Origin of the sequence: Stenotrophomonas sp. ATCM1_4, assembly GCF_004348115.1 — a bacterium.
GTDB classification, from domain to species: domain Bacteria; phylum Pseudomonadota; class Gammaproteobacteria; order Xanthomonadales; family Xanthomonadaceae; genus Stenotrophomonas; species Stenotrophomonas capsici.
In genome coordinates, this window is sequence record NZ_QPFB01000001.1 from 2593225 (window position 1) to 2704048 (window position 110824).

The following is a 110824-nucleotide window of genomic DNA, read 5'->3' on the forward strand; positions in this document are numbered from 1 at the left end:
GAGTTCGTTGCTGAACATGGAAGGCTCCACGGACTGGGAGGCGGGGCCGCTGGCGCAGGAGGCCAGGCTCAGTCCGACGAATAGGCCGCAGGCGGCGCGCAGTAGGGATTGGCTCATGGGGGCACACTAGCAGAGGCCCACGGGCCGGCTCATCGTACTTTCGTACCACACGCTTTTAGCACCCCAGCTGCTACGTTTTCCGTACTTTCCCCACTGTTCTACGGAGTCCCCCATGGACCGCTTCCTGCAAGGCCGCACCGCACTGGTGACCGGCAGTACCTCCGGCATCGGCCTGGCCATCGCACAGGCGCTTTCGGCGGCCGGCGCGCGCGTGGCCATCAACGGCCTGGGTACGCCCGAGCAGATCGACGCCGCGCTCAAGAGCGTGGCCGATGCCGGTAGCGAGGCCCGTCACTTCGGCGCGGACCTGCGCAAACCCGACGAAATCACCACCCTGCTTGAAGCCGTGCAGGCCTGGGGCCAGGTCGACGTGCTGGTCAACTGCGCCGGCATCCAGCATGCCGCGCCGCTGGCCGAGCAGCCGTCGCAGAAATGGGACGACATCATCGCCATCAACCTCAGCGCCGCCTTCCACACCATGCAGCACACCCTGCCGGGCATGGCCGAGCGTGGCTTCGGCCGGGTGATCAACATCGCCTCGGTGCACGGGCTGGTGGCCTCGAAGAACAAGGCACCCTACGTGGCCAGCAAGTTCGGCATCGTTGGCCTGAGCAAGGTGGCCGGGCTGGAATACGCCGCCGCCGGCAGTCGCGACAGCGGCGGCGTCACCGTCAACTGCATCTGCCCGGGCTGGGTCGAAACCCCGCTGATCGAGCCGCAGATCCAGGCCCACCGCAACGGCGGCAGCCGCGACGACGGCGTGCGTGCCCTGCTTGAGGAGAAGCAGCCCAGCCTGCGCATGTCGCTGCCGGAGGACATCGGCGCGATGGTGGTGTGGCTGTGCCGTCGCGAGGCACACAACGTCACCGGCGCGGCGATGCCGATGGATGGCGGCTGGACGTCGCAGTAAGTGCATGCACGCCGACGACAACGGCCAACCGCATCCGCGCATGCTGCGCGTTGATGCGGTTGCGTTTGTCGCTGCTTCGGCCTTTACTCACCGCTTCCGTCGTCCACACGCCCCCGCCCAAGAATGCCCAGCCTGCTGATCGCCGACGACCACCCCCTGTTCCGCGCTGCGCTGCGTCAGGCTGCCAGCGACGCGGTCAGCGGCATGCAGGTGCGCGAGGCCGAGTCACTGGAAGGCGTGCTGGCCGCATTGGATGACGCCCCGGAAACCGACCTGATCCTGCTCGACCTGCACATGCCGGGCAACCACGGCCTGGCCGGTCTGGCGGCGATCCGCGCGCAGCACCCGGGCGTGGCGGTGATCGTGGTTTCGGCCAACGACGACCCGCGCGTGGTCCGGCGCGCCCTTGACCACGGTGCCGCCGGCTACCTGCCCAAGAGTTCGGGCCTGAACGAACTGCACGACGCCATCCGCAGCGTGATGGCCTGCGAGCAATGGTTGCCGGCCTCGTTGCGCGCCTCGGTGGCACGCGCGCAGTCCTCCAGCCACGACAGCGAACTGGCCGCACGCCTGGCCAGCCTGTCGCCACAGCAGTTCCGGGTGCTGGTGCTGGTCGCCGAAGGGCTGCTCAACAAGCAGATCGCCGACCGCCTGGACGTGCAGGAACGCACGGTCAAGGCGCATCTGTCCGCCATCTTCGAACGGCTGGGCGTGCGCAACCGCACCCAGGCCAGTGTCGTGCTGCGCGAGCTTGAACTCAGCGATCCCGCCCGCCAGGTGCTCTGACCCACGCGTGCAGGAGCGGCCTCGGCCGCGAAGCCACACCCATTCCAGCGCCCAGCCACATCGTGCAATTGCAGGCATGCCGACTCCGCATGTGATTCCTGCTTCGCGGCCGAGGCCGCTTGTGTCTAAGGACCGACTAGATTGCAGGTGAGAGCGGAGTGCGGCAGCCCGTCAGGTCGCAGTGCCTACCAGCACGAGTAGGAGTCAGGGCGCCGCACTCCAAACTCCCTCATCAGCCCGAACAGTTGATCGGATTGCACTCCGGACCGTACAAGCAGGGGATTGAGGGAGCCGCTCTCACCGTCAGCCTATAACGGGAGCGCGTCATGAGCATCCATGTCGGTATCGATGTGGCCAAGAATGAATTGGTCGTCCACGCCTTGCCACAGGAGCAGCGTCGCTGCTTTGCCAATTCGGCCCAGGGACGGGCGGAGCTGGTGGCCTGGCTCAGTGCATTGGGTGCTGACCGGGTGCTGTTTGAAGCCAGTGGCGGTTATGAGGCCTCGCTGCTACTTGTCCTGCATGAGGCCGCACTCCCCGCCGTGCGGATTTCGGCAGATCGCCCGCGTCAACTGGCTCAGGCGCTGGGCCTGAAGGCCAAAACCGACGCCTTGGATGCCCGGATGCTGGCGGTGGCCGCCCAGTTGCTGCCGGCCCCAGTTAGCAAGCCCCTGCCCGAAGCCACCGAGCGTTTACGCCAATGCGTGCACTTGCGAACCGCCCTGGTGGGCGAGCGCGATTCACATCGTCGTCGACTCCAGCAGATATCCGATCCCACCGCCCATGCCATCCAGCACGCATGCATGCATCAACGACCTGCAGCAACGGATCAAGCAACTGGACACGCTCATTGCCGAGCTGCTGCCGGCCACCTTGCCCTTGCAGGGCAAGGCGCCGGGGCTGGGTCCGGTCCTGCGTGCGACCTTGGCTGCGCGCCTGCCTGAACTGGGAACGCTGGACCGTCGCCAGATCGCCGCCCTGGTCGGATTGGCGCCCTACAACCGGGACAGCGGCCGCTGGCGTGGACAACGGCGCATCTCCGGTGGCCGGGCCGATGTCCGGCGCGTGCTGTACATGGCCACCTGGTCGGCTATCCGCAAGGATCCGGCCCTTGGCCAGAGCTATCGCGCCATGGTTGCCGCAGGCAAACCCAAAAAGCTCGCAGTAACAGCATGCATGCGCAAATACCTCACCCGTCTCAATGCCATGCGCCGCGACGATGCCCCTTGGAAAGCCGGGGCAGAGCAGCATGGCAAAGACAGTTGACTCCTACCGCCCACCCAGCCAACGATGCAGGTACATGCCCAGCAGCATCGCCGGCACGAACCACAACGCTTCCGGCGACAGCACGCCCAGCCCCACCAGTGCAGGCCCCGGGCAGTAGCCGGCCAAGCCCCAGCCGATACCGAACAACGCTGCGCCGAGCAGCAACGGCCGGTCGATCTGCTTGAGCGCCGGGATCTGGAACCGCGCCGCCAACACCGGTGCCGGCCGGCGCAGCACGAAGCGGAACAACACCAGCGTGGTGAGCACCGCACCGCCGAGCACGAACAACAGGGCCGGGTCGAAGTCACCGGACACGTCCAGGAAACCGAGGATGCGCTGTGGATCGGTCATGCCCGACACCGCCAAGCCCAACCCGAACAGCGCGCCGGAAAGCAGCGCCGCCAGGGTGATGCGTGCATGCGTACTCATGCCACGTGCCTCACGATGAAGGTGGTGATCACCGCGGTCAGCATGAAGGTCAGCACCGCTGCCAGCGACCGCAACGACAGGCGCCCCAAGCCGCACACGCCGTGCCCGCTGGTACAGCCATTGCCCATCCGCGTGCCGATGCCCACCAGCACGCCGGCCACCACCAGCAACAGCGGCGGAAACCCCTGCCGCGGCACATACGCACCGGGCACCGACCACAACCAGGCCGCACCCGCGCCGACCAGTCCGATCAGGAAGGCCAGCCGCCACGCGAGTTCACCCTGCTTCGGCAGCAGCACACCGCCGAGCATGCCGCTGATGCCGGCGATGCGGCCGGTCAACCACAGCAGCAGGGTCGCCGCCATGCCGATCAGCACGCCGCCCAGCAGCGCGCTCATCCACGTGTTCATCGCGCATCACCCATCTGGTCCAGCGGCAGGCGGAAGTAGCGCACGCCGTTGGCATCGGGTTCGGGCAGGCGGCCACCGCGGATGTTGACCTGCAACGCGGGCAGGATGAGTCGCGGCACCGGCAAGGTCGCATCACGCTGTTGGCGCAGTTGCACGAAGGCCGATTCGTCGACACCGTCCTTCAAGTGCGCATTGCCGGCACGCTGCGCGGCGATGCTGGTCAGCGGTTCGGCCTCACGGCGCGTGCCGGGGTAGTCATGGCACAGGAACATCCGCGTATCCGCCGGCAACGCCAGGATCTTCTGGATCGAAGCGAACAGGCGATGCGCGTCGCCGCCCGGGAAGTCGGTGCGCGCCGTGCCGGTGTCGGCCGCAAACAGGGTGTCACCAATGAAGGCCGCATCGCCGATCACGTACGTCAGCCCGTCATCGGTATGCCCGGGCGTGGCGATCACACGCACCGGCAGGGCGCCGATCGCGAACTGGTCCCCATCGACGAGCAGCCTGTCGAACTGGCGCCCATCGGCGATGAATTCCTCGCCCAGCCCGAACAGCGCCTTGAACCGCTCCTGCACCTGCACGATGCCGCGCCCGATCGCCACCTGCGCCTGCAGGATGTCGGCCAGGTATCCGGCCGCGCTGAGGTGATCGGCATGCGCGTGCGTCTCCAGGATCCACGTCACCTGCAGCGCCTTGCCGCGCACGAACGCCAACAGTGCATCGGCCGATGCCGTGCTGATCCGTGCGCCGGCCGGCTCGTAGTCCAGTACCGGGTCGATGATCGCCGCGGCGCCGCCCTCGCCTTCGTACACCACGTACGTGAACGTGCCGGTGTCCTTGTCGAAGAACGGTTCCACCTGCGGATGAAGCTGGATTGCATCGCTCATGGCCTGCACCTTTGTAATTTAGATTTTTCTAAATTAAACTCCTCTCACCTGAAGCGCAACCCCCCGAAAGCTGGCCCGATGAACACGTCCGACATCGATGCTGCGGACATGCAGTCCCACGCCGAGCAAGCCGCCGCCCTGCTCAAGTCACTCGCCCACCCGGCACGCCTGCGCGTGCTGTGCCACCTGGTGGACGGCGAGGCGTCGGTGAGCGAACTGCAGGCGCAGGTGGCGTTGTCGATGTCGGCGCTGTCCCAGCACCTGGCACTGATGCGCGACGCAGGCCTGGTCAGCACCCGCCGCGAGGCGCAGACCATCTACTACGCGCTGGCCGACAGCCCCGCACTGGGCGTGATGCATGCGCTGTATGACGCGTATTGCGGCAAGGGAAAGCGCCGGTAGTCCGCGGGACGGACTCCCGGCGCATTCCCGATCGCGTTGGGCCGGGGTTGCATCCCGGCCTGCGCCGCATCGCTATCGCTGCGTCACCGTCCGCGCCGCCAGCAGGCGGTCCAGGATCGACTTCAACGCCAACGGCCGCGCTGGCTTCTGCAGCAGGGTCAGCCCCTGCTCCAGCACGTCACGCCGCGTGGCCAGGCTGTCATCCGCGCTGAGGATCAACGTCGGCCGGGCGCCGTAGCGCTCGGCCAGGCGCGCCTGCAGCGCCGTGCCGGTATCGCCGTCGTCCAGGTTGTAATCGAACAACCACAGCGCCACGGCCTGCCGTTCCATCGCCGCGACCGCATCGGCTTCACCGGATCCCTCGGCCACCGCGTAGCCCCAACCGCGCAGCAGTCCCGCCAACGCCGCCAATGCCGCCGGATCGTTGTCCACCACCAGCACCGGCGTGGCCTCCCCTGCGGGCGCGGCACGCTCGTGGAGTGCAACCGGCGGCGCCGATGCCGCCAGGACCGACACCGAGAAAACCGTGCCGCGCCCCCTGTCACTGCGCAGCCCCAGTGGTGCATGCAGCAGGCCGGCGATGCGGTCGGCGATCGCCAGCCCCAACCCCAGCCCCTGGCCGCTGGTTTCCTCACCACGCCGGAACTCCTCGAAGATCCGCCGCTGCTCGCTGCGGGCGATGCCGGGCCCGGTGTCATGCACCTCGATGCGGATCCTGTCCGCTTCCCGCCGTACGCCCAGCAGCACGCCGCCGCGCGCGGTGTAGCGCACCGCATTGGCCAGGAAGTTCTGCAGTACCCGCCGCAACAGCTGCGGGTCGCTGTTCACCCACGTGCGGGTGGGCAGGTAATGGAAGGCCAGGCCGCGTGCCGTGGCCAGCGCGCGGAACTCCGAGGCCAGCGGGTCGAGCACCTCGGCCAGCGGCATGTCGCGCGGCTGCGGCACCAGTCCGCCGGCCTCCAGCCGTGACATGTCGAACAAGCCGGTCAGCAGGTCCGTGGTCGAATCCAGCGCCCCCTGGATCTGCACCACGGCCTGCTGCTGCTCCCCGTCGTCCACCTGCTGTGCCAGGCGGTCGGTGAACAGATGCGCCGCGTGCAACGGTTGCAGCAGGTCATGGCCCACCGCGGCGAGGAAGCGGCTCTTGGCATCGTTGGCACGCTCGGCCTCGCGCTTGGCCGATTCCAGCAGCGCGGTACGCTCGCCGACGCGCTGCTCCAGCGTTTCGTTGCTGCGCTTGAGCTCGCGCTCGCTGCGCCGGAAGGCGGTGACATCGGTGAACGTGGCCACGAAGCCCCCCCCCGGCATCGGGTTGCCGCGGATCTCGACGATGCTGCCATCGGGAAACACGCGCTCGGTCAGGTGCGGCGTGCCGGCACGCATGAAGGCCAGGCGGCGGTCCACCGCGCGCTCGTCGCGCCCGCGCTGCGGCATGGCCTGCAATGCCCAGCGGGTCAGGTCCATGATCGGACGCCCCACCTGCAGCAGTTCCTCCGGGAAGCCGAACATCCGCGCATAGGGCCGGTTCCATGCCACCAGGCGCTGGTCGCGATCGATCACGCTGATGCCCTGGCTCATGTTCTGCAATGCCGCCTGCAGCACCTGCTGGCTGAAGCGCAGGTCCTGCGAGGCCTCGCTGACGATGGCGGCCACCGCCGCCAGCTCGCTGCTCTCCCGGCGCGCGGCATCCAGCAGCAGGCGCGCCGATGCCGCGCCGAGCACGGCGGACAATTCCCGTTCGACCCGTGCTTCGACCAGGGTCGGCACCGGGCCGCTGCGCGGCGCATCGGCAAGCAGTCGCTGGACCTGTTCCAGCGGCAGGAAGCGGCGCCCCGCATCGCGCAGTGCGTCGGCATCCAGGCTGCGGCTGGCGCGATCGGGCGTATCACGCCGCCATACCATCGCCAGCAACGTGACCGCGGTGCCCACGAACAGGCTGGCCCCCACTGCCCGCCCCAGCGGTGTCCATCCGGTCAGGCCGAACAGGCCCTGCGGCGCCAGCCACTGCCAGCCGAACGGGCCGTCCACCAGCCAGCCCGGTGCATGGCCGCTGCTTTCCAGCAGGGACGGCAACAGCAGCACCCACGCCCAGGTGAGGAAGCCGGCCAGCACGCCGGCGATGGCCGCACGCGGGGGCGTCTGCGGTCGCCAGATCGCAAAGCCCAGCACCGGCACCAAGGTGGCCAGCGCCGAGAACGAGATCCCGCCGATGTCGGCCAGCACGTTGCCGCCGCCGATCAGACGGCTGTACGCCCACGCCAGCAGCATGATCAGGCAGATGCCGGCGCGGCGCAGCCAGACCAGTTCGCGGCGATGGTCGCGTCCACCGGCACGCCGCCACGCACCGCGCAGCAGGCCCGGCGCGAACCAGTGGTTGCCGATCATCAGGCTCAGTGTCAGCGTGCTCACCACCACCATGCCGGTGGCCGCGCTCAGGCCGCCGAGGAAGGCAAACAGCGCAATCCCTTCGTGCCCGGCCGAGAACGGCAGCGCCAGCGTGTACATGTCCGACGGCACGCTGTTGCCCAGCAGCGCGGTGCCCGCGCGTGCCAATGGCAGGATCGGCAGCGCGATCAACAGTAGGTAGAGCGGGAACAGCCAGCGCGCGGTGCGTACATCGGCCGGGTCGCGGCACTCAACCACGCTGACATGGAACTGGTGCGGCAACAGGAACATCGCCAGCCCGCCCAGCAACATCAGCGGCACGAACCCGCCCCCGGGGGCATCGGCGGCCGGGGCTGGCATCGACGGCAGGCCCTTCAGCCCGAACCACACGAACAGGCCCAGTACCAGCATCGCGCACAGCTTGAACACCGACTCCACCGCCATCGCCAGCACCAGCCCGCGGTTGTGTTCGGACACATCCGCGCGCCGCGCACCAAACAGCATCGCGAACAGGGCCATCGCCAGCGCCACGTACAGGGCGCTGTCCTGCCAGGGCGAACCGCCCTGCCCGGCATCGACCGCACGCGAGGTGATCATGCCGAAGCTCATCGCCACCGCCTTCAACTGCAGCGCGATGTAGGGAATCAGGCCCAGCGCCGCGACCAACGTCACCGTCGCCGCCAGCCAGGCATCGCGCCCGAGCCGCGCGGCGATCAGGTCGGCCAGCGAGGTGGCATTGGTCTCGCGCGCAAGCCGCACCAGGCGCACCATCACGCCCATCGCCAGGGCGTAGAACAGGATGGCCCCGACGAAGGTCGGCGGCAGCGGCCAGCCATAGCGCGCGGCCTGCGTCACCGTGCCGTAGAAGGTCCACGAAGTGCAATGCACGGCCAACGACAACGCGTAGACATGCCGCCAATGCCGCGCGAATGCGGTCGGTCGGCGCTCGCCATACAACGCCGCGCCGAACATCAGCGCCAACCAAGCCAGGCCCGCCAGCGCCACCGTCACCAGACTCAACATGTACGCCGCTTCCCCGAATGCATCGGCGCAGGATACGGAGTAAGCCCGCACCGCAGAAGGGCCATCCCTCACCCCAACCCCTCTCCCGCACGCGGGAGAGGGGCTCAGGTTTGCTTCGGCTGTGGCTTTGAAGCCCCTCTCCCGCAGGCGGGAGAGGGGTTGGGGTGAGGGCCGCTCTGGCACACGTACCCAAGAACGAACAAGGCCCTTCCCGCTACTGCGGGAAGGGCCGTCGCTTCTGCTTCGATTCGCGTCCCGGTGCCGTCACCGGCCCTGGCGCTGCATCAGAAGTTGTAACGCACCGACACATACCAGTTGCGCGGCAGACCGTAGTACGCGGTCTGGATGTTGCCCACGCTGGCAAACTCCTGGCCTTCGGTCATGTACTGCTTGTCGGTCAGGTTGCGCACGCCCGCACGCACCTGCCAGCTCATCTGCGGCGAATCCCACACGCCGTAGGCGCCGAGCAGCGTGTACGCGTCCTGGCTCAACACGGCACGGTTGTCCACCGACAGCCAGGTCTCGCTGCGGTAGGACACGTCACCGCCCAGCGTCAGGCTGCCGCTGTCACCCAGCGGGAACACGTGCTGCAGTGCCACGCGCGCGGTCCAGTCCGGCGAGAACGGCACGTGTGCGTGGCTGACGTTCGGGTCGAAGCCCGGGTAGGACGGATCCAAGCGGAAGTCCTCGAACTTGTCGTACTTGGCGTCCATCCAGCCCACCTGCGCGCTCAGCGTGGTGGACTCACCCAGCAGCGCACTGCCTTCCAGCTCGATGCCCTTGATGTTCAGCTTGGCGGCGTTCAACACCGGGAAGGTGCCCACGTCCTGCGACACACGGGCCTGGAAGTCGCTGTAGTTGCTGTAGAACGCCGCCGCGCTGCCGCGGAAGCGGTGGTCGGCCGAGCTGCCCTTCAGGCCCAGCTCGTAGGTCCACACGTATTCCGGATCGAACTTGGCATGCTCGGTGTCATACACGGTGTTGGCGCGACCATTGAAGCCGCCCGACTTGAAGCCGCGGTTGGCCGACACATAGCCCATCAGGTTGTCGCTGAAGGCCTTCTGCAGGCTGATCGACGGGGTCACGGCGGTCCACGATGCCTTTGCATCGAAGGCCACGGTTCCATTCAGGCCGGCGAACGGCGCGCCCCAGAACGTGCTGGTGGAACGCTCGTAGTCCTTCTTGTCCTTGGTCCAGCGCACGCCGGCGGCCACGGTCCAGCTCGGCACGAACTCCCAGTTCACGTGGGCGAAGGCGGCGGTCGAGGTAGTGGTCAGGTCGTCGTCGATCGTGCGCAGGAACGGCACCTTGGCGCCCAGGAACGAGAACAGGTCATCGGCATACGCCTCCTGGTACGACGGCACGTTCTCCTTCATGTAGTACGCGCCGAAGGTGGCATGCAGGTTGGAACCATTGTCGTAATGGAGCTGGAATTCCTGGCTCTTCTGGTTCTGGTCCAGCGCCACCAGCACGTCGCCCAGCTCATACTCGGATGCATCGATGTCGATGTACGACTCGGTCTTGAGCTTGCGGTAGGAGCTGATGCTCTTCAGCGTCCATTGCTCGTTGATGTCCCAATCCATCGCCAGCGACGCACCGGAGTGCTTCAGGTACTGGCCCTGGCCATCGTCGAACGAGGTCCGCGCGCGACGGTTCCATTCGCCGGTTTCACCCGGCTTGAGCACGATCGCGCCGCCCGGCGCCAGGCTGGTCTGAACCAGGTTGGCCATCGGCCGGCCCAGGGTCAGCGCCGCATCCTGCTTGGTGGTATCCAGCGACAGCACCGCGCTGAAGTTGTCGGTCGGCTTGAAGGCCAGCTTCAGGCGCAGCGCTTCGGTGTCGTCGTCGTTGTAGCGCTTGCCGGTGTCGGCGTCCTTCACGTAGCCGTCGTTGGTGATCTTGGCACCGGCGATGCTGCCGGCCACCGTATCGCTCAGCTGGCCGGACACGTAGAAGCGGCCTTCCAGGCGACCGTAGTCACCGGCGGTCACTTCCACCGCGCCGCCCTCGTTGTCGAACGGGTTCTTGGTGGTCAGCTTGATCGCGCCGCCGGTGGAGTTCTTGCCGTACAGCGTACCCTGCGGGCCACGCAGCACTTCCAGCTGCTGGATGTCGAACAGCGAGAACAGCGCGCCGTTGATGCGCGAGTAGTACACGTCATCGACGTACATGCCCACGCCCGGGTCGAAGGTCTGCAGTGCATCCGGCTGGCCGATGCCACGGATGAACACGTTGACGCTGTTGGCCGAACCACGGCCCTGGGCGATGTTCATGTTCGGCACCGCGCCCTGCAGGCCCTCCACGGTCGAGGCCTGCAGGTCCTTGATCTGCTCCTCGCCGAAGGCGCTCACCGCCACCGGTACGTCCTGGATGGACTCGCTGCGACGGCGTGCCGTCACGGTCACTTCGTCCAGCTGCGTGGCCTGGGTGCCCGCCGCCGTGGCCTGCTGCTCCTGGGCCTGCACGAATGCGGCCGGCGCCAGCAGAATGCCGCCGATGGCCATGCTCAGATACTTGCGCTTCATTGGTCTCCCTCCTCCCGGGTATGACGCAGCGGCAATGGGATGCCGCCATGCTGCGCACGTTAACGACGCGTTAGCCGGCCGCGTATCGTCCCTTCGTACAGTGGGCCGGCCGCCCGCGCGTCCCGATACTCGCCGGCAACGTATTGGCCGGGGAGCCGTGGATGTCGTTTCTGATCGTATTGGCGGCCCTGTGCTTCCTGATGTTCGTGGCCTACCGCGGCTACAGCGTCATCCTGTTCGCCCCGGTGGCCGCGCTGGGCGCGGTGCTGCTGACCGACCCGACCCTGGTCCAGCCGATGTTCACCGGCCTGTTCATGGACAAGATGGTCGGCTTCCTCAAGCTGTACTTCCCGGTGTTCGTGCTCGGCGCGGTGTTCGGCAAGCTGATCGAGATCTCCGGCTTCTCCAAGTCCATCGTCAGCGCCACCATCAAGCTGGTCGGTGCCCAACGCGCGATGCTGTCGATCGTGCTGGTCTGCGCCGTGCTGACCTACGGCGGCGTGTCGCTGTTCGTGGTGGTGTTCGCGGTCTACCCGTTCGCGGCCGAGCTGTTCCGCCAGAGCAACATCCCCAAGCGGCTGATCCCCGGCACCATCGCGCTGGGGGCCTTCAGCTTCACCATGGATGCCCTGCCGGGCACGCCGCAGATCCAGAACATCATCCCGTCGGCCTTCTTCGGCACCAACAGCTGGGCCGCCCCATGGCTGGGCGTGATCGGCACCGTGGTGATCATGCTGCTGGGCATGAGCTACCTGGAATGGCGCCGCCGTACCGCCATCGCCAAAGGCGAAGGCTATGCCGGCACCGGCGAGGAGCTGCGCAACGAGCCGGAGGCCTTCCGTGGCGACAAGCTGGCCCACCCGCTGCTGGCGATCCTGCCGCTGATCCTGGTCGGCGTCTCCAACTTCCTGTTCACCCGCTGGATCCCCGGCTTCTATGGTGAAACCCAGTCCTTCATTCCCGCAGTCATCGGCAATCCGGCCCCGGTGGTGCAGGAGGTCTCCAAGATGGCCGCCATCTGGGCGGTACAGGGGGCGCTGCTGCTCGGCATCCTCAGCGTCATCGCCTTCGCCTGGAAACCCGTGGTCACGGCCTTCGCCGAAGGCACCAAGTCGGCCATCGGCGGCGCCATGCTGGCCTCGATGAACACCGCATCGGAGTATGGCTTCGGCGCGGTCATCGCCGCCCTGCCCGGCTTCCTGGTGGTCTCCAACGCCCTTGGCGCAATCCCCAACCCGCTGGTCAACGAAGCGGTGTCGGTCACCGCCATGGCCGGCATCACCGGCTCGGCCTCGGGCGGCATGAGCATCGCGCTGGCCGCGATGGCCGATAGCTTCATCGCCAATGCGCACGCCGCGGGCATCCCGATGGAAGTCCTGCACCGGGTGGCGGCCATGGCCTCCGGCGGCATGGACACGCTGCCGCACAACGGCGCGGTGATCACCGTGCTGGCCGTCACCGGCCTGACCCACCGCCAGTCCTACAAGGACATCTTCGCCATCACCCTGATCAAGACCCTGGCGGTATTCGCGATCATCGCGGTGTATTACATGACCGGGCTGGTTTGATACCGGAACAGGGAACTCCGAGCTCGGAATTCGGAATTCGGAATTCGGAAACGCTGCCATGTGATCGCAGGGCCGTGTCATTGCCCGCTCTGGCCCTGTACCTCTTGCGGCTAGCGGCGTCAGCCATCACCGCCAGCGCTCAACAAGCGCCCCCTCTACACCTCCCCTTCGCTGCACGCAGGAAAGGAGCAGAACAGCAAAGGCAATGGCGGAAGCCAATTGCTCGCCACTGTTCGCGCCGCAGAAGGCAGGGAGAGGACCGTTTGCACGCCTTTGGCATGCGGCCGGATGAACGCCGATGGCCATGTCGCAGGGCCGGAGGTTTGCTCCGGAGGATCGCGAAGGGATGCCCGGATTGGCGACAAGCCACGCCTTTCCTGCGGCATTCCAGCATTCAATATTCCAGACACGAGAAAGGCGCCCCACGAGGCGCCTTCTGCTCTAACCAAGCCCAAAAAGAACGCCCGGCTGCACGTCACTGTGCAACACCGGGCGATCTCACTTCCCTGTTGGCGTCCTGCCTATCCCCAGCGTCCTGGCCCTTTTGGGTTCCTGGTGGTCCGCCCTCCTGGCGGAACACGAATAAGTCACGTCCTTGTCAGCGCCTTTCGATCGGTTTGACTGCCGGTGTTCCTGCCGGCCTCCTGCTGTCGGCGGGGGCAGCTCCAGCCCTCGCCTCGATCAGGTCTCGATTCCGTTCGACCGTCTTCAGCCCGATTCCCTTCACCAGCGCCAGTTCCTCGACACTCTTGAAGGGGCCGTTTGCCTGTCGATGATCGATGATTGCCTGCGCCTTTGAGGGGCCGACATTCACCATCACCTGATCCAGCTCCGCCGCGGAGGCGGTATTGATATCGACCTTGTCCGTGGCTTTCGCCGATAGGGTCAACACCAACGCCAGAACCAGTGACTTCAGCATCACGGTGAAAAGCTTCATCACTACTCCTTGTGGTTTGGGACCGCTCCCCGGCATTCCCGCCGGTGGAACAAGTGTTCCGCACCACATGAACATAGGCTATCCGTCATGCCTCGTTTACACAGCCGGCGAACATCCCGACGTCTTGTAGGAAAATCCCTACAAAGCCCATTCAAGGGCAGCGGGCGTAGAATAGTTGCACCTGACATTGCTACCGGAGATCCAGATGGACAGCGCCAAGATCGGCCAATTTCTCAGCGACAAGTGGGACAACGACATCGTCCCGCAATTGGTCGATTACATCCGTATCCCCAACAAGTCGCCGATGTTCGACGCCAACTGGGTCGCCAACGGCTACATGGACCAGGCCGTGGGCCTGATGGAGACCTGGGCCAAGGCGCAGAAGATCCCCGGCCTGCAGGTTGAAGTGGTGCGTCTGGAAGGCCGTACCCCGCTGATTTTCCTGGAAATCCCGGCCACCGGCCCGGAGACGGGCGACGACACCGTGCTGCTCTACGGCCATCTGGACAAGCAGCCGGAAATGACCGGTTGGGACGACGACCTCGGCCCGTGGAAGCCGGTGCTGCGCGGCGACAAGCTGTACGGCCGCGGTGGCGCCGATGACGGCTACGCCATCTTCGGCTCGCTGGCGGCCGTGCTCGCCCTGCAGGAGCAGGGCCTGCCCCACGCCCGCTGCGTGATCCTGATCGAAGCCTGCGAAGAATCCGGCTCCTACGACCTGCCGGCCTACGTCGACCACCTGGCCGACCGCATCGGCCAGCCGTCGCTGGTGGTCTGCCTGGATTCGGGCTGCGCCAACTACGACCAGCTGTGGTGCACCACCTCGCTGCGCGGCCTGACCGGCGGCAACTTCACCGTGAAGGTGCTCAACGAGGGCGTGCACTCCGGCGATGCCTCCGGCGTGGTGCCGTCCAGCTTCCGCCTGCTGCGCCAGCTGCTGTCGCGCATCGAGGACGAAAAGACCGGCCGCATCCTGCTCGACGGCCTGCACACCGAGATCCCGGCCGAACGCCTGGAGCAGGCCAAGCGCGCCGCCGAGGTGGTCGATACCGCCATCTTCGACAAGTTCCCGCTGGTCAATGGCCTCAAGCCGATGAACGACGACCTGACCGAGCTGGTGCTCAACCGCACCTGGCGCCCAGCACTGTCGGTAACCGGCATTGGTGGCATGCCGCCGCTGGAATCGGCCGGCAACGTGCTGCGCCCTGAAACGGCGGTGAAGCTGTCGCTGCGCCTGCCGCCGACCGCCAACGGCAAGGCCTGCGGCGAGCTGCTCAAGGAAGCGCTGCTGCGTGACCCGCCGAACGGCGCGGACGTCAGCCTGGACCTGGAAAAGGCCTCCACCGGCTGGAATGCGCCAGCGATGGCGCCGTGGCTGGAGAAGTCCATCGACGACGCCAGCCAGGCCTTCTTCGGCAAGCCGGCCATGTACATGGGCGAAGGCGGCTCGATCCCGTTCATGGGCATGCTGGGCGAGAAGTTCCCGGGCGCGCAGTTCATGATCACCGGCGTGCTCGGCCCGCACTCCAACGCGCACGGCCCGAATGAGTTCCTGCACATCCCGATGGGCAAGCGCGTGACCTCGTGCGTGTCCAAGGTGCTGTTCGACCACCACGCGGCCAGCCTGCGCGGCGAGACCAGCGGCTCCAAGGTGCATGCCGACAGCGGCACCCGCCACGGCGGCCACGGCTGCTGCTGAGCCCGGCCGGCTTGATGACGGACGCAGCCCGGCCTTGCTAGGCTGCGTCTTTCCTTCTGGCAGGCACGCACATGAGCGGACTGTTTGGCAGTGACAGCTGGCTGTACATCATCCTGATCGGCTTCTTCGTCGGCCTGCTGGGGCGGTTCTTCATGCCCGGCAACAACCGCATGGGTTGCCTGTTGACCATCGTGCTCGGCATTGCTGGTGCCGTGTTCGCCGGCTGGTTCGGCCGCGAGATGGGCTGGTACTCGGCGGGACAGCCGGCCGGCTTCCTCGGCGCCATCATCGGTGCAATCGCCATCCTCGCCCTGCTGCGGCTGATCAGCGGCAACAAGCGCTGAGCCTTCCCGCCACATTCCCTGATTCCCGGCGTCGCACGGCGCCGTTTTGACGTACCCGTCCATGACCGATCCCGCTACCGACCCGCTGCGCGCGCAGCAGCGCCTGCACTGGGCACGTACCGCCCTGGGCGATGCCGATGCCGCGCTGGAGCGCGCCTCGGTCGACGCCGGCTTCCGCAGCTACTGGCGTGCCACCGGCGCACGCGGCAGCCACATCGTGATGGATTCGCCGCCTGGGCTGGAAGACGTCACGCCCTGGCTGCGCATGCATGACCTGCTCGCCCCGCATGGCGTGCGGGTGCCGCAGGTGCTTGCCCGCGACGTCGACAACGGCTTCCTGCTGCTGGAAGACCTCGGCGTGCCCACCCTCGCCCGCCACATCAACGAAGACAACGCCGATGCCTGGTTCGAGGCGGCCTTCGACCAGTTGATCCGGCTGCAGTCGATCCCGGTCCCGGAGGGGCTCGGCGTGTTCGGCGAAGCGCTGTTGCAACGCGATGCCGGCCTGTTCGACGAATGGTTCCTGCGCAAGCACCTTGGCCTGCAACTGGACTGTGCTGAGGTCGACCAGCTTCAGCAGGTCCAACGCCGCCTGATGGACAACGCGCTCAACCAGCCGCAGGTGCTCACCCACCGTGACTTCATGCCGCGCAACCTGATGCCGGTCGGCGACACGCTGGCAGTGCTGGATTTCCAGGACCTGGTGCGCGGGCCGATCGCCTACGACCCGGCCAGCCTGTTCAAGGACGCGTTCCTGAGCTGGCCGCTGGCACGCGTGGATGGCTGGCTGGCGCGCTACCACGCCCGCGCGCAGGAAGCCGGCCTGCCGGTGCGGCCGTGGCCGTTGTTCCTGCGCGATGCCGACTGGATGGGCGTGCAGCGCCACCTCAAGATACTGGGCCTGTTCGTGCGCCTGCGCGACCGCGACCACAAGCCGCATTACTACGCCGACGCACCGCGCTTCCTCCGCTACCTGGACGAAGTGCTGCCGCGCCATCCGGAGCTGGCGCCGCTGCACGACCTGTTCGAACGCCGCATCAAGCCTGCCCTGGCTGCCAAGGGCGAGGCATGAAGGCGCTGATCTTTGCCGCCGGCCTGGGCGAACGCATGCGCCCGCTGACCGACCACACGCCCAAGCCGCTGCTGCCGGTCGGCGGCACACCATTGATCGAATGGCACCTGCAGCGCCTGGCCGCATTGGGGATCGACGAGGTGGTGATCAACACCAGTTGGCTCGCCGAGCAGTTTCCCCGGCAGCTGGGCGATGGCAGCCGCTGGGGTCTGCGCCTGCATTTCAGTTACGAAGGCCCGACGCCACTGGAGACCGGCGGCGGCATGTGCAACGCACTGCCCCTGCTCGGCGATACGCCGTTCATCGCGGTCAATGGCGATATCTGGAGCGATTTCGATTTCGCGCGCCTGCCGTCCACGCTGGACGGCCTGGCGCACCTGGTGATGGTCGACAACCCGGCGCATCACCCACGCGGGGACTTCATCCTTGGCCCGGATGGCCAACTGCGCGATGACGGTGATGCCGTGCGGCTGACGTTCTCCGGCATCGGCCTTTACCGGCCAGCGCTGCTGCAGGATTGGCGGGCCGTGATCGGTGATGGCGAGCGCAACGCGGAAACGCCTCCCCGTTTCAAGCTCGCCCCCTTGTTGCGTGCGGCAATGGCAAAGGGAGCAATCAGCGGCCAGCGCCACGCCGGCGCCTGGACCGACGTCGGCACGCCGCAGCGCTTGCGGCAACTGGATGCGGAACTCCGCGGTACTGCCGGCTGAGTTCAGCGCTGCGGAAGTTGCCTGGCAGGCTTTTCGGGTCAAACGCGAAGCGCTTACCCCTCCCCAGCCCTCCCCAGCCCTCCCCTTCGCTGCGCGAAAGGGAGGGGGCAAGAGCGGGTTTCGCTGCCATCTGTTCGACCGCGCGAAATCACCCCTCCCTTTTCGCGCAGCGAAGGGGAGGGCTGCGCTCTCCAACGGCCAATAGAACAACAACACGGGAATTCCATCCCAGCCCAGGCGGTCGGGCTTACCCGCCGCTACCCGCTTCCAGCACGCGCTTGAGGAACGGCACGGTGATGCGCCGCTTGGCCGCCAGCGATTCGCGGTCCAGTTTCTCCAACAGCGTCACCAGCCCGCTCAGGTCGCGGCCGGTGCGGTTCAGCAGCCAGTCCAGCGTGGCCTCGTCCATCACCAGCCCACGCCGCACCGAACGCTCGCGCAGCACCGCCGCGCGGCCTTCGTCGTCCAGCGGGTCGAGCATGATGCGCCCGCATTGCGACAGCCGCGAGCGCAGGTCCGGCAGCACCAGCCCCAGCGCGTCGGGCGTGCAGCGCGCGGTGTACAGCAGGGTCACATCGGCCGCGCGCGCGCGGTTGTGGAACTCGAACAGGGTGACTTCCTGCTCGCGGCGGCCGGCGATGTACTCCAGCCCGTCCAGCGCCACCACGTCATGGCCTTCCAGGGCTTCCAGCGCCTCGTCCAGGCGCTTGCCGGCCGCCTGCAGCGGCAGGTAGGCCGGGCGACGCCCGGCTTCCAGCGCGGCGGCACAGGTGGCCAGCGACAAATGCGTCTTGCCGGTGCCACCGGCACCGGCAAGGAAGATCCAGTCGTGGCTGCTGCCGACGGCAAGCGCGCGCAACTGGGCCAGCGCGCCATCCGGCGCGCCGATGAACGTCTCGAATCGCTGGTCAGGCGGATAGCGCAAGGCCAGCGGCAACTGCGGCACACTCACTTCGGTTCTACATCCTTCGACACGATGGCCAGTTCCGTCGGGGCATCACTGCTCCGCGGGTCCAGCACGATCGTCGGCCCGTGGCCTGCGTACAACTCACTCTGGCGATAACGTTCGTGCGCGTAGCGCAGCAGCACGTTGATCACGGCTGCCGCCGGCAGGGCCAGCAGCATCCCCAGGAAACCAAACAACTGGCCACCGGCCATCACCGCGAAGATCACCGCCACCGGGTGCAGGCCGATCTTGTCGCCGACGATACGTGGGGTCAGCACGTAGCTTTCCAAGAGCTGGCCGACGGTGAACACCACGCCCACCAGCACCAGCAGCTTCAGGTCGAACCCCTGCGCCTGCACCAGCGCGGCCAGCACCGCCATGACCACGCCGGTGGTCGCGCCCAGGTACGGGATGAAGCTGATCAGGCCAGCCACGATGCCGATCAGCAGGCCCAGCTTGAGCCCCACCACCGACAGGCCCACCGCATACACCACGCCCAGCGCGATCATCACCGCGATCTGCCCGCGGATGAACGCCCCGAGCACCTCGTCCGATTCCTTGGCCAACCGCGAGACGGTTTCGATGTGGTTGCGCGGGATCACCGACGCCACCCGCTCCACCAGCTTGTCCCAGTCACGCAGGAAGTAGTACGCCAGGATCGGCAGCAGCGCCAGGTTGACCACCCAGGCCACCATCGCGAAACCCGAGCGCGACAGGTAGCCGAAGAAGGTGCTGGCCACGCCGCCGGCCTGCTGCCAGTGGCTGCGGATCCAATCGATCAGGCGGTCCGGGTCCAGCCAGCCCATCAGCTCAAGGCCGGTCTTGGCCTCGATCCACGGGATCGCCGTGCCCATCAACCAGGCCTGGCCCTGCGGCAACGCGGCCACCAGGGTGGTGATCTGGCGCTCGATCATCGGCACCAGGATCAGCAGCGCCAACACCAGCAACAGCACCATCAGCGCGAACACCATGACCACCGCGGTATTGCGCGAGCGGCCACGCGCCTCCAGCCGGTCCACCAGCGGGTCGCCCAGCCAGCCCAGCATTAGCGCGACCACGAACGGGGTCAGGATCGGCGCCAGCAGCCACATCACCCACAAGCCGAACGCGGAGAGCACCATCCATTTTAGGCGGCGCAGGAACAGTGCGATTTCTGCTTCCGGGGTTTCGGTGCTCATCGAATGCGGTACTCGCCCTGCTTGCTGCCGGTGTCGGTGACTTCGGTCGCATCGCCGTCCTGGACCGCCTGGCCAACTGGCTGCAGCGGCGAATTCTGGCCCAGCATGCGGTTCAGGCCCGGCAGGCCGGTCATCAGCTCCACGTCCAGCTCCAGCCGGTCACCGTTGGCCTGGACCGGGATGATCGACTTGACCACGGCCGCGCCCTGCAGCGCGGAAGCCGCCCGCAGGTAGTCGTCGGCACCGCGGATGCCGTTGATCGCGATGCGGTACGTGCCCGCAGCGCCGGCCACCGGGGCCTTGGCGTAGCGACGCACCAGCGCATCGGCGGCACCGTCGGCGCCGCCGGCCATCGCGCGGCGGGCATCGCCATCACGGGTGGTCCACTTGGACAGTTCGCGGCCGTTGTCGACGAACACCCAATCGGCCTGCCAACCGCCACCGCCGGCGCGGTAGAGCTTGCCCACCAGCTGCATTGGCGGCGCATAGCGCGCCGAGGCGCGTGCGACCGCGGTGGTGTCCTGGCGCCAGATCGCGCCGACCAGCGCCTGTTCGGCGGCGCCGCCGGCCGGCAGTCCCAGCCGGTAGCCGCGCTCGATCGCGCGGTCCAGCAACGGGCGGGCCGCATTGGCCTGCTGGGTGCCGACCAGGCGCGGGCCGCTGCCATCGTCGATGGCCAGCCAGATCACCGGCTTGGGCCGTGGCTGCGGCCAGACCGGCAGGCCCAGCGCGGCGACCAGCCCGTCCACGTCGTCCTGGCGGAAGCGCGCGACCAGCATGGTCCGGTAGCTCGGCGCACCGCTGGTGCCGATGCTCTGGTCCTGGCGGTAGTCGTAGCTCTCGACCATGTCCTTGGCGCTGCGCAGCGCCTGCGCCACGCCCGGGCGGGTCATCGCGGCGCGGTCACCGGACAACTTGCCCAGCACCGCGCCCAGCGCGCGCGCCAGCGCACCGCCGCGATCGGCATCGCTCTGGCTGTTGACCGGCACTTCGGCCTCGTAGGTGCCGCTGGCATTGGCGACGTCCCCTTCGGTACGCATGCCCGACTGGGCCAGCGCACCGCCGCCCAAGGGCAGGCAGAGCGCCAGAAACAGGATTGTGACCAGGCTGCGACGCATTGAATATTCCATTGCTCGACGGTTCCGGGGGGAATTGTTGCCCGAATGGGGCCTTCGCGCCAACGTGGCCTGTTAAAATCGACCGTTCACCCCGCCAGCGCAGCCGACCGTGACCAGCACCCCGACTTCCGCCAACTCTCCCCTCACCTACCGTGACGCCGGTGTCGACATCGACGCGGGCAATGAATTGGTGGAGCGCATCAAGCCCTTGGTCAAGCGCAGTTTCCGCCCGGAGGTGATGGGCGGGCTGGGCGGCTTCGGCGCCCTGTTCGACCTGTCCAACAAGTACCGCGAGCCAGTGCTGGTGTCCGGTACCGACGGCGTCGGCACCAAGCTGAAGCTGGCCCAGCAGCTGGGCCGCCATGACACGATCGGCATCGACCTGGTCGCCATGTGCGTCAACGACGTGCTGGTGCAGGGCGCCGAGCCTCTGTTCTTCCTGGATTACTTCGCCACCGGCAAGCTGGACATCGACACCGCCGCCGCGGTGGTGGGCGGCATCGCCAATGGCTGCACCGAAGCCGGTTGCGCCCTGATCGGCGGCGAAACCGCCGAAATGCCGGACATGTATGCCCCGGGCGAATACGACCTGGCCGGTTTCACCGTCGCGGCCGTGGAAAAGAGCGAGCTGAAGGACGGCTCGGCCGTGCAGCAGGGCGACGTGCTGATCGGCATCGCCTCCTCCGGCCCGCACTCCAACGGCTACTCGCTGGTCCGCCGCATCTACGAGCGTGCCGGCAGCCCGGCCGAGCTGGTGCTGGAGAACGGCGTGAAGCTGGTCGATGCGCTGATGGCGCCGACCCGCCTGTACGTCAAGCCGCTGCTGTCCCTGCTCAAGGAACACGGCACCGCCATCCACGGCATGGCCCACATCACCGGTGGCGGCCTGACCGAGAACATCATCCGCGTGGTACCCGAAGGCCTGGGCCTGGACATCGACGCGCGCAGCTGGACGCTGCCGCCGGTGTTCCAGTGGCTGCAGCGCGAAGGCAACGTCGCCGACAGCGAGATGTGGCGCACCTTCAACTGTGGCATCGGTTTCGTGCTGCTGGTGCCGGCCGACCAGGTCGCCGCCATCAACGCCTCGCTCGACGCCCTGGAACTGGCGCACTGGCAGATCGGCGAGGTGGTCGCGGCCACCGGCACCGAACGCGTGCGCATCGGCTGAAGCCCCTCCCGACCCTCAAGGTGCCACTCATGGACGCAGTGAACGCCCCCGTTCCGCCGCCACACGACCTGCCCGCAGAGGACGCCAACCATCTGCGCCTGCTGTCGATCTTCCACTACGTGCTGGCGGGCTTCACCGGCTTGTTCTCGCTGTTCCCCGTCCTGCACCTGGTGCTGGGGCTGGCCATGGTGTCGGGCAAGTTGCCGGTGGACGCGAGCAACCCCAACGCGGAGCTCGAGCCGCAGCTGGTTGGCTGGTTCTTCGTCGCCTTCGCCGGCATCTTCATCACCTGCGGGCTGACCCTGGCCGGCTTCATGGTCTACGCCGGGCGCTGCCTGGCGCAGCGCCGGCGCCATACCCTGTGCCTGGTGGTGGCCGGCATCTCCTGCATGATGATGCCGTTCGGCACGGTCCTGGGTGTATTCACCCTGATCGTGCTGTTGCGCCCCCAGGTCAAGGCGGCCTTTGCTTGAACCCTGTCCTGTCGCTGCCTTCCCCGCTGCGGGGCCGCCTCGCATGAACACCGCCAAGAAACTCGCCTTCGGCGCCGTGCTGGCGGTGTTCGTTGCCACCTGGATAAAGCCGTTGTGGCCGCTGGAGCAGTCACTGCACAGTTCGCTGACCGTCCTTGGCCTGGCCGGCCTGTGGTGGGTGGACCGGCGCTGGCGCCTGGGCAATGGCGCCTTCGCGGCGATCTGCGGCTTCATCGCCATCCACTGCATTGCCGCCCGCTGGCTGTACTCCAACATTCCCTATGACCAGTGGCTGCAGTCGCTGGTGGGCTGGTCGCCGGACGCCGCCTTCGGCTGGAAGCGCAACCATTTCGACCGGTTGATCCATTTCCTGTACGGGGTGTGCTTCACCCCGGCGCTGGTCCAGCTGGTCCGCCATGCCTGGCCGCGGGTCCGTTTCGGGCACGCCTTCACCCTCGCGGTGATGACGATCATGTGCTCGAGCCTGGTCTACGAGTGGTTCGAATGGGGCATCGCGCTGGCGCTGTCCCCCGACGCGGCCGAGGCCTACAACGGCCAGCAGGGCGATCCCTGGGATGCCCATGCCGACATGCTGCTGGCCACGCTGGGCAGCCTGCTGGTCTGGCCATTGGCCCGCAAGGCGCTTGCATGAACACCCGTTCACGCATCGCCGTGCTGGCGTCCGGTCGCGGCAGCAACCTGCAATGCCTGCTGGACGCCATTGCCGGCGGCCAGCTGGATGCCGAGATCGTCGGCGTGCTGTCCGACAAACCGGCCGCGGCCGCCCTGGGAAAGGTACCGCCAGCCCTGCGCTGGGCACGCTCGCCGCGCGAATTCGACAACCGCGAGGCCTTCGACGCCGCGCTGGGGGATGCCCTAGCCGCCTGCCGGCCCGACTGGGTCATCTGCGCCGGCTACATGCGCATCCTCGGCGCCGCGTTCGTGCAACGCTTCCAGGGCCGCCTGGTCAACATCCACCCGTCGCTGCTGCCATTGCACAAGGGCCTGGATACCCACGCCCGGGCAATCGAGGCCGGGGATGCCGAGCACGGCGCCAGTGTCCACTTCGTGGTTCCTGAACTGGATGCCGGCAACGTCATCGCCCAGGCACGGGTACCGGTGCTGGCCGGCGACAGCGCCGAGCAGCTGGCCCGGCGCGTGCTGGCGGTCGAACACCCACTGCTGCTGGCAACCGCCCGGCTGCTGGTCGCCGGACGCGTAGCTGAACAGGGAGGCATCATCCAGTTGGATGGTCAGTCCCTGCTCAGCCCGCTGCGCCTAGATTCCGACGGCACGCTGGCTGGCTGATCCCGACATGGCGCTGACCCGCGTGCTGGCATGATCCCTCCCTTCCCTTTCGCCTGACGGCTGCGCATGACCCTCAAACCCTTCAAATGGCTGGTGTTGGGCTCGTTGCTGGCGACCGCCGGAGGCCAGGCGCAGGAACAGGCGCCGGCCCCGCCGACGGTCGTCGCGCTGCCGGCGATGGAATGGACCCCGCCGCCGCTGGAGCCCTTCGTGGCCACCTACCAGGCCTTCTACAAGGGCAAGGAAGCCGGCGATGCCACCATGCGGGTGGTGCGCGGCGAAGGCACGCAGTGGCGCGTGGACATGGGCGTGCATGGCAAGCGCGGCTTCGCCAGCGTGCTCGGCCTGAACCTGGAGCAGAGCACCGTCTTCAACAACGAAGGCAACGTGTACACGCCGCTGAGCCAGAGCACGGTCAAGAAGGCGTTGTTCCTGGGCAAGAAGGTCACCGGCACCTACAACTGGCAGACCGGCACCGCGCAGTGGCAGGGCGACCTGAAGAAGGAACGGCAGCAGCCGATCCCGCTGCAGCGGGGTGACCAGAGTGCGCTGCTGCTCAACCTGTCACTGATGCGCGATGCCATGCCCGGCAAGACGCTGCAGTACCGTTTCGTCGACGTTGGCCGGGTACGCCAGCACGAGTACCGCGCCGCCGACGCCACCGAGAACGTGCAGGTCGGCGAGCTGAGCTACGACGCGCTGCGCGTGTACCGCACCAACGGCGGCAACGACGAGATGATCATGTGGATCGCGAACGGCGTGCCGACGCCGGTGCGTATCCTGCAACGCAAGGATGGGCAGGATGAGATCGACCTGCGCCTGATCGAATACACAGGAGCCTGAGCATGAAGACCTTCTTCCGTATCGCCGCCGCCTCGGTGCTGGCCATCGCTAGCCTCCCCGCCCTGGCGCTGGAGCCGTTCACCGCCAACTACCAGGCCAGCTACATGGGCATGCAGGCCAATGGCGTGATGACGCTGGCCAGCGAAGCGAACAACCGCTGGCGCTACAGCCTGCAGATCAAGAACCCGATGGCCGACCTGAGCCAGAGCACCGTGTTCGAGGAACAGGGCGGCACGCTGCGCCCGCTCTCCAGCCATGACCGCTCGGTGCTGCTGATCAAGCGCAAGCAGGTGGACGCGCGCTATGACTGGAACACCCACCAGGCCACCTGGACCGGTGACGTGAAGGCCGACCGCAGTGGCCCGATCAGCCTGCGCGCCGGTGACATGGACGCCCTGCTGATCAACCTGGCGATCGCCCGCGACCTGGCCGCCGGCAAGCCGCTGACCTACCGCATGGTCGACGACGGCCGCATCAAGCCGATGACCTACCGCGTCATTGGCAAGGAAAACGTCACCGTCGACGGCCGCTCGCAGGAAGCGACCAAGGTGTCGCGCGTGGACGGCAACAAGGAACAGATCGCCTGGATCGTCCCCGGCATGCCGGTGCCGGCGCGCCTGCTGCAGCGTGAGAACGGCAAGGACGCGCTGGACCTGACCATCCGCTCGATCCACTGAGTCTCGCCCGCGGCTGGCCCCTCCCGGGCCGGCCGAAGGTCGCACCGCACGGTGACGACCGCCGCCCGGTCACCGCGACATGCAGAAATGCAAAAAAGAAGCCTCCTGTCCGGAGGCTTCTTTCATTCGGCGGCGTCCTTCTTGAACACCGTGCGGCAGTCGCGGCGGAATTCCTCACCGCTGCTGCGCCACACGAAGCTGCGGCATTGCCGGTTGCCTTCCTCGGTGTCCTTCACCTGCACGGCGTAGAAGGCCTGGAAGAACTCCTCGCCACTGACCTGGCCATCGCCATTCCAGTCCATCTGCTCCTTTTCCACGCCGCGGGTGATCGCCACGCCGCTGTACCAGCCCCAGCCCAGCCAAGCCAGGGCCATCAGCACCAGGACCAGCAATGCCTTGCGACGCGGGGTGAAACGGCCCTTGAGGATCATGACACGCGCCGGATGCTGGCACCGAGGGCACCGAGTTTTTCCTCGATGTTCTCGTAGCCACGGTCAAGGTGGTAGATACGGTCGATGGTGGTGTCGCCCTCGGCCAGCAGGCCGGCCAGGATCAGCGAGGCCGAGGCGCGCAGGTCGGTGGCCATCACCGGCGCACCGCTCAGCCGCTCGGCGCCGCGGACGATGGCGGTATGCCCTTCCACCTGGATGTCCGCGCCCAGGCGCAGCAGCTCGTTGACGTGCATGAAGCGGTTTTCGAAGATCGTTTCCTTGATCACGCCCACGCCGTCGGCCACGCAGTTCATGGCCATGAACTGGGCCTGCATGTCGGTCGGGAAGGCCGGGTGCGGCGCGGTGGTGATGTTCACCGCCTTGGGCCGCTTGCCGTGCATGTCCAGGGTGATGGTGTCCTCGGTGGTGCTGATCTCGGCACCGGCCTCGACCAGCTTCTGCAGCACCGCGTCCATCGTGTCCGGGCGCGCGTTGCGCACGACGATGCGGCCGCCGGTCATCGCCGCGGCGACCAGGAAGGTGCCGGTCTCGATGCGGTCCGGCAGCACCGCGTGGCGGCCGCCGTGCAGGCGCTCCACGCCCTCGATCACCAGCCGCGCGGTGCCGATGCCCTCGATCTTCGCGCCCAGCGCGATCAGGCAGTGCGCCAGGTCGGACACCTCCGGCTCCATCGCCGCGTTTTCCAGGACGGTGGTGCCTTCGGCCAGCACCGCGGCCATCAGCACGTTCTCGGTGCCGGTGACGCTGACCATGTCGAACGTATAGCGACCGCCCTTCAGGCGACCGTCGACATGCGCCTTGATGAAACCGTTCTCGACGTTGATGTGCGCACCCAGCGCCTGCAGGCCCTTGATGTGCTGGTCGACCGGGCGCGAGCCAATGGCGCAGCCACCCGGCAGCGACACTTCGGCCTGCCCGAACTTGGCCAGCAGCGGCCCCAGTACCAGGATCGAGGCACGCATGGTCTTGACCAGCTCATACGGCGCGACGTGCTGGTCCACGCTGCGCGGGTCCACCACCACCGCGCTGCCGCGCGACAGCGTGCCCTGGTCGATGGTGACCTTGGCGCCCAGCTCGCCGAGCAGCTTCACGGTGGTGATCACGTCGTGCAGGTGCGGCACGTTGGTGATTTCCACCGGCGCATCGGCCAGCAGGGTGGCGCACAGGATCGGCAGGACGGCGTTCTTGGCGCCGGAGATATGAACCTCACCGTTCAGCGCCTTGCCGCCGGTGACTACGATTTTTGCCATGGATGTGGAAGCCGGAATAGGGGAAATGGAGGTGCGCCGGCTCAGCCGGCTTCACCCGGGGTAACGGTCTTGAGCGCCAGCGCGTGGATCGCGCCGCCCATCAGGTCGCCCAGCGTCGCATAGACCATGCGGTGGCGGGCCAGCGGCAGCCTGCCGGCAAAGGCCTCGCAGACCACCGTCGCTTCGAAGTGAACGCCGTCTTCACCCTGCACGTCGGCACGGGCGCCGGGCAGCCCGGCTTCGATAAGGTTTCGGATGGTCTCGGCGTCCAAAGCGCTTTCCTAATAAAATGAACGTCCATTCTACTATTCCGAGTGGCGCCCGCATGGCTGCTTCCCCGCTTTCTCTCGATACCCTGCGTGATACCGACCTGGTCGCCAGTGGCCGGCGCGTGTTCGAGATCGAACGTACCGAGCTGGACCGCGTGGGGGGCCGCATCGGCGCCGAATTCGCCGCCGCCTGCCGGCTGGTGCTGGCCTCCCCGGGACGGGTGGTGACCACCGGCATGGGCAAGTCCGGGCATATCGCGCGCAAGATCGCCGCCACCCTGGCCTCCACCGGCACCCCCTCCTTTTACGTGCACCCCGGTGAAGCCGGGCATGGCGACCTGGGCATGATCACCGAGGACGACGTGGTACTGGCGCTGTCCTACTCCGGTGAGTCGGACGAAGTGCTGATGCTGCTGCCGGTGCTCAAGCGCCAGGGCAACCCCCTGATCTCGATGACCGGCCGGCCCCAGTCCAGCCTGGCCAAGGCCGCCGACGTGCACCTGGACGTGAATGTGGACCACGAGGCCTGCCCGCTGGCCCTGGCCCCGACCTCCAGCACCACCGCCTCGCTGGCGATGGGTGACGCGCTGGCCGTGGCCCTGCTCGACGCGCGCGGCTTCACCGCCGACGATTTCGCCCGCTCGCACCCGGCCGGCAGCCTGGGCCGGCGCCTGCTGCTGCACATCACCGACGTGATGCACAGCGGCGCTGACCTGCCCAGCGTGCCCGAGGACGCCAGCCTGAGCCAGGCGCTGATGGAAATGAGCCGCAAGCGCCTGGGCATGACCTCGGTGGTCGATGCCGACGGCCGCCTGGTCGGCCTGTTCACCGACGGTGACCTGCGCCGTGCCCTGGACACCGACGTGGACGTGCGCACCGCCGGCATCGCCCAGGTGATGACCCGCGGCCCGCGCACCATCGGCGCCGACCAGTTGGCCGTGGAAGCGGCACGTTTGCTGGAGAAGCACAAGATCAACGGCCTGATCGTGGTCGATGGCGACAATCGCCCGGTCGGCGCCCTGAACATTCATGACCTGTTGCGGGCAAAAGTGGTTTAAACCCCGCACAATCCCCCATCTACCCCGAAATGCCCGCCGCAACGGACCTTGCCCGCTGATGCCCTATTCCCCGCTCGACCACTTCCCTGCCCCGCTGCACGCCGTGGCCGCACGCATCCGGCTGGCCTGCTTCGACGTGGATGGCACGCTGACCGACGGCCGCCTGTACTACGACCATGCCGGCAACGAGAGCAAGGCGTATTACGTGCAGGACGGGCTGGGGCTGAAACTGCTGCAGCAGCACGGCATCCATCCGGTGCTGATCACCGCCCGCAACAGCCTGTCGGCCCAGAAGCGGGGTGCTGACCTGGGCATCGACACCCAGATCGCCGTCGGCGACAAGCTGGCCAGCGTGCGGGCGTTGTGCGAGCAGCACGGTATCGGCCTGGACCAGGTGGCCTTCCTCGGCGACGACCTGCCGGACCTGGCCCCGCTGGGCGCGGTCGGGCTGGCCGTTGCCCCGGCCGACGCCCACCCGTGGATCGCCGAACGCGTGCACTGGCAGACCCGTGCCGCCGGCGGCCGGGGCGCGGCGCGCGAGCTGTGCGACGCCCTGCTGGCGGCGCAGGGCAAGGTGGAAGCCGTGCTGGCGAGGTACGCCTGATGAACTGGCGCACCGTCCTGGGCGTCGGCCTGTTCATCGCCGCGCTGGTCACCGGCATTTCGGCCTGGCGCCATCGAACCGTGGCCGGCCCGGAACAGATCAGCGAGAACGTCAACGACTTCGTGCTCTCCAACTTCGAGATCATCAGCCTGGACGAGGAAGGCAAGGAGTCGGCCACGCTGCGGGCACCGGCGATGCAGCGCAAGCGCGCCGACCAGACCTCGACCATCACCCAGCCGTTGTTCCTGCTGCCCGATGATGCGGGCAACCACTGGGAGTTGCGCGCCGACACCGGCTGGGTCAGCCCCAAGGGCGAGGAGCTGCGCCTGCGCGGCAACGTGGCCGGTGACAGCCCCAAGGACGGCAAGACCCCGCCCACCACCTTCCGCACGACCTCGCTGGATATCTTCCCGAAGCAGAACCTGGCCCGCACCGAGGCCCAGGTCACCCTGACCCGGCCGGGCCTGAGCCAGACCGGCGTCGGCTTCCAGTCCAACCTGAAAACCCAGCAGTACTCCCTCCAATCCCGAGTCAAGACCCGCTATGAACCCAATGCTGCCCGCTAAGCTCGCGTCGATCACCCTGCTCGCCGCCCTGCTCGCACCTGGCCTGGCGTGGGCCAAGAGCTCGGACCGCAACCAGCCGATGACGATCGACTCCAACAACAACGACTGCAACTTCAGCGACAACGGCAAATGCCAGTTCCGCGGTGACGTGGTGATCGTCCAGGGCACGCTGGAGATCCACGCCGACAGCGCCGACGTGATCCAGCGCAACGGCGAGACCGAGCGGGTGATCCTCACCGGCAAGCAGGCCACCCTGAAGCAGCAGATGGATGACAACACCTGGATGAACGCCCGTGCCGACAACATGGACTACAACATCAGCAGCGAAGTGATCATCCTCACCGGCAACTACAACGTCGAGTCCGAGCGCGGCACCAATGCCGGCCAGCGCATGGTCTACAACACCCGCACCGGCGCGATGCAGAGCGGCGGCGACGGCACCCGCGTGCGTACCGTCATCCAGCCCAAGGCCAAGGCACCGGCCGCGCAGGGAGACAAGAAGTAATGCTCGTCGCCCAAGGCCTGCGCAAGCGCTACAAGAACCGCGAAGTCGTCAAGGACTTCGGGCTCACCCTGGAAGCCGGCGAAGTGGTCGGCCTGCTCGGCCCCAACGGCGCCGGCAAGACCACCTGCTTCTACATGATCGTCGGTCTGGTCGCCGCCGATGCCGGCAGCATCGTGCTCGATGGCCAGGACATCACCGCCGACCCGATGTACTCGCGCGCCAAGCTGGGCGTAGGCTACCTGCCGCAGGAGCCGTCGGTGTTCCGCAAGCTAAGCGTGGCCGACAACATCCGGCTGGTGCTGGAGCTGCGCGACGACCTCAACGCCGAGGGCCGCGAGCGCGAACTGTCAGCGCTGCTGGAAGAACTGCAGATCAGCCACGTCGCCAGCCAGGCCGGCGCCAGCCTGTCCGGTGGTGAGCGTCGCCGCTGCGAGATCGCCCGCGCGCTGGCGGCCAAGCCGCGCATGATCCTGCTCGATGAACCCTTCGCCGGCGTCGACCCGATCTCGGTCGGCGAAATCCAGCGCATCGTCACCCACCTCAAGCAGCGTGGCATCGGCGTATTGATCACCGACCACAACGTGCGCGAGACCTTGGGAATCTGCGACCGGGCGTATATCCTCGCTGAAGGCAGCGTTCTCGCGCAGGGGGCACCGGAACAGCTGCTGGCCAACACCGACGTTCGCCGCGTCTACCTGGGAGACGCGTTCACCCTCTGAGCCTGCGGCCAACGTCACGCCCTTCCCCGGACGGAACCCGGCATGAAAGCTCGGCTGCAGACATCGATGGGACAGAGCCTGGTCATGACGCCCCAGTTGCGTCAGGCCATCCGGCTGCTGCAGATGTCCAGCACCGAGCTCGAACTGGAACTGGTCGAGGCGGTGGAAACCAATCCCCTGCTGGAATGGGCCGAGAACGGCGACAACGCCGGTGACGACGAAGCCGCGCCGGGCGCGTCCAGCGACGAAGCCCCGGCCGACCTCGGCCAGGGCGACATCAGCGACGATGGCGACAGCTGGGAAGGCCGGGACGAGGACTGGAGCAGCGGCCACGGCGGTTCCTTCGACGAGGACGGCGACGGCGACAGCCGCGAACAGGCCGCCGAAGCCGACACGCTGGCCGACCACCTGCTCTGGCAGTTGCACCTGTCCCACCTCAGTGCCCGCGACCGCGCCATCGGCGTGGCCCTGATCGATGCACTGGATGAGGACGGCTACCTGCGCGAGCCGCTGCCGGGCATCGCCGAAACCCTGCTTCCCGATATCCATGCCGACGAGGACGAAATCCTCGCGGTGCTGAGCCAGATCCAGCGCTTCGACCCGGCCGGCGTGGGCGCGCGCTCGCTGGGGGAATGCCTGTCCCTGCAACTGGATGCCCTGCCCGCCGACACCCCGGGCCTGGTGCTGGCCCGCGGCATCGCCGCCGGCCCGCTGGAGCGCCTGCCGCGCGCCGGCATCCCCGGCATCGCCCAGGAACTCAAGCAGCCCCTGGACGCGGTCGAGCAGGCCGTGCAGCTGCTGCGCTCGCTGGACCCGCGCCCGGGCAAGCAACTCGGCGAACTGACCTCGGACACCTACGTGGTGCCGGACTGCGTGATCTGGCGCCAGCGCGGCATCTGGCGTTGCGCGCTGGCCGGCCACGCCGGCCCCCGGGTGGTCATCCACCGCGGCTACGAACAGTTGATCCGCCGCTGCGGCGATGCCGACGCCAGCTACCTGCGCGCGCAGCTGCAGGAGGCCCGCTGGCTGCTCAAGAGCCTGGAGGCGCGCGGCGAAACCCTGCTGCGCGTGGTCGGCAGCCTGCTGCACCACCAGGCCGGCTTCCTGGAGTTCGGCGAACAGGCCCTGCGCCCGTTGACGTTGCGTGAAATCGCAAGCGAGCTGGACCTGCACGAATCCACCATTTCCCGCGCCATCGCCCGCAAGTACGTGCGCACCCCGCGCGGCACCCTGCCGCTGCGCGCGTTCTTCGCCTCCGGCATCGATACCGAGGGCGGCGGCGAGGCGTCCAGCACCGCCATCCAGTCGATGATCCGCAACCTGATCGATGGCGAAAACCCGCGCAAACCGCTTTCTGACGCGAAGCTGGCTGAGTTGCTCAAGACCAGTGGAATACCGGTGGCGCGGCGCACCGTGGCGAAGTATCGTGAAGCCATGAACATTTCTGCCTCCCACGAACGAGTCCGCATCGTCTGAAGCTTTCGCTGGCTGGGCAGAGGGTTCATGAGGCAACCCCGAACCACAGGAGGAATCCGATGCGTATCGAGACGTATGGCCAGCAGATCGAAGTCACTCCCGCCCTGAAGGAGTACGTGGAAACGAAACTGGAGCGGGTGGGACGACACGTCGACCAGCACTGCGAGATACGGGTGCAGCTGTCCACTCGCAAGCCTGACTTCCTCGTCGTCGCCACGGTGAATCTGCCCGGGCGCACCCTGCATGCCGACGCCGCCGGCTCGACCATGTACGCGGCCATCGACGTCCTTGCCGACAAGCTGGACCGGTTGGTCATCAAGCACAAGGAAAAACATCTTCCCCACGCATCGCATGCACTGCGCGACAATGGCTGACAGCAGCCACTCTCCGCACCAGACATGCCGTTGACCGACCTGATGGCGGCCGTGAGTACCCAGGTACTCGCGGCCGCTGATCGAGACAGCACCCTTCTTGCCGCCTCGCGCCTGCTGGCCTGTCGCGAAGCCGGCGCAGACAGCCTTTTTGACAGCCTGCGCGAGCGTGAACGCGTCGGCAGCACCGCCATCGGCCATGGCATCGCCGTCCCGCATGGCCGCTCCCCTACCCTGCAACGGCCCCGTGGCGCCTTGCTGCGCCTGCGGCAGCCGGTGGATTTCGGCGCTGACGAGGGCGTGGACCTGGTCTTCGCCATGGCCGTACCCGAGCATTACACCCACCAGCACCTGATGCTGCTGTCCGAGCTGGCCGAGCTGTTCTCCGATGCCGGCGTCCGCCAGGCCCTGCGCGATGCGCCCGATGCCGAGGCACTGCAGCAGATCATCACCCAACCGCCACAGGCGCCCCGCGGATGAATACCAGCATCACTGCCCAGGAACTGTTCGACCAGCAGCGCGAGAAGCTCGACCTGCGCTGGGTGGCCGGACGCGAAGGCGCACGCCGCGAACTGGAGGCGGGCAACACCGTGTCACGGCGGCCGTCACTGGCCGGCTACCTGAATACGATCTACCCCAACAAGGTCCAGATCCTCGGCACCGAGGAACTGACCTGGCTGGATTCGCTGGACGCGCGCCAGCGCTGGGAGGTGATCGAACGGATCATCCAGGCCCACCCGATGGCGCTGGTCATCACCAAGAGCCATGGCTGCCCGGAAGACCTGCGTGCGGCCGCGGACGAATCCCAGACCCCCCTGTGGGTCTCGCCCAAGCGCGGCCACGAGCTGCTCAACCACCTCAGCTACCACCTGGCCCGGACCCTGGCGCCCCGCATCACCCTGCACGGGGTGTTCATGGAGATCTACTCCATCGGCGTGCTGATCACCGGCGAGGCGGGCTCGGGCAAGAGCGAGCTGGCGCTGGAACTGCTCTCGCGCGGGCACCGGCTGGTCGCCGACGATGCCCCGGAGTTCACCCAGATCGCCCCGGACGTGCTCGACGGCACCTGCCCGGAACTGCTGCAGGACCTGCTCGAGGTCCGTGGCCTGGGCGTGCTCAACGTGCGCCAGATGTTCGGTGACACGTCTGTAAAGAAGAACAAGTACCTTCGCCTCATCGTCCACCTGACCAAGCCGATGACCGAACCCAGCGCCTACGGCTACGAGCGCCTGACCGGCGATTCCGGCAAGCGCCACGTGCTCGACCTGGACGTGCCGCTGATCACCCTGCCGGTGATGCCCGGCCGCAACCTGGCGGTGCTGACCGAGGCCGCCACGCGCCTGCACATCCTGCGCACCAAGGGCATCGACCCGGCCGCCATGTTCATCGCCCGCCACAGCAACCTGTTGGAGCAACGCAGTCCATGAGCGCCTTACCGTCCCCGGTGCTGGTCATCGTCAGCGGCCTGTCCGGCTCGGGCAAATCGGTCGCCCTGAAGACCTTCGAGGACCTGGATTACTACTGCTCGGACAACATCCCGGTGAACCTGCTGCCGGAATTCGTGCGCGGGGTGCTCGGCCAGCGCAATGACAGCAGCCCACAACGACTGGCCATCGGTATCGACGTTCGTGGGCGCAGCGACCTGAGCCAGCTGGCGAAGTGGCGCAAGACCGCCAACGAGCATGGCATCGATGCCCGCCTGCTGTTCTTCGAGGCCGACGACGATACCCTGCTGGCGCGCTACGCCGATACCCGCCGTCGCCACCCGCTCAGCCACCTCGGGCTGTCGCTGCCCGAGGCGATCACCCGCGAGCGCGAGCTGACCGCCCCCCTGCGCCGCGAAGCCGATGCGGTGATCGATACCACCCGGCTCAACGTGCACCAGCTGCGGCGCCGGGTCATCACCGAATTCGCGCTGAGCCAGCAGAGCAAGCTCTCGCTGCTGTTCGAGTCCTTCGCCTACAAGCGCGGCGTGCCGGCCGAGGCCGACTTCGTGTTCGATGCGCGCGTGCTGCCCAACCCGCACTGGGACCCGGAACTGCGCTCGCTGACCGGCCGTGACCGCGAGGTGCGCGAATACCTGGATGCCCAGCCGGAGGTGGTGCGCTATGTCGCCCAGCTGCAGGACCTGCTGGACACCTGGCTGCCCAAGCTGGGCAACGAGACCCGCGCCTACGTGACCGTCGCCTTCGGCTGCACCGGTGGCAAGCACCGTTCGGTGTACCTGGCCGAGCGCCTGGCCCGGCATGCCCGCGAACAGGGCTGGCCGGACGTGGCCACCTTCCACCGCGAGCAGGATTGAGCCCCGTACTGAACGGCACACAGAAGACAGGTTCCGACGCTATCGCGGACTCATGGTGACCTGTTAACGTTCAGGGATGACCTGCGGCATTCTCCTCGTGACCCATCCCGGCGTCGGCACTTCCCTGCTGGAAGTGGCGACCACCCTGTTGCGGCAGTTGCCGCTGAAGACCGAAGCCTTCGAAGTACCCTTCGATGCCGACCTCGACGCACTGCTGCCCGCGGCCTCGGCCGCGATGCGGCGGGTCGAGGGTGACGAAGGCGTGCTGGTGCTGACCGACCTGTACGGCGCCAGCCCCAGCAACCTGGCCAACCAGCTGGTCCGGCTGGGCACCCCGGCCAGGCGCGTCTCCGGGTTGAGCCTGTCGATGCTGCTGCGGGTGATGAACTATCCGGAACAGGGATTGGACCAACTGCCCGCCACTGCGGCGGCGGGCGCTCGCAATGGAGTCATCGTCGACGATGCTTGAGAAAGAACTCACCGTATCCAACCGCCTGGGCCTGCATGCCCGCGCGACCGCCAAGCTGGTGCAGGTGGTATCGGCCTTCCGCGCCAATGCCACGCTGGTGGCCAAGGGCCGCGAGGTCAATGCCAAGAGCATCATGGGCGTGATGCTGCTGGCCGCCGGCCAGGGCACCCCGGTCACCGTCCGCGTCGATGGCGAGGACGAAGGTGCCGCGCTGGAAGCCATCACCGCCCTGTTCGAACGCCGTTTCGACGAAGACAACTGATGCGCGCGCTGCCGCCTCCCGCCCACACGCCAAGGGGCCTGCTGCCATGACCCGGCTGCACGGGCTGGCGGCGTCGCGTGGCACGGCCCTGGGACGTGCCCGTGTCCGCCTGCCGCACGTGCAGGAAACCGGCGAAAAGCGCATTGCCGCATCGGCCGTCGAACAGGAACTGGAACGCCTGCACCGCGCCACCGATGCGGCGCGCGCGGAGATGCGTGAACTGCGCAGCCGCCTGCAGGGCGCCCTGCCCGCCGAGGTCGGCGAGTTCCTCGACCTGCACGCCATGCTGCTGGACGACCCCGAACTGCTTACCGCGCTGGATGAACTGGTGCGCGGCAAGCGCTACAGCGCCAGCCATGCGCTGCGCGTCCAGCGCGATCGCCTGGCGCAGGTGTTCGAGGGCATGGAGGACGCCTACCTCAAGAGCCGCATCGACGACCTGGACCACGTCATCGGCCGCATCCATTCGTTCCTGCACAAGCGCGCCACCCATGTGAAGGGACTGGCCGGGGAGATCCTGGTCTGCGAGAACGTGGCCCCGTCCGAACTGGCCCAACTGCAGTCGCAGGGCGTGGTCGGCATCGTCAGCAGCGGCGGCAGCGTGCTCTCGCATAGCGCCATCCTGGCCCGCAGCCTGCACATGCCGCTGGTGGTGGGCGCCAGCGCCGTGTTGAACAAGGTCAACGACGGCGACGTGATGATCCTGGACGGCGGCAGCGGCGAGATCGTCATCGAGCCCGCCTCCTCCGACCTGCGCCAGTACCGTGCGCGCCAGCGCGAGCTGGCCCGCGAGCAACGCGAACTGGGCCGCCTGCGCGCCAAGCCCAGCCGCACGCTGGACGGCGAGGAAATCACCCTGCTGGCCAACGCCGAATCCCAGGACGACGTGGCCCAGGCGCATGCGCTGGGCGCACGCGGGCTGGGCCTGTACCGCACCGAATTCCTGTTCCTGCAGCGCAACCACCTGCCGGACGAAGAAGAACAGTTCCGCGCCTACCGCGACACCGTGCTCGGCATGAGCGGCCGGCCGGTCACCATCCGCACGCTGGACCTGGGCGCGGACAAGGCCGATCGCACCGGCCTGGTGATGGGCAACGAGGAGAACCCGGCGCTGGGCCTGCGCGGCGTGCGCCTGTCGCTGGCCAACCCCAAGGTCGCCGACACCCAGCTGCGCGCCATCCTGCGCGCGTCCGGCTACGGGCCGGTGCGCATCCTGGTGCCCATGGTCAGCAGCCGCGAGGAGATCATGGCGGTGCGCCGCCGGTTGTCGCGACTGGCCGCGCTGCTGCGCAACGATGGCCATGAAGTGGCCGAGAACATCCCGGTCGGGGCGATGATCGAGGTGCCTGCGGCAGCCATCGGGCTGGAGTGCTTCATCGACCAGGTCGATTTCCTGTCGATCGGCACCAACGACCTGGTGCAGTACCTGCTGGCCGCCGACCGCAACAACGAGGCGGTCAGCGAGCTGTACTCGCCGCTGCATCCGGCGGTGCTGCGGCTGCTGTGGCAGGTGATCGAGACCGCGCGACGCCACCAGACCCCGGTGGCGGTGTGCGGCGAGATCGCCGGTGACGCGCAGATGACGGCAATGTTGCTGGCGCTGGGCCTGACCGAGTTCAGCCTGCACCCCGGCACCCTGCTGGAGGTGCGCCGCGCCATCCGCGAAGTGGACCTCACCGGCCTGCGCGCGCAGGCACCGCAACTGCTGGCCGCCCGCGACCGGCGTGGCATCGAGCGCTGGATCAACGGCAACGCCCGCGACTGATTCCGATGCCCCGGCACCTGTGCATCGGCACGCCGTGCACGCGATAATGACGGGCTCAACACCGCCGATGCCGCATCCTTGCCCCGGATAGCGGCCTTTTCATTCCCGGGAGCAGCGCATGGCCGAAGCGGTACGCCACGACAAGACCGCACGACAGCTGCGTCTGCTTTCCGATGCGCTCGACAGCGGCCGGCTTGGCCCCGTACGCCGCCTGGTCAACACTCTTTCGCCGGCCGAGATCGGCAACCTGCTCGAATCGCTGCCGCCGGGCAAGCGCGAGGTGGTGTGGGGGCTGGTCGACGCCGAGGATGACGGCGAGGTGCTGGTGCACGTCGGCGACGACGTGCGCGAGAGCCTGCTGGCGGACATGGACCCGGACGAGATCATCGCCGCGGTCGAAGACCTGGACATCGACGACCTGGCCGATCTGGTCGAGGACCTGCCCGACACCGTCATCGACGAAGTGCTCAAGTCGATGGACCGCGAGAACCGGGAGCGGCTCGAGCAGGTGCTGTCCTATCCGGAAGACACCGCCGGCCGCCTGATGAACCCGGACGTGGTCACCGTGCGTGCCGACGTCAACGTCGACGTGGTGCTGCGTTACCTGCGCCTGCGCGGCGAGCTGCCGGACCATACCGACCACCTGTTCGTGGTCAGCCGTCGTCACCAGTACCTGGGCCGGTTGTCGTTGGCCTCGCTGGTGACCCACGAGGACACCACCCCGATCAACCGCCTGATCGACGACGAGCAGCCGGCCATCGACGTCGGCGAGAGCGCCGACGAAGTGGCCCGCCAGTTCTCCGACCACGACTGGGTCTCGGCACCGGTGGTGGATGACAACAACATCCTGATCGGCCGCATCACCATCGACGACGTGGTCGACATCATCCGTGGCCAGGCCGAGCACCAGGTGCTGGGCGCGGCCGGCCTGGACGAGGACGAGGACCTGTTCAGCCCGGTCTGGCGCGCGATGCGCCGGCGCCTGATGTGGCTGTCGATCAACCTGTGCACCGCGTTCCTGGCCTCCAGCGTGGTCGGCCATTTCGAAGGCACCATCGACAAGCTGGTGGCACTGGCCGTGCTGATGCCGATCGTCGCCGGCCTGGGCGGCAACGCCGGCACCCAGGTGCTGGCGCTGATGGTGCGCGGCCTGGCGCTGGGCCAGGTGGGTGCGTCCAACGCACGCACCCTGCTGTGGAAGGAACTGCGCGTCGCACTGCTCAACGGCCTGCTGCTCGGCTCGATCCTGGGCCTGATCGTGCTGGCCTGGTTCCACATGCCGGGGCTGTCATTGGTGATCGCCGTGGCCCTGACCTGCAACCTGCTGTTCGCCGCCTCGGCCGGCGTACTGGTGCCGCTGACGCTCAAGCGGCTGGGCTTCGACCCGGCGCTGGCCAGCGGCATCTTCCTGACCGCCGTGACCGACACGATGGGCTTCTTCACCTTCCTTGGTCTGGCCACGCTGGTGCTGCTGCATTGATTGCAGCGGGGCGTCGTACATCCGCGACGCCCCGGCGACCTGGCTGCCCGCGACCTCCCGGATGACGTGAAGCCTGACGTACTACACTCCGCAGCCCATCCGCAGGCACCGCCCATGACCACCACCGTCACCGATTACTACCAGCCCGGCTGGCGCGACCAGAACCATGCCTGCCCGGCCTGCGAATGGCAGGGAAGCTCGCGGCAGATGGAGATGGAGCTGCACGACGAGCAGACCGAATACACCTGCCCGCAGTGCGAGTACCCGCTGCTGGTGGTGATGCACCCGTCGCTGCAGGAGGTCAAGGCCGCCGCCGACGCGGGCAACGAGGAAGCCCAACAGCAGTTGGCCATCCTGGCGATGGCACCGCGCGACAGCTGAGGCGAACCACTGGCAACGGCGACCACGGCGTGCAAAGCTCGCCGGCAACGCCACTGCACCGGGGGGTTGTATGCGCCTGTTGTTGATCGTCACGCTCGGACTGTGCTGCAACCTCGCCTTCGCACAGACCGAAACCGGCCCGTGGAAGCTGACCACCGCGCCGGTCGCCCCGCGCCCCGCCGAGCCGGGCCTGGGCAGGGAGTTACGGGCATCGGTCCAGCAATCGGTCGAGCAGAGCCTGAAAGGTGACAACGCGCAGGCGCGCGTTGCGTTGCTGGAGGTCGCCCAGCACTGCGATGCCTATCGGGCGGCCGCCGGGCGACGTGCGGTGAGCTTCCGTACCCAACGACAGTACGAGCTGTACCTGGCCGACCACAACGACGGCACGCCGCTGGACTGGCTGGACATGGCCTGCGCCGATGCCTACAAGCAGCTGGCCTACATCGCCGTGGAGTACCACGACACCGACCAGGCCATGCAGTGGCTGGACCAGGCCCAGGCAACTGCCCCGTATGAGGCCGACGTGCTGACCGAACGCGGCATCGCCTTCAACCAGCGCAAGGACTGGCGTGGTGCGCTGGCCAGCTACCAGCAGGCGCTGGAACTGACCCGCAGCCATCCCGAGGCCGCGCATCTGCAGGCATTGGCGCTGCGCGGCGTGGGGTTCTCGCTGATCGAGCTGGGCGATCTGCCGTCGGCACAATCCCATTACGAGCAATCGCTGGAACTGGAACCCGACAACCCGGTCGCGCTGCAGGAGCTGACCTACATCCAGCAGCTGCGGGAGCGTGCCGGCAGGAAGTGACGCCTAAGGTTGGAGGCGATCAACGGTGGAGCGGATGGAATCCTGGCTTCGCGGCCGAGACCGCTCCTGCCGGCGGCAGCCGGCATCAACCCAGCAGGGTTTCCAGCACTGCCATGCGCACCGCCACGCCATTGGCGACCTGGCGCAGCACCCACGACTGCGGGCCGTCGGCCACTTCGTCGGTCACTTCCACGCCGCGGTTGATCGGGCCCGGGTGCAACACCGCCGCGTCCTTGCCGGCACGCTTCAGGCGCTCGTTGGTCAGCCCGTACTGCGCGTGGTACTGCTCCAGCGACGGCACCAGCCCTTCTTCCATGCGCTCGCGCTGCAGGCGCAGCATCATCAGCGCATCGGCACCTTCCAGCAGCGCGTCGAAGTCCTGTCCGACCACGCAGCCCTTGAGGGTTTCATCATCGGGCAGCAACGACTGCGGGCCGCACACGCGGATCTCGCCCACGCCCAGCGTGCGCATCGCGTGCAGGTCGGTGCGGGCCACGCGCGAGTGCTTCACGTCACCGACGATCACCACCTTGAGCTTGGAGAAGTCCGGCCCCTTGGCCTGGCGCAGGGTCAGCATGTCGAGCAGGCCCTGGGTCGGGTGCGCGCTGCGACCGTCACCGGCGTTGACCAGCGCGGTGCCCTCGCCGGCCGCGGCGGCCAGCGCCGCCACCGCGCCGTCGTCCGGATGGCGGATGACGAAGCCGCGCACGCCCATCGCTTCCAGGTTCTTCAGCGTGTCGCAGGCGGTTTCCCCCTTGCGCGTGGACGAGGTGGAGGCATCGAAATTGAGCACGTCCGCGCCCAGTCGCTGCGCGGCAAGCTGGAACGAACTGCGGGTGCGCGTGGACGGTTCGAAGAACAGCGTGCACACCGCGGTGCCGGCCAGCACCGCGCGCTTGTTGCTGATCCGGCCCACCGCCGCGTCACGGATCTGGCCGGCGCGGTCGAGCAGCTGCAGCAGGGTCTCTCGGGGCAACCCTTCCAGGGTCAGCAGGTGGCGGAGGCGTCCTTGGTCATCGAGTTGCGCAGCAGTCATGGCGGGAGATCTTCGGCAGTCAGGAAATGGGGGTGGCGTCGTGCGGGGCCGACAGCCAGCGCTCGATGATGACCGCGGCGGCCACGGCATCGAGGTTGGCGGCATCGCGGCGGCGCTTGCGGCCTTCGGCACGTTCCACGGCAAAGCGGTGCGCGGCCTCGACCGAGCTGGAGCGCTCGTCGACCAGCAGCACCGGCAACTTGTAGCGCTGCTGCAACTGCCGGGCGAAGGCATGCGCGCGCTTGCGGTTGGGCTGGTCCTCGCCTTCCAAGGTCAGTGGGTCGCCGACGATCAGGCCCTGCGGCCGCCACTCCTTGTGCAGGCGGTCCAGCGTGGTCCAGTCCGGTCCGTTGGCATTCACGTCAACCACGGCGATGGCGCGTGCACCGACGCCGAAGGCGCTGCCGATGGCCACGCCGATGCGGCGCGAGCCGACGTCGAAGCCGAGTACGGTGCTGTCGGTGGACAGGCGGGCCGGCTCAGGCACGGCCGCTGTACCCGGTCAGGCGGAACAGGTCCACGCCGATCCGCGCGGCGGCCAGCTGCCAGCGTTCTTCCAGCGGCGTGGCGAACAGCAGCGCGGCATCGGCCGGTACGGTCAGCCAGCTGTTGTCGGCCAGTTCCTGTTCCAGTTGCCCGGCACTCCAGCCGGCGCAACCCAGGGTCACCAGCGCGTTGCGCGGCCCCTGGCCGATGGCCATGGCCTCGAGGATGTCGCGCGAGGTGGTCAGGTACAGGCCGTCGGCAACGGTCAGGCTGGAATCCCAACCGCGCGCGTCGTCATGGATGACGAAGCCACGTTCGGTATGCACCGGCCCGCCATTGAGCACCGGCACCGCGCGCAGGTCACCGTCGTCGCAGTCGATCTCCATCTGTTCGAAGACCTCGCCCAGCGTGAAATCGGAGGCCTGGTTGACGACCACGCCCATGGCGCCGTTCTCGTCGTGCTGGCAGATCAGCGCGACGCTGCGCGCGAACGTGCCATCGGCCAGGGACGGCAGGGCGACCAGCAGGTGGTTGGACAGGGGCAGGGACAGCGCGGACATGGCGCATATTCTAGCGGTTACGCGTGTCCGGGGCGTGCAGCGGCGATAATCGGGCCACGTCCCTGCTGATCCGCGCCCATGCCCACGTACTGCGACATCGCTCCCGGCCATCCCGTTCACGACCATTACCACGCCAATGAGTACGGCTTTCCGCAGCATGCGGAAAGCGAGCTGTTCGAGCGCCTGCTGCTGGAGATCAACCAGGCCGGGCTCAGCTGGGAAACCATCCTGCGCAAGCGCGAGGGTTTCCGTACCGCCTACGACGGCTTCGATGTGGACACCGTGGCCGCCTACGGCGAGGCCGACGTGGCCCGCCTGATGGGTGATGCGGCGATCATCCGCAACCGGCTCAAGGTGCAGGCCGCGATCCACAATGCGCAGGTGATCCAGGGGCTGCGCCGATCCCATGGCGGCTTCTCGGCCTGGCTGGACGCGCACCACCCGTTGAGCAAGGCCGAATGGGTGAAGCTGTTCAAGAAAACCTTCCGTTTCACCGGCGGCGAGATCACCGGCGAGTTCCTGATGAGCCTGGGCTACCTGCCCGGTGCGCACCACGAAAGCTGCCCGGTGTACGCACGGGTGCTGAAGCTCAAGCCGAAGTGGTTGAAGGGCTGAAGACCGGGTAGGAGCGGCTTCAGCCGCGAAGCGGGGATGGGCTGGAAAGCGCCTACCCCTTTCCCGGCCATCCCCTTTGCTTCGCGGGGAAATCGAGCGAAGAGCACCCCTCCCCAACCCTCCCCTTGCTGCGCAAAGGGAGGGGGCTGTTCCTGCGATCGATCAGGCGGCAGCAACACCATTTTCTGCGCAGTAATGCGGCCTCTCCCCCTCCCTTTGCGCAGCAAGGGGAGGGCCGGGGAGGGGTACGCCGTTCGCGCAATACTCCAAAACAAAAAGGCCAGTCCCGCTTCCGCAGGACCAGCCTTTCCACTCGCCTCCAGCCCTCAACGGACCTCGGCGATCTCCACACCATCCAGACCCTGCGACAGGGTCTTGGCATCGCCCCCCTGCGAGAGCTTGATGCGCAGGCGCACCTCGTTCTGCGAGTCGGCGTAGCGCAGTGCGTCGTCGTAGCTGATCTCGCCGGCCTGGTACAGCTCGAACAGGCTCTGGTCGAAGGTCTTCATGCCCAGTTGCACCGAGTCCTTCATCACTTCCTTGAGCTTGTGGATCTCGCCGTCGCGGATGTAGTCCTGCACCAGCGGCGTGCCCAGCAGGATTTCCATCGCCACGCGACGGCCCTTGCCGTCGGGCTTGGGCACCAGCTGCTGCGCGACCACGCCCTTGAGGTTCAGAGACAGGTCCATCAACAGCTGGTTGCGGCGGTCTTCCGGGAAGAAGTTGATGATGCGGTCCATCGCCTGGTTGGCGTTGTTGGCGTGCAGCGTGGCCAACACCAGGTGGCCGGTTTCGGCGAAGGCGATGGCGTGGTCCATGCCCTCGCGGGTACGGATTTCGCCGATCATGATCACGTCCGGCGCCTGGCGCAGGGTGTTCTTCAGCGCCGCCTCCCAGCTGTCGGTGTCGATGCCCACTTCACGCTGGGTGACGATGCAGCCTTCGTGCTTGTGCACGAATTCGATCGGGTCCTCGATGGTGATGATGTGGCCGCTGGAGTTCTGGTTGCGGTAGCCGATCATGGCCGCCAGCGAGGTCGACTTGCCGGTGCCGGTGGCGCCGACGAACAGGATGATGCCGCGCTTGGTCATGGCCAGCGTCTTGATCACCGCCGGCAGGTTCAGCTCCTCCACGGTGGGAATGCGCGTCTCGATGCGACGCAGCACCATGCCCACCTGGTTGCGCTGGTAGAAACAGCTCACGCGGAAACGGCCCACGCCGGACACGCCGATGGCGAAGTTGCACTCGTGGGTTTTCTCGAATTCCTCGCGCTGTGCCGGCGTCATCACGTTCAGCACCAGGTCGCGGCTCTGCTGGCTGGTCAGCGGGGTCTGGGTGATCGGCGACAGCTTGCCGTTGACCTTCATCGACGGCGGCATGCCGGCGGTGATGAACAGGTCCGACGCTTTCTGGTGCGCCATCAGCTTGAGGAACGAGGTGAAATCAATGGTGCTCATGGCATGCTCCCTCGGAGCCGATAAGGGTGGTCACGAAACAGGGTTGCGACGACTGGAGGCAGGTTGCGGCCGGTGCCATGCACCGTTGCCGGGCCCCTGCCCCGCCTTGCCTGCTTACTCGAACAGCCGCTTGTCCTTGGCGTATTCCTTGGCCTGATTGCGGGTGATCAGGCTGCGCTTGACCAGGTCCTGCAGGTTCTGGTCCAGGGTCTGCATGCCCACCTGCTGACCGGTCTGGATGGACGAATACATCTGCGCCACCTTGTCTTCGCGGATCAGGTTGCGGATGGCCGGGGTGGCCACCATGATTTCGTGCGAGGCGATACGGCCGCCGCCCACCTTCTTCAGCAGCGCCTGCGAGATCACCGCGCGCAGCGATTCGGACAGCATCGAGCGCACCATCGGCTTCTCGCCGGCCGGGAACACGTCGATGATACGGTCGATGGTCTTGGCCGCCGAGCTGGTGTGCAGGGTGCCGAACACGAGGTGGCCGGTTTCCGCGGCGGTCAGCGCCAGGCGGATGGTTTCCAGGTCACGCAATTCGCCGACCAGGATGATGTCCGGGTCTTCACGCAGCGCCGAGCGCAGGGCCTCGTTGAAGCCGTGCGTGTCGCGGTGCACCTCGCGCTGGTTGATCAGGCACTTCTGCGAGGTGTGCACGAATTCGATCGGGTCCTCGACGGTGAGGATGTGGCCGTATTCGTTCTTGTTGATGTGGTCGATCATCGCAGCCAGCGTGGTCGACTTGCCCGAGCCGGTCGGCCCGGTCACCAGGATCAGGCCCTGCGGCTGCTCGATCAGCTGGCGGAAGATCGGCGGGCAGCCAAGGTCTTCCAGCGTGAGCACTTCGGAGGGAATGGTACGGAACACCGCACCGGCGCCGCGGTTCTGGTTGAAGGCATTGACGCGGAAGCGCGCCAGCGACGGGATCTCGAAGGAGAAGTCGACCTCGAGGAACTCTTCGAAGTCGCGCCGCTGCTTGTCCGACATGATGTCGTAGACCAGCGCGTGCACCTGCTTGTGGTCCAGCGCGGGAATGTTGATGCGACGGACGTCACCGTCGACACGGATCATCGGCGGCAAGCCGGCCGAGAGATGGAGGTCCGAGGCCTTGTTCTTGACCGAGAACGCCAAAAGTTCAGCGATATCCATACGCCGCTATGTCCCCTGCGTTGCGAGTATCTGGAAGGTGTTTCCCCTGGCGGGCAGTATAGCCTTCCCGCGTAAGAGGTTGATGTCTTTGCAAACCGTGTCCCTGGCCTCACTCCAGCAGCAGATCGACGCTGTTTCCCGGCCTGGCCAGCCGGTCCGCCTGCTGGCCGTTTCCAAGCTGCAGCCGGCCGCGGCGATCGCCGCGCTGGCCGCACAAGGTCAGCGCGCGTTCGGTGAAAACTACGTGCAGGAAGCGGCCGCCAAGATCCAGGAACTGGCCGCGCTGGCGCTGGAATGGCACCTGATCGGCCACCTGCAGTCGAACAAGGCCGAGGTGGCCGCGCGCAGCTTCCACTGGGTGCAGACCGTGGACCGGCCCAAGCTGGTCGAGGCCCTGGCACGGCACCGGCCGCCGGCGCTGCCGCCGCTGAATGTGCTGATCCAGGTGAACATCGACGACGAGGACAGCAAGCACGGCTGCCAGCCGGCGCAGGTCCCGGCGCTGGCCGAGGCCATCGCCGCGCACGCGCGGCTGCGCCTGCGCGGCCTGATGGCCATCCCGGCCCCGTTCCCCGAGCACGACAGGCGCCAGGCCGCCTTCACCCGCATGCGCGGCCTGTTCGACGCGCTGGCCGCCCGCCATGCCCACGTGGATACTCTGTCGATGGGCATGAGCAGCGATTTCGCCGAGGCCATCGCCGCTGGTTCGACCATGGTGCGGGTGGGTACCGCGCTGTTCGGCCAACGCCCGACTCCCTGATCCAACCGAGATTCCACGATGACCAGCACGCCGCACGCCGCCCTTCCCGACACCGACATCGCCTTCGTGGGCGGCGGCAACATGGCCCGCAGCCTGATCGCCGGGCTGGTCCGGCGCGGCATGCCGGCCACCCGCATCCACGTCGCCGAACCGGTGCAGGCGCTGCGCGAGGCACTGCAGCAGGACTTCGGCGTGAACGTCCACGAGGGCGCCGCCGGTGCCGCCGGCCAAGCCGGGCTGTGGTTGATGGCGGTCAAGCCGCAGGTGATGCGCGCGGTCTGCGGCGAGCTGGCCGCCCACGCCGCGGCACGGCAGCCGGTGGTGGTCTCGATTGCCGCCGGCATCACCGCCGGGCAGCTGGACCGCTGGCTGGGCGGCGACCAGGCGGTCGTACGCGCCATGCCCAACACCCCGGCCCTGCTCGGTGCCGGCGTGACCGGGCTGTTCGCCAACGCACGCGTCTCGGCCAGCCAGCACGCGCAGGCCGAACAGGTACTGGCCAGCGCCGGGCGCACGGTGTGGATCGACGAGGAAGCCAGGATGGATGCGGTGACCGCCGTGTCCGGCAGCGGTCCGGCCTATGTGTTCCTGCTGGCCGAGGCGATGGAGGCAGCCGCGCTCGAGCAGGGCCTGCCCGCCGAGGCGGCGCGCACGCTGGTGCTGGATACCGTGCTCGGTGCCGCGCGCATGCTCACCGAAGCCGGCGAAGCACCGGCCGAGCTGCGCCGCCGCGTCACCTCGCCGGGGGGCACCACCCAGGCCGCCATCGAGACCTTCCAGGCCGGCGGCTTCGAAGCACTGACCGCCCGCGCCATCGACGCGGCCACCCGCCGTGGCCGCGAGCTCTCCGCCGCCAACGACTGACCCCACCGCCCACCCGGAGGTCCGCATGTCCCGATTCCCGCTGCTGCTGTTGTCCGCCGTGCTGTCATTGGCCGCCTGCTCGGCACAGGAAACCCCGCGCCCGGCCTCGCCGGTGCAGCCACAACCGGGGCATGCCGACCTGGGCAGCCTGCGCGTGCACTACAACCTGCTGCCCACGCTGGCCATGAACGAGGCAGTCGCCCGCAGCTATGGCGTCAACCGCGAAGCCGACCGCGCCCTGCTGGTGGTCGCGCTGCGCCAGCTCAGCAACGGTGAGGAGTTGCCGGCCGGCGGCAGCGTGCAGGCCACCGCGACCGACCTGTCCGGCCAACGCCAGCAGGTGCTGCTGCGTGAAGTCCGGACCGGCCCCTATACCGACCTGATCGGCGTGCTCGATGCCCATCCCCGCGACCAGCTGCGGCTGGAACTGCAGGTGGCTGCGCCAACCGCGCAAGGGACGGTGCGTTTCGCGCGAAATTTCTGAATCCGGCCGAAACCGGAAATGTGACGTCGGGGCCGGCCCGATGACATTGGCAGGACAAGGCCATGACCTATCGACCAGCCACCTTTTCCCTTCCACATCAATTGGATAGCAGGGCTTTCGGACAATACCCGGCGCCCCCTCCCTATTCACGGATGTTGATGCGCGTCAACACAAAGTCAAATTGACAGGGATTTGAGGCAAACCATACTGCCCGCCTTTCCCTCTTCCGCCCGCGCCCGCCGGATGCGGTCTGCGTCGGACAAGGTTCCATGACCTCCCCTGTTCAAACTGCCGTCCCCTCGTTGCTGCAGCTGGAAGGCTGGGGCATGAGCCGTGGCCGCCGTACGGTGCTGGCCCACCTCGACCTGACCCTGGACGGCCCCGGCATCATGGTGCTGATGGGTCCCGGAGGCACCGGCAAGTCCTCGCTGCTGCAGGCACTGTCGGGCCAGCACAACGCCCACGGCGAACGCTGGGGGCGGCTGCTGTTCAACGGCGCACCGCTGGAGGCCGCGCAACGGCCGCCGGTGCTGGTCCACCAGCAGCCACGCGAACTGGGCTTCAGCGTGCAGGAAAACCTGGCCGCCGCGCTGCGCCAGCATCCCGGGGGCAGCCAGCACATCCTGCGCGAGGACATCGTCGCGCGCCTGCAGGCGCTGGCCGCCGACGCCCTGGTCGAGCACCTGTCGCACAGGGTCATCGACCTGCCGCGCGTGCTTGCCCGCCAGCTGGCCATCGTCCGCGCGGCCTTCAGCGGCAGCCCGCTGCTGCTGATCGACGAGCCCACCAGCGAACTGGAGCCGCACGAGGCCGAGGTCGTGCTCGGCCTGATCGAACGCCTGGGCCGTGACCATGCCTGCCTGGTCACCCTGCACCACCAGGGCCAGGCCCGCCGCATCGCCTCGCGGGTGATCCTGCTGGCCGGCGGCCACGTGCAGGTGGATGCCGACACGGCCGCCTTCTTCAGCAACGCCATGCAGCACCCGGTACTGGCGCAGTTCCTGCGCACCGGCAGCTGCCATGTGCCGGCGCCGGACGCGCGCGCCGAGGAACTGGCCGACAACGTGTCCCCCCCTGCCCCGCTGCAGGCCGCACCCTCAGCGGAGGTTGCGCCGCCACCCGCTCCGGCACCCGTCGTGCAACCGGTCCGCCTGCCGGCGACGCCGTCGCGCCGTGGCCCCAACGGCTTCCATTGGCTGGTACCCGGCAAGCTCGCCGGTTGCCCGATGCCGGGCGTGGTGTTCGCAGCCGACCACGACCTGGCCCTGTTGCGCGGCATGGGCGTCACCGTTCTGGTCAACCTGACCGAAAACCCGATGCCCGACGCGCTGCTGGCCCCGCACGGCCTGCGCAGCTACCACCTGGGCATCGCCGACCGCGGCGCACCGCCGCTGCTGTGGGCCAAGCTGCTGCTGGCCAAGATCGAGGTGATGCTGCGCGAGGGCGAAGTCGTCGCCGTGCATTGCCTGGCCGGGCTCGGCCGCACCGGCATGGTGCTGGCGGCATGGCTGGTCCGCGAAGGGCTCACCGCCGACGAAGCGCTGCGCCGCCTGCGCACCCTGGAACCGGGCTTCGTGCAATCGCGCGAGCAGGAAGACCTGCTGCACGCCCTCGAAGAAAACCTGCTGATCCGCGCCTGCTGACCTTCCCTTTCCGCACGCGGGCCTCCCCGGCCCGCGCGCATTGCGTTTGCCTCCCCCTCAAGGAACCACCCCCATGTCCCTCGATACCACCCTGCAACAGGCCGTTGCCTCCGTTCCCGAATGCGTGGCCGCCGGTTACGTCGACATCAGCTCCGGCATGCTGCTCTCGGTCCGTACCGTCGATTCGCATCCGCGCGAAGTGCTGGACCTGGTCGCCGCCGCCACCGCCGACCTGTACCAGGGCCCGAACATCCGCAGCATCGAGCAGATGTTCCGCCGCGCCCGCGGCCTGCAGGAACAGGAAGGCGCGCATTACTTCCAGGAAATCATCGTCAACAGCGAGAACCTGATCCACATCTTCATGCGCGGCAAGCGCTACCCGGACTACGTGATGGTGTTCGTCTGCCGCCGCACCGCCAACCTGGGCATGGCACTGACCCGCTCACGGCTTGCGATGCCGGGCATCGAAGCGGCCATCTGACCCGCTTGCGCAACGAACAAGGCCACCGCGAGGTGGCCTTGTTCGTTGATGTCGGAGGTGGCGCGCTCAGTGCTGCACGCCGTCCACCTCGCGCAGGTCCTCGCGCAGGATGCGCCGCACTTCCAGCACCGCCTCCGGGGTTTCCTGCACGCTGTGGCCGGAGATCACCACCTTCTCCGACAGCGCGCCGTCCAGGTGCGCGCTCCAGTACGGCACCAGCCCGTCATCGGACTGCGCGGTGGGCACGTCGGCTTTGCGCTGGGCGATGATCGAGTGGTACTTCAGGCCCGGCGCGATCGGCAGGTCCGCCGACTTCCGGATGAAGGGGTCGCTGGCCTTGAGGTTCTCGATGCTGTTGCCGACCTGCGGTTCCTTCGGCTTCTTGCCGGCCTCGCCGGGCTCCTGCAGCTCCAGGAACACTTCGCCGAACTTGCCCAGGATGGTGAACGGCAACCGCACCAGCCGGCCGATCATCCGCCCCAACCGGTTGCCCGCCGCATCGGTGCCCTTGTGCGGGGACGCGATGAAGATCGCCCGTTCCACGTTCGGCTGCGGGGTGAAGTTCAGCAGCGGCCCGAGCCGGCCCTGCACCCGCGTCAGCCGGTCGCCCTCCAGCTTGAAGCGCTGCACCGCGTCGTTCCACAGCACATCGCCGGAACTGCTGAGCATCAGCCGCGCGATCACCCCGCCCATGCTGTGGCCGATGAACACCATGTCATGCGTGGCCGGCGCGGTGCCGTTGGGGTCGAAGTGCTTCAAGGTCTGGTTGAACGCGTTGCTCACCGTGTACCGGTTCAACGCGATCGGCGCGTTGGTCGGGTAATACACCGACCACACCTGGTAGTGCCGGCGCATTTCCGGGTCGCCCATGATCTCGTTGGCCAGGTTCACCCATGCCTCCGGGCTGCTGGCCAACCCGTGCAGCATGAAGATGATGCGGCGGTTCGGGTCGTACGGCTGCATCAGGTAGATATGCGGCTCGCGGATGCCCTCGCCGCGGCCAAACAGCGTGCGCAACGACTCGGTGGCGAACCCCGATTGGGCAAGCCACACGCCGTAGGCGGCGGTGAAGTTCGCCGCCAGCGGCACTTCCTGCCCGCGCAACATGATGGTGCTGGTGAGGTCGGGCGAGTACGCCTCCAGGCGGATGTCGCGCGTGGCCAGTACTTCCTCCAGCGTGTCACCGCTGAAGTACAGCAGCGTGGTCGCGTTGATCGCCGGCATCTCGCTGAACACCGGCAGGGTCGGCCCGCCCTCGCCTTCCACCGGCACCGCCAGTGGCGCTTTCTCCAGCACCACCACCAGCTCGGCACCGAAGCCATCGCGACGGTAGGAACTGCGCAGGCCGGCAAAGCTCACCGACGAGGCGGCCACCAGTTGGCTGGGGATGCCGGTCAGGTTGAGCTGGTCGAACTCGCTGCGGATGGTCCAGCGGTCCACCTGCACCGGCTTGGTCAGGTCCTCGCCTTCCAGCGCCCGCGCCTTGCTGCGCTGGAACACCACCGACGAGGCCTGCTCGGTGGCGTAGTTGTAGTAGTCACGCACCTGGGTGAGGCGGTCTTCCAGTGCCCGTTGCGCCGGCGTGCGGCCACTGAAGAACAGGTACGCATACGAATAGCGCGCCGTTTCCAGCCAGGCGTCCAGTGCCGCGGGCGACAGCTCCGGCGGCTGCCCGGGCTTGGACTTGGGCGTGACCGCCAGGGCCTCCTGCATCCACAGCTCGGCCAGCGTCGAGAGCCGTTGCTCGGTCTGCAGCCCGTCGATGGTCGCCACGGTCTGCCGGCAGGCCGGCAGGTCCTTGCCGCAGGCACCGGCGGTCAGGCCGATCACCGACAGCGCTTCCTGCGACAGCGCGCTGAGCTTGCCGTCGGTCAGGATGTCGCCGCGCTTGAGCGCCACGTGGTCGGTGGCGGTGACCGACTTCATCTTCACCATCGCGCAGCCGCTGGACAGCAGCAGCGCCGCGACCGCCATCACCGGCAGCAGCCGGCGCATCCATGCTTGCGCAGTGGGACTCATGGAACGTTTCCTTGGGGGGGGATGCCGGGTACGCCCTGGCGTATCCGTGCCGAGAAATCGGGGCCATCATCGGCCTGGCGTGCCCGCTGGGTGATGCGGCCAAGCCGGTGCAGGTGTTCGTAGGGAACACCCGGGGTCAGCCCGCCGACATCCTGCGCATATTCGGCCAGGTAGCCGGAGGCCAACAAGCGGTAATCCAGCGGCAGGCCCGGCACGATGCGGCGCATCAGCTCGAACACCACCGTGGTGCAGTTGCTGGTAAGCGTGTTGTAGAACGCCGGGGCCTGCTCCAGCGCCTGCCCGCGCTCCACGTAGAAACGCAACAGCTCGCGCATCTTCTCCGGTGTCAGCCCCTGCAACCGGTACAGGTAGACATCCTCGCCGCGCACGTTGCTGCGCACCTGCACGATGTCGCGCTCGTCCGAGGCCACCAGCACCGCCTCGAACTTGCGGAAGAACCCGCCCAGCGCCGAGAACGACTCCCCCTGCTCCTTGCGGATCTCCAGCGAGAACACCAGCTGCCGGCCATCGGCGAAGCCGAAGGACACCAGCGTGTGGGCGATGGCCGGGCCCATCCAGTAGGACAGGATCATGTCCACCGACTGCACCTGCGACAGGTCGTACTCGCGCCGCTCCCAGCGCACGTCGTAATCGGTCTTGCTGCGCCACTGGAAGTCGCGCACGTTGTCGATCACCAGCCGGTCGCCCTCGATGCGCGCGTGCAGCGGCTGGGCCACGTCGTCGGCCCAGTCACGGTCCTGCAGCGGGGTGATGGTCGACCACCACGCCAGCATCAGCGCGAACACCGCGCCGAACACCGCCAGCGAATGCCAGCGCCGCCGGGGCGAAAAGCTGGCGCGTACCGCCCATACGCTGGGCACGCACCACACCAGGATCGCCACCACCCGCGCCACCACGCCCCCGGGGAACTGGTACCACAGCGCGAAGCCGCCCCAGATACCCACCAACAGGCAACACAGCGCCAACAACGCTCCGCCCACACCTCCCAACACGCGGCGCATGCGCTGCTTCCCTTCCTGGACCACACCCACCTCCGCACGACCGTGCACTGGCTATCGGCGGCTACCCACCGCCCTGGAATACCCTGCCCGCCAGGCCAGGGACACCGGCCCCTCGCGGGCGGGCGTAAAGATAGCCTGCTGAATGCGGAAAGCCGAGTGAAACCGCCCCGGGCCCTGCCCGCCGAACGGGAACCGGTGTCCCTGACCCGGAGGCCGGGACGAAACAACGGCCATTCCCCTCGCAGCGCAGCCCGGATAAACCCGGCGCAGCGGGACCGGCAATCCCGCGGCGCACCTCGCCCCGGTTAGCGCCGCAGGTACGCCATTCCCACCGACCGCGGGGCGGTAAGGACAAACCCGAACTGCGCATACAGGTCCTGCGCCTGCCCGTCGGCGATCAAACTGACGTAACCGCTGGCCGGCACCTCGGCCTCGATGTACTTCATGATCTCGCCCATGATCCGCTTGCCCAGCCCCTGCCCCTGGTGCGCGGGCAGCACCGCGATATCCACCACCTGGTAGAAGCAGCCGCCATCACCGATCACCCGCCCCATCCCGATCACCTCATCGCCGTGCAACACCTGCACCGCGAACAAGGTATTGGGCAAGCCGCGCTCGGCCGCCGCATCGCTCTTGGCACTCAACCCGGCACCCACCCGAAGCGCGCGGTACGTCTGCACCGAAGGCGTCTGCAGCAGGCAGGAATAGGAAGCCGAAGGATTCATTCATTGCACTCGCGATTGGAGAAAGACGGAGATGCAAGTAGACGCCGACTGGCGCCTGAAGTCGATGTGACGTCGGTGGGGCGCCAAGCCTAGCGCCCAGCACCACTCGTTCGAGGGAACGCACGGCACCCGGACGCTCTACGTTCCGAGCACGCGGCCAGCAAGTCAGCGTGGGCGCCTCGCACCTGCCTGCGTCATGGCACCCCTGCGCTGCGCTTGCCGGCAACGCCACCCGCCGACACTGGCCAGGCGGTTTCAACACGACAGTCCGCCGCAGACCAGCAGGGTGACGCCGCATTTCAGTGGATATTCGGCCCTTGGATCCCGTCCTCCAGCCACGCCTCGATCTGCGGCAACAACGCAACAACGGAGGCCGCCAACTGGTCGTACCGGCTTTGCTCGCTGCCGAAATCCTTGAAACTGAAGCCGCGGAAATCCTTGTGCTGCTCGGTATCGATCAAGCGCTTTCTCAACAGCGGGTCCGTCTCGAACACCCTCTTCGGCGCTTCGCCGGACTCCGGATCAACCCAAGCCGCGGGAACGCGGCTGAACTCCAGGATGAAGCTACCGCCATACGTCCAGTACTGGATCGACAGGAAGTCGCGATGAGCGTCACTGGCGCGAACGAAGTGAGCCACGCCGCTGCCGCCGAAGCCGAGTTGGCGCAATGCGGGCAGCAGGACTTTCTTGATTGAAATAGCCATCAGTTGGCCGGGGGTTTTCACGCAGTCGTATCCCTTCATGAACCATTGCCACAATCAGCCCCCGGTACAGGCGCCCTTGCCAACATGAACCTGGCTCTGCCCCCTGTTCCCGGAAACAAATCGCCCCTCAGTTTTCCGACGGCCCCTTCAGCTCGATCGTGTTCCCATCCGGGTCGAGGAAGTACAGCGAAAGGCCATCGCCCTCGGCACCGAAATTGACCTCGGCCTTGCCCACCGCCGAGACGCCGTGCTGTTCAAGGTGAGCGACAAGGCTGGCCTCATCGAACGGCGCGATGCGCAGGCACAGATGATCGACATTCCGCCCCTCCTTCCCGGCCGCCGCGCCACCGCGCGACCCCAGCGGACCGTCCAGGCTCACCAGGTCGATCATCGACGCACCGGCACGCAGATGGACAAGCCCCAGATGCTCACGCCGCCGGACAACCTCGCAACCGAGCACGGCCCAGTAGAAACCAATGCTCCGCTCCAGGTCACTCACCCGGAACACCACGTGATCGATTCGCTGCACGACAAAGGGGTTTGGCATGGAAGGCTCCTGTGGGGGCCATTCTGCACGGTTCCAGTTCGGAACGTCATTCAGCAAGACATAGTTCTGTCCAACGTTCTCAACCCTCTCCAGCACACCGACCAGCCTGCGTCGTTCGCAGGGACTCGAGCAGATACCGGCACGTCATTACATGCGCGCGGACGCGGCATTCAAGATTCTTCCATATCAGCACGTCCGCATCGGCGAAGTTGGCAAGAAACAGACGAATAATGACAACGCGGCAGTCATTGCGCGTGGTCGTCACAAATTCGCGACCAAAGCGCCGCCGGAGTTGAAGGTGGTACGCAACGGCGAATAGCGCACGATGTAGAAGGGGATCGGCTGGCGAGTGCCTCCGTGAACAAAACCCCGGCAGCGGAAGCGACATAGGAAATCGCGAAACCGCGTCTAGCCAAAATTGGTCACGGTCAAGATGGACAGAAGTTTCGCAACGTTGCCAAGGCGCTGCCGGGGCCTTTCCTATTCTAGGCTTGGTGCATGCAGTCTGACATCGCATTGCGTGTCGCTAGAAGCTGGTTGCTCCTAACTGGTTCATTGGCGACGTGGGCAAGCAACTGCGCGGCAATGTAGGAGAGCGAGTTTGTTGTTCTGAGCATCCAAGCCAACAACTCAGGTTCAAAGCCGTCAAGCGATCTGACCATAAGCCTCAAACCGCCATGCGTATATGAATTCAGAGCATCCCACGCTCGCTCCTTCAACGCCGACAGCGATTGTGCAAGCACGCGCTCCGCAGGCGACGCGGCCAGTTCCTCAAGCATTTTGTAGACATTGGGAAACTCAGCCGGCTCTTTCCGAGAATTGCTACCCGGCTGTGACCCGAACGAATCAATCCATATATCGGGCGCAGCGTAGAACACCCATGACCCTCGCAGCACGGCCTCATATTGCAACCGCACAAGCGCCAAAGCTGACGTTGGATTGTCAACGGATAAGAGGTGCTGAAAAGCAGAACCATGCTCTAACGCAATGTGTCCATAGGAGAATGCAGCATTGTTGCGCGCACCGGGCGGAATAGCGCGCTCTGTTTCATCTTGCAATACGATGCGCAGCGCATTGTGAAAGGTGTCAGACCTATCAAGCAGCACGGCAATATCTTTGATCACGATAGCTACCTAGTAGTACCCGCAGGAAGTTCTACTGCCAAAGTTCTATTCGCAGACATTCACCAAAAACAGCGGTCAAAGTCAGGTTGTGGAAGAACTCTGCTCTGCCGCCGTGGTTTTCGTCGCGCGACGAATACGGACGCGACGATTAGGTAGCTGCAAGCCCGCGCTCCCCAGAAGACGTGCGGAAACCAACCCTCACCGATAGCCCGAAGTCTCGCCCTGCATCGGCAACACCCAGCAGAGCACTGGCTCCGATCTTGTATCGTAGATCCCGGGCAACAAAAAAGCCGGCACTGGGCCGGCTTCTTTTATTCGCTTGGTGGGCGGTACAGGGATCGAACCTGTGACCCTTGCCGTGTGAAGGCAATGCTCTACCGCTGAGCTAACCGCCCGTGTTGCGAGCCGCTCATTATAGGGGCTTGAGCGAGCACGTCAATGGTTTTCACAAACAATCTTCACATCGTCTGCGTGGGCTTGTCCGAGCTCGAGGTGCCGGCCAGCAGCGTCTCGATCTTGTTGCGGATGCCCTCACCGTCCACGCCGTCGGCCAGCTGCACGCCGATGCCGGCCTGGCGGTTGCCCTGCGCGCCCAACGGGGTCACCCAGACCACCTTGCCGGCCACCGGCAGGCGCTCGCTGGAGTCCGGCAGGGTCAGCAGCAGGAACACTTCATCGCCCAGGAAGTAGCGCTTGGGCGTGGGCACGAACACGCCGCCGTTCTTCACGAACGGCATGTAGGCGCTGTACAACGCGGCCTTGTCCTTCACCGCCAGCGACAGGATGCCCTGGCGTGCGTTCATCGCACTCATCGATTGGTCCCCTTGGATTGCATCTGGTTGGCCGCGTTCCACGCCAGCAGCAGCTCCACCACGGCGAGGTCGGCGCGCACCGTGGTGCGCAGCAGGTCGCGGGTGCGGTTGGCCGCATCAAACCAGGCGGCCAGCTTGTTCAATCGCGCCGGATCGGTCAAGCCGTCGGCGGCCTTCTTCAGGGCCAGGTCGGCGGCATGGCGCAGGCGCAGGTCGGCGTGCTCGTCGCCGGTCCAGCGCTGGGCCAGTTCGACGCTGCCCAGCTTGCCCAACAACAGCTGTTCCAGCTCGCTGGCCACCTGCCGGCGCAGGGCCATGCCCTCGCCCTGCAGCCACCGGTCGGCCAGCGCCGGGTGGCCGCGCGCGGCATCCAGCGCCTCGCGCGAGACGCCCTCGGTGTAGCCGCGTGCCTGCAGCCAGGCCAGCGCTTCCTCGCGCGGCGGCAGCCGGAACTCCAGCCGCTGGCAGCGGCTGCGGATGGTCTGCGGCAGCCGCGCCGGGTCGGCGCTCACCAGCCACAGGTAACGGCCGGGCGCCGGTTCTTCCAGCGTCTTGAGCAGGGCGTTGCAGGCGGCGCGGTTGATTGCATCGGCCGGGTCGACGATCACCACCTGCGCCACCCCGTACTGCGGGGTCAGCGCCAGCTTCTGCGAGATCTCGCGGATCTGCTCGATGACGATCTCGGTGCGCAGCTTGTCGCCGGTCTTGTTCGGGATGAACGAGGTCAGCTGCAGGTCCGGATGGGTGCCGGCGGCGATCAGCTGGGCATTGCGCTGCCGGACGGCGGCATCGACGCCATGCCCAAGCACGTGCTCGGCCAGCTTCAAGGCCACCGCGCGCTTGCCCATGCCCGCCGGCCCGCACATCAGCAAGCCGTGGCCCAGCCGCCCGGCGTCGAGCGCGGCCACGGTCTGGTCATAGGCGCATTGCTGCCAGGGGGCGAAGGGCTCACTCATGCACGCGCTCCTGTTCAAGCCAGTGGCTGACCGCGCCGCGCACCTGGGCGGCGACGCCGGCCTGGTCCTGGCTGGCGTCGATCAGGCTGAAGCGCTGCGGGTCGTTCTGGGCGCGCTGGCGGAACTGCGCACGCACGCGCTGGAAGAAGTCGTCCTGCTCGGTCTCGATGCGGTCCGGCCACAGGTCGCGGCCATTGGCGCGGGCGCGGCCGACGGCCACGTCCACGTCCAGCAGCAGAGTCAGCCCCGGCTGCAGGCCAACGGCGCGCTTTTCCAGGTCGGCGATCCACTGCGGGTCCAGGCCGCGGCCGGCGCCCTGGTAGGCGTAGCTGGAATCGGTGAAGCGGTCGCTGACCACGAACGCCCCGCGTTGCAGCGCCGGCCGGATCACCTGCCGCACATGCTGGGCGCGCGCAGCGAACACCAGCAGCAGCTCGGCCTCGGCCGACAGCGGCTCGGCGGCGATCTCCGCATCCGGCGTCAGCACCAGCCCGCGGATGCGCTCGGCCAACGGCGTGCCGCCCGGCTCGCGGGTCAACACCACGTCATGGCCCTGTGCCCGCAGCAGGTCGCGGATGGCGTTGATCGCCGTGGTCTTGCCGGCACCCTCGCCGCCTTCCAGGCTGACGAAACGCGGATGCCGGAGCAACGCTTGGTTCATTGTTGTACTGCCTCGTTGTTCTTCCCGCGCAGCCGCTGCAGGTAGCGTGCGACCGCGGCGTTGTGTTCGGCATAGGTAGCCGAGAACGCATGCGCGCCACTGCCGTCGCCCACGGCGACGAAGTACAGCGCATCCCCTGCCGCCGGCCGGGCGGCGGCGTGCAGGGCATCACGGCCCGGCATCGCGATCGGCGTCGGCGTCAGGCCGGCGCGCGTGTAGGTGTTGTAGGGCGTGTCGGTGGTCAGGTGCACCTTGCGGATGTTGCCGTCGTAGGCGCTGCCGATGCCGTAGATCACGCTCGGGTCGGTCTGCAGGCGCATGCCCATCTTCAGGCGACGGGCGAACACCCCGGCAATCTGCGGGCGCTCGCTGGCCAGGCCGGTTTCCTTCTCGATGATCGATGCCAGCGTCAGCAGCTCGTACGGCGAGCTGAGCGGCAGGTCATCGGCACGGTCGGCCCAGGCCGCGGCCAGTTCCTTCTCCATCGCGGCATGGGCGCGCTTGAGCACGTCCACGTCGGTGTCACCGCGCTGGTAGACGTAGGTTTCCGGCAGGAAGCGCCCTTCCGGGTGCTGGTCCGGGAAGCCCAGCGCCGCCATCAGCTCGCTGTCGCTCATGTCGGTGGTGGTGTGCCGCAGCGGGTCGGCGCGGTTGAGCGCGGCGCGCAGCTGGCGGATGTTCCAACCCTCGACGATGGTCACCCGGTACTGCAGCACCTTGCCCTGGCGCATGTTGCGCAGCAGGGCCTCCGGGGTGGGCGCCGGTTCCAGCGCGTACTCGCCGACCTTGATCTTGCCGGCCGCATCCAGCTCCCGCGCCAGCCACTGCCATTGCAGGTCATGGCCTTCGTCGATGCCAGCCGCGCGCAGCTTGCCGAGCACGGTACTGAACGAATCGCCGGAAGCGACCACCACGCTGGGTTGGCTCGGGGTCACCGGGGTCACGGCGAAATCCACCTGCCGCACCCACACCAGCGCTACACCCGCAGCGCCGGCCAGTGCCACCAGCAATACCACCACCGCCAGCACTGCCAGACATCCGCGCTTGGCACCCGCCATGGTCACCCCGATCAATTCAATCCGGTGCGCAGGATACCGCGTGGCCGGCAACGCCGGCCAAAGGCAGCCTTCATTCGACCGGATCCAGCGCCCGCAGCAGGCCGCGTGCCTTGGCCCGGGTCTCGTCCAGTTCCTTGGCCGGGTCCGAATCGACCACGATGCCGGCGCCGGTGCGGAACGTCGCCGTCGCGCCCTGCACCTCGGCGGTGCGGATCAGGATGTTCAGGTCCATGTCGCCGTCCCGGTTCAGCCAGCCGAAGGCACCGGTGTAGGCCCCGCGCGCGGTCTGTTCCAGCTCGGCGATGATTTCCATGCAGCGCACCTTCGGGCAGCCGGTGATGGTGCCGCCCGGGAAAGTGGCGGCGATCACCTCGCCCGGCGTCACCTTCGGACGCAGGCGGGCGCGCACGTTGCTGACGATGTGGTGGACATGGGCGTAGCTTTCCACCGTCATCAGTTCATCGACCTCGACGCTGCCGGCCGCGGCGATGCGGCCCAGGTCGTTGCGCTCCAGGTCGATCAGCATCACGTGCTCGGCACGTTCCTTCGGGTGGCCGACCAGCTCCTGGATGCGCGCGGCATCGTCGTCCCCGGCGAACCGCGGGCGGGTGCCGGCGATCGGCCGGGTCTGCACCACGTCACCGCTCACCGATACCAGGCGCTCCGGCGAGGAGCTGACCACCGCCCGCCCGGCGGCGACGAACAGGCCGGCGAATGGCGCCGGGTTGGCGGTGCGCAGGCGCGCATACAGCGCCTCCGGCGGCAGTGCCGCGTCGAAGTGCGCCTGCCAGCGCCGCGACAGGTTCACCTGGAACACGTCACCGGCATGCAGGTAATCGATCACCCGGCGCACGCCATCGGTGAAACGCTGGCCGGCGTCTTCGGTGATGTCCGCCGGTGCCTGCCAGGGCGGCAACGGCGCCAGCGCGGTGGCGTCCTGCAGGTGCTGCTGCAGGTCGGCCAGCAGCCCGGCATGGTCGTCCTCGGCCACCGCCACGCAGCGCCCGCTGTCGCGCTCGCGCAGGATCGCGGCGGGGCAACGCAGGGCCACGGCGGACGGCAGGCCATCGGCGCGCGCCGGCAGGTTCAGGATCGGCTCGACCTGCCCGGCCAATTCGTAATCCAGCAGCAGCGCCCAGCCGCCGCGGAACGGGAATTCAGCGAACAACGGCGCGCGCGCGGTGCGCAGCGCCTGCCAGTGCTGGTCAAGGACGTCGAGGAAAGTACCGGCCAGCACGCTGCCGTCTTCACGATGCACCTGGCCATCGGCTTCCAGCCGCAGCTGCCCGCCGTCGGCGATCAGCAGCATGTCCCACTGGCCCTGCTTGCCGGCAGCGGTGGATTCGAGCAGGACGGGATAGCGATGCGGCGCGAGCCGATGCAGCCCCAGCAGGTCGGTGTCGGCGTGCAGGGGGAGGATGTGCATCGTGGGCCCGAAATGTCAGAAATGCAGGCTGTTCCCTTCTCCCGTCTGCGGGAGAAGGTGCCCGGAGGGCGGACGAGGGGGGGGAGCTGCTAAAGCCCTTAAAAAAGCCGCCCTCACCCCAACCCCTCCCCCGCTTGCGGGAGAGGGGCTTAAAGCTTAGATGCGCTTGAACACCAGCGTGCCGTTGGTGCCGCCGAAGCCGAAGCCGTTGGACATCACCACGTCCACCTGTGCCTTGCGGGCCACGTTCGGCACGTAATCCAGGTCGCAGCCTTCGCTCGGATCTTCCAGATTGATCGTCGGCGGGATGATGCCGGTCTCCAGCGCCATCACCGAGAAGATGGCTTCCACGCCGCCGGCCGCGCCGAGCAGGTGGCCGGTCATCGACTTGGTCGAGCTGACCAGCAGCTTGTAGGCATGCTCGCCGAAGGCGGTCTTCATCGCCATGGTCTCGCCCAGGTCGCCCAGCGGCGTGGAGGTGCCGTGCGCGTTGAGGTAGCCCACCTGCTCCGGGGTGACGTCGGCGTCCTTCATCGCCGCGACCATGCAGCGGGCGGCGCCTTCGCCGTTCTCGCTCGGTGCGGTCATGTGGTACGCGTCGGAGCTTGCGCCGAAGCCGGCCAGCTCGCAGTAGATGCGTGCGCCGCGCGCCTTGGCGTGCTCGTACTCTTCCAGGATCAGGATGCCGGCACCGTCACCCAGCACGAAGCCATCGCGACCCTTGTCCCACGGGCGCGAGGCCTTTTCCGGTGCGTCGTTGCGGGTGGACATGGCCTTCATCGCGCAGAAGCCGCCCAGGGCGGTCGGCGAGGAACCCCGCTCGGCGCCACCGGCGACCATCACGTCGGCATCGCCGTACTGGATCATGCGCATCGCCGTGCCGATGGAATGGTTGGACGTGGCACAGGCCGACACCGCCGAGAACGACGGCCCCTTCAGGCCGGTGATGATGCTCAGCTGGCCCGGCAGCATGTTGATGATGGTCTTGGGCACGTAGAAGGGCGAGATCTTCTTGCCCTCGTGGAACTCGATGGTCTGTTCCTCGATGCCCAGCAGGCCACCGATGCCGGCGCCGACGATGGCGCCGATGCGCTCGGCATTGGCCTCGGTGATTTCCAGGCCCGAGTCATGCAGCGCCATGAAGGCGGCACCCAGGCCGTAGTGGATGAACGGGTCCATCTTCTTGGCATCCTTGCCACTGACCCTGAACTTGCCGAACAACGGGTTGTCGGCGGTGATGTCGAAATCCTTGACCTCACCTGCGATCTTGGTGGTGAAACGTTCCAGATAGGCATCTGCAACGTTCGTCAGCGGGCCAATGCCCGAGCGGCCATTGATGATGCCTTCCCAGCTGCTGGCCAGATCATTGCCCAGCGGCGACACCATGCCCATGCCGGTAACGACGACGCGACGACTCATTGCGGATTCTCCTGGCCCCGTTCACGGGGGCGGGGGTTGAAGCGGTGAAAAGCACAGGGCCGCATCCGCGGCCCCATGGATTTGCAACGCGGGCGGAAGTTCATGCCGGCCGCGTTCTGTCAGGCGTGGATTACGCCTTGACGTGCGCCTTGACGTAGTCGATGGCAGCCTGGACGGTACCGATCTTCTCGGCTTCCTCGTCCGGGATTTCGCACTCGAACTCTTCTTCCAGCGCCATCACCAGCTCGACGGTGTCCAGCGAGTCTGCACCCAGGTCATCGACGAACGATGCGCTGTTGGTGACTTCTTCTTCCTTGACGCCAAGCTGCTCGACAACAATCTTCTTGACGCGTTCTTCGATGGTGCTCATTGGATATCGCTCCAGATGGAGTAGTGGTTCAAAAGACGCCACCACGTGGTGATGGCCGTGGGATAGTGTAGTGGAAAGCGCCGGGCCGATGCATTCTGGCAAAAAACCCCGGCGATCAACCACTTGGGTGCAGTCCCTGCACCACACGCTTACGGCATGTACAGCCCGCCGTTGACGTGGAGGGTTTCGCCGGTGATGTAGCTGGCCGACGGGCCGGCCAGGAAGCCCACCGCCTTGGCGATGTCCGCCGGCTCGCCGAGGCGGCCCAGCGCGACCTGGCCGAGCATCGCCGCCTTGGCGTCCTCGGGCAGGTCCTTGGTCATGTCGGTATCGATGAAGCCGGGGGCGACCACGTTCACGGTCACGCCACGGCTGCCGATTTCCTTGGCCAGCGACTTGGAGAAGGCAATGATGCCGGCCTTGGCCGCGGCGTAGTTGGCCTGGCCGGCATTGCCGGTCACGCCGATCACCGAGGCGATGTTGATGATGCGGCCCTTGCGCGCCTTCATCATGCCGCGCATCACCGCCTTGGAGGTGCGGTAGACGCTGGTCAGGTTGGTGTCGAGGATGGCCTGCCAGTCCTCGTCCTTCATGCGCATCAGCAGGTTGTCGCGGGTGATGCCGGCGTTGTTCACCAGGATGGTGATGGCGCCGAACTCCTTGCTGACCGCCTCGATCAGCGCGTCCACCGCGCCGGGCTCGGTCACGTTCAGGGCGCGGCCGTGGCCGCCCTGCGCGGCCAGGCGTTCGCCGATGGCGGCGGCGCCGGATTCGGTGGTGGCGGTGCCGATGACGGTGGCGCCCTGGGCGGCCAGTTCGTCGGCGATGGCGGCACCGATGCCGCGGCTGGCGCCGGTGACGAGCGCGATTTCACCCTGCAATGGCTTGCTCATGCGGTTTCTCTCTTCTTCAGGCGGCGCCGCGGTGGCGGCAGCCGTTCACGGCCGGACGCAGGTTGCGCCCGCCCTCATGCCCATGGGATCAGTTGGCCCACTCTTCCAGCGCACCGGCGAAATCGGCCGGGGTCGCCAGCGAGCGGCCTTCGATGGTCTTGTCGATACGCTTGACCAGGCCGGTCAGCACCTTGCCCGGGCCGCACTCGGCCACGCGGCTCACGCCACGGGCGGCCAGCGCCTGCACGCAACCGGTCCACTGCACCGGCTGGTACAGCTGCTGCACCAGCGCCTGGCGGATGGCATCCACGCCGTCATGCACCTTGGCATCGACGTTCTGCACCACCGGCAGCTGCGGCGCGCGCCAGTCCAGCCCGGCCATGACTTCGGCCAGGCGGTTGGCGGCTTCGCGCATCAAGGGGGTGTGCGAGGGCACGCTGACGGCCAGTTTCACCGCCTTGCGCACGCCCTTCTCGGCCAGCAGCGCCAGCGTGCGGTCGACCGCGTCGGCATCGCCACCAATGACGATCTGGCCCGGGGAATTGAAATTGGCCGGCACCACGACCTGGCTGCCCGCCGCTTCGGCGCAGACCTCCAGCACCATAGCGTCCTCGGCACCGAGCACGGCCGCCATGGCGCCGACGCCGGCCGGGGCCGCGTCCTGCATCAGCTGGCCGCGCAGACGCACCAGGTGCGCGCCTTCACGCAGCGACAAGGCACCGGCAGCGACCAGCGCGGTGTATTCACCCAGACTGTGCCCGGCCAGCACGGCCGGCTTGGCACCGCCCTGTGCGTTCCACAGGCGCCACACCGCGATGCTCGCCGCCAGCAGTGCCGGCTGGGTGAACTCGGTGCGGTTGAGCTGCTCTTCCGGGCCGCCCTGCGACAACGCCCACAGGTCCACGCCGGCGCCATCGGACGCCTCGGCGAAGGTTTCGCGGATCTGCGGGTGCAATTCAGCCAGTTCGGCCAACATGCCCAGGGACTGGGAGCCCTGGCCGGGGAACACGAAAGCGAGTCGGGAATCAGTCACGCGGTCATCTGCTGCACTTCGAAGCGGGGCATCATAAGCGCGAACCTGCCCGCTCGTCTGTACTGAAGCGTATGCAGGGCGCTCAGCCGAGCATGCCCAGCAGGTCGACCTGGCCGTCGATCAGCCAGTCCACGCAGACCACCGTCAGCAGCACCAGGCCCAGCGAAGTGGCCGCGTGCAGGGCGAAAATGGCTTGCGCCAGCACCCGGCCGGACCGGCCCGCCCGCTTCAACAGGCGCGCCAGTGACTGCAGCCGCGTGGTCACCTCGTTGGCCTGCTCGACCACCGGCCCCTGCGCCCGCTCCATCGCCTCGATCAGCAGGTCCTGCAGGACCTCGCCGCGGTGGTCGTAGTACTTGGCCACGCCGTAGCCGAACATCAGCCAGTCGCGCGCCTGCGCCGTGGGCAGGTCCATCACTTCCAGCGGGTCCTCCTCGAAATCGAGGAAACCGACGTTCTCGCCGTCCCAGGTCATGTTGCGCGGTAGCGGCTGGCCCAGGTAGGCCCCGCGCGCATGCGCATCGGCAAGGGTGGCCATGGCCGCCTTCACCAGCCGGTCGCGACCGGCATCATCGGCATCGCGCATGCATTGGTTGAAGGAGTCGCCGGTATGCTCCAGCAACAGGGCCGCCCGTCCCTCGCCGATGACGGCCGGGACGTTCACCCCCTGCTCGCGCAACTCGGCCAGGCGGCGCGCCTCGATGTCACGCGCCTGCTCGCCACCACGGTGCGGCGGCGGCCGCAACGCGTCCATGCCGAAACGATGGGCGACAAGGTTCAGCAGGCCAAGGGCGAATGCCCGGCTGCCTTCACCGTAGTACTTGAGCCACGCACGCTGGCCCTCGATAAGAATGGCTTCTGCCATGACGCAACCTCCCGGGTCACCCGTGCCGCCGCGTCACGCCGCGGCCGGCATGCAAACCGTGATCAGTAACGCAGCAACGCCGAACCCCAGGTGAAGCCGCCGCCGAAGGCTTCCAGCAGCAGCAGCTGGCCACGCTCGACCCGGCCGGAGCGGATCGCCGCATCCAGTGCCAGCGGCACCGAGCCGGCCGAGGTGTTGCCATGCTTGTCCACGGTCACCACCACCTGGTCCATCGACATGTCCAGGCGCCTGGCCGTGGCTTCGATGATGCGCAGGTTGGCCTGGTGCGGGATCAACCAGTCCAGGTCGGACTTGTCCAGGCCGTTGGCCTGCAGGGTTTCATCGACGACCGAGTCCAGCGCCTTGACGGCGTACTTGAACACGTCGTTGCCCTTCATGTTGATCTTGCCGGGCTTGTCCAGGCCGACCGACACGCCGATCGGGTTCCACAGCAGCTCCTTCTTGCTGCCGTCGGCATGCAGGTGGGTGCTGAGAATGCCGGTGTCTTCGTCGGCCTTGAGCACGACGGCGCCCGCGCCATCGCCGAACAACACGCAGGTGGTGCGGTCGTTCCAGTCGACGATGCGGGTCAGGGTTTCCGCACCGATCACCAGCACATGCCTGGCGTCGCCGCTGCGGATGAATTTATCGGCCACGCTCAGGGCAAACAGGAAGCCCGAACATGCCGCATTGACGTCAAACGCCGCCGAGCCGGCCGCGCCGAGGCGCGCCTGGATCAGACAGGCGGTGGACGGGAAAATGATGTCCGGCGTGGTGGTCCCCACGACGATCATGTCCAGCTGCGAAGCCTCGATGCCGGCCGCCTCCAGCGCACGCACTGCGGCGTGATAGCCGAGATCGCTGGTGGTTTCGCCTTCGGCAGCGATATGTCGCTCACGGATACCCGTTCGCGACTGAATCCACTCATCGGTCGTGTCCACGATCTTGGTCAGATCGTCGTTGGTCAACACTTTCTCGGGCAAGTAACTACCAGTGCCCGCGATCCTCGAGTAGATCCGCTTGCTCATGCTGTTTCCTGTTGCGCGAAGCCGCCCGAAGGCGGCCCCGGAAGAATCGGTGCAACCGCCGCCACGCGTACGTGGCGGCAGTCACGAATCAATCTTCTTCGACGACCGAGGACGACTTGGTCGTGATCACCTTCTTGCCACGGTAGAAACCGTCGGCGGTGATGTGGTGGCGCAGGTGCACTTCACCCGTGGTCGGGTCGGTGGACAGCTGCTTGGCGCTCAGGGCGTCGTGCGCACGACGCTGGCCGCGGCGGGACGGGGTAACACGGGATTTCTGCACAGCCATGGGATTGCTCCAAACTCGGTTCGTTTGCTTCGTCGTTTAATTGCACGGGACGCCAGCGTCCTGCACTACTCGCTTTCGCCGCAGCCGCCGACGATAACCGGCCGCTATTGTTTCTTCAGCGCCGCCAATGCCGCGAACGGATTGGCCTTGCCCTGTTCTTCTTCGGTCGCCGGCCAGTCACGTTCGACCGCCTCGCTCCCCGGTGCCAGCGCCACCACCGGCACCGCCAACACCAATTCATCCTCGACCAGTTCCAGCGGCTGCAGGTTGCCATCTTCCGGCACCAGCAGCGCTTCGTAATCCGGCGGAAGCGCCGATTCCTCTTCCTCGTCGCGGATCAGGCCCAGTCGCTGGCGGATCGCCACCGGCAGCAGGAAACGCTGCATGCTGCGCTGACAGATCAGCGGCAGCTCGGTATCGATGGTCAACTCGACATAGGCTACCTTCAACACCTCGTCGCGCCCAAATTCCAGTGCGTAACGGCACTGCCCTTCGGCATCGGCAACAAGGCCCTGCAGGCGGGGCAAATCGGACAAGGGCACCTGGCCGTCGAAGCACCTGCGTGCTGCGACCATCCGCCAAGCATCCAGCAATTCGGGCACGTTCGCGGACATAAGCTGCAGAATGTTAAGGACCAGGCCCGCCGCTGTCAAACCCGGCGGCAAGGAATCATTGTCACCACGGGCTGGTCGCAGCAGACTGCCACGCCCGGATCCGCCATTTTCCCACATGACCGACCTGATCCTCGCCTCCACTTCCCGCTACCGGGCCGAATTGCTGTCCCGGCTGCGGCTGCCGTTCAGCTCCATCGCCCCCCAGGTCGATGAAACCCCGCGGGCCGGGGAGGCGCCGGCTGCGCTGGCCGCCCGTCTGGCGGCGGCCAAGGCGCAGGCCGTGGCGGCCGGACACCCGGGCCACTGGGTGATCGGCTCGGACCAGGTCGCCGAACTGAATGGGGCGCCGCTGGGCAAGCCGGGCACCGTCGACGCCGCCTGCGCGCAACTGGCCGCCATGTCCGGCCAGGAGGTGTGCTTCCATACCGCGCTGTGCCTGGACAATGGCCGCGAGCAACTGCAGGCCATGGACGTCACCCGGGTCCGGTTCCGTGCCTTGAACCTCGAGGAAATCCGCCGCTACGTTGACGCCGAGCAACCATTGGACTGCGCCGGCAGCTTCAAGTGCGAGGGATTGGGCATCAGCCTGTTCGAGGCCATCCATTGCAGCGACCCGACCGCACTGGTCGGCCTGCCGCTGATCGCCCTGTCACAGTTGCTGCGGCGCGCCGGCTACGCGCTGCCCTGATCGCCGGCAGCGCAAGCACCCGGGAGAGCGCCCTACTCCACCACGAACGGCTGTTCGGCCCATTCCTCGACGCTGCCATCCTTGCCGTGCAGGCGCATGCCCAGCCAATGCCGGCCCGGCGCCAGCGCGCGGGTATCCACCCTGGCGTCGAAGCCCACCGCCGGATGGTGCGGGTCATTCGTGCCCGGCCACGCCTGGCGGATGTCGAAGACCCGTCCATAGACGGCATCACCGACACTGTGCCCGTCCACCAGCAGCTCCACGCGGTCCAGCCCGACACCGTCCTTGAATGCCCACCCCTGCACGTCGACCACACCGCGCGCGACCGACGCACCGGCCGCCGGCACATCCACCCAGGCCATCGCCGGGGTGACGCACGCCCCCTTCTGGCGGGTTGCCGGTAACCGGAACAGCAGGAACCGCTGGAAACCATGATCCAACGACACCACCCGTGGCGGCGGCAACGGCCCGACCAGTTCGCAGACCGCGTGATAGCGGGCCAGCAGGTCGCGGTAGCGCTGGTCACTGGGAGCCAGCACCAGCAATTGCGGGTTGTCGCGATGACCATCGCTGACCAGGCCCCACAGGGCCAGCTGCGCGGTACGCCCATGACGATCGTTGAGCGGATGCGGCAGCACCTGGATGGACGGATCGTCCAGGCCGAACCCCAGCTCGGAACCCACCTTGAAACTGCCGGCCAGGACCGTGGTGTCAGCCGGCATGTGCTGCAACTCTTCGCGCACCGCTGCGGCCAGCGGTGACCAGCCGGCGAAATTGCGCGGGTAGTACTTGCTGCCCGCCATCTCCTGGCGCAGGCCGGGCATGGACACGACCAGGTAATACCCCAGCGCGACGACCAGGCCGATCGCCGCCGTCACCCATACCGTGCGCCGCCACGCCTTCGGCCAATGCGTCAGCAGCATCGGCACCCCGACCAGCAGGGCCAGATATCCGGGCAGCGGCCAATGGAAGCTGATCCGCTCGGCATCGGTGAAGAAGCCCAGCAGGAAGATCAACGCCGTCGAGGCGGCGCCAACCAACGCGAAGTAGCGCCACTGCACGTGATGGAACCCACCCGCAGCCTTGCGTACGCCGCTGATGCCCACCATCACCATGGCCACGAACAGCACCGGCGTGACCATCAGCGGCTGTATCAGCAGGAACAGCAGACCCTCGCTGCTGAACACCCAGGGGTGGCGCTCGATGATCTGGAACTTCAGGCCAGCGTCCTGGTTTTCCAGGTTCCACGCCATCAATGGCAGCCATGCCACGATGCCGGTGGCCAGCGCGATCCAGATCCGGGGATCACGCAATACACGCCGCCCTTCCGGCAACAGCACCAGGGCAATGAATCCCACGATGATCACGCCGAGGAACCGATAGTGGCTCAGGGCCCCCACCACCAGGCCCAGCGCGAGCAGCAACGCACCGCCGGCATCCACGCCGCGCAACAGCCGTGCACCCGCCCCGAGGCAGAGCAATGCCGCGATGGCCATCGGCACGTCCGGCACCGCCAGGATGCCCAACGTGGCCGACATCGGCATCAGCAACGCCAGGCAACCGGCCTGCCAGCCGATCCGCCCGCCGAACCAACGCCCGGTGATCCACGCCACCATCCACGGCAGCAATGCACCCAGCGCCAGGAATGGCAGGCGCACGCCGAGACGATGCCCGCCGGCCACTTCCACGCCCAGTCGCGTCAGCCAGGCCGTCAACCCCGGCAGGTCCGAATAGGCCGCCGCAAGATGCTGGCCTTCCTGCCAATAGAACGCTTCGTCGACGAACAACGGCAACCGTGACGCCACCAGGACCTTGACCGCCGTGGCCAACACCCACAACGTCAGGAACATGATGTAGGCGCGGCGCTCCCCCCTGATAGGCACTTACACTTCCTCAAAGTTGCAAGAATCGAGAGATGACCATGAGTCTGGCCACACCCGGAATGCTAACCGATGTCACGCTGCCCTCCCTGCACAAGGCGCAGGAACAGGTCAACGCCCTGCTGCTGGGCAAGGCGCAGGAAGTGCGGCTGGCGTTTGTCGCCCTGTTGTCCGGGGGACATCTGCTGATCGAGGATCTGCCCGGGCTCGGCAAGACCACGCTGGCCCACGCCATGGCCTCCACGCTCGGCCTGCAGTTCCAGCGCGTGCAGTTCACCTCGGACCTGCTACCGGCCGACGTGCTGGGCATCTCGGTCTACGACGCGCAGAGCCGCAGCTTCCAGTTCCATCCGGGGCCGGTGTTCTGCAACGTCCTGCTGGCCGATGAGATCAATCGCGCGCCGCCGCGCACCCAGAGCGCGCTGCTCGAAGCGATGGCCGAGCAGCAGGTCACCCTGGACGGCGTCACGCATGCATTGCCGGATCCCTTCTTCGTGATCGCCACGCAGAACCCGGTGGACCTGTCCGGCACCTTCCCGCTGCCCGACTCGCAGCTGGACCGCTTCCTGCTGCGCCTGACCCTGGGCTACCCGAATGCCCAGGCCGAACGCGCGCTGCTCAGTGGCGGCAACCGCCGTGACCTGATCGCGCGTACCACGCCCCGCCTGTCCGACCAGGACATCCTGCAACTGCGCGAGGCGGTGGAACAGGTACACGCCAGCGACGCACTGATCGACTACGTGCAGGCGCTGCTGACCCGCAGTCGCCAGCATCCAGGGGTGAAGGTCGGCCTGTCGCCGCGCGCCGGCATCGCGTTGTTGCGCGCGGCCAAGGCGCATGCGTTGCTGCTGGGCCGCGGGCATGTGGTGCCCGAGGATGTGCAGGCCTTGTTCATTGCCGTGGCCGGGCACCGGCTGGTCGCCGAGGCCGAGTCCTCGTCCGGCCCGACCCTGGCACGCGCCATCCTGCACAGCGTCAAGGTCGATTGAATGATCGACCGTCTGCGGCAGCGCCTGCAGTCACTGCAATGGCTGGCGCGCCCACGCCACCCCGAAGCGCTGCCGGCGCAACTGGACCGGCGCCGCATCTACGTGCTGCCGACCCGCTTCGGATTGTTCCTGGCCGCGCTGCTGGCCGTGATGCTGCTGGGCGCACTGAACTACAACAACAACCCGGCACTGCTGCTGGCCCTGGTGCTGGCCACCACCGCCATGGCCAGTGCCGTGTACGCCCACTTGCAGTTGTCCGGCCTCCGTCTGGAGGCGATGTCCGCCGAGCCGGTGGCGGCCGGCACCCCCATCCAGTTGCGGCTCGCGCTGTCACGCAGCGACAGCCGCAGCCGACGTGCGCTGCAGCTCGACCACGAACAGGTCCACGGCAACGCCAGCCTGGCCCAGGACAGCCAGGCCGAGGCCGACCTGTGGCTGCCCACCACCGCGCGCGGCTGGATGGACCTGTCGCGCATCCGCGTCTCCACCACCCAACCGCTTGGCCTGGTACGTGCGTGGAGCTGGTTCTGGCCCGAAGCACCGCTGCTGGTCTATCCCACGCCCGAAGCCAACCCGCCGCCCCTGCCCGATACCGGCAACCATTCCACGCGTACCCGGGTGCATCCGCTAGGCGACGAACTGCAGCAGTTGCGGCCCTATCGTGCCGGTGATGCACGCCGGACCATCGCCTGGAAACACTCCGCACGCCGCGACACGCTGCTGGTGCGCGAGTACGAGCGCCCGGCCGGCACCGAACTGGTACTGGACTGGCAACAGCTGCACGCACTGCCCCATGAGCGCCGCATCTCCCGCCTCGCACGCTGGGTGGACGATGCCGAACGCGAGGGCCGCCGTTACCAGTTGCGCCTGCCCGGCACCCCACCGATCGGCCCGGCCAGCGGCGATGCCCATCGCCACCTGTGCCTGCGCGCCCTTGCCCTGCTACCGCCCGCATGAAGCGCGACAACGCTCCTGACGCCAGCAACACCGCACGCAGCGGGGCGATGCTGACCACCGCCCTGGCCCTGTTGCCACTGCTGCTGCAGTTGCCTGGCGTGCTGGCAGGCGTGATCGCCGCGGCCGCCATGCTGGTCGCACTGCTTTCCTGGCGGAAGGTGCCGTCGATGCCACTGCGGCTGCTGCTCGTCGCCGTCATGTTGGCCGCCATCTACTGGCAGATGGGAGCCCATCCCGGACGCGACACCGGCTGTGCATTGCTGGCGGCGATGCTGGCGATCAAGTCCAGCGAACTACGCAGCCTGCGCGATGCGCGCAGCCTGATTGGCTTCGCCCTGTTCGCGCCCTTTGCCGCGTTCCTGCTCGACCAGGGTCCAACCACCCTGCTGCTGGCCGCCGCGGCGGTGATCTGCGCGCTGCTCGCACTCCAGCGGATCGCCGACGAGGACGCCGGCATCCGGCCACTGGCTGTCGGCCTGCAACTGCGCACCGTCGGACGCCTGATGCTGCTGGCCTTGCCCTTGGCCATGGCTGCGTTCTGGCTGGTGCCGCGCCTGGGAAGTCCACTGTGGGGGATCCCGGAACGGGCCATCGGGCGGCCCGGCCTGTCCGACAGCATGCAGGCCGGCCAATGGCTGGACCTGATGGTGGACGACAGCCCCGCGCTGCGCGTGCAGTTCTTTGGCCCGCCGCCAGCGCAGAACCAGCGTTACTGGCGCGGCCCGGTGCTGACCCGTTTCGACGGCCGGCGCTGGACCCGGCTGGACTACCAGCGCACCACGCCGCGCCCCCCCTTCGAACCAGGCGCGGCCCAATGGGACTACCAGATCGAGTACGAACCCACCGACGATCGCCAGCTGGTCTCACTGGACCTGCCGCTGAACAACCCATCTGGCACGTTCCTCGATGCCGACTACTCCCTGCTCAGGCCACAGCCATTGACCGCGTTGACACGTTGGCGGATGCAGTCGGCCGCGCCGCAACGATTCCAGCCGGAGCTGCCCCCTGCACTCCGTCAACAGGCCCTGCAGCTCCCCGATGGCTTCAATCCGCGCACCCTTGCCCTGGCCCGGAAGTGGCGCAGCGAGGCCGGCACGGACGACGCGGCCATCGTCCAACGCAGCCTGGACTGGATCCACCGCGAGTTCGCCTACACGCTGTCCACGCCCCTGCCCGGTCGCCACGGTGCCGACGAGTTCCTGTTCGACCAGAAGCAAGGCTTCTGCGAGCACTTCAGCTCCGCATTCGTCGTGCTGATGCGCGGTGCCGGCATCCCGGCCCGCGTGGTCACCGGCTACGCGGGCGGCGTGCGCAACCGCTTCGGCGACTACTGGGTGGTCCGGCGGATGGATGCCCATGCCTGGGCCGAAGTGTGGCTGCCCGAACGCGGCTGGGTACGGGTGGACCCCACCGCAGCGGTCGCCCCGGAGCGCATCTATGACACCCTGGAAGACCGGCTTGCCCAGCAGGGCGGCACCGCCGCCGGTGGGCTGGACCTGGCCGGCCGCTGGGACAGCATCGTGCAGTTCGGTGACTGGATGCGCCGTGGCTGGAACACCGCCTTCCTCTCCTTCGATGCCAAGCGCCAGCAACGCCTGCTCAGCCCCTTCGGCGTCGGAGAGCTGTCGCCCTCGCAATTGGTCGCGCTGTTCGCCGGCTTCGCCGTGATCGCGGTGGGGGCCATGGCCTGGCTGCTGGCACGCGGCGAGCGCCAGCGCGACCCGCTGCTGCGCGCCTGGCACCGGCTGGGCCGCCACTATGCCCGCCTCGGCCTGGCCCGCGAGCCCCACGAGCCGGCCGGCGACTGGGCGCGCCGGGTGGAACTCCGCTACCCCGGCAGCGGTCTGATGGCACTCAGCAAACGTTTCGCCGACGCACGCTACGCTGGCGTCCTGTCCGACCACGTTTCATTATTGCGGGACCTGCGCAGGCACCGCCCGAAACCCGGAGCATCACCATGAACACCCGCATTGCCCTGATTGTCGCCGCCAGCCTCACGCTGGCCGCCTGTGCCACCGCTCCCAAGCCGCTGCAGGGGCAGTTCAGCACGGTTTCCCCGCGTGATTCGGTGGCGCAGAAGCAGACCGGTACGCCGGTGCGCTGGGGTGGTCGCATCATTGAAACCCTGCCGAGCCAGGGTGAGACCTGCTTCCAGATGATCGCCCGTCCGCTCACCGGTACCGGTCGCCCGAGCAGCACCTCCTCCGACGCCAGCGACGGCCGCTTCATCGCCTGCCGCGCCGGCTTCTACGACCCGGCGGTATTCGAGCCGGGCCGCGACGTGACCTTCATCGGCCGCATCGATGGCTACCAGACCACCAAGATCGGCGAGTACGACTACCCACTGCCGAAGATCAACGCCGACGTGGTCTACCTGTGGCCGGTGCAGCGTGAAGTGGAAGTGGTGCCTGCCTACCCGTACGGCCCGTGGGGCCCGGGTTGGGGGCCCGGCTGGGGCTGGGGTTGGCGCGGCGGCTGGTGGTAAGACGCCCAGCGCTCACGGCAAACAGGAAACGCCGCCTCCGGGCGGCGTTTTTCGTGGCGGCAGGAGAACTCACTCCTGCCGGCGGATCGTCCAGTCGCCCTCGCGGGCATCAGGCCGCAGCACCCAGCCAGGCTTGAGGGCGAGCTCCCATCCCTCGCCCGCCCAGCCCTCGGCCGTTTGCCGTGCCCCGGCATGGGCCACCGACAGCCGCTTCCAGTCGCTGGACAACAGCCCATCACCACGCACCTCCAGCACGCCCCATTCGGCTGCCGCGCGGATCACCCCGTACACCGCACCCTGCGGTGGCAGCGGCGTCACCCGGTTCGGATCGAAACCGAAGCTGGCACCGTTCACCGGTACGCCCAGCACCGGGCCATCGACCAGCCGCGCACGCAGGGCCGCCACCACCTCGGCCTGCTGCCTGGCACGGGCGGCCTCCTCGGCCTCGACCTCGGCCAGGCCATGGCGCGCGCCAGCACGCCGGAACGCGGCCTCATCGACGTCGATGGGTACCCCCAGGCCGACCGCAAGCAGCTGTGGCAATCCGTCCTTCCGGTTCCAACGGGTGCGCCAGTCCGGCGCGGCCCGGTCCAGCAGGACACCGTAGGCAGGCCCGGTGTAGTAGGCGAAGGAACGGGCATAGGCGGTCACTCCGTCGCCGCGGCGCAGGTGTTCGGCAAGGTGCGCTTCCCGCGCCGCATCCTGCGCGAGGATGCGGCCGGTGTACTCGGCGATGCCCTCATGGCGCTCCATCGCATCCTCGGCAGCGCGCGCCTCCGGGAAACGCGCCTGCCGCCAGCCCCGGAAGGTCAAGGCATCACGGCTGGCCCGTTGCCGCTGCGCCGCGTCCGTTGCCTCCATCGCCGCACGCAGCGCACGCAGCTCCAGCCGCAGGGCCGTACGCCCCTGCGCCGTCTCCAGCTGGTCCTGGTCGGCATGGGTGGCGCGCAGGCCGATCTGCGCCTGGATGCGGTGCCAGGCCTCGTGCATGAAGATGATGGACTGCGCCACCGGATCTTCCGGCAGCGGCAGCATCAACATCGTCCAGGTACGCCCATTCCAATCCACCGCGGTGTTGGCCACCGGCACCTTGTCGGGCAAGCGGCCACGGAAGAGTGCGCCCTCGCGCTCCAGCGCGGCATCCACGCCGTCCATGTTGGCAATGAACTGGCGGCTGGCCGGATCGGCCAACAGCACTGGCCCGCACAGGCTCACGCCCCAGGTCTTGCCATCATCGGCCGTACACAGCTGCTGCATGCGCTGGAAGGCCGCGCTGGCGACGGATGCCTCCGGCAAGCCCTGTGCGAATGCTGCCGACGGGAACAACACGAACAGCAGGCCAATGCGCCTGCAGATGCCTCCAGCCACCGAACACCCCCTCATGGCGGAACCGTGTTCCGCGCGTCGTCAAACCCACCGATGTCGGCTCACGCCGCGCCGAAATGCCCCAGCGGCGCGCCGGCCAGCAGATGCAGGTGGATGTGGAACACCGTCTGGCCGGCATCTTCGCGGCAGTTCATGACGATGCGGTAGCCGTTCTGCGCAAAGCCTTCCCTGCGCGCGTACTCGGCAGCAGCCAGGGCCAGCTTGCCCACCAGGTGCGCCTGCGAGGGCTGCAGGTCGTCCAGGGTCGGGATGACGTCGTTCTTGGGAATGAACAGGACATGCACCGGCGCCTGCGGGGCGATGTCCTTGAAGCCCAGCACCTCGTCATCTTCATAGACGATGTTGGCGGGAATCTCGCGGCGGATGATCTTGCCGAAAATCGTATCGGTCATGCGACGGCTCACTGGCGTTGAACGGCCTACAGCTTACCGCCCCACCGTGGCTTATTCGCTGATTTCGCTGCGACTGCCGAAGGCATGCGACAAGGTGCCGCGGTCCACGTACTCCAGTTCGCCACCTAGCGGCAGGCCCTGTGCCAGGCGGCTGGGCCGTACCTTGTTGCGGCGCGCCAGCTGCGCCAGGTAGTGCGCGGTGGCCTCGCCTTCGACGGTGGAATTGGTGGCGATGATCAGCTCGGTGACCTCACCTTGCGCCAACCGGGCTTCGAGCTTGTCCAGCCCCAGCTCGCGCGGGCCGATGCCGTCCAGCGGCGACAGCCGCCCCTGCAGCACGTAGTACACGCCGCGGTAGCTGGTGGCGTGCTCGATCGCCAGCCGGTCGGCCGGTGATTCGACCACGCACAGCGTCTGCCGCTCGCGGCTGCTGCTGGCGCAGACCGCACACACCGGGGTTTCGCTGAAATCCCGGCACTGCTCGCAGTGGCCGATCTTCTCGATGGCCTCGGCCAGAACCTCGGACAAGCGCTGGCCGCCGTCGCGTGCGCGCTCCAGCACGTGGTACGCCATGCGCTGGGCCGTCTTCTGGCCGACGCCCGGCAACACACGGAAGGCTTCGATCAGTTGTTCCAGCAGCGGCAGGCTCATCGCGACAGGCTCTCTTCAAAACAAGCGCGCGAAGCCCGGAGGCTTCGCGACACGGGTAACGCAGGTGCCGGCCCGGCCGGCGCCAGCATCATCAGAACGGCAGCTTCATGCCCGGCGGCAGCTTCATGCCGGCCGTGGCCGAGCCCATGCGGCTCTGCGATTCGGCGTCGATCTTGTTGGAGGCATCATTGAAGGCGGCGGCGATCAGGTCTTCCACCATCTCCTGGTCGGACAGCACCGACGGATCGATGCGCACCTTGCGGCACTCCTTGGTGCCGGTCAGCGTCACGCTGACCATGCCACCACCGGCGCTGCCGGTGACTTCCAGCTTGGCGATTTCTTCCTGGGCCTTCTGCAGGTTCTCCTGCATCTTCTGGGCCTGCTGCATCATTTGGGCGATATTGCCGCGCATGGTTCTTACTCTTTGAAGGGACGGATGGAGTCGGCCACGACCCGGGCGCCCTGCTGGATCAGCTGCTGCACCTGGGGGTCGGCCATGAAAACGGCTTCGGCCGCGGTTTGCTGCTCACCGCGCTGGCGATCAGCGCGCTCGTGCAACGTCTCGGCCTGGACGTTGCCGGTTTCAATCACGATCTTCGGAGTGCTGCCCAAGGCCTGCGACAAGGCCTGCGCCAGCGTCGCCAACGCGCGCTCGGACTGCAGGTACTCAAAGCCCGGCAGCAGCGCCAGCTTCAGCACGCCGTTCTGGAAGCTGACGAACGCCGCGTTGGCGGCCAGTTCGCGCGACGGGCCGGAAAGGCCGCTGTCGACGATCAGGTCCAGCCATTGTTCGGCGCTGTCCAGCGCGCGCCCACCGCCGGTGGCCACCGGCCTGGCGGCCGGGGCGATCTCGATTCCGCTCGGGCGCGCTGGCGCGATCGGGGCCACCGGAACCGCCGGCGCGGCCTGACGTACCGGCGCTTCCTCGACCGGTTCGGAAATCGCCATTTCCGCCGCCATCGCCTCGTCACGCGCGGCGGCTTCGGCCGCCTCCACCGCCCACGGCGGCAGGTCGTCATCGGCTATCTGCGGCTTGGCCGGCGGCGCCGGCTCGGATGCGGCCACGACCGGCGCGACCGGCTTCACCGGTGCCACGGCCACTTCGGCCACGGCTGCAGGCGGTGCCACCGGCACCGCGGGCTCAGCAACTACCACTGGCTCAGCAACCGGCTTCGGCGCAGTCACTGGCGCGGCAACGGCGGCCGCCGTCACACCGCTGCCCGTCGTTGCGGCACCGGCCTGTTCCCCGGCGCCCTGCCCCGAGCCTTCCGGCACGGCCGGTACCGCGCCGGCCGGGCGGAACGCCAGCATGCGCAGCACGGTCATTTCAAAACCGGCACGCGGGCTGGGCGCCAGGTGCAGGTCACGGCGGCCACCCAAGGCCATCTGGTACCAGAGCTGGACCACTTCCGGGCGCAACCGCTGGCCGAAGGCCACCGCGTCCACGCCCTCGCCCGGCACCACGGTGCCCGGGACCAGCTGCTGTACCTGGATGCGGTGCAGCGCCTCGGCCAGCGCGTCCAGCACGCCACTCCAGTCCGGCGAGAAATCAGCCAGCGCCGCGACCACCTGCAGCAGCCGCGCGCCATCACCATCGGCCAGGGCGTCCAGCATCGCCGCCACCTGGGTGCGGTCGACCGTCCCCAGCATGGCGCGCACCACGTCATCGCGCAGCGCGCCACCGGCATAGGCGATGGACTGGTCCAGCAGCGACAGGCCATCGCGCAGCGAGCCATCGGCTGCGCGCGCCAGCTGCACCAGGGCGCTGTCGTCGAACGCGATCTCCTCGGCGGTGAGGATGCGGGTCATCTGGCCGCGGATCTGCTCCTCGTCCAGGCGCTTGAGGTTGAACTGCAGGCAGCGGCTGAGCACGGTGACCGGCAGCTTCTGCGGGTCGGTGGTGGCCAGCAGGAACTTCACGTGCTCCGGCGGCTCTTCCAGCGTCTTGAGCAGCGCGTTGAACGCCGCCTTGGACAGCATGTGCACTTCGTCGATCAGGTAGACCTTGTACTTGCCGCGCGAGGGCATGTACTGGGCGTTCTCGATCACCTCGCGCACGTCATCCACGCCGGTATTGGAGGCGGCGTCGATTTCCAGCAGGTCGATGTAGCGGCCGGCGTCGATGTCCAGGCAGGCCCGGCACTGGCCGCACGGGTCGGCGCTGGTGCCCTGCTCGCAGTTCAGCGACTTGGCGAAGATGCGGGCAATGGTGGTCTTGCCGACACCGCGGGTGCCGGTGAACAGGAAGGCGTGGTGGACGCGGCCACTGTCGAGCGCATTGCTCAGCGCGCGGACCACGTGTTCCTGGCCCACCAGCTCGGCAAAACGCTTCGGACGCCACTTGCGGGCAAGGACGAGATAGGACATCAGGCAACCGTCTTCATCTGAAGCCCCATTGTGCCATGCCCACCCTGTCCGCCAGCACCCTGTCCAGGGGGTGCTTGTGGCCTGCGGCCAGTCCCTATAGAATCTGCGCCCCTGCTGAGGCATTGCAGCGGCAGGATCCGGAGAGGTGTCCGAGTGGTTGAAGGAGCACGCCTGGAAAGTGTGTAAGCGTCTAAACCGCGCTTCGGGGGTTCGAATCCCCCTCTCTCCGCCAGATAACTGAAAAAGCCGTCCCTTGTGGGCGGCTTTTTCAGTTATGGGGCGGAACGCATGGGAGAGGAGAGCGCCAACGGGTTCGACCGCCGGCGCAGCCGGTGGGACGGCACAGCCGCCCGAAGGGTGAGGTGCGAAGCACCGAATCCATCCACCTCTCTCCGCCAGACAATAAAGAAAAGCCGCCCACTGGGCGGCTTTTCTTTTGCCCCAGGGAAAGCATGTGCTCCAGTCCTCCGGACTCGACCGAATTTGCCGGGCGCGGCGCCTTCAAGCACTAATAGGACGACCCACCGGACTGGGGATCACCATGCAGCACAAGACAGATTTCCTTCTCAGAGTCGGAAACCGGTGGCGTGCGGCCCGCACGCATTATCGGGATCAGCTGATCAAGGAACTCTCCGCCATGTTTGATCAGTTCCATGACCTCGGATTGGCTGACCCGCATTTCTCCCAAAGATTGGCCACGGGCGGAGACAGTGAACACCAACAGCGCCTGGCAGAAATGCTGCTCGCCAAACACCTCCTGGACCATGGGTTCACCCTTGCAAGCACCCATACGGGCCCAGACTTCAAAGCCACCAAAGACGACATCTCAGTATGGATAGAACTTGTAACGCCTGAACCACGTGGAATCGCTCCGAATTGGCTCTCCATCGGGGACGACAACGGTGTATCGAGCTACCCGCACACGGAAATCGCCTTGCGCTATACGAGCGCACTCAAAGAAAAGCATGAAAAGTTGACGGGTTCAGCCCGAAATCAAGGGGGCTATCTGGGGAAAGGAATCGTCGGCAGCTCGGACCCGTACGTGATCGCCATCAACCAACACCTCCTGCAGAACTGTTTCCGTACATTGAATGGCATCAGCCAGATTCCGACGGCCTGCGAGGTCCTTTACTCGGTCGGCGCCCAGCAATTTCACATGGATAGGGCCACCGGCAGAATAGTCGACGCGGATCACTCCCACCGTCCGAGCCTGCACAAGGAGGGCCTGGATGGAAAAGTGGCATTCATCCCCGCGGACAACTTCCTCAATGCCACCTACAGGCCGGTATCAGCAGTAATGGCGCTGGATTTACAGGAAGAAGCCTTGATCACCACTGACCCCGGAACACCAAAAAAGGAGCACCTGGCGGCGGTCATTCATAACCTGCACGCGCTCAACCCGGTTCCCCCGCGATTCTTGCCTGCGCAGGAGCATTGGGTAGCGAAAATGTCCGAAAACGCTCTAGAGCTCCTCAAAGTTCACGGCATCCCTGCGTGATGCACCGCCAGATGTCGTTCCAACTTTGGCGTGCTAGTTTTTGAATTTAGACCGATCTAAAAAGGTGCAGGATGAAGAAGCTCGGCGGAACCCTGTTGGCACTGGCAACCCTTGCGGGCGCATTCACCGCCGCGCCCTCGCTATCCCGGGCCGCAGCTCCTGATGCCGGCCAATCGGCCTACGCCGCCGTCGACCCGTTCATCGGCACCGGTGGCGAAGGCCATACCTATCCGGGCGCGACGGTGCCTTACGGCATGGTCCAGCTCTCACCGGATACCCGCATCCAGTCGCGCAAGGACGGCTACGGCTGGGCCGCAGGCTACCGTTACGACGACAGCACCATCGTCGGCTTCTCGCACACGCATTTCTCCGGCACCGGCCATTCCGACCTCGGCGACCTGCTGCTGATGCCAACCACCGGCGCGCTCAGGCTTGAACGCGGCAACCCGGATCAGCCGGGCAGCGGCTATACCTCGCGCTTCAACCATGACAGCGAGACCGCACAGCCGGGTTACTACGCAGTGACGCTGGACGACTACAAGGTGCGCGCCGAACTCACCGCCAGCGCGCGCGTGGGCATGCACCGCTACAGCTTCCCGGCCGGCCAGCCTGCGCACGTGCTGGTGGACCTGCGCACCAGCATGTATGACTACCCGGGCAAGATCCTGTGGTCGCGCATCCGCGTGCGCCCCGATGGCACGGTCACCGGCTTCCGCGAAACCCGCGGCTGGGCGCCGGGCCGGCAGCTATACTTCGCGCTGCGTTTTTCGCAGCCGCTTGCCGGCCATCAGATGCATGACACCGAGCAGGACGTGGCCTACAAGGGCTTCCCGCCGCCGGCGGAGAAGAACCCGGCGCAGCGCGCGCAGATCGAAGGGCGGCAACTGGTCGCCGCTTTCGACGTGGCGCCGAATGCCGGCACACCGCTGCTGGTCAAGGTGTCTATCTCGCCGGTCAGCGAGGACAACGCCATCGCCAACCTCGACGCCGAAGCACCGGGCTGGGACTTCGACGGCATGCGTGCGGCGGCCAAACAACAATGGAGCACCGCGTTGGGCGCGGTCGATGCCCAAGGCGACGCCGCGCAGCGCACCCGCTTCTACACCGCGCTGTACCACACCCTGCTCGGCCCGACGCTGTTCATGGACAGCGATGGCCGCTACCGCGGGCCGGACAATGCGGTGCACCAGGCAAAGGGTTGGACGAACTACTCGACCTTCTCGCTGTGGGACACCTACCGTGCCCTCCATCCCTTGGCGACGTTGCTGCAGCCACCGCAGCGCACCAACGACTTCGTCAACTCACTGCTCGCCTCGCGCCGCGAGAGCCCGTACGGCGTGCTGCCGGTGTGGTCGTTCCACGGCCTGGAGACGTGGTGCATGATCGGCTACCACGCGGTGCCGGTGATCGCCGATGCCTACATGAAGGGCATCCGCGGCTACGACACCGATGAAGCCCTGCAGGCCATGGTCGCCAGCGCCAACTACGGCCCATACGACGGCATCGCGCAGTACCGCGAGCTGGGCTACGTGCCGATCGACGAGGAAGGCGAAGCCGCCAGCAAGACACTCGAATATGCCTATGACGACTGGAGCATCGCGCAGGTGGCGCAGGCGATGGGCAAGGACGCGGTGGCCGGCGAGTTCAGCCAGCGCGCGGCCAACTGGAAGCACGCCTTCGACCCGGCCACCGGCTTCATGCGTGCACGCCAGCGCGACGGCAGCTTCCGCGAGCCGTTCGATCCCAGTGCCAGCGGCTACGGCAGCGATTACACCGAAGGCAATGCCTGGCAGTACTCGTGGTACGTGCCGCAGGATGTGGCCGGGCTGGCAGCAGCGCACGGCGGCAGCGAGCGCCTGCTGCAACGGCTGGACGCGGTGTTCGAGGCCAAGGTGGACCCGGCGATCTTCGCGCACATGGAGGACATCACCGGCCTGATCGGCTGGTACGCGCACGGCAACGAACCCAGCCACCACGTCGCCTACCTGTACGCCTACGCCGGCCAGCCGTGGCGCAGCCAGGCGCGCCTGAAGCAGATCATGGACAGCCAGTACGCCGCGCGCCCCGATGGCCTGGCCGGCAATGACGACCTGGGCCAGATGTCGGCCTGGTACGTGTTCACCGCGCTGGGCTTCTACCCGGTCACGCCGGGCAGCAACCAGTACATCCTCGGCCGTCCGTTCCTGCCGCGCGCCACGCTGAACCTGCCCAACGGCAAGCAGTTCCGCATCGTTGCCGATGGGCTGGATGACGCGCACACCTATGTGGGCGGCGTCACCCTCAACGGCAAGCCATTGGACCGCGTATTCCTGACCCATGAGGAGATCCTGGCCGGCGGCGAACTGCAGTTCCGCATGCAGGCCGAGCCGAACACGCAGTGGCCTTCGGCGGCGGCCATCGCGCCCTATTCCCAGTCCGGCCCGGTGATTCGATGAACCCACCCGGCACCGCCACCACCCGCGCGCCTGTCCACGACGTGCGCGCTTACCGCGCGGCCGACGCTGCGGCCTGCCTGGCGTTGTTCGACGGCAATACGCCCGACTACTTCGCCCCCGGCGAGCGTGCCGACTTCACGCGCTTCCTGGACGCGCTGGCGGGTGAACACGGCTATCTGGTGATTGAAGCCGCGGGCCGGATCGTGGCCTGCGGTGGCCTGACCCTCAGCCCGGACGGCACGGCGGGCTTCTGCTGGGGCATGGTCGCGCGCCAACGGCAGCGGCAAGGGCTGGGCCGGCAGTTGGCGCTGGCGCGCCTGCAACAGGCACGCCAGCACCCGCAGGTCCGGCAGGTGGTCCTGAGCACCAGCCAGCACACCGAGGCGTTCTACGCAGGGCTGGGCTTCCGCGTGACCGGCCGCGTGGCCAATGGCCACGGCCCCGGTCTGGACGCCGTGGACATGGTCCTGCTGCTGGACGAGCGCTGAGCCGCCTCAGCTGCTGGACAACTTCATCAGCACCAGGCCGCTGACGATCAACACCGCCGCGCCGATACGCATCGCGCTGACCTGCTCGCCCAGGAAGGTGATGCCGATGACGAATGCACCGACCGCGCCGATACCGGTCCAGATGGTGTACGCCGTGCCCAGCGGCAGGGTGCGCATGGCCGCGGCCAGCAACCAGAAGCTGGCGATCATGCCGACGAGGGTGATGACGCTGGGGACCAGGCGGGTGAAACCATGGGACTGCTTCATCGCCAATGCCCAGACGATTTCCAGCAGACCCGCGACCAACAGATAGATCCAAGCCATGACAGGGCTCCTTGAAGGGGCCAGGCCGTCCTGGATGGGTTCCCGCGATGGGGGAGGTCGTCCTCCGTTGTGGGGCGCATTCTAGCCAAGCCGGCCGGCAATGGCCGTCAACGCGAGGTCACGGGTTACACGGGGTTTACACACGGATCTGGCCGCGCAGCCCCGGCATGGGCTACAATCGCCGCGCACGACAGGACCTGCTCCAGTTTGTGTCCGGTCCGTGAGCTGCGGCGGCTGATGATCCCATCGCCCCAACACTTTCTGGATTGCGAATGGCCGCGCATTGCGCGGCCAAACCGTCTCTATGGTGGCCCCGTCGGCCCCTCGCGACGCTAGGTCGAAAATCCCGCCAGGGCCGGAAGGCAGCAACGGTATCGATCGACGCGGGCGCCGAGGTCAGCCGGCGGGGCCACCGCCTTTTTGCGGGGGTGCCGTGCTCAGGGCGCCGGCGTGGCCTGGTGGAAGCACAGCCGCCAGCGTGAACCGTGCCGCCGCCACAACGAACTGCGCTCGGCCCACGCGTCTGCCTGCCCGGCGGGGCGATACCGGCTGCGGTAACGCACCTGGGCAAGATCCGGCGCCAGCAGCGCCACCACGAAGTCCTTCGCCTCGATATCCACCTGCGCGCCTTCGGCGGGCAGGTGCTGCAGCATCTGCGTGCGCGTGTAGCAGCGGCCGGACTGGCCGACCTCGCTGAAGTCTTCGTCCAGCAGGGCTTCCAGCCGTTGCCGGTCAGCCCGTACCTCGGCGGTGTGCAGCGCCCGCTCCAGCATTTCCAGCTCGGTGGCCAACGCCGCAGACGCGGACAGGCCGTGCATGCTCAGGGCAAGGTCGCAGGATCGACCTGCGGACCGCTGCAATCGGCCAGTGCAATGCACTCACCCGGCTCTGCCACCCGATGCCCGCGTGCGCGCAGCGCCTGGCCATCAGCGGCACTGGCGTAGTGGTAGAGCACCATTCGCGCCTGCGTGGCCGCGTCGTACTCGCGCTCCAGGTCGTCCACGCCGGTATGCGAGGGATTGCCGTGCAAGCCGCAGTCGTGGGCGATCAATTCGTTGTCGCCGGCATACCGGGCCAGCATCTCCGGGATTGGCCGGGTGTCGCCACTCCATACCAGTGCGCCGGGCAGGCGCAGGCCATAGGCGGTCTCCGGCCAGTGGTGGCGCACCGGGAATGCCTCCAGCCGCACGCCCTGGTGCCAGAACGCATCCCCGACCACGATCAGCTGGAACGCATCCCAGAAATTGGCACCGCCTTCGGCCAGCACGTTCGGGTAGTCACCGATGCGCTTGTGCAGCAGCGGCACCACCGTGGCCGGCACGTACACACGCACCTTGCCGCGCCGCTGCCGGTTGAAGAAGGCATCCACGAACAGCCGCTCGAAGCCGGCCACATGGTCCAGGTGGACATGGGTGATGAACAGCGCATCCGGCAGCGCGCCGTAGTGCGCGCGGTAGGCGGTCAGCCCCTCGCCACCGCAGTCGATGGTCAGCCATGGCTGGCCGTCGCGCTCGATCACCGCCATCGGCGAGCCCAGTTCCACCGCCGAGGCATTGCCGACGCCCAGGAAACGTACTGCCCAACTCATCTCACACGCCCCGGTTCCAGGCCAGATCGTAGGCACGGCGCAGCCGTGCATAATCCTTCTCGACATCCTCGCGGCTGCGCTCGCCGCGCAGCTTGAGCAACGAACGCAGCAGGCGCTTGAGGTTGCGCTCGCGCCAGCGCGTGGCCGGAATGCGCAGCACGCCACGGTCGAAATCGATCAACCAGCCACGGCCATTGGCGTCGAACAGGATGTTATGGGCATTCAGGTCGGCATGGTCCAACCCGGCCCGGTGGAAACGGGCGATCAGCCGCCCGGCTTCTTCCCAGGGGGCGCCACGCCCGGCCACCTGCGCGCGGTCGGCCAGCGAACGCACGTCCTCCAGGCGCTCCATCAGGATCGCCGCCCGGTAACGCACGCCATCGCGCATGTAGAACGCGGCCAGCGGCTGCGGCACCGGCAGCTTGTGCGCGATGAGCTTCCGCATCAGCCGGAATTCGGCGAAGCTGCGGGTGCGGTCCGGGCCCTGCCACAGGTAACGGTCACGGCTGAACTTGGCCGCCACCCCACCGCGCAGGTAGTTGCGCAGCACGCAATGCCCGAACGGCGCATCCACGAACCACGCGCCGCCACGCCCGCCCTCGCCCACCGGCCGCGCCTTGTCGCCCCAATGCGCAGGGGAAAACAGCGTCGGCTCGGCTTGCCGCAGGCGTTGGCGGTCGAACAGAATGGCACCGTATCCACGACCTTCGCGGCACGGCGTCAGAGCTTCAGTAGCGTCGAATGCGACCATTCTTAGCGAGTCTAACAACACCATGCCTGCAACGTCCTCCCCGCTGTGCCTCTTGCGCCTCTCGGCGCTGGGAGACGTGACCCATGTGGTGCCGCTGGTACGCACCCTGCAGCAGGGCCTGCCGGGCACGCCACTGCACTGGGTGATCGACAAGGCCGGCCACAAGCTGCTCGACGGGCTGCCGGGCGTGCATTTCCACGTCTACGACAAGAACACCAGCCTGGCTGGAATGCGTGCGCTGCGTCGCGAATTGCCAGAGGGGCGCTTCGAGGCCCTGCTGCAGATGCAGGTGGCGCTGCGTGCCAACGTGCTGTCGGCCTTCATCCCGGCCCGGCGCCGCATCGGCTACGACAAGTCACGTTCGAAGGACCTGCACGGGCTTTTCATCAACGAACGCATCCCCGACCGCCCCGGCATCCATGTGCTCGATGCGATCGGCAGCTTCTGCGAGCCGCTGGGCCTGAAGCAGACCGAGGTCAGCTGGGACCTGGCCACGCCGGCCGACGCCCATGCGTGGGCCGCCGCGCAATGGCAGGACGATGGCCGCCAGGTGCTGATGATCTCGCCCTGCTCCAGCCACCAGCGCCGCAACTGGTACGCCGAGCGCTACGCCGCGCTGGCCGACCACGCCGCTGCCCAAGGTTGGCGGGTGGTGCTGTGTGGCGGCCGCAGCGACCTGGAGCGCAGCACCACCGACGCCATCCTCGCTGCGATGCAGCACCCGGCCCTGGACCTGGTCGGCAAGGACACGCTCAAGCAGCTGCCCGCCCTGCTCGCCCGCGCCAACCTGCTGGTCACCCCGGACTCAGGGCCGATGCATATCGCCAATGCGGTCGGCACCAAGGTGCTGGGCCTGCATGCGGCCAGCAATCCGGCACGCAGCGGCCCCTATTCGGACCGCCGCTACTGCGTGGACCGTTACGACGACGCCGCCCGCCGCTACCTGCGCAAGCCGGCCAGCGCGCTGAAATGGGGCACCAAGATCGAGTTCGACGAGGTGATGTCACTGATCACCGTCGAGGACGCCATCGCTGCCTTCGAGCGTTACCGCAGCGACCACGGCCACTGATCCGTGCAACGAAAAGGCCGCCCCAAGGGCGGCCTTTTCAATTGGCGCGGCTTCCTCCGGCTCAGCCGGCGCGGTAGTCCTGGTAGGACTTCTCTTCCACGTAGCTGGAGCCCAGCGCCAGGTTGATCGCCTTCTTGATCCGGGCGCGCTCGTCGTTCTGGAAGTAGACGCTGCGCGCCAGCTGCACGAAGCCGTCGTCGAAGGACTGCGCCTTCTCCTTCAGGCGGATGTCGTCCTCGATGTCCCACAACCGCTCGTTGACCGCCTTGAGCTCGCTGCGCAGCGCAGCGATGTCCTGCGCCGCGGCCGGGTGGGCCGCCCAGGTGCGGTCCAGCGCCGCCAGTTCATTGCGCACATTGGCCAGCTTGGCCGCATCGCTCATCCGCTCGGACTTGATCTGCAGGATCGAGATCTTGTCGAGCAGTTCGCCAAAGGAAACGGGGACCAGGATTTCAGACATGGGGCACACCTGCGAAACGTGGCGCACAGTGTAGCCGCGCATGGCATCGCAGTGCCCCTCCCTGCCCTTCGGCCCGACCGCCCCGCTTGCCAGAGGCATTCATCGTCCGTGTCCCAGCGCCCGCGGCAGCCCGCGCTGCGGGTCGCCGCGGCATGGCGGCATGCGTCCGGCGGTCCGCATCCACGTATTGCGGCACATCGTCAGGCGATGCTGCATTGCGGCGACGCGGGCCGCCGTCCACACGCCATTCCGGCCACGCGGCAGCGAACTTGGTAACGGCTGAAAGTCTTCGTTGACAGTGCCGACAAACGCTCTGTACAACCGTCGCCGGCTGGCTCGGACGGGCAATGCCATGACTGCACGCGGGGAAATCGGGGAACCGGGGGAGGTCGGCCAATGGCCTGACGGCCGCCACCGCCGCTTCCGACACCCGCAGCGTGGGTCGAGTCCAGATCATGCAGCTGGCCTTGCATCGCCCCACGGCACCGGGCACGCAATGCCCGCTGCACCCCTGCATGTGTGACGGGCCGCGCCGGCAACTCCCGCAGGGGAAGCCGCGCGGCACCGGGACACCTGCCCTCCTCTGCCGCGATGACTACTCCATGAGCCAAAAAACCCGCTGGTCCCAGTTTGCCGTTCTCATCACGGTGTTCTTCTTCTGGGGCTTCGTCGCTGCCAGCAACGACATCCTGATTCCGGTCTTCAAGAACGCCTTCCACCTGACCCAGGCACAAAGCCAGTACGTGGCGCTGGCCTTCTACGTCGCCTATACGGTGGGCTCGCTGTTCTACTTCTTCACCTCCAAGTTGATCGGCGCCGACGTGCTCAACCGCATCGGCTACAAGAACGGCATCAGCCTGGGCCTGTTGATCTCGGCCGTCGGCACCCTGCTGTTCTACCCGGCCGCCAACCTCGGTTCGTTCGGCCTGATGCTGTCGGGCCTGTTCATCGTCGGCCTGGGCTTCTCGCTGCAGCAGATCGCCGCCAACCCGCTGGCGGTGGTGATGGGCGACCCGGCCACCGGCGCGCAGCGGCTGACCCTGGCCGGTGGCATCAACAACTTCGGCACCACCATCGGGCCATTGCTGGTGAGCTTCGCCATCTTCGGCAGCGTGGCCTCGGGCAACACCGAAGCCAGCATCGAAAGCGTCAAGACGCCCTACCTCGTGCTCGGTGGCGTGTTCGTGCTGGTGGCGCTGCTGCTGAAGTTCTCGCCGCTGCCCAACCGCATCGACCTGGACGCGCTGGCCGCCGACGAAGCCCAGGACAGCAGCAAGCTGATCCAGAAGCGCTCGGCATTCTCCTACCCGCAGCTGGTGCTGGGGATGATCGCGATCTTCCTGTACGTCGGCGTCGAGGTGTCCACCATCGCCAACCTGCCGGCCTACCTGGAATTGCCGGTCGACCAGGGCGGACTCGGGCTGGACGTGTCGGTGATCGCCCCGTTCGTGTCGCTGTACTGGGCCAGCCTGATGATCGGCCGCTGGAGCGGCGCGGCCGGTGCGTTCGACGTCGGCAACAACGTCAAGCGCTGGCTGACCCTGCTGTTGCCGTACATCGCCTTCGGCCTGTTCCTGGCGGTCAATGCCATCGCCCGGCATGAGATCTCGCAGTTCTACGGCTACGCCGGCGTGATCGTGCTCATGATCCTGGCCACCCTGGCCAGCAAGGGCAACCCGGCGCGCATGCTGCTGTACTTCGCGCTGTGCGGCATCGCCGCGCTGCTGGTGGGCATGTTCACCACCGGCATGACCAGCGTGATCGCCTTCATCAGCGTAGGCCTGTTCTGCAGCACGATGTGGCCATGCGTTTTCACCCTGGCCATCACCGGCCTGGGCCGCAACACCAACGAGGGCAGCAGCCTGCTGATCATGATGATCATGGGCGGCGGCGTGGTCAGCTTCGCGCAGGGCGCGCTGGCCGACCGCATCGGCATCCATTACAGCTTCATCGTCGGCGTGCTGTGTTTCTGCTACCTGGCGTTCTACGCGCTGCGCACCTTCGGCATCCTCAGGAAGCAGGGCATCGACCTGGACAAGCTGGCCGCTCAGGGCGGGCACTGACCGGCACGGCCCCGCGTGGAATGCACCGGGTTGCCTGCGGCCAACGCCTGAGCGGACGTTGGCGGCGCGGCCAGATACTGCCGCGCGATGAGGAAGGCCGCCTTCGGGCGGCCTTCTTCTACCTGGTGGATAGGGGATTGATTCGACGCTGCGCGCCTCACCTTTCGGGCGGCTTCGCCGTCCCACCGGCAGACGCCGGCGGTCATACCCCGGCGGGACTTCTCATCCCCCCGCAATCCCTCTCGCATGTTCCAGCCCCGGGCGGATACGACCCGAACGATGCCCTATGAAAAAAGCCGCCCGGAGGCGGCTTTTTTCATGTATCTGGCGGAGAGGGGGTCTGCCTCCGCCCAATCCGCAGCGTTCCGCGACAGCCCGTGAAACCAGTCTCAGCCCTTGATACGCCTAGGTTTCACACTCCGCCACGATCCGCCACTTTCCACTACAATCCGCGCTCAGTGGGCGGGTAGCTGGGCGGGTTGCAATGGAGGGCATTCATGGGGATTGAGCTGCACAAACTGTCGGCCAGGAAGGTCGCAACGATCAGCGAGGCCGGCTATTACGCCGATGGCGGTGGCCTGTACCTACAGGTGTCCCCCAACGGGGCGAAGTCCTGGATCTTCCGGTACCGCTTCGAAGGGAGGCGCCCCGAGATGGGCCTGGGGCCGACTCACACTATATCGCTGGCCGAGGCGCGAGAAGCCGCCCAGGCCGCCCGGAAGCTGTTGCTGGCCGGGCATGATCCGCTGGCCGGACGCCGGCAGGCCAAGGCCTCCGCCGCGGCAACGCCGACCTTCTGGGAGGCGGCCGAGGCGTACATCGCCGAGCGGCGGACCGGCTGGAAGAACGCCAAGCATGCCGATCAGTGGACCAACACCCTGGAAACCTACGCCAAGCCGTTCATCGGCTCCAAGCGCGTGGACCGGATCGAGACGGAGGACGTGCTGGCCGTTCTGCGTCCCATCTGGGCGACCAAGACCGAGACGGCCACCCGGGTGCGCCAGCGGGTCGAGTGCATCCTCGACGCCGTGACGGTCCAGAAGCACCGATCCGGGGACAACCCGGCCAGATGGAAAGGTCACTTGGCCATGATCCTGCCCAAGCCCACCACCGTCACCAAGGTGGAGAACTTCCCGTCCCTGCCCTACAGCGAGATGGCGGAGTTCATGAAGGAGCTGGGCAAGCGGGTCGGCGAGTCGGCGCGAGCCCTGGAGTTCACCATCCTCACAGCTGCTCGCACGGGGATGACCACCGGCGCGGTGCCGGCGGAGCTGGATGCGAAGTGCCTCAACTGGACCGTGCCTGGCGACCGGATGAAGGCGAAGAAGGAACACGTCGTGCCCCTGCCCCTGGCCGCGCAGGAGCTGGCCAGGCAGCGGCGCGATCGTGAGCTTCTGTTCCCCAACGATGTCACCGGAGAGGCCCTATCCGAGAACGCAATGCTGGCTCTGCTGAACCGGATGGGCTACGGGCACGTCACGGTCCACGGCTTCCGCACCACGTTCAAGACATGGGCCGACGAAGTGGGGGAGTACCCGGATGACCTGTCCGAAGCGGCGCTGGCCCACACGATCAAGGACAAGTCCAAGGCCGCCTATAAGCGCGGAACGATGCTGGAGCGCCGGCGGGAGATGATGGAGGCCTGGGCCAAGTTCTGCGGGCGCTAATTGACCTGGAGGTCTGCGATGAACCTGTGGGGAAGGCAAGTCCTGAATGGGCCGGAAAATCCCTCCGGCCCTGTACAATTGTTTGATCCAGATTATGTCCCGGCCACCGTTGAAGGTAATTCACTCCGACCAAAGCCCCCATAATTACAGCCGGTCATAGATAAAACCTACGGAACCAACTCGGGCGTTGCGTAGCAATCCGTTGGAGACTCTACATTGATTGGCGACTGTCCTTTGAACTCTCGCTCGAAGGCCTCCTTAGCCCACGCATCTCCCTTCTCGATCTCTGATGGCGAAATAACGTCCATCTTGGCGAACTTCGACAACGCCTCATCAATCATTTCGCGCTGCATGGGCAGAGCGCGCAGTGACGCCAACCGTGCCGCGCGCCACGTAAGAATAGGATCAGCCTTCGGCAACTCATCTACGGCAGAATAATGCCGCGGAGGAGGCAGTGTATATGCAAGAAGAGCCTTGACCCCAACCCTTGGATCACCCCGCTCCAATGCTCTAGCGCCAAATTCAGGCGCGTACTTCACGTATCTTTCCAGCAACACCTCCGCAGACTCTCCGCTTGGCGGATTGCCCGGCCCATGCCCAGGTGCAGGCCCAAACAAGACAAAACAGGATTCAGCTTCTGCATTGCCCTTTAACGCAGCATCAAACACTGCACTATTCACCAAAGCAATCAGTTGCGCCTCGTCAGAATCCTGGCAGGAACCCTCCAAGCGTTGCACTACCAACAAGCTTTCGGCAGAAGACGCATCCATGTTGCGCAGCGTCTCCGGAGTCTTGCTCGAAAGATCAGCCCAACGTTCATCTTCCACCATGTATCCCAATTCCCGACGCTTTACATGATAAAGAAGGCAATCGTTCGCGTCCTTAATCGCAGATACCAACAAATCTGTATCTCCTGCACCCTGCCCTGTCGCAAATCGCCGCGCCCATACTGTGCGCCCGGCGGGAGCAGGGCCATCTCCTGCCCTGGCACTTTCGACATCAGCCTCTCCTGCCGCTTCAGCGGAAACCATTCTTGGAACAACGGAATTTGCCGGACGCCACCATAGCCAAAAACCAAAGACCACAGCGACGACCAGTGCCACAACCACGAGAATTTTACCTTTGTACTGCATGAACTACCTCAATCGATTGGGGGATGATACGGCGGCTACGGACAGATCATCCCAACTATCACTTGGGCGGCGGGTCTTCTTTGGAACATGCCTTTCCCTTATCCTCTCGATATCTCAAAACCGCATCGATTCCATACCATTCGGCTTCAAGCTCGCTAACGCCAGCACGACGCAGATGAACTGCCTCATGCCCTGCCACCAAAAGAGACATCTCAAAAGATGTCAGATTCCCATTAAGAGTTTTAGGAGCCGCATTGGCGCGCTCGCCGCGGAGCTCACGATAGCCAGCCTCAAACGCGGTCTTGTACAGGCGCCCGTATGCAGTTAAAGGAAAAGTGACGCCATCTGCAAGCGCCCATTCCGGACCCGGTGAAGTTTTCGTCGCACGGAAGACATAGCCTGAGAAGCCCCCTCCTGGCTTTTTCATTCCATACGCATAGGCATTAACCTTCTTCATCGTTCGCCCAGCGCCCAACCTGATATCTGGATGGAAGTATTCCTTCATAGCGCATTGAAGCTTGGCAGACACGTCACGGTCAGTCGTATCCGGCTCCTCCGTGCTTCCGCTTCCGCTTCCAGTCCCACCTCCAGTGCCAGTGCCACTTCCTCCGCCTCCGCCTCCGCCTCCGCCATCCCAAACGCCACCGCTCGGATAATCGCCACCGCCGCTCATATCAAAGCAGTTACCTATTCCTTGACTCTGCCCCATTACGCTAATTTCTTGGCAATACCAGCCACCCCCGACAGCAATCATCCCCATCGCACTCTTGCTGGGGTATATGAGAGAAGCAGATGCAACAACGCTAACGACACTAAGACGCAAGAAGCCCATCCGTAAGCCCTCGTTCATTTGGGTTTCGCATTTGTTTCAACCTCACTCTGAGGCCTCAGCATGGAAACACCCGCAACGGGTGAATGTCAACTGAACACCCCCGCCCATTGAGAGGGTAGCGTCGCGGGCATCGTCGTAGCCCTTATTGCATGGCTAGAGTTGATATCACGACGATTTAGATTGATTCGCAAGCCGCTCGTTTTGAGAAAGCTGGCGCTTCACGAGAACGACGACATGACATCTTCTCTCTCTGGATTTGCTCGCGCGCATCGAGACATGAGCGAACTTCATCTGCAGTCAGGGGTTCAGCGTCGCGACGAAGTAGTCCGGTTTCCCGACCGTCCCCCACTGGCGCACCGCGGCGGCAACCAGCGCCTTTGCCTTCATCGGGTCCAGCGGGAAGGTTTCGCTGTAGACGTAGTAATCGACCCATCCGTACTCGCCGGCCGGGTCCACTTCGCAGGACAGGTGCAGCAGGAAGTCCCGGTCGTCGTCGGTGTCATCGGGCTTGATGCCCAGCTCCTCGCGCAGCTCGCCGGCCAGCAGGCGGTTGTGGGGGCGCATGGCGTCGGCGACCACGATGCCGTGCAGCATCAGGTCCACGGCAACCATGGACTCAAATCTGGCTGCATGCGGAATCAAACACCTCAAGAGCAATTCTTTGTAGACCTTGAGCTCGACCCGGATTCAGCCGCACCATCCTTCGCGGCCTTCTGCGCCAGTACTCGGGTCGCATGAGTTGAATAGATACTCGACAAGCGGTAAATCGTCATTGCTGCCGCGAGTGACGACGTCAGCGCGTAAGCCACCAGGAAGAAACCAAGCGCGCGAAATAATTTGGCTGCGACCAGCAGGAAAAAAGCCACCACGTCGTACTGCATCAACCAAGGGGCAACCCCTAAGAGTGAAGAAACAACTCTCGCACCACCGACAAGTGCAAACCCTAACGCCAATATCTGGATAACAATCGAATGAAAGAAGGCTGTCGAAACAGAGCCGAGCGCAGACTGCTTGTTTCCCGTACGAACCTGCCCAAATTTCAGCTTAAAACTATCGTCTCCGATAGACATTAAGAGGGCAAACGCAGCGACGGAAAAACCAAGCACTGCCGGGATAAGGCTGATGGTTAAATTCCACCAAGTGGAACTCCACCAAAATGGGCCACAGACAGCCGTTAAAATCAACGCCGCCACGAAAAAGGGGGAAGTGAGCAAGCCAGACCATCGCCCATAGCGAGACCAATACTGATAAAAATCAGCACCAGTTGCCTTCCAGCGACGCTTTAATGCCTTGAACACTTCCCCCTCCAATCCGAAATTACTTCACGGAGAATCTACGAGCTGCCGTTCTTGCGATGCGCAGGAAAGCATCCCAGTAAGTTTCTGCATCATCATTGTACTCTCCCCGCTCGCTGAATGGTTTGCCAGTCTTCGTTGAGCGCTCTTCCGGAGCACCCTGAGCGTTGTGTCCTTTCGCCTCAACATAACCGTTATCGGCCGCGATGGCGACTAGCGTCTTTGTCCTATCATTCAGAACAAGAGCCCTACCCTTCTCTGCCACCAACTCGAAGTTCAGCTGCGAAGCATTCTGTTCAGCCAGAGACTGCTCGAACTCTTCAAGCTCGTCCGGGTCGTAGTCACCTGGATTTGGCCGTTCTGCATGAATCTGCAACCTACGGATCTTCTTCCAATTAAGAATGCGTGATATCGAGTCACGATCCGGCAAAACGGTCACCCCAACCTCGCCAAAATCGAGAACTATCTCAGAGAATGCAAATAGATCCTTGAGATATCTAGCCATCAGGCCCGGCGATATACCACCCTTCCGAGTAGTAGTTAAGAAAAACAACTTGTGCGATGCAATATCAAAATAGAACTGACATTTTCGAAAATTAGGGCGAAGATGTGCCGGAATCTCCCCCAACTCGTCCGAAGATGCATCGTCTTCAGTCTCCAAATTAATCCACGGCAACGAAGGGTCGAGCTGAGAAAATGTTGCAATTTCTCCTTCTAGAGCGAAAGTAGTCCCTTCGTGTTTCTTCACATCACACATCGTCATAAGCGCATGACGATCACCATGAATTCGCACTGGGCGCTTCATGCGATAAGCTTTCCTGAAAAGCTTCTCGTATTGCCCCTCCGGATGCGGATGAACAACAACATTCACCCCGCCGACCTCGATAATTTGCTCCATTCTGTCCCCCTTTCCATTTCTTCAGGCAGATAATTCTCGATCAAACCGCAGCAACCTAGTGAAGGTCGCGTGACGATATGCTGCATGAATAGAAGCCGTGGCACAACGTAGGGATTTCCCTACAGCGTGGTTCGATTGCTTGTGCATGAGTCCAGCAGAAGCGTGCCTCCTCCAACTAAGCATCGAGTCAACTGAATTTCAGCCGCATCTCCTAAGGCCATAAAGAGTACAGTCGATCAATCGCACCGCGCGAGACACTGCCCCCTTTCCTCTTCCCCTGTTACTTGATGGCTCAGCCCCGGCCCCACAGGTCTCATCAACCAGAATCCCATAGCTAAAATGCGGTACTGCCACGACGCTCCTAAGATCCGGCCCGTGGCCCGCCGCCCACCGGTGAAAGGGACTTCCACCGGGGCGGCAACCTCCGACTTCCTACCTACCCAGCGGCACGCCGCCTGCGCCCCTACTCGCCGGATGCTGGGCCACGTGCTCCCGAACCCACTGCAGCTTCCGAGCGACCTTCTCCCGCAGCGCCTCCTCGTGCCGCAGCACCCACCGCTCGGCACCGTGCCGGCCGGAGTTGAAGTCCGTGCAGCGGCGCAGGATCAGCGGGGCGTGAATGCCGTCCTCGAGGTGCAGCCTGGCCGTCCACTGGCCGTGCACGCCGTCGAGCATGGACACGAGGATTTCTCCATGCAGCGTCAACGCCGTCGGCAGGGTGTCGAAACTGGTGCGTGGCCCCAGACGAACTCGGGGCCCAGGTCGGGGTTGCGGATGTAGTCGGTCATGGCCGGAGAGGATAGGCACGGCCGTCTCATGGGCTTGGACTGACGTTTCGCCAACACCAACTTGCCCCAAACAAAAAAGGGCCTGGCAGTAGCCAGACCCTCGGTCGTACCCCCCGATAGTGCGCGCAACGATGAGGCTTGACCCTGTGCCGGTCAATTCTGACTCTGCAATTCGGCGCGCTAGGTCACAGTTCCGACGTGCAACCGAGACGATCTCCACATTTTCACTGAGAAGCGCCTATGGTCGGAACACAGGGGCAGCAAGCTGCGGAGGTTCGCAATGGGTTACAGCGGGCAATACCTCACTGACGAAGAATGGATGACGCTGAACGCAGCCTACAAAGCCCATGGAAGCGGCCCTGAGTTCTGGCAGGTCTACCAAGAGCTGCAGGTCATAGCGAGAAGCCGCACGGGTGACTCGCGAATCAAAGTCGCAAACGAAATGGCGCGAGTGGCGCAACGCATGGGCGTCACTGACCGAGCCCTATTCGTCTAGCGAAATGCGAGCGCGAATCCGCGCGCTTGACGGAGTTTTCATTCGGAATATCCAATGATCCCGCCCGATCTCCGAGCGCCACTCGGAGGGACCTTCATATCAACCATTTGTGGAGCTAGCACCATGGGATCTGTTGCCATGTTTCTGGAAGGGCCGGGCCAAGAACGCCGCCCCGTCAAGGTTCTCTCGACCGAACAAGTGCGACTCCGATCGGGCGCAACCGATGGCATCCGCATCGTGCATCCAATGGCTACACAGATCGAAGTGAAAACACTGATCGACGCGGATGGAGAGATCGCAAGCCAGGTGGATTTCGATGGGTTCCGGTTCAAGTACAAGGACTCGGATATACCCTGGACCTTGGTGGTAGGTTGATCACAGCAAAAGCCCGGCATGATGCCGGGCTTTTCTGTTGGACCGGAGCATGGCCGACCTATTCTTCTTCGTCGTTGTCTTGCCCCGGTGCCTTCTTCTGCTTCTGCCCCTGATCCTGCTGGCCGGGCTGACGCTGGTCCTGGCCCGGGTTCTGCTGGCCGAAGTTTTGCTGTGTGTTCTGGTTCTGGTCTTGGTCGCGTTGGTTGGTCATGACGATCTCCGATTGGCTACGGCCATGTGCCGTACCCTCAATGTGCCGTCCACGGCGTTGCCGCCCCGTGCGATCTTGTCAAAGCTGCCAGCACGCTGCTGACTGGGCCAGCTAAGCGGCGATCTTGTGCTCGTAGAACGGGTGCCGCTTGTCGGCTGCCCTCAGACAACCCTAAGATTCCTCGGGCCTGCGGTGAAAGCAGACCAATCCCAGCAACCACAACCGACGCCCAGAACGCTACATGACAGAGATTTCAGGCGCTTACCTTCTCGAGATTGCCAAGCAGCTCTCTTTCATTGCGGCATTGTTAGGCGGACTCTCTGGCGCGCTGATGGGTGCACTTCTCTTCTCGCGCTCGGACAGCCCAGCCGTTAAGTGGGCACTCTTCAGCGCAGCAACTGCCACATGTGCGTTCATCGTGTCGGTAGTCGCACTGACCATGTTGATCGTTGGCCTGAATCCAAGCGCTCCCGAATCTTTGGTTACCCAAGCCGGACTTCTCCAAGCGAGATCGATTGGTACCTTTGGATTCTTTCTTGGTCTCTATGGCACCTTGTTCACCATTGGCGCATGCGGCTGGGTTCGCTCACGCAGAATGGGGGTAGCTACTACGATCCTGGCCGGCGCTGCATGCATTGCAACAACCCGCTGTCTGATCTAGCCAGCCCGAGGCCTCGCTTCACGGCAGGCCTGATACCCGCGGCCCGTCAGTACCACCACTTACCCCCTGCCGGCTCCTCGGTCATGTTCCGACCCATAGCTGACATCAGTTTTGTGCAGATGTAGACATCGAGTGCTTTCGGTCAGCATGCCAATCGTCACTCGCGCCGTTCCCGGTTATGTGCCACAAGGCCATCGTAGCGACACGACCAAGTTCACCCATTGAGCCTCCCGGCGCACTCGCGCCTATGGATAGGATTGGGGGATGTCCAATCCCGGCATTGAGCACCGCGCTCTCAACAAGATTGACCAAAGGAATCCGAATGCCATCCAGCAAGCATCCCGTCGTCGCCATCGCCGCGGCTTTCCTCATGGCACTTCCTTGCTTTGCGATTGCCGCCAGTGCGTTGGAGGAAGCCAATGTATCGGCTCGGAAGTTCACGCAAAAGACTATGGAAGAGCAGCACATCCCCGGACTCCAGCTTGCTGTCATCAAGGATGGGCAAGTCGTGCTGTCGGAAAATTATGGCTTCGCCAATGTCGAAAATCAGGTGCCAGTTACCAGCAAGACGCTGTTTCCGATCAACTCCGCGACCAAATCGTTCACCGGCGTCGCAATGATGCAGTTGGTTGAAGCTGGGCGGGTGGATCTCGATGCGCCGGTTTCCCTATATCTGGAGAGTCTGCCTGCCGCCTGGCAAAGCATCCGTGTTCGCCAGCTTCTCGGACACACTTCGGGCCTTCCAGATATCGTCGACCAGAACGGACTGATCGGAGGGGGCAACGAACTGGAGGCATGGAAGGTGGTGGAGGGGTTGCCCATGGATGCGCCAGTCGGTGACCGGTTCGCCTATAACCAGACAAACTATGGATTGTTGGCGCGGATCATCGTCAAGCAGGCGCAGATGCCCTACGAGCGGTATCTGGCAGAACGCCAGTTCCGTGTGGCGAACATGCCCACAACCACATTCGGCGATAGCTACGATTTGATTCCGGGTGCCGCGACAATCTACAGCCGCTCACCACGCGGCACCCTGGCAAAGAACGACGGCGACCGCCTGTCGCATTGGTTCTATGACATACCCTACAGCCTCTGGGCGGGCGGTGGCATCCAGACCACTGCAGAGGAGTTGTCGCGCTGGATCATCGCGTTGACGGATGGCCGCATGGTCAGCGAGGCCAAGCTCCGGCGAATGTGGACGCCGGAGAAACTAGGGAGCGGCGCAGACGGAGCCTGGGCCATGGGTTGGCCCGTGCTGCAGACGAGTCCACATAGACAAGTGGCGGGGATTGGTGGCGCCCGCGCAGCATTCATTGTCTACCCGGACGATGGATTGGCCGTGATCGTGCTGACCAATCTTGCTGGCGCGAATCCGCAAAATTTTGTTCCGCGGATTGCCGAGTTCTATAAGCCCTTGCAGCGCAACATACGGTGAGGCGGCATCAAGGCCAACCGGCCGGCACCAAACCATGTGGTGCGGACTCCACAGGTGACATCAAAGTCCCTGCATGGGTAGTTTCACATAGTCCCAGCCCGTCCCAAGCACGGCAGTAAGTCGCTGATCTTCATAACATTACAGTTTCCCATGGTCCCAACTGGCACCCTGCGTTCCCATTGAATGTAGGCACCAAGTAGGCACCAGATGGCAAAGGGAAATGGGCAGTTGACCGCGCGGGGACTTGCGGCGCTCGCCACCGGGGAATGGGCGAACGACTCAGCGACGCACGGCGCCGGCGTGCTGCAGGCCCGGAAACTGGCATCGGGCGCCATCGGGTTCTACTACCGATACACCGGCCCCAACAGGAAACAGGACAGGCTGTCCCTGGGCAGTACCCTGAGCCTAGCAGAGGCGCGGGCAGCAGCTACCGCGCTCGCCCGCCGCTACCAGGCCGGCGACAGGGACCTTCGGGCTGCGCTGGAGGCCGAAGAAGCCGAGGCCGCCCGGACCAGAGCATTGGCCGAGGCAAAGGTGCAGGTGGCCAGCCAATCCACCTTGGGTGCCCTACTCGACGCCTATGTTGACGGCCTTCTGACCACCGGAAAGATCAGCGCACGCGGCGTCCAGAACGCTGTGCTACTCCACATCAAGAAGCCATTCCCACTGCTCTGGAACAGGCCCGCTGCCGAGATCGAGCTGGACGACCTGATCACTATCGTGGCTCGCCTGGTGAAGCTGAAGAAGCTGCGCGAGGCCGGGAAGATCCGATCGTACCTACGCGCCGCGTACGCCGCAGCCATCCGGGCAAAGCAGGACGCGACGGCGCCGGACGCACTGCGCGCACTGAACCTGTCGCGCAATCCTGCTCAGGACCTGGCCACGATCGACAGCGGGACACCGCGCGAGCGGGCATTGTCGGTTGCCGAACTGCGGGCCTACTGGGCGAGAATCGCCGCCATGCCTGACGCTCACGGCGCGCTGCTCAGGTTTCACCTGCTCACCGGCGCACAGCGAATCGCCCAACTCGCCAGGCTGATGGCCAGCGACTGGGACGTCGACCACCGGTCCGTGCGGATTCTGGACATCAAGGGCCGCCGGCGCCGCGGCCGGGTGCACGTCGTGCCGGTCATCGCAGAGGCGCAGGCCGACCTCGCACGCATGCAGGCCGCCACGGATGACGCGGAGGCCGAACCCGCCGACAAGCGCGCGGAAAAGAAGGCAAAGTTTCTGTTCAGTGTCACGGGTGGCAATGCCGCCGTCACCTATGACGTTTTCCGCAATGCCTTGGACCGGGTGGTATCGGACATGGCGAGCGCGAACGAGCTCGAGGGCCCGGCGTTCACGCCTGGCGACCTTCGGCGCACGGTCGAGACCCGCCTGGCCGCCTTGGGGTATACGGAAGAGGTTCGCGGGCACCTGCAGTCACATGGGCTCAGTGGGGTCCAGAAGCGGCACTACAACATGTACGAATACGACGCCGAGAAGAGAGCGGCGATTAACGCCCTGTACGCCCTGATCACGGGTGTAGGCGCAGACGTCATCGACCTTCGGCAGCGCGCGGTAGCCATGGGCTGATCTGGCCCCGTCCTAGCTCGGCGAGGCCAGATTGCGATCAGTCCTCAGGCAGCTCTGGGGCCCAACGAGCCGCCATGGCCTCAAACTTTGCTGCCTCCCTGCGGAGCCGATCAGCGCCCGCGCGCGCTCGCTGCCGTGATCGCCAGTCGCCCCGCGCAGAGGCATCCACTTGCCGGGCCTGCTCCCACAATGAAGCGGCCCGCGATCGCGCCCATTGGGCCTTCCTGCATGTCGTCGTTATGGACGCAATGCTCGGGGCTGGGGTTCGCACAAGCCGCGACGGCGCTAACGGTGGCTGACCGGCAGAGCCGCCCCGGCAAGGCTCAGACCGTGAGACTTGCCGAGCGCATGATCGGCCCATGCCCAGACCCGCCCTCCCCGATCAGTTCGACTGGCGCCCGCATGCCGGCAGTGACGCCCTGACCTTTCGCGGCAAGATCGCCGGCCTAGTCAGCCCGCTGCCAGACGGCCGGGCCATGACATCCCGAAGCGTCGGCACCGTGAAGTTGACGCATGAATTCCACTCGACGCCGGAGGCCGGGGCGCGGTTCCTCAACGCCTGGGCGGCCAAATGGCACCGGGAGATCGAGGAGCTGTACGACGGGCTGGCCACCGGAGAGAGATGGGCCGGAACTCGTCGGCAGCCATCGGGCGCAGCATGAAGTGGTAGGTTGGCTGAGCGCGGCCGGCACGCATAGCATTTGCTAGCCTTGACGAAGCGTCACAATGATGATGTGAAGGCGGGTTGATCGACGCATCACATTGTTTTTATTAAACATTCACTTGGTTGACTCTTGGTTGACCATTGGTCTAAGGGTGGTGCGCAAGAGCATTTGCTATGCAATACTCCCCTGACCCGCCAGCCCCCAATGGTTGCTCCCATGCAAACCGCCTCGCTCTTCCGTAGTGTCCCGAACCGGGACATTTTGCATTTCGGCAATGGCCCCGAGTTCGAGCCCAAGAAGGTTGCCGAATTCATGCAACTGGACCGCAACGCCGTCTCGAAGATCGCCTCGGTATCTGCCGCTTCTGTCCGCTGGGATCAGAATGTGCCGAAAGCAGTAATCGAGCGTCTGGAAGAAATCGGCGCTGTGGTGAATATGGTTGCCGACATTTTTGACGGTGACGCCGCCAAGACGGCGCTGTGGTTCCGAACCAAGAACCCCATGCTGGGCGACATTGCTCCGCGCGACATGGTGAGGCTCGGCAGGTATGACCGACTGCGACGGTTCATCGTATCCGCGATTCAAGAGGATCGGGTGTAAACCTTGTCTATGACGCCTCGGGCAAAGCAGCCGGTCCCTATCCACGGGATACATAATGACTTCACTGGCGACATTCACCTGCTGGAGCGATTCACAGAATCGGACCTGGAGACCTGGAAGCGCCGATCCCGTGAGCTGGATGAGGTACACGACTCGCTGTACCACGGTTTGGAGCCGGAACGGAACCGGCGCCGGGATCAGCTCAGTGCGGCATTGAACGCGAAGCCTGCGGCTCCATTCGACTTCCAGTCCTGGGGCCGAATGGTTGAGTATCGTTATTGCAATGACCCACTGTCGGCGGCCGGCAGCGTCAGATCGATAGGCGGAAGGTTCAATATCGGGAACGACTGCGACGAGTCCGGAGCTGCTGTCGTCTTCCCTGCGCTCTACATCGGCGATTCTTACGAAACGGCATTTCGGGAGTGTTATCAGATCTCCCCCGAAAAGATCCGAGAAACCGGACTCACCGCGTCCGACCTATGCCTTCGAAAGAGCGACAGCTATGTCAGGCTTCGTGGCCATATCGAGCGCGTCTTTGATATGCGCGACATGCGCAATCTAGCGCCCGTAGCCAAGGTCTTGGCCAAGTTTGCTGTACCTCCAGAGCTGGTCAAGCTTGCTAGATCACTGAAACTTGGCAAGCCGGAGACACTGCTTATTCGCTCCCCTGGCCGTCTGCAGAAGAACCTTCAAGACGCCAATTGGCGGGGCTGGCCTACTCAATTTGGCCTTCCATCGCCCAGTCAAAGGTTCGGTTTGATGCTTCGATGGGCTGGATACGAAGGTGTTCTGTATCGATCAACCAAGCAACCAGGCGCGAACTGCATTGCGGTCTTTCCCAGCAATTTCTCAAGCGATCGTACTTTCGTGGAATTGCAGGATGACGCCCCCGCCGCGGTGACCCGCACTAGGCTGGACATCGCAAGTGCAGACAGTCTTTGTGGATGGGAGTTCGTCCGCGAGAAGGACCGGGGACCCTAAGGGGGACTCCTCCAATGTCCAGCCGGATGCAGACAAGGGCGAGAGGTCACGCCGCGATCTTGTGCTCGTAGAACGGGTGCCGCTTGTCGTCGAAGATGTCGTAGAGCGCCCCAAGGTTCTTCGGGTCAGGGTTGAGCCAGGCCTCGACGTGCTCGGGCTTGATGTTGATGATCGTCCGGTCGTGGCCGGCCGCTGCCACCTCCGGCTCGGGATCGTCGGTCACGGCGGCGAAGCTCAGCAGGTCCGGCTCCACGCCATCCGGGTCAACCCAGTTCGCCCACAAGCACGCCACGAACATCGGCTCGCCCGTGCGCGGCGTGAACCGCAGCCTGTACTTCTCGCCGGCCTCGTTCTCGACGTTCTCCATGAACGTGTCGATCACGACAATGCCGTGGGTGTAGCCGAACTGATGCCGCCAGTACCGCCCCAGGTTGTCGCGCCGGGCATTGTACGTACCGGACAGGCGCCGCTTCGCACCCTCCCCCACCCAGTCGCTGGAGGCCGGCAGGCCTGGTTTCCGAAGCTGATACCGCATGGGCTTGATCACGTAGCGGTCGCCTTCCCGGACCATCACCGGCGCATACCACTGGGGGAAAAAGTCCCAGTCTCTGGCCGTGAGACTGCGGGGACGTAAATCATCCCGCCAGCGCTTCAGCTGCTCAATACGACGCCCTGCGATGCCAACCTCCCGCTCAGCCGTCTTGGTGTACTTCGCCGCCAGCTTCCGCTCGTTGTCGGCCAAACGCTTCTTCTGCTTGAACAGCTCTTCTGTCCAAGCCCGTTCGTCGGCTGCGAAGCCGTCCAGGAACGCTGCCTGCGCCTCGGCTGGCAGGAGCGGTCCCACGGTATCGATGATGCCCTTGGGCAGCCGGTCCCGCGCCTTACCGTTGTCCCGAAGCCACAACCTGGTGAAGTCCTCGAGCGAGAGGACCGGACCGAAGGTCCGCAGCAGCTTCTGGTAGTCGGCTTCGACCTGGGCTGAGTAGCACACGCGCGTCACCTCCGTTTGACCGAAGCATAACGCCCGCCGGGCCTAGGATTCGTGCATGACCACCTTCACACGCCAGCAGCTAGACCATTGGGTTCAGGGGATGGCCGACCGGTTGAAGCCCGAGGCCGAAACCGCGCTTGCCGGCGACCTCGCCGAAATCGTGGCCGGGGAGGTCGAGGTGATCGAGCACCGCGTAGCGGCTGAAGACCGCGACTACTTCCATGACCAGGTGCAGGACGTCCTTGAAGCCCTGAAGTGCATCCGAGCGAGCCACCCCGATGAGTAACCAGCGAGCCGACTACGAACTGGCCTACGGCGAGATCGCTCACGCATATCAAGAGCACGGCGACACGCCGGCGTTCTGGGACATCTGCGACGCGGTCGAGGACCGGTTGATCGACACCTATCCCGACGACGACAGCGCGATCATCGAAATGATCGCCGCCTGGCTAGTCCACATGGGCGTCCAGCCCGAGGCGTCGCTGCACGGCAAGGTCTGATACCCGCGGCCCTTCGATACCACCTCCAACCTACCTCTCGACTCCACGGTCACGTTCCGACCCATAGCGGACATACACCGCCCAGAGACAACCGGGCGATACATAGCCCGAGTCCCGTTTACACAAAATCTGGGACAGGCCCAAGCCTGAAACGCTCGTCCTAAGCCCCATCATTGGTCGCGGCGAGATTCCAGGTTGGCATTAATCCACGACGACACGTCCGTTACCGGAATGGAGCGGCGTTGGTTGAACGTGCCGCTCTTGGCCCATGACATGCCGCGCCCCTGGGCAAAGGCTGCTCGGTACTTGCTCATCATGTTTTGCGGGTCGCGCGCCAGCTCATCCAGCAGGTACTGCTCGGTCCATACCGACCGGGTGAAAGAGCGGCCAAGGCCCGTCTCCAGCTTGTCCGCCACTTCGCCGTAAGTCACGGTGTCGCCTGCCAGATACACAATCTCGTTGCGGATACGCGGTTGGGCGAACACCACTTCGGTCGTCAGCGCGCCTATGTCGTCGGGAGTGGTCAACGTCACAGCAGTATCGAGGCTTCCCAGGGCGTGGACCGCATTGTTCTGCAGGTCAACGACGCCGAACTCTGGCTCGAACAGGTAGCTCATGAACATGCCGGTGGAGATGATGACCCACTCCGTCTGGTTCTGGCTGCGCAGCAGCTCACGCACGTCGAGCTGTGCGTCGAAGATGTCCTGTGGGCCGCCCCGGCCGATCACGTCGAAGTCGACTCCAAACTGCCAAGGGAAGTACCGGGGAATGCCTGACTGCAGCGCGGCTCGCGCCAGCTTCATCGGTGTGTTGATGCCAGCTGCATAGCCCGCGCACCCGATCACAGTGTCATAGCGGGCGAAAACCACGGCAAGCTCATCGATGGAGCTTTTCACCAGGTCGCCCAGGACGATCTCGATGCCGAGGCTACGAATCTCCGCGATATCCCGATGCTTGGCAGGCACGGAGGATTCCACGGCGCTGGCGCGCAGCAGCACGCTGATCTTGGCACCGGCCACGCTTTTAGCTCGGCGTGCGAGGTTGCGGAGCACCGGCAGGCCGAGTTCGCCTGCACCGAGGACGAGAATGTTCTGAGACGTCGCGTTAGGATCTGATTGATTCATCGTCAGGCAAAAAAGTGAGAAAGTACAGTCAGTCTAGCCACGCGCTTACATCAAGGTAAGAAGGCACACGCGTGATACCGGGAGCAAAACCACAGTGAACCGAGACGAAATTCTTCAATACGCGCAGAACGTTTGCGATGGCCTGCGAGACGATGACGATGGGGTGCGACGCGAGGTGCTTGCGCATGCCGGAAACCGCTGGTCGCTTGGCATTCTTCATACGCTGGGGGTGTATGGCAGGCTGCGCCACGCGGAGATTGGCAGGCGTATGCATGGGGTCACCCAGCGCATGCTGACGCTGACACTGCGGCAGTTGGAGCGTGATGGCTTAGTGCTGCGCCATGACTTCGAAGAGGTGCCGCCCAGGGTGGAATACGAGCTGTCGGAAACCGGAATGGACTTGCTCCTGCGCATGGTGCCGCTGTGGACGTGGATCGTCGAAAATGCAGACCACTTTCGGGAAGCTCGGCAAACGTTTGACACTCTTCACCGCGATACCGGCTCATAGGCTGCTGTGGTGCTGACTAATAAGGCGGTCAGCCAAGAATTCATCGCCAACGGCAGCTCCTGGCCGATAGCGGCCACCTCCGTCGAACCAGGCATCGCTCTGCGTCACGGCTATGGCAGCCCCGCGGCCGGCTCCGGCTCCGCGCCGATCCCGAAGTGCTGCGCCGCCCGCTGGACGAAGGCAGCCTTGATCCCGGCAACGATCACTGCGGCGGCCAGCGGTTCGGGGAGGCCCAAATCGTAGCTGTTCCCGAGCACCTCCTCGATGCTGTTCTCCAACTGCGGACCCAATGCCTCGCCGCGCTTGAACGCGCCAATATAGCTCCACCATTGGGTATGCCAGATGACCTTTCCTTGCGTGCTCGGTGTCCCGTCGTCGTTGGGCGTGAAGAAGATTTCCGCCCGCCGGCACATCAGCACATCCCGGTTCGCTTCGTCGTAGACACGCTCCACGTCGCCACCTTCCGTTACCCGCATTACCTGCTCGCTCATGCTCAGTACCCCGAAACGTCAACAGTGATGATTTGCATCTGGTTGCTTGAAGCCACTGGAGCCGGCGCGGCCCAAGGCGCATAAGAGCCCTCCCCCGTGTTCTGGGATGCGACGGTGCAGCCTGTGGCCGATGATGTGATCAGGCTCGCGGAGCACGCCCACATCCAGTTAGATGATGGGGTGGCCTGGTTGCCCATCCAGCGATAGGCCGGGATGGGAACGATCTGGGCATACTGCCCGGCCGGCAGCACGACCGACCCCGATGCCGATGTGCCGGTCAGCACGGTGGAGTTGACGACCCGCATGTACCGCTGCCGCGAATCGAACACCGGCTTCCCCTGGCCATCGAACAGGCGAATGCCCGCGCCGCCCCCGCCCAGCACCTTTGGTCGGTCGAAAACGAATACCTCGATCTCGTCCGTTGGCACTGCCCCTGCGCCATGCGCCGAGATCCAACCGAACTCCCAGCCGCCCGACACCGGCCGCGCGCGCATCACGGTCCACGGCTTGCTGCTGCGCGCCGCGACGATGGGGCGGTCCAGTCCCGGCAGCGACAGCAACGCTTGGTTGCCATAGCCGCCGGTCACTGGCCCGGTGTTGCCCGCGTTGAACTTCACCGTGTGCTTAGACACAAATGCGTAGTTGAAAAATCGCTCATCGATGATCAATTTCAGGCCATCGTTCCTGATCTGAAATCCCGCACGCATCAGAACGTCCCGTAGTAGAAGCGGCCAGGCCCTGACCAGCTCAAAGTTGTGCCGCTGACCGTGGGCAGCATGAAGTTGCTGGGGTACATGATCCCGTTCTGATCCAGCACAGGGAACACAAATGGCGTGCCCTCGGCCAGCTCTGGAACCACAACCGAGCCGGCCGAAGCCGGCTCTATGTATCCAAGCAAGCGCGTTGCACGGCTCGTCAGTGTCAGCTCAACGACGTTCGCAGCGTTCCGCGTCCTAAGTCCTGCTGGCATCTATGCCTCCCTTCAGTCAACAAGCAGCCCGAACTCCGCCCGCTTGACGTTGTTGTTGTCCCAGATAGTGACCAGGGTGTTCATGATCTCCATCGCGCCCTGTGCGTTGGAACCACGGATGATGGTTTGGCCTGCAGTGGTCTTGCACTCAATGCAGTTCGCAGTGGTGCAGTTGGCTGCGCCGATGTTCGGGCCGAACCACTCCATCAGCGCGCCACCGACACCGAAACCAACGCCGATGATCTTCTGGTAGCTCGCGTTGAAGACACGCAAGTAGTTCCCGGTGATCTCGATGCTTGCCGCCGCGCCATCTGCGGCCAGGAGCCGGAAGTAGTCCATGATGAAAGTCGTCCCGCCGCGCAGCCCATCGTTCTCAGTAACCGAGCCGATCCACCGGCCGTTCACGTCGGTAGCAAGGGTCTGCTTCGCCTTCAACCGCCCGTCCACGCCGTCGATTCCAACCGACAGGGCTTGCGTGACGCTGGCGTACTTTGCATCCAAGCCCGCGGCAGACTCGGACCATGCCGACGGAGTGCTCTTCCCGGCCACCGCCTCCTCCACCATGGGCCGCACAAGCCAGGCGTACGGCGGGTTGGATGTCCCTTGCACGATCCACGCAAGGCGACCACGGCGCGCGGCGGCTGGAGCAGCACCAATGGACGACACACGGTCATATAGTCGCAGGGACGTTCCGCCGTCCTTCCGCGGCACCACAGCAGACGGTGTTTCCCCGCAGTAGCCGCCGCCGGGGCCGTCGTAGAACACGATGTAGACGCCACTGCCAGCCTGCTGGTCGGCCAGCCAAGCAGAGGCCATGTAGACCGCCTGCGGCGTTACATCGAACTCCGGAGATGCATAGACCACGACACCCGTAGGGCCCGGCAGGACCATTTGGAACCCGAACATGCCCGGGGGCATCCACGTACCACCGGTCTGCCGCTGCACATCAGGCGTTCCGCCCGTTGAGTTGGCGATGATGTCCCACGCCACCGGCGTAGCGAGGTTTGCCCCGGCCAGCAGGTTCCCACTTCCGCTGGGTGCATCCAGGCTCACCTGTGTGATCGCCGCAGCGAACTCCTCGCCTTGGTCATCGAGGTCGGTCCTCAACTGCTGCAGCGCCGTGGCTGTCCCCCCTTGGGCCTCGGTGACCGTGCCAACATCGGCCCAATATTCCGCATTCGGCGGCGGCTGGTTGACCGGCACCGCCTTCACTGCGCGGTACATTCGGCCGTCCTTATAGACGACCGTGTCGGCCGCGTAGCCTTCCTCTGCTGCGTACTCGGTTCCCATCAGGGCCAAAGACTTGGCAGCCTTGAGTTCCGCCAGGGCAGCCGCATGCTCTGCCGCTTCAATCGCCGACTGCTGGGCGGCCTGCTCGGCGGTGATCTCATCAAGCGCCTGTCCCAGGTTCTTCGCAAGAGTGCGGTGCAGGATCTGCATGCCCGTGGACAGCTCCCCCGACGTGTTGCGGCTGCGGCAGGCGAACGTCCAGTCGCCCGCCTCCGGCACCACCGCCTCGAAGGCCGCGGTGTGGAACCCACTGTCGCCTACCGGCGTCATGTCCTCCCAGACCGGAGCCGCTACGGTTCCGGCAACGTAGCGGATCTCCACGCCGGCGAAGTCCGCCGATTGGATGGTGTCCTGCAGCCAGCCCCAGGTGTACAGGCGTACGCCACCACTGCGCTCCTGGACGTCGAACAGATCGACCAGCACCGGCGGTACGTCCGCACCGATCGTTGCATAGGTCTTGGACACCGCAACGCCGGCCTCACCCTCCGGCGAGTACGGCCGTACGATGATGGTGTACACATCGGCCTGCGGAATGCGCCACGTGGCGGTGCGGGTCCGCGTTTGGGCGACCTCACGCAGTTCCCCCTCCTGACCGGTGGCCTGCACGATGATGTTGCCCACCGGCCCGGTCACGTCGAAGGTGGCCGTCAGCTCAGTGAACACGGTGTTGCCCTGGACCACCAGCTGTTCGGTGACGGCGACGTTGGAGGCAACCGGCCGCGTCTGCAGCAGCGAGCCGTCGGGGGAAGGCACGTAGTGGCCGGTGAGGACGTAGTTCCAGAACTCCGGGCCTTCGGCCACCACGCGCACGCTGGCGCCCTTCAGGTCGCTCTCCGGCTCCACCGAAACGACGCGCACGCGCAGCCCCGGGGTCTGCTTGAAGTCGTAGATCCAGATCGTGTCGTGCGCAGGATTGCCGGCGGCACTGCCCGGCAGCGCGGCATCGGTCGGCCAGGCGTCCAGCAGCTCGATGGTGTCGGTCTGGCCAGTGAAAGGCTTGACCCGGAGCACCCGGTACACGCGCTCGCCTGGGATACGCAAGCCGAAGTAGACACTGCTGGTGCTGGGCGCAGGAACAGGCTCATCCAGGATGAGCGACACTGTGCTCCCGGCCGGGACGAAAGCTACTCGCTCAATCTGGGTGAACACCTGCGGCTGGCCATCGACAAATCGGACCTTCTCGACCTCCACGTCACGGAACGGCGGTGGTGCGCCATCCACAAGGACCGCGCGGACCCGGCCACCGAACCCCCACTGGGTCATATCGTGCTGCATGGCCAGCAGCGACAGGCGCTGATAGCTCAGGTGCTCGATGTCGGTGCTGTAGCTGATGTCCTTGTACTGATAGAGCGACTGGGCCAAGTGCCAGCGGGCCAGGCGCGCGGCGTGTTCCTCGGTGGTGACACCCTCGCCCGTGACCTGCGCCGGGTTGAGCATGGTCGTCACGCCCGGCGCCGGCACCCGGATCGTCTTGGTTTCCCAGGTGGTGCCGTCGGCGTAGGTGTACTCGATGCCGTCGGCGGCATTGCTGAGCGTGTAATCGACCTGAAACTGGCCCTTCTTGATCGTGGCCATGTTGACGACGCCGGACAACGGCTGCTCCTGTGCCGCCCACACGACGCCCAGGCGGCCACCGGCCCAGGTGATCTGCCCGAAGCCGGCCAGCGCGATCGCGGCCAAGACCTGGTCATGGTTGCGCGCATCCTTGATCAGGAAGTCGTAACGGTAGCCATTGGCCGCGCAGTGCAGCGAGAAGGCCTTCAGGGACTCGATGTCGATCTGCGCGTCCGACAGGGCCATGCCACCCAGCAGCCGACCCTCGCGGACGATGCCGCGGGCATAGGCG

At 66.0% G+C, this 110824-nt stretch carries 118 protein-coding genes, 2 tRNA genes, 1 other RNA gene and 1 pseudogene (2 of these 122 running past the window's edge); 61 read left to right on the top strand and 61 right to left on the bottom strand.

Going from position 1 to position 110824, the window contains the following annotated elements; translation table 11 throughout:
• Positions 1-117, bottom strand: partial view of a 3-hydroxybutyrate oligomer hydrolase family protein gene (locus ATCM_RS11865; RefSeq protein WP_132864726.1) — the start only. It extends 1716 nt beyond the left edge of the window; only the first 117 of its 1833 coding nucleotides appear in the window; its start codon is at positions 115-117; the stop codon falls past the left edge of the window.
• A 115-nt stretch (positions 118-232) separates the two neighbouring features.
• On the opposite strand from ATCM_RS11865, the gene ATCM_RS11870 reads away from it, so the two are divergent.
• The 4 genes and pseudogenes from ATCM_RS11870 to ATCM_RS11885 all read left to right on the top strand — a co-directional run.
• Positions 233-1030 carry a 3-hydroxybutyrate dehydrogenase gene (locus ATCM_RS11870; RefSeq protein WP_132864727.1) on the top strand — a complete coding sequence of 266 codons (798 nt, stop codon included), beginning with the start codon at positions 233-235 and terminating at the stop codon, positions 1028-1030.
• 123 nt (positions 1031-1153) lie between these two features.
• Complete coding sequence (locus ATCM_RS11875) at positions 1154-1816, top strand: response regulator transcription factor (RefSeq protein ID WP_132864728.1); 663 nt, start codon at positions 1154-1156, stop codon at positions 1814-1816.
• Between the two features lie 326 nt (positions 1817-2142).
• Positions 2143-2760 (top strand): transposase, encoded by a 618-nt coding sequence (locus ATCM_RS11880; protein ID WP_132864729.1) that lies wholly within the window; start codon positions 2143-2145, stop codon positions 2758-2760.
• Positions 2738-3082 (top strand): annotated as a pseudogene (locus ATCM_RS11885) (transposase); the annotation flags it as partial. The gene ATCM_RS11880 and the pseudogene ATCM_RS11885, both read left to right, overlap by 23 nt.
• Positions 3083-3085: 3 nt before the next feature.
• Here ATCM_RS11885 and ATCM_RS11890 read toward each other — a convergent pair.
• Genes ATCM_RS11890 through ATCM_RS11900 form a run of 3 tightly spaced genes read right to left on the bottom strand, consistent with a single transcriptional unit; the run spans position 3086 to position 4808 of the window.
• Positions 3086-3511 (bottom strand): DUF6691 family protein, encoded by a 426-nt coding sequence (locus tag ATCM_RS11890; protein WP_132864731.1) that lies wholly within the window; start codon positions 3509-3511, stop codon positions 3086-3088.
• Positions 3508-3921 carry a YeeE/YedE family protein gene (locus ATCM_RS11895; protein WP_132864732.1) on the bottom strand — a complete coding sequence of 138 codons (414 nt, stop codon included), beginning with the start codon at positions 3919-3921 and terminating at the stop codon, positions 3508-3510. The genes ATCM_RS11890 and ATCM_RS11895 overlap by 4 nt, the downstream gene beginning before the upstream one ends.
• The gene (locus ATCM_RS11900; protein WP_132864733.1) at positions 3918-4808 is read right to left on the bottom strand and encodes an MBL fold metallo-hydrolase; all 891 of its coding nucleotides are present in this window, start codon (positions 4806-4808) and stop codon (positions 3918-3920) included. The genes ATCM_RS11895 and ATCM_RS11900 overlap by 4 nt, the downstream gene beginning before the upstream one ends.
• Before the next feature lie 78 nt (positions 4809-4886).
• Between ATCM_RS11900 and ATCM_RS11905 the strand changes: the two genes are divergently transcribed.
• Positions 4887-5210, top strand: a complete 324-nt coding sequence (locus ATCM_RS11905; RefSeq protein WP_132864734.1) for a metalloregulator ArsR/SmtB family transcription factor — start codon at positions 4887-4889, stop codon at positions 5208-5210.
• A 72-nt stretch (positions 5211-5282) separates the two neighbouring features.
• Here ATCM_RS11905 and ATCM_RS11910 read toward each other — a convergent pair whose 3' ends face one another.
• Both ATCM_RS11910 and ATCM_RS11915 read right to left on the bottom strand, forming a co-directional pair.
• On the bottom strand, positions 5283-8618 hold the full coding sequence (locus ATCM_RS11910) for a PAS-domain containing protein (protein ID WP_132864735.1): 3336 nt from the start codon (positions 8616-8618) through the stop codon (positions 5283-5285).
• A 284-nt stretch (positions 8619-8902) separates the two neighbouring features.
• Entirely contained in the window at positions 8903-11143 is a 2241-nt protein-coding gene (locus tag ATCM_RS11915) for a TonB-dependent receptor (RefSeq protein ID WP_132864736.1), read from the bottom strand.
• A 161-nt stretch (positions 11144-11304) separates the two neighbouring features.
• Between ATCM_RS11915 and ATCM_RS11920 the strand changes: the two genes are divergently transcribed.
• Positions 11305-12711 carry a GntP family permease gene (locus ATCM_RS11920; protein WP_132864737.1) on the top strand — a complete coding sequence of 469 codons (1407 nt, stop codon included), beginning with the start codon at positions 11305-11307 and terminating at the stop codon, positions 12709-12711.
• 598 nt (positions 12712-13309) lie between these two features.
• Here the strand turns inward: ATCM_RS11920 and ATCM_RS11925 are convergent.
• Entirely contained in the window at positions 13310-13717 is a 408-nt protein-coding gene (locus ATCM_RS11925; RefSeq protein WP_192287272.1) for a ComEA family DNA-binding protein, read from the bottom strand.
• 136 nt (positions 13718-13853) lie between these two features.
• On the opposite strand from ATCM_RS11925, the gene ATCM_RS11930 reads away from it, so the two are divergent.
• The 4 genes from ATCM_RS11930 (at position 13854) to murU (ending at position 17473) form a co-directional block, all read left to right on the top strand.
• The gene (locus ATCM_RS11930) at positions 13854-15347 is read left to right on the top strand and encodes a M20 family metallopeptidase (RefSeq protein ID WP_132864739.1); all 1494 of its coding nucleotides are present in this window, start codon (positions 13854-13856) and stop codon (positions 15345-15347) included.
• A gap of 71 nt (positions 15348-15418) precedes the next feature.
• A complete protein-coding gene (locus ATCM_RS11935) occupies positions 15419-15691 on the top strand; it encodes a GlsB/YeaQ/YmgE family stress response membrane protein (RefSeq protein WP_132864740.1) in 273 nt (90 codons plus the stop codon).
• Positions 15692-15752: 61 nt separating this feature from the next.
• Entirely contained in the window at positions 15753-16763 is a 1011-nt protein-coding gene (locus tag ATCM_RS11940; protein WP_132864741.1) for a phosphotransferase, read from the top strand.
• Entirely contained in the window at positions 16760-17473 is a 714-nt protein-coding gene (gene murU, locus ATCM_RS11945) for an N-acetylmuramate alpha-1-phosphate uridylyltransferase MurU (protein ID WP_132864742.1), read from the top strand. The genes ATCM_RS11940 and murU overlap by 4 nt, the downstream gene beginning before the upstream one ends.
• 247 nt (positions 17474-17720) lie before the next feature.
• On the opposite strand, the gene hda is transcribed toward murU, so the two are convergent.
• From hda to ATCM_RS11960, 3 genes are read right to left on the bottom strand one after another with little or no spacing between them, the layout of a single operon-like run.
• Positions 17721-18425 (bottom strand): DnaA regulatory inactivator Hda, encoded by a 705-nt coding sequence (gene hda, locus ATCM_RS11950; protein ID WP_132864743.1) that lies wholly within the window; start codon positions 18423-18425, stop codon positions 17721-17723.
• Positions 18422-19597, bottom strand: coding sequence for an AI-2E family transporter (locus ATCM_RS11955; RefSeq protein WP_132864744.1), 1176 nt, complete (start codon positions 19595-19597; stop codon positions 18422-18424). Before ATCM_RS11955 ends, hda begins: the two co-directional genes overlap by 4 nt.
• On the bottom strand, positions 19594-20727 hold the full coding sequence (locus tag ATCM_RS11960; RefSeq protein WP_243694004.1) for a DUF2066 domain-containing protein: 1134 nt from the start codon (positions 20725-20727) through the stop codon (positions 19594-19596). The genes ATCM_RS11955 and ATCM_RS11960 overlap by 4 nt, the downstream gene beginning before the upstream one ends.
• A 97-nt stretch (positions 20728-20824) precedes the next feature.
• On the opposite strand from ATCM_RS11960, the gene purM reads away from it, so the two are divergent.
• The 6 genes from purM (at position 20825) to ATCM_RS11990 (ending at position 25184) form a co-directional block, all read left to right on the top strand.
• Positions 20825-21883 (top strand): phosphoribosylformylglycinamidine cyclo-ligase, encoded by a 1059-nt coding sequence (purM, locus tag ATCM_RS11965; RefSeq protein ID WP_132864746.1) that lies wholly within the window; start codon positions 20825-20827, stop codon positions 21881-21883.
• A gap of 29 nt (positions 21884-21912) precedes the next feature.
• Positions 21913-22356 carry a hypothetical protein gene (locus ATCM_RS11970; RefSeq protein ID WP_132864747.1) on the top strand — a complete coding sequence of 148 codons (444 nt, stop codon included), beginning with the start codon at positions 21913-21915 and terminating at the stop codon, positions 22354-22356.
• Between the two features lie 43 nt (positions 22357-22399).
• Entirely contained in the window at positions 22400-23008 is a 609-nt protein-coding gene (locus tag ATCM_RS11975; protein WP_132864748.1) for a DUF2238 domain-containing protein, read from the top strand.
• Positions 23005-23664 carry a phosphoribosylglycinamide formyltransferase gene (gene purN / locus ATCM_RS11980; RefSeq protein WP_132864749.1) on the top strand — a complete coding sequence of 220 codons (660 nt, stop codon included), beginning with the start codon at positions 23005-23007 and terminating at the stop codon, positions 23662-23664. The genes ATCM_RS11975 and purN overlap by 4 nt, the downstream gene beginning before the upstream one ends.
• A gap of 66 nt (positions 23665-23730) precedes the next feature.
• Entirely contained in the window at positions 23731-24507 is a 777-nt protein-coding gene (locus tag ATCM_RS11985) for a DUF3108 domain-containing protein (protein WP_132864750.1), read from the top strand.
• 2 nt (positions 24508-24509) lie between these two features.
• Positions 24510-25184: a DUF3108 domain-containing protein gene (locus tag ATCM_RS11990; protein ID WP_132864751.1), complete on the top strand. Its 675-nt coding sequence runs from the start codon at positions 24510-24512 to the stop codon at positions 25182-25184.
• Between the two features lie 122 nt (positions 25185-25306).
• Here the strand turns inward: ATCM_RS11990 and ATCM_RS11995 are convergent, their stop codons facing one another.
• Genes ATCM_RS11995 through ATCM_RS12005 form a run of 3 tightly spaced genes read right to left on the bottom strand, consistent with a single transcriptional unit; the run spans position 25307 to position 27158 of the window.
• Positions 25307-25615, bottom strand: a complete 309-nt coding sequence (locus tag ATCM_RS11995) for an EF-hand domain-containing protein (RefSeq protein ID WP_132864752.1) — start codon at positions 25613-25615, stop codon at positions 25307-25309.
• The gene (murA, locus tag ATCM_RS12000) at positions 25612-26886 is read right to left on the bottom strand and encodes a UDP-N-acetylglucosamine 1-carboxyvinyltransferase (RefSeq protein ID WP_132864753.1); all 1275 of its coding nucleotides are present in this window, start codon (positions 26884-26886) and stop codon (positions 25612-25614) included. The genes ATCM_RS11995 and murA overlap by 4 nt, the downstream gene beginning before the upstream one ends.
• A 41-nt stretch (positions 26887-26927) precedes the next feature.
• Complete coding sequence (locus ATCM_RS12005) at positions 26928-27158, bottom strand: BolA/IbaG family iron-sulfur metabolism protein (protein WP_132864754.1); 231 nt, start codon at positions 27156-27158, stop codon at positions 26928-26930.
• 53 nt (positions 27159-27211) lie between these two features.
• On the opposite strand from ATCM_RS12005, the gene ATCM_RS12010 reads away from it, so the two are divergent.
• The 16 genes from ATCM_RS12010 to ATCM_RS12085 all read left to right on the top strand — a co-directional run bounded on the left by ATCM_RS12010 (position 27212) and on the right by ATCM_RS12085 (position 39918).
• A complete protein-coding gene (locus ATCM_RS12010; protein ID WP_132864755.1) occupies positions 27212-28213 on the top strand; it encodes a KpsF/GutQ family sugar-phosphate isomerase in 1002 nt (333 codons plus the stop codon).
• A 58-nt stretch (positions 28214-28271) separates the two neighbouring features.
• Positions 28272-28817, top strand: coding sequence for an HAD hydrolase family protein (locus ATCM_RS12015; protein WP_132864756.1), 546 nt, complete (start codon positions 28272-28274; stop codon positions 28815-28817).
• A complete protein-coding gene (lptC, locus tag ATCM_RS12020) occupies positions 28817-29383 on the top strand; it encodes an LPS export ABC transporter periplasmic protein LptC (protein ID WP_132864757.1) in 567 nt (188 codons plus the stop codon). The genes ATCM_RS12015 and lptC overlap by 1 nt, the downstream gene beginning before the upstream one ends.
• Positions 29361-29888, top strand: a complete 528-nt coding sequence (lptA, locus tag ATCM_RS12025; RefSeq protein ID WP_132864758.1) for a lipopolysaccharide transport periplasmic protein LptA — start codon at positions 29361-29363, stop codon at positions 29886-29888. Before lptC ends, lptA begins: the two co-directional genes overlap by 23 nt.
• On the top strand, positions 29888-30607 hold the full coding sequence (gene lptB, locus ATCM_RS12030) for an LPS export ABC transporter ATP-binding protein (protein WP_132864759.1): 720 nt from the start codon (positions 29888-29890) through the stop codon (positions 30605-30607). The genes lptA and lptB overlap by 1 nt, the downstream gene beginning before the upstream one ends.
• Positions 30608-30649: 42 nt before the next feature.
• Positions 30650-32083, top strand: a complete 1434-nt coding sequence (locus tag ATCM_RS12035) for an RNA polymerase factor sigma-54 (protein ID WP_132864760.1) — start codon at positions 30650-30652, stop codon at positions 32081-32083.
• Positions 32084-32142: 59 nt separating this feature from the next.
• A complete protein-coding gene (gene raiA / locus ATCM_RS12040; protein WP_132864761.1) occupies positions 32143-32457 on the top strand; it encodes a ribosome-associated translation inhibitor RaiA in 315 nt (104 codons plus the stop codon).
• 24 nt (positions 32458-32481) lie between these two features.
• Positions 32482-32934, top strand: a complete 453-nt coding sequence (locus ATCM_RS12045) for a PTS sugar transporter subunit IIA (RefSeq protein WP_132864762.1) — start codon at positions 32482-32484, stop codon at positions 32932-32934.
• Positions 32931-33881 (top strand): HPr(Ser) kinase/phosphatase, encoded by a 951-nt coding sequence (gene hprK, locus ATCM_RS12050; RefSeq protein ID WP_132864763.1) that lies wholly within the window; start codon positions 32931-32933, stop codon positions 33879-33881. Before ATCM_RS12045 ends, hprK begins: the two co-directional genes overlap by 4 nt.
• Complete coding sequence (gene rapZ / locus ATCM_RS12055; RefSeq protein WP_132864764.1) at positions 33878-34756, top strand: RNase adapter RapZ; 879 nt, start codon at positions 33878-33880, stop codon at positions 34754-34756. Before hprK ends, rapZ begins: the two co-directional genes overlap by 4 nt.
• Positions 34757-34832: 76 nt before the next feature.
• On the top strand, positions 34833-35225 hold the full coding sequence (locus tag ATCM_RS12060) for a PTS fructose IIA subunit family protein (protein ID WP_132864765.1): 393 nt from the start codon (positions 34833-34835) through the stop codon (positions 35223-35225).
• Positions 35218-35487, top strand: a complete 270-nt coding sequence (locus ATCM_RS12065) for an HPr family phosphocarrier protein (protein ID WP_132864766.1) — start codon at positions 35218-35220, stop codon at positions 35485-35487. The genes ATCM_RS12060 and ATCM_RS12065 overlap by 8 nt, the downstream gene beginning before the upstream one ends.
• Before the next feature lie 46 nt (positions 35488-35533).
• The gene (ptsP, locus tag ATCM_RS12070; RefSeq protein ID WP_132864767.1) at positions 35534-37252 is read left to right on the top strand and encodes a phosphoenolpyruvate--protein phosphotransferase; all 1719 of its coding nucleotides are present in this window, start codon (positions 35534-35536) and stop codon (positions 37250-37252) included.
• A gap of 118 nt (positions 37253-37370) precedes the next feature.
• Positions 37371-38732: a magnesium transporter gene (gene mgtE / locus ATCM_RS12075; protein ID WP_132864768.1), complete on the top strand. Its 1362-nt coding sequence runs from the start codon at positions 37371-37373 to the stop codon at positions 38730-38732.
• Positions 38733-38846: 114 nt separating this feature from the next.
• Positions 38847-39113 carry a hypothetical protein gene (locus ATCM_RS12080; RefSeq protein WP_132864769.1) on the top strand — a complete coding sequence of 89 codons (267 nt, stop codon included), beginning with the start codon at positions 38847-38849 and terminating at the stop codon, positions 39111-39113.
• 70 nt (positions 39114-39183) lie between these two features.
• Positions 39184-39918: a tetratricopeptide repeat protein gene (locus ATCM_RS12085; protein WP_132864770.1), complete on the top strand. Its 735-nt coding sequence runs from the start codon at positions 39184-39186 to the stop codon at positions 39916-39918.
• Positions 39919-40003: 85 nt separating this feature from the next.
• On the opposite strand, the gene ATCM_RS12090 is transcribed toward ATCM_RS12085, so the two are convergent.
• Genes ATCM_RS12090 through ATCM_RS12100 form a run of 3 tightly spaced genes read right to left on the bottom strand, consistent with a single transcriptional unit; the run spans position 40004 to position 42000 of the window.
• Complete coding sequence (locus ATCM_RS12090; RefSeq protein WP_132864771.1) at positions 40004-40954, bottom strand: aspartate carbamoyltransferase catalytic subunit; 951 nt, start codon at positions 40952-40954, stop codon at positions 40004-40006.
• A gap of 19 nt (positions 40955-40973) precedes the next feature.
• Positions 40974-41441 carry a Holliday junction resolvase RuvX gene (ruvX, locus tag ATCM_RS12095; RefSeq protein ID WP_132864772.1) on the bottom strand — a complete coding sequence of 156 codons (468 nt, stop codon included), beginning with the start codon at positions 41439-41441 and terminating at the stop codon, positions 40974-40976.
• Complete coding sequence (locus ATCM_RS12100; RefSeq protein ID WP_132864773.1) at positions 41434-42000, bottom strand: YqgE/AlgH family protein; 567 nt, start codon at positions 41998-42000, stop codon at positions 41434-41436. The genes ruvX and ATCM_RS12100 overlap by 8 nt, the downstream gene beginning before the upstream one ends.
• Before the next feature lie 78 nt (positions 42001-42078).
• Here ATCM_RS12100 and ATCM_RS12105 point away from each other — a divergent pair, with 78 nt between their 5' ends.
• Positions 42079-42615 carry a DNA-3-methyladenine glycosylase I gene (locus ATCM_RS12105; RefSeq protein WP_132864774.1) on the top strand — a complete coding sequence of 179 codons (537 nt, stop codon included), beginning with the start codon at positions 42079-42081 and terminating at the stop codon, positions 42613-42615.
• Positions 42616-42941: 326 nt separating this feature from the next.
• Here ATCM_RS12105 and ATCM_RS12110 read toward each other — a convergent pair whose 3' ends face one another.
• Positions 42942-44072: a PilT/PilU family type 4a pilus ATPase gene (locus ATCM_RS12110; RefSeq protein ID WP_132864775.1), complete on the bottom strand. Its 1131-nt coding sequence runs from the start codon at positions 44070-44072 to the stop codon at positions 42942-42944.
• Between the two features lie 114 nt (positions 44073-44186).
• The gene (locus ATCM_RS12115) at positions 44187-45224 is read right to left on the bottom strand and encodes a type IV pilus twitching motility protein PilT (RefSeq protein WP_132864776.1); all 1038 of its coding nucleotides are present in this window, start codon (positions 45222-45224) and stop codon (positions 44187-44189) included.
• A gap of 82 nt (positions 45225-45306) precedes the next feature.
• On the opposite strand from ATCM_RS12115, the gene ATCM_RS12120 reads away from it, so the two are divergent.
• The 5 genes from ATCM_RS12120 (at position 45307) to ATCM_RS12140 (ending at position 49456) form a co-directional block, all read left to right on the top strand.
• On the top strand, positions 45307-45984 hold the full coding sequence (locus ATCM_RS12120) for a YggS family pyridoxal phosphate-dependent enzyme (RefSeq protein WP_132864777.1): 678 nt from the start codon (positions 45307-45309) through the stop codon (positions 45982-45984).
• Positions 45985-46002: 18 nt separating this feature from the next.
• A complete protein-coding gene (proC, locus tag ATCM_RS12125) occupies positions 46003-46848 on the top strand; it encodes a pyrroline-5-carboxylate reductase (protein WP_132864778.1) in 846 nt (281 codons plus the stop codon).
• Positions 46849-46873: 25 nt separating this feature from the next.
• Positions 46874-47332, top strand: coding sequence for a DUF4426 domain-containing protein (locus tag ATCM_RS12130; RefSeq protein ID WP_132864779.1), 459 nt, complete (start codon positions 46874-46876; stop codon positions 47330-47332).
• A gap of 269 nt (positions 47333-47601) precedes the next feature.
• Positions 47602-48975, top strand: a complete 1374-nt coding sequence (locus ATCM_RS12135) for an ATP-binding cassette domain-containing protein (RefSeq protein ID WP_132864780.1) — start codon at positions 47602-47604, stop codon at positions 48973-48975.
• A gap of 73 nt (positions 48976-49048) precedes the next feature.
• Positions 49049-49456: a hypothetical protein gene (locus tag ATCM_RS12140; protein ID WP_132864781.1), complete on the top strand. Its 408-nt coding sequence runs from the start codon at positions 49049-49051 to the stop codon at positions 49454-49456.
• Between the two features lie 66 nt (positions 49457-49522).
• Here the strand turns inward: ATCM_RS12140 and ATCM_RS12145 are convergent, their stop codons facing one another.
• From ATCM_RS12145 to ATCM_RS12240, 20 genes are all read right to left on the bottom strand, one after another.
• A complete protein-coding gene (locus ATCM_RS12145; RefSeq protein WP_132864782.1) occupies positions 49523-51475 on the bottom strand; it encodes an alpha/beta hydrolase in 1953 nt (650 codons plus the stop codon).
• On the bottom strand, positions 51472-52497 hold the full coding sequence (locus tag ATCM_RS12150) for a DUF4105 domain-containing protein (protein ID WP_132864783.1): 1026 nt from the start codon (positions 52495-52497) through the stop codon (positions 51472-51474). Before ATCM_RS12150 ends, ATCM_RS12145 begins: the two co-directional genes overlap by 4 nt.
• 305 nt (positions 52498-52802) lie before the next feature.
• Positions 52803-53222, bottom strand: a complete 420-nt coding sequence (locus tag ATCM_RS12155) for a GNAT family N-acetyltransferase (RefSeq protein ID WP_132864784.1) — start codon at positions 53220-53222, stop codon at positions 52803-52805.
• 299 nt (positions 53223-53521) lie between these two features.
• On the bottom strand, positions 53522-53965 hold the full coding sequence (locus ATCM_RS12160; RefSeq protein WP_132864785.1) for a hypothetical protein: 444 nt from the start codon (positions 53963-53965) through the stop codon (positions 53522-53524).
• 88 nt (positions 53966-54053) lie between these two features.
• Positions 54054-54473: a VOC family protein gene (locus tag ATCM_RS12165; RefSeq protein ID WP_132864786.1), complete on the bottom strand. Its 420-nt coding sequence runs from the start codon at positions 54471-54473 to the stop codon at positions 54054-54056.
• A gap of 485 nt (positions 54474-54958) precedes the next feature.
• Complete coding sequence (locus tag ATCM_RS12170; RefSeq protein ID WP_132864787.1) at positions 54959-55597, bottom strand: hypothetical protein; 639 nt, start codon at positions 55595-55597, stop codon at positions 54959-54961.
• Positions 55598-55917: 320 nt separating this feature from the next.
• Positions 55918-55992: transfer RNA gene (locus ATCM_RS12175), tRNA-Val, on the bottom strand.
• A gap of 63 nt (positions 55993-56055) precedes the next feature.
• Positions 56056-56409, bottom strand: coding sequence for a PilZ domain-containing protein (locus tag ATCM_RS12180; protein ID WP_132864788.1), 354 nt, complete (start codon positions 56407-56409; stop codon positions 56056-56058).
• Positions 56406-57365: a DNA polymerase III subunit delta' gene (locus tag ATCM_RS12185; protein WP_132864789.1), complete on the bottom strand. Its 960-nt coding sequence runs from the start codon at positions 57363-57365 to the stop codon at positions 56406-56408. Before ATCM_RS12185 ends, ATCM_RS12180 begins: the two co-directional genes overlap by 4 nt.
• The gene (tmk, locus tag ATCM_RS12190; protein ID WP_132864790.1) at positions 57358-58026 is read right to left on the bottom strand and encodes a dTMP kinase; all 669 of its coding nucleotides are present in this window, start codon (positions 58024-58026) and stop codon (positions 57358-57360) included. The genes ATCM_RS12185 and tmk overlap by 8 nt, the downstream gene beginning before the upstream one ends.
• Positions 58023-59084 carry an endolytic transglycosylase MltG gene (gene mltG / locus ATCM_RS12195; protein WP_132866153.1) on the bottom strand — a complete coding sequence of 354 codons (1062 nt, stop codon included), beginning with the start codon at positions 59082-59084 and terminating at the stop codon, positions 58023-58025. Before mltG ends, tmk begins: the two co-directional genes overlap by 4 nt.
• Before the next feature lie 70 nt (positions 59085-59154).
• Entirely contained in the window at positions 59155-60510 is a 1356-nt protein-coding gene (locus ATCM_RS12200) for an aminodeoxychorismate synthase component I (protein WP_132864791.1), read from the bottom strand.
• Positions 60511-60666: 156 nt separating this feature from the next.
• Positions 60667-61929: a beta-ketoacyl-ACP synthase II gene (gene fabF / locus ATCM_RS12205; RefSeq protein WP_132864792.1), complete on the bottom strand. Its 1263-nt coding sequence runs from the start codon at positions 61927-61929 to the stop codon at positions 60667-60669.
• Positions 61930-62059: 130 nt separating this feature from the next.
• On the bottom strand, positions 62060-62299 hold the full coding sequence (gene acpP / locus ATCM_RS12210; RefSeq protein WP_132864793.1) for an acyl carrier protein: 240 nt from the start codon (positions 62297-62299) through the stop codon (positions 62060-62062).
• Positions 62300-62448: 149 nt separating this feature from the next.
• Positions 62449-63192, bottom strand: coding sequence for a 3-oxoacyl-ACP reductase FabG (gene fabG, locus ATCM_RS12215; RefSeq protein ID WP_132864794.1), 744 nt, complete (start codon positions 63190-63192; stop codon positions 62449-62451).
• 88 nt (positions 63193-63280) lie between these two features.
• Complete coding sequence (gene fabD, locus ATCM_RS12220; RefSeq protein WP_132864795.1) at positions 63281-64225, bottom strand: ACP S-malonyltransferase; 945 nt, start codon at positions 64223-64225, stop codon at positions 63281-63283.
• Between the two features lie 82 nt (positions 64226-64307).
• Entirely contained in the window at positions 64308-65090 is a 783-nt protein-coding gene (locus ATCM_RS12225) for a serine/threonine protein phosphatase (protein WP_132864796.1), read from the bottom strand.
• Between the two features lie 62 nt (positions 65091-65152).
• Positions 65153-66118, bottom strand: coding sequence for a beta-ketoacyl-ACP synthase III (locus ATCM_RS12230; RefSeq protein ID WP_132864797.1), 966 nt, complete (start codon positions 66116-66118; stop codon positions 65153-65155).
• Between the two features lie 88 nt (positions 66119-66206).
• Positions 66207-66404, bottom strand: a complete 198-nt coding sequence (rpmF, locus tag ATCM_RS12235; protein ID WP_132864798.1) for a 50S ribosomal protein L32 — start codon at positions 66402-66404, stop codon at positions 66207-66209.
• A gap of 104 nt (positions 66405-66508) precedes the next feature.
• Positions 66509-67018 carry a YceD family protein gene (locus tag ATCM_RS12240; RefSeq protein ID WP_132866154.1) on the bottom strand — a complete coding sequence of 170 codons (510 nt, stop codon included), beginning with the start codon at positions 67016-67018 and terminating at the stop codon, positions 66509-66511.
• A gap of 115 nt (positions 67019-67133) precedes the next feature.
• Between ATCM_RS12240 and ATCM_RS12245 the strand changes: the two genes are divergently transcribed.
• The gene (locus ATCM_RS12245; RefSeq protein ID WP_132864799.1) at positions 67134-67706 is read left to right on the top strand and encodes a Maf family nucleotide pyrophosphatase; all 573 of its coding nucleotides are present in this window, start codon (positions 67134-67136) and stop codon (positions 67704-67706) included.
• 32 nt (positions 67707-67738) lie between these two features.
• Here the strand turns inward: ATCM_RS12245 and ATCM_RS12250 are convergent, their stop codons facing one another.
• Positions 67739-69583: a glycosyltransferase family 39 protein gene (locus tag ATCM_RS12250; RefSeq protein WP_132866155.1), complete on the bottom strand. Its 1845-nt coding sequence runs from the start codon at positions 69581-69583 to the stop codon at positions 67739-67741.
• A gap of 65 nt (positions 69584-69648) precedes the next feature.
• On the opposite strand from ATCM_RS12250, the gene ATCM_RS12255 reads away from it, so the two are divergent.
• Genes ATCM_RS12255 through ATCM_RS12270 form a run of 4 tightly spaced genes read left to right on the top strand, consistent with a single transcriptional unit; the run spans position 69649 to position 74017 of the window.
• On the top strand, positions 69649-70575 hold the full coding sequence (locus ATCM_RS12255; RefSeq protein WP_132864800.1) for a MoxR family ATPase: 927 nt from the start codon (positions 69649-69651) through the stop codon (positions 70573-70575).
• Positions 70576-71532 (top strand): DUF58 domain-containing protein, encoded by a 957-nt coding sequence (locus tag ATCM_RS12260; RefSeq protein WP_132864801.1) that lies wholly within the window; start codon positions 70576-70578, stop codon positions 71530-71532.
• Positions 71529-73493, top strand: a complete 1965-nt coding sequence (locus ATCM_RS12265; protein WP_243694005.1) for a DUF3488 and transglutaminase-like domain-containing protein — start codon at positions 71529-71531, stop codon at positions 73491-73493. The genes ATCM_RS12260 and ATCM_RS12265 overlap by 4 nt, the downstream gene beginning before the upstream one ends.
• The gene (locus tag ATCM_RS12270; RefSeq protein ID WP_132864802.1) at positions 73490-74017 is read left to right on the top strand and encodes a Slp family lipoprotein; all 528 of its coding nucleotides are present in this window, start codon (positions 73490-73492) and stop codon (positions 74015-74017) included. Before ATCM_RS12265 ends, ATCM_RS12270 begins: the two co-directional genes overlap by 4 nt.
• A 69-nt stretch (positions 74018-74086) precedes the next feature.
• Here the strand turns inward: ATCM_RS12270 and ATCM_RS12275 are convergent, their stop codons facing one another.
• From ATCM_RS12275 to dnaX, 5 genes are all read right to left on the bottom strand, one after another.
• Entirely contained in the window at positions 74087-75385 is a 1299-nt protein-coding gene (locus tag ATCM_RS12275; RefSeq protein WP_132864803.1) for a hypothetical protein, read from the bottom strand.
• 59 nt (positions 75386-75444) lie between these two features.
• A complete protein-coding gene (locus ATCM_RS12280) occupies positions 75445-75795 on the bottom strand; it encodes a histidine triad nucleotide-binding protein (RefSeq protein WP_132864804.1) in 351 nt (116 codons plus the stop codon).
• A 51-nt stretch (positions 75796-75846) separates the two neighbouring features.
• Positions 75847-76446 (bottom strand): recombination mediator RecR, encoded by a 600-nt coding sequence (gene recR, locus ATCM_RS12285; protein WP_132864805.1) that lies wholly within the window; start codon positions 76444-76446, stop codon positions 75847-75849.
• A 91-nt stretch (positions 76447-76537) separates the two neighbouring features.
• Positions 76538-76858 (bottom strand): YbaB/EbfC family nucleoid-associated protein, encoded by a 321-nt coding sequence (locus ATCM_RS12290; RefSeq protein ID WP_132864806.1) that lies wholly within the window; start codon positions 76856-76858, stop codon positions 76538-76540.
• A 5-nt stretch (positions 76859-76863) separates the two neighbouring features.
• Positions 76864-78813: a DNA polymerase III subunit gamma/tau gene (gene dnaX, locus ATCM_RS12295; protein WP_132864807.1), complete on the bottom strand. Its 1950-nt coding sequence runs from the start codon at positions 78811-78813 to the stop codon at positions 76864-76866.
• Between the two features lie 139 nt (positions 78814-78952).
• Between dnaX and ATCM_RS12300 the strand changes: the two genes are divergently transcribed.
• From ATCM_RS12300 to ATCM_RS12315, 4 genes are all read left to right on the top strand, one after another.
• Positions 78953-79045: transfer RNA gene (locus tag ATCM_RS12300), tRNA-Ser, on the top strand.
• 309 nt (positions 79046-79354) lie between these two features.
• Entirely contained in the window at positions 79355-80311 is a 957-nt protein-coding gene (locus ATCM_RS12305) for a hypothetical protein (protein ID WP_132864808.1), read from the top strand.
• A 71-nt stretch (positions 80312-80382) separates the two neighbouring features.
• On the top strand, positions 80383-82746 hold the full coding sequence (locus tag ATCM_RS12310; protein WP_132864809.1) for a GH92 family glycosyl hydrolase: 2364 nt from the start codon (positions 80383-80385) through the stop codon (positions 82744-82746).
• Positions 82743-83234 (top strand): GNAT family N-acetyltransferase, encoded by a 492-nt coding sequence (locus ATCM_RS12315; RefSeq protein WP_132864810.1) that lies wholly within the window; start codon positions 82743-82745, stop codon positions 83232-83234. Before ATCM_RS12310 ends, ATCM_RS12315 begins: the two co-directional genes overlap by 4 nt.
• Positions 83235-83240: 6 nt before the next feature.
• On the opposite strand, the gene sugE is transcribed toward ATCM_RS12315, so the two are convergent.
• Positions 83241-83558 carry a quaternary ammonium compound efflux SMR transporter SugE gene (sugE, locus tag ATCM_RS12320; protein ID WP_132864811.1) on the bottom strand — a complete coding sequence of 106 codons (318 nt, stop codon included), beginning with the start codon at positions 83556-83558 and terminating at the stop codon, positions 83241-83243.
• A 313-nt stretch (positions 83559-83871) separates the two neighbouring features.
• On the opposite strand from sugE, the gene ffs reads away from it, so the two are divergent.
• Positions 83872-83968: signal recognition particle sRNA small type (gene ffs, locus ATCM_RS12325), an RNA gene on the top strand.
• 27 nt (positions 83969-83995) lie between these two features.
• Here the strand turns inward: ffs and ATCM_RS12330 are convergent.
• Genes ATCM_RS12330 through ATCM_RS12340 form a run of 3 tightly spaced genes read right to left on the bottom strand, consistent with a single transcriptional unit; the run spans position 83996 to position 85897 of the window.
• On the bottom strand, positions 83996-84376 hold the full coding sequence (locus ATCM_RS12330; RefSeq protein ID WP_165931176.1) for a nuclear transport factor 2 family protein: 381 nt from the start codon (positions 84374-84376) through the stop codon (positions 83996-83998).
• Between the two features lie 2 nt (positions 84377-84378).
• On the bottom strand, positions 84379-85146 hold the full coding sequence (locus tag ATCM_RS12335) for an MBL fold metallo-hydrolase (RefSeq protein WP_132864812.1): 768 nt from the start codon (positions 85144-85146) through the stop codon (positions 84379-84381).
• Position 85147: 1 nt separating this feature from the next.
• Positions 85148-85897 carry a 3-deoxy-D-manno-octulosonic acid kinase gene (locus ATCM_RS12340; RefSeq protein WP_132866158.1) on the bottom strand — a complete coding sequence of 250 codons (750 nt, stop codon included), beginning with the start codon at positions 85895-85897 and terminating at the stop codon, positions 85148-85150.
• A gap of 22 nt (positions 85898-85919) precedes the next feature.
• Between ATCM_RS12340 and ATCM_RS12345 the strand changes: the two genes are divergently transcribed.
• Positions 85920-86966 (top strand): glycosyltransferase family 9 protein, encoded by a 1047-nt coding sequence (locus tag ATCM_RS12345; RefSeq protein ID WP_132864813.1) that lies wholly within the window; start codon positions 85920-85922, stop codon positions 86964-86966.
• A 61-nt stretch (positions 86967-87027) separates the two neighbouring features.
• Here the strand turns inward: ATCM_RS12345 and ATCM_RS12350 are convergent, their stop codons facing one another.
• On the bottom strand, positions 87028-87426 hold the full coding sequence (locus ATCM_RS12350; protein ID WP_132864814.1) for a DUF6165 family protein: 399 nt from the start codon (positions 87424-87426) through the stop codon (positions 87028-87030).
• 602 nt (positions 87427-88028) lie between these two features.
• Here ATCM_RS12350 and ATCM_RS12355 point away from each other — a divergent pair.
• Complete coding sequence (locus ATCM_RS12355) at positions 88029-89489, top strand: MFS transporter (RefSeq protein ID WP_132864815.1); 1461 nt, start codon at positions 88029-88031, stop codon at positions 89487-89489.
• A 497-nt stretch (positions 89490-89986) separates the two neighbouring features.
• On the top strand, positions 89987-91156 hold the full coding sequence (locus tag ATCM_RS12360; RefSeq protein WP_132864816.1) for a site-specific integrase: 1170 nt from the start codon (positions 89987-89989) through the stop codon (positions 91154-91156).
• 167 nt (positions 91157-91323) lie between these two features.
• On the opposite strand, the gene ATCM_RS12365 is transcribed toward ATCM_RS12360, so the two are convergent.
• The 6 genes from ATCM_RS12365 to ATCM_RS12395 form a co-directional block, all read right to left on the bottom strand.
• Positions 91324-92289 (bottom strand): hypothetical protein, encoded by a 966-nt coding sequence (locus ATCM_RS12365; protein WP_132864817.1) that lies wholly within the window; start codon positions 92287-92289, stop codon positions 91324-91326.
• 58 nt (positions 92290-92347) lie between these two features.
• Entirely contained in the window at positions 92348-92818 is a 471-nt protein-coding gene (locus ATCM_RS12370; protein ID WP_165931080.1) for a hypothetical protein, read from the bottom strand.
• Positions 92819-93418: 600 nt separating this feature from the next.
• Entirely contained in the window at positions 93419-93733 is a 315-nt protein-coding gene (locus ATCM_RS12380; protein ID WP_132864819.1) for a hypothetical protein, read from the bottom strand.
• A gap of 35 nt (positions 93734-93768) precedes the next feature.
• A complete protein-coding gene (locus ATCM_RS12385) occupies positions 93769-94419 on the bottom strand; it encodes a hypothetical protein (protein ID WP_132864820.1) in 651 nt (216 codons plus the stop codon).
• A gap of 19 nt (positions 94420-94438) precedes the next feature.
• Positions 94439-95314 (bottom strand): DUF4747 family protein, encoded by an 876-nt coding sequence (locus tag ATCM_RS12390; RefSeq protein WP_132864821.1) that lies wholly within the window; start codon positions 95312-95314, stop codon positions 94439-94441.
• 432 nt (positions 95315-95746) lie between these two features.
• Positions 95747-95995, bottom strand: a complete 249-nt coding sequence (locus ATCM_RS12395) for a hypothetical protein (protein WP_132864822.1) — start codon at positions 95993-95995, stop codon at positions 95747-95749.
• Positions 95996-96721: 726 nt separating this feature from the next.
• On the opposite strand from ATCM_RS12395, the gene ATCM_RS12400 reads away from it, so the two are divergent.
• A complete protein-coding gene (locus ATCM_RS12400) occupies positions 96722-96973 on the top strand; it encodes a hypothetical protein (protein WP_132864823.1) in 252 nt (83 codons plus the stop codon).
• A 58-nt stretch (positions 96974-97031) separates the two neighbouring features.
• Here the strand turns inward: ATCM_RS12400 and ATCM_RS19125 are convergent, their stop codons facing one another.
• Positions 97032-97184 (bottom strand): hypothetical protein, encoded by a 153-nt coding sequence (locus ATCM_RS19125; RefSeq protein ID WP_165931177.1) that lies wholly within the window; start codon positions 97182-97184, stop codon positions 97032-97034.
• A gap of 241 nt (positions 97185-97425) precedes the next feature.
• Between ATCM_RS19125 and ATCM_RS12405 the strand changes: the two genes are divergently transcribed.
• The 6 genes from ATCM_RS12405 to ATCM_RS12430 all read left to right on the top strand — a co-directional run bounded on the left by ATCM_RS12405 (position 97426) and on the right by ATCM_RS12430 (position 103104).
• Positions 97426-97845 carry a hypothetical protein gene (locus ATCM_RS12405; protein WP_132864824.1) on the top strand — a complete coding sequence of 140 codons (420 nt, stop codon included), beginning with the start codon at positions 97426-97428 and terminating at the stop codon, positions 97843-97845.
• 322 nt (positions 97846-98167) lie between these two features.
• On the top strand, positions 98168-99280 hold the full coding sequence (locus ATCM_RS12410) for a serine hydrolase domain-containing protein (RefSeq protein WP_132864825.1): 1113 nt from the start codon (positions 98168-98170) through the stop codon (positions 99278-99280).
• A gap of 207 nt (positions 99281-99487) precedes the next feature.
• A complete protein-coding gene (locus ATCM_RS12415; protein WP_132864826.1) occupies positions 99488-100858 on the top strand; it encodes a tyrosine-type recombinase/integrase in 1371 nt (456 codons plus the stop codon).
• A 359-nt stretch (positions 100859-101217) separates the two neighbouring features.
• Positions 101218-101520 (top strand): hypothetical protein, encoded by a 303-nt coding sequence (locus ATCM_RS12420; protein WP_132864827.1) that lies wholly within the window; start codon positions 101218-101220, stop codon positions 101518-101520.
• Positions 101521-101739: 219 nt separating this feature from the next.
• Positions 101740-102123 (top strand): DUF2384 domain-containing protein, encoded by a 384-nt coding sequence (locus ATCM_RS12425; protein ID WP_132864828.1) that lies wholly within the window; start codon positions 101740-101742, stop codon positions 102121-102123.
• A gap of 9 nt (positions 102124-102132) precedes the next feature.
• Complete coding sequence (locus ATCM_RS12430) at positions 102133-103104, top strand: RES family NAD+ phosphorylase (RefSeq protein ID WP_132866159.1); 972 nt, start codon at positions 102133-102135, stop codon at positions 103102-103104.
• Between the two features lie 46 nt (positions 103105-103150).
• Here ATCM_RS12430 and ATCM_RS12435 read toward each other — a convergent pair whose 3' ends face one another.
• On the bottom strand, positions 103151-104095 hold the full coding sequence (locus ATCM_RS12435) for an SOS response-associated peptidase family protein (RefSeq protein WP_132864829.1): 945 nt from the start codon (positions 104093-104095) through the stop codon (positions 103151-103153).
• A gap of 55 nt (positions 104096-104150) precedes the next feature.
• Between ATCM_RS12435 and ATCM_RS12440 the strand changes: the two genes are divergently transcribed.
• Together ATCM_RS12440 and ATCM_RS12445 are read left to right on the top strand one after the other, a co-directional pair.
• Positions 104151-104381 carry a hypothetical protein gene (locus ATCM_RS12440; protein WP_132864830.1) on the top strand — a complete coding sequence of 77 codons (231 nt, stop codon included), beginning with the start codon at positions 104151-104153 and terminating at the stop codon, positions 104379-104381.
• The gene (locus ATCM_RS12445) at positions 104374-104595 is read left to right on the top strand and encodes a hypothetical protein (RefSeq protein ID WP_132864831.1); all 222 of its coding nucleotides are present in this window, start codon (positions 104374-104376) and stop codon (positions 104593-104595) included. Before ATCM_RS12440 ends, ATCM_RS12445 begins: the two co-directional genes overlap by 8 nt.
• A gap of 170 nt (positions 104596-104765) precedes the next feature.
• Here the strand turns inward: ATCM_RS12445 and ATCM_RS12450 are convergent, their stop codons facing one another.
• A complete protein-coding gene (locus tag ATCM_RS12450; RefSeq protein WP_132864832.1) occupies positions 104766-105719 on the bottom strand; it encodes an aromatic alcohol reductase in 954 nt (317 codons plus the stop codon).
• 94 nt (positions 105720-105813) lie between these two features.
• Here ATCM_RS12450 and ATCM_RS12455 point away from each other — a divergent pair, with 94 nt between their 5' ends.
• The gene (locus ATCM_RS12455) at positions 105814-106227 is read left to right on the top strand and encodes a helix-turn-helix domain-containing protein (RefSeq protein WP_132864833.1); all 414 of its coding nucleotides are present in this window, start codon (positions 105814-105816) and stop codon (positions 106225-106227) included.
• Positions 106228-106337: 110 nt separating this feature from the next.
• Here the strand turns inward: ATCM_RS12455 and ATCM_RS12460 are convergent, their stop codons facing one another.
• The 3 genes from ATCM_RS12460 to ATCM_RS12470 all read right to left on the bottom strand — a co-directional run.
• A complete protein-coding gene (locus ATCM_RS12460) occupies positions 106338-106718 on the bottom strand; it encodes a hypothetical protein (protein ID WP_132864834.1) in 381 nt (126 codons plus the stop codon).
• Positions 106719-106720: 2 nt separating this feature from the next.
• Positions 106721-107425, bottom strand: a complete 705-nt coding sequence (locus ATCM_RS12465) for a hypothetical protein (RefSeq protein WP_132864835.1) — start codon at positions 107423-107425, stop codon at positions 106721-106723.
• 275 nt (positions 107426-107700) lie between these two features.
• Positions 107701-110824, bottom strand: partial view of a host specificity factor TipJ family phage tail protein gene (locus ATCM_RS12470; RefSeq protein ID WP_132864836.1) — the 3' portion only. 1310 nt of this gene lie beyond the right edge of the window; only the last 3124 of its 4434 coding nucleotides appear in the window; the start codon falls outside the window, past its right edge — the gene reads right to left on this strand; it ends in the stop codon at positions 107701-107703.

Coding starts and splice junctions, on each gene's coding strand:
- lptC (WP_132864757.1), top strand. CDS start 28,817: ATGAACTGGCGCACCGTCCTGGGCGTCGGCCTGTTCATCGCCGCGCTG.
- ATCM_RS12080 (WP_132864769.1), top strand. CDS start 38,847: ATGACCACCACCGTCACCGATTACTACCAGCCCGGCTGGCGCGACCAG.
- ATCM_RS11870 (WP_132864727.1), top strand. CDS start 233: ATGGACCGCTTCCTGCAAGGCCGCACCGCACTGGTGACCGGCAGTACC.
- ATCM_RS11915 (WP_132864736.1), bottom strand. CDS start 11,143: ATGAAGCGCAAGTATCTGAGCATGGCCATCGGCGGCATTCTGCTGGCG.
- ATCM_RS12090 (WP_132864771.1), bottom strand. CDS start 40,954: ATGACTGCTGCGCAACTCGATGACCAAGGACGCCTCCGCCACCTGCTG.
- ATCM_RS12200 (WP_132864791.1), bottom strand. CDS start 60,510: ATGCACATCCTCCCCCTGCACGCCGACACCGACCTGCTGGGGCTGCAT.
- ATCM_RS12280 (WP_132864804.1), bottom strand. CDS start 75,795: ATGACCGATACGATTTTCGGCAAGATCATCCGCCGCGAGATTCCCGCC.
- ATCM_RS12060 (WP_132864765.1), top strand. CDS start 34,833: ATGACCTGCGGCATTCTCCTCGTGACCCATCCCGGCGTCGGCACTTCC.
- dnaX (WP_132864807.1), bottom strand. CDS start 78,813: ATGTCCTATCTCGTCCTTGCCCGCAAGTGGCGTCCGAAGCGTTTTGCC.
- ATCM_RS12165 (WP_132864786.1), bottom strand. CDS start 54,473: ATGCCAAACCCCTTTGTCGTGCAGCGAATCGATCACGTGGTGTTCCGG.
- ATCM_RS12160 (WP_132864785.1), bottom strand. CDS start 53,965: ATGAAGGGATACGACTGCGTGAAAACCCCCGGCCAACTGATGGCTATT.
- ATCM_RS12365 (WP_132864817.1), bottom strand. CDS start 92,289: ATGCAGTACAAAGGTAAAATTCTCGTGGTTGTGGCACTGGTCGTCGCT.
- ATCM_RS12010 (WP_132864755.1), top strand. CDS start 27,212: ATGGCTGCTTCCCCGCTTTCTCTCGATACCCTGCGTGATACCGACCTG.
- ATCM_RS11925 (WP_192287272.1), bottom strand. CDS start 13,717: ATGTGGTGCGGAACACTTGTTCCACCGGCGGGAATGCCGGGGAGCGGT.
- ATCM_RS12145 (WP_132864782.1), bottom strand. CDS start 51,475: ATGAGTCCCACTGCGCAAGCATGGATGCGCCGGCTGCTGCCGGTGATG.
- ATCM_RS12260 (WP_132864801.1), top strand. CDS start 70,576: ATGATCGACCGTCTGCGGCAGCGCCTGCAGTCACTGCAATGGCTGGCG.
- ATCM_RS12350 (WP_132864814.1), bottom strand. CDS start 87,426: ATGTCTGAAATCCTGGTCCCCGTTTCCTTTGGCGAACTGCTCGACAAG.
- ATCM_RS12450 (WP_132864832.1), bottom strand. CDS start 105,719: ATGAATCAATCAGATCCTAACGCGACGTCTCAGAACATTCTCGTCCTC.
- purN (WP_132864749.1), top strand. CDS start 23,005: ATGAACACCCGTTCACGCATCGCCGTGCTGGCGTCCGGTCGCGGCAGC.
- ATCM_RS12345 (WP_132864813.1), top strand. CDS start 85,920: ATGCCTGCAACGTCCTCCCCGCTGTGCCTCTTGCGCCTCTCGGCGCTG.
- ATCM_RS11985 (WP_132864750.1), top strand. CDS start 23,731: ATGACCCTCAAACCCTTCAAATGGCTGGTGTTGGGCTCGTTGCTGGCG.
- tmk (WP_132864790.1), bottom strand. CDS start 58,026: ATGAACCAAGCGTTGCTCCGGCATCCGCGTTTCGTCAGCCTGGAAGGC.
- ATCM_RS12340 (WP_132866158.1), bottom strand. CDS start 85,897: ATGGTCGCATTCGACGCTACTGAAGCTCTGACGCCGTGCCGCGAAGGT.
- ATCM_RS12355 (WP_132864815.1), top strand. CDS start 88,029: ATGAGCCAAAAAACCCGCTGGTCCCAGTTTGCCGTTCTCATCACGGTG.
- raiA (WP_132864761.1), top strand. CDS start 32,143: ATGCGTATCGAGACGTATGGCCAGCAGATCGAAGTCACTCCCGCCCTG.
- acpP (WP_132864793.1), bottom strand. CDS start 62,299: ATGAGCACCATCGAAGAACGCGTCAAGAAGATTGTTGTCGAGCAGCTT.
- ATCM_RS12400 (WP_132864823.1), top strand. CDS start 96,722: ATGGGATCTGTTGCCATGTTTCTGGAAGGGCCGGGCCAAGAACGCCGC.
- murU (WP_132864742.1), top strand. CDS start 16,760: ATGAAGGCGCTGATCTTTGCCGCCGGCCTGGGCGAACGCATGCGCCCG.
- ATCM_RS12425 (WP_132864828.1), top strand. CDS start 101,740: ATGCAAACCGCCTCGCTCTTCCGTAGTGTCCCGAACCGGGACATTTTG.
- ATCM_RS12035 (WP_132864760.1), top strand. CDS start 30,650: ATGAAAGCTCGGCTGCAGACATCGATGGGACAGAGCCTGGTCATGACG.
- proC (WP_132864778.1), top strand. CDS start 46,003: ATGACCAGCACGCCGCACGCCGCCCTTCCCGACACCGACATCGCCTTC.
- ATCM_RS12460 (WP_132864834.1), bottom strand. CDS start 106,718: ATGAGCGAGCAGGTAATGCGGGTAACGGAAGGTGGCGACGTGGAGCGT.
- ATCM_RS12330 (WP_165931176.1), bottom strand. CDS start 84,376: ATGCACGGCCTGTCCGCGTCTGCGGCGTTGGCCACCGAGCTGGAAATG.
- ATCM_RS11875 (WP_132864728.1), top strand. CDS start 1,154: ATGCCCAGCCTGCTGATCGCCGACGACCACCCCCTGTTCCGCGCTGCG.
- ATCM_RS12415 (WP_132864826.1), top strand. CDS start 99,488: ATGGCAAAGGGAAATGGGCAGTTGACCGCGCGGGGACTTGCGGCGCTC.
- ATCM_RS12290 (WP_132864806.1), bottom strand. CDS start 76,858: ATGCGCGGCAATATCGCCCAAATGATGCAGCAGGCCCAGAAGATGCAG.
- lptB (WP_132864759.1), top strand. CDS start 29,888: ATGCTCGTCGCCCAAGGCCTGCGCAAGCGCTACAAGAACCGCGAAGTC.
- ATCM_RS12065 (WP_132864766.1), top strand. CDS start 35,218: ATGCTTGAGAAAGAACTCACCGTATCCAACCGCCTGGGCCTGCATGCC.
- ATCM_RS11920 (WP_132864737.1), top strand. CDS start 11,305: ATGTCGTTTCTGATCGTATTGGCGGCCCTGTGCTTCCTGATGTTCGTG.
- ATCM_RS11910 (WP_132864735.1), bottom strand. CDS start 8,618: ATGTTGAGTCTGGTGACGGTGGCGCTGGCGGGCCTGGCTTGGTTGGCG.
- ATCM_RS12310 (WP_132864809.1), top strand. CDS start 80,383: ATGAAGAAGCTCGGCGGAACCCTGTTGGCACTGGCAACCCTTGCGGGC.
- ATCM_RS11905 (WP_132864734.1), top strand. CDS start 4,887: ATGAACACGTCCGACATCGATGCTGCGGACATGCAGTCCCACGCCGAG.
- ATCM_RS19125 (WP_165931177.1), bottom strand. CDS start 97,184: ATGACCAACCAACGCGACCAAGACCAGAACCAGAACACACAGCAAAAC.
- ptsP (WP_132864767.1), top strand. CDS start 35,534: ATGACCCGGCTGCACGGGCTGGCGGCGTCGCGTGGCACGGCCCTGGGA.
- ATCM_RS12405 (WP_132864824.1), top strand. CDS start 97,426: ATGACAGAGATTTCAGGCGCTTACCTTCTCGAGATTGCCAAGCAGCTC.
- ATCM_RS12380 (WP_132864819.1), bottom strand. CDS start 93,733: ATGGTTGCCGTGGACCTGATGCTGCACGGCATCGTGGTCGCCGACGCC.
- ATCM_RS11930 (WP_132864739.1), top strand. CDS start 13,854: ATGGACAGCGCCAAGATCGGCCAATTTCTCAGCGACAAGTGGGACAAC.
- ATCM_RS11955 (WP_132864744.1), bottom strand. CDS start 19,597: ATGAGCACCGAAACCCCGGAAGCAGAAATCGCACTGTTCCTGCGCCGC.
- fabF (WP_132864792.1), bottom strand. CDS start 61,929: ATGAGTCGTCGCGTCGTCGTTACCGGCATGGGCATGGTGTCGCCGCTG.
- rpmF (WP_132864798.1), bottom strand. CDS start 66,404: ATGGCTGTGCAGAAATCCCGTGTTACCCCGTCCCGCCGCGGCCAGCGT.
- ATCM_RS12270 (WP_132864802.1), top strand. CDS start 73,490: ATGAACACCCGCATTGCCCTGATTGTCGCCGCCAGCCTCACGCTGGCC.
- mltG (WP_132866153.1), bottom strand. CDS start 59,084: ATGGCGGGTGCCAAGCGCGGATGTCTGGCAGTGCTGGCGGTGGTGGTA.
- ATCM_RS12315 (WP_132864810.1), top strand. CDS start 82,743: ATGAACCCACCCGGCACCGCCACCACCCGCGCGCCTGTCCACGACGTG.
- ATCM_RS12105 (WP_132864774.1), top strand. CDS start 42,079: ATGCCCACGTACTGCGACATCGCTCCCGGCCATCCCGTTCACGACCAT.
- ATCM_RS11880 (WP_132864729.1), top strand. CDS start 2,143: ATGAGCATCCATGTCGGTATCGATGTGGCCAAGAATGAATTGGTCGTC.
- sugE (WP_132864811.1), bottom strand. CDS start 83,558: ATGGCTTGGATCTATCTGTTGGTCGCGGGTCTGCTGGAAATCGTCTGG.
- ATCM_RS12130 (WP_132864779.1), top strand. CDS start 46,874: ATGTCCCGATTCCCGCTGCTGCTGTTGTCCGCCGTGCTGTCATTGGCC.
- ATCM_RS12265 (WP_243694005.1), top strand. CDS start 71,529: ATGAAGCGCGACAACGCTCCTGACGCCAGCAACACCGCACGCAGCGGG.
- ATCM_RS12085 (WP_132864770.1), top strand. CDS start 39,184: ATGCGCCTGTTGTTGATCGTCACGCTCGGACTGTGCTGCAACCTCGCC.
- ATCM_RS12135 (WP_132864780.1), top strand. CDS start 47,602: ATGACCTCCCCTGTTCAAACTGCCGTCCCCTCGTTGCTGCAGCTGGAA.
- ATCM_RS12120 (WP_132864777.1), top strand. CDS start 45,307: ATGTCTTTGCAAACCGTGTCCCTGGCCTCACTCCAGCAGCAGATCGAC.
- ATCM_RS12390 (WP_132864821.1), bottom strand. CDS start 95,314: ATGGAGCAAATTATCGAGGTCGGCGGGGTGAATGTTGTTGTTCATCCG.
- ATCM_RS12335 (WP_132864812.1), bottom strand. CDS start 85,146: ATGAGTTGGGCAGTACGTTTCCTGGGCGTCGGCAATGCCTCGGCGGTG.
- ATCM_RS11940 (WP_132864741.1), top strand. CDS start 15,753: ATGACCGATCCCGCTACCGACCCGCTGCGCGCGCAGCAGCGCCTGCAC.
- ATCM_RS12180 (WP_132864788.1), bottom strand. CDS start 56,409: ATGAGTGCGATGAACGCACGCCAGGGCATCCTGTCGCTGGCGGTGAAG.
- ATCM_RS12150 (WP_132864783.1), bottom strand. CDS start 52,497: ATGCGCCGCGTGTTGGGAGGTGTGGGCGGAGCGTTGTTGGCGCTGTGT.
- ATCM_RS11890 (WP_132864731.1), bottom strand. CDS start 3,511: ATGAGTACGCATGCACGCATCACCCTGGCGGCGCTGCTTTCCGGCGCG.
- ATCM_RS12440 (WP_132864830.1), top strand. CDS start 104,151: ATGACCACCTTCACACGCCAGCAGCTAGACCATTGGGTTCAGGGGATG.
- ATCM_RS12100 (WP_132864773.1), bottom strand. CDS start 42,000: ATGTCCGCGCTGTCCCTGCCCCTGTCCAACCACCTGCTGGTCGCCCTG.
- murA (WP_132864753.1), bottom strand. CDS start 26,886: ATGGCAAAAATCGTAGTCACCGGCGGCAAGGCGCTGAACGGTGAGGTT.
- ATCM_RS12420 (WP_132864827.1), top strand. CDS start 101,218: ATGCCCAGACCCGCCCTCCCCGATCAGTTCGACTGGCGCCCGCATGCC.
- hprK (WP_132864763.1), top strand. CDS start 32,931: ATGAATACCAGCATCACTGCCCAGGAACTGTTCGACCAGCAGCGCGAG.
- ATCM_RS11970 (WP_132864747.1), top strand. CDS start 21,913: ATGGACGCAGTGAACGCCCCCGTTCCGCCGCCACACGACCTGCCCGCA.
- ATCM_RS11995 (WP_132864752.1), bottom strand. CDS start 25,615: ATGATCCTCAAGGGCCGTTTCACCCCGCGTCGCAAGGCATTGCTGGTC.
- ATCM_RS12465 (WP_132864835.1), bottom strand. CDS start 107,425: ATGCGTGCGGGATTTCAGATCAGGAACGATGGCCTGAAATTGATCATC.
- ATCM_RS12430 (WP_132866159.1), top strand. CDS start 102,133: ATGACGCCTCGGGCAAAGCAGCCGGTCCCTATCCACGGGATACATAAT.
- ATCM_RS12140 (WP_132864781.1), top strand. CDS start 49,049: ATGTCCCTCGATACCACCCTGCAACAGGCCGTTGCCTCCGTTCCCGAA.
- rapZ (WP_132864764.1), top strand. CDS start 33,878: ATGAGCGCCTTACCGTCCCCGGTGCTGGTCATCGTCAGCGGCCTGTCC.
- ATCM_RS12155 (WP_132864784.1), bottom strand. CDS start 53,222: ATGAATCCTTCGGCTTCCTATTCCTGCCTGCTGCAGACGCCTTCGGTG.
- ATCM_RS12230 (WP_132864797.1), bottom strand. CDS start 66,118: ATGAGCAAGCGGATCTACTCGAGGATCGCGGGCACTGGTAGTTACTTG.
- ATCM_RS11895 (WP_132864732.1), bottom strand. CDS start 3,921: ATGAACACGTGGATGAGCGCGCTGCTGGGCGGCGTGCTGATCGGCATG.
- fabG (WP_132864794.1), bottom strand. CDS start 63,192: ATGAGCAAGCCATTGCAGGGTGAAATCGCGCTCGTCACCGGCGCCAGC.
- ATCM_RS11900 (WP_132864733.1), bottom strand. CDS start 4,808: ATGAGCGATGCAATCCAGCTTCATCCGCAGGTGGAACCGTTCTTCGAC.
- ATCM_RS12045 (WP_132864762.1), top strand. CDS start 32,482: ATGCCGTTGACCGACCTGATGGCGGCCGTGAGTACCCAGGTACTCGCG.
- recR (WP_132864805.1), bottom strand. CDS start 76,446: ATGAGCCTGCCGCTGCTGGAACAACTGATCGAAGCCTTCCGTGTGTTG.
- ATCM_RS12255 (WP_132864800.1), top strand. CDS start 69,649: ATGCTAACCGATGTCACGCTGCCCTCCCTGCACAAGGCGCAGGAACAG.
- ATCM_RS12015 (WP_132864756.1), top strand. CDS start 28,272: ATGCCCTATTCCCCGCTCGACCACTTCCCTGCCCCGCTGCACGCCGTG.
- mgtE (WP_132864768.1), top strand. CDS start 37,371: ATGGCCGAAGCGGTACGCCACGACAAGACCGCACGACAGCTGCGTCTG.
- ATCM_RS12410 (WP_132864825.1), top strand. CDS start 98,168: ATGCCATCCAGCAAGCATCCCGTCGTCGCCATCGCCGCGGCTTTCCTC.
- ATCM_RS11960 (WP_243694004.1), bottom strand. CDS start 20,727: ATGGAATATTCAATGCGTCGCAGCCTGGTCACAATCCTGTTTCTGGCG.
- ATCM_RS12225 (WP_132864796.1), bottom strand. CDS start 65,090: ATGGCAGAAGCCATTCTTATCGAGGGCCAGCGTGCGTGGCTCAAGTAC.
- ATCM_RS12185 (WP_132864789.1), bottom strand. CDS start 57,365: ATGAGTGAGCCCTTCGCCCCCTGGCAGCAATGCGCCTATGACCAGACC.
- ATCM_RS12245 (WP_132864799.1), top strand. CDS start 67,134: ATGACCGACCTGATCCTCGCCTCCACTTCCCGCTACCGGGCCGAATTG.
- ATCM_RS11935 (WP_132864740.1), top strand. CDS start 15,419: ATGAGCGGACTGTTTGGCAGTGACAGCTGGCTGTACATCATCCTGATC.
- ATCM_RS12445 (WP_132864831.1), top strand. CDS start 104,374: ATGAGTAACCAGCGAGCCGACTACGAACTGGCCTACGGCGAGATCGCT.
- ATCM_RS11975 (WP_132864748.1), top strand. CDS start 22,400: ATGAACACCGCCAAGAAACTCGCCTTCGGCGCCGTGCTGGCGGTGTTC.
- ATCM_RS12305 (WP_132864808.1), top strand. CDS start 79,355: ATGCAGCACAAGACAGATTTCCTTCTCAGAGTCGGAAACCGGTGGCGT.
- ATCM_RS12360 (WP_132864816.1), top strand. CDS start 89,987: ATGGGGATTGAGCTGCACAAACTGTCGGCCAGGAAGGTCGCAACGATC.
- lptA (WP_132864758.1), top strand. CDS start 29,361: ATGAACCCAATGCTGCCCGCTAAGCTCGCGTCGATCACCCTGCTCGCC.
- ATCM_RS12240 (WP_132866154.1), bottom strand. CDS start 67,018: ATGTCCGCGAACGTGCCCGAATTGCTGGATGCTTGGCGGATGGTCGCA.
- ATCM_RS12115 (WP_132864776.1), bottom strand. CDS start 45,224: ATGGATATCGCTGAACTTTTGGCGTTCTCGGTCAAGAACAAGGCCTCG.
- ATCM_RS11990 (WP_132864751.1), top strand. CDS start 24,510: ATGAAGACCTTCTTCCGTATCGCCGCCGCCTCGGTGCTGGCCATCGCT.
- ATCM_RS12110 (WP_132864775.1), bottom strand. CDS start 44,072: ATGAGCACCATTGATTTCACCTCGTTCCTCAAGCTGATGGCGCACCAG.